Origin of the sequence: Lysinibacillus sp. FSL K6-0102, from assembly GCF_038003545.1 — a bacterium.
GTDB lineage: Bacteria > Bacillota > Bacilli > Bacillales_A > Planococcaceae > Lysinibacillus > Lysinibacillus capsici.
Genome location: NZ_JBBOPH010000001.1, coordinates 4,659,907 through 4,775,249 on the forward strand (window position 1 = coordinate 4,659,907; position 115,343 = coordinate 4,775,249).

A 115,343-nucleotide genomic window follows, 5' to 3' on the forward strand; every position below is an offset into this window, starting at 1 on the left:
GGAAAGAGCTGCTGGGTCACCATTATAGGCCGCTTGAATATCTGTTTGTAGCACTTGGCGAATGGCAGGAAATCGATTAATCAAATTCATAACAATTTTGTCTGCTTGTTCACGGCAATACTTCTCGCAATTGGCAGGATCACTATCCTCCATATTATAAAATAATACTTTTTCGATAATATCCCGCAAATCTAATGCTGTTTCACGCAGCTTATTACTGCAAACTACGTTCACCCTTGTTTCATCAATAGGTCTTGTCATATAAATGCCAGGAAACAGCACCTCATGGAAATTATCTATTATTTTTATAACCCGATCTCGTCCATCAAAGCCTATTGAGTTGTCAACGTCGATGTACTGTTTATTTATACTAGTTAATGAACCTGTAATTTCTGGAACCTTTTGATTTAACCAATCATTTAATGACACAATAAACACCCCTCACATCTTTTCATCTATTCTATTACCTTATTAATCATATATCCACTATTTCATTTTACACGTAAAACGATCACACATGGATAAAATCCACTTTATTTGAGCATTCCAACTTTTTATTCTCTTCTACGCCTTCGTTTCTAATTCGACTAGCAGTTATGTCATTATTATCATACATATATGGATGAACAGATTACGAAGCAATAAGGCATTCTGACCATATAATTTTTCCCAAACAAAACAAATAAAAAAGACTATCCATCCTTAACAAACTACGAATGAATAGCCTCTATATATAATATTTCTTAATGATTGAATGATCCACGCTTACGCAAAATTGCCTCACCAAATACTAAGTCTTCTTGTGTTGTCATTTTTACATTTTCATAACTACTTTCTACGATGTGTACCTGATGTCCGAGACGCTCCATTAGCATTGCCTCATCTGTCCCAAGAAAACCTACTTTTTCAGCTACGTCCTCCGCTTCCATAATTAATTCAAAACGGAATGCTTGTGGAGTTTGCACCATCCAAAGGCTTTCTCGATCAACCGTTTCCTCTATAATGCCATTCATTGATACTTTTTTCATCGTATCTTTCGCACGAACCCCTGCAATTGCTGCACCATGATGATGCGCGTTCTGTACAAGCTTTGCAATGATATCATGCGTAATAAACGGGCGTGCTGCGTCATGGACAAGCACAATATCTACCTGTTGCATCTCTTTCATGCAAGAATGAACAGAATGCTGTCGCTCAGCACCCCCATCAGGTAAACCCTTCACTTTGGTAATCCTATAGTCCTCTAGCATTTTTTGAATAAATCCACGCTCTTCTGGTTTTACAGCGAGCCAAATACCTGTGCAAGCGGGATCTTGTTGAAACACTTCTAGCGTGTGTACCAGAATAGGTTTCTCTAAAAGCTTTAAAAATAATTTATTTTGCCCTGCACCCATACGCTTCCCACTTCCGGCAGCAGGTAGAACCACTTCATATTGCATTTCCCCACATCCTAATCGTCCTTCGGCTTAGCAAATATCATACGACCTGCTGATGTTTGCAGCACACTAGTAACTGTAACTGTAATTGCCTGTCCGATATAACTACGACCACCTTCAACCACAATCATCGTACCATCATCTAAATAGGCAACTCCTTGGTTATGCTCTTTGCCATCCTTTATAACCACAACCTGCATATCTTCACCTGGTATAACTACAGGTTTCACTGCATTCGCTAAATCATTGATATTTAACACTTTTACATGATGGAGCTCACAGACTTTATTCAGGTTAAAATCATTGGTAACGATGCATGTATCATTGCCCATTTTTTTTGCAAGACGGACAAGCTTTAAATCTACCTCTTGTACATCTTCAAAATCCTCGTCCGTAATTTCAACTTTTGTCTTACGCTCATCTTGTAATTTTTTTAAAATATCTAAACCACGCCGACCTCTTGTGCGCTTTAAGGTATCAGATGAATCAGCTATATGCTGAAGCTCTGTGAGCACAAATTGAGGTACAACTAATATACCCTCAATGAAGCCTGTTTCAGAAATATCAGCAATACGACCATCAATAATTACACTTGTATCTAGCAGTTTGTAGCTTCCACGAACCTCTTGAGCTTCAGCACCTTCAGCAGCTTTTTTCTTCGTATTGGTACTACGTAATGTAAAAAGCTGTATGAGCTCATCTCTTTTTCTAAAACCTAGACGGAACCCTAAATACCCTAATACAAATGACAGGATAATTGGAAGTACTTCCGAAATAACAGGGAATGGTACACTATCAATGGCAAAGCCTAAAAAGTAAGCGACAATCAACCCAATTATTAAACCAAACGTACCAAATAATAAATCTCCGATAGGAACCTTAAACAGAACTTCTTCCATCCAGCTAATGAGCCTTACAAAGTAATCGGAAAATGCAAAAGATAGTGTAAACAGTAAAAGTGCGCCTAGAGCTACTGATACATAAGGATTATCTAGCCAAGGATTAGATGATAAATGAAGCAATTCGTATAATGGCGGTAAGAAAACAAGGCCCAATGCTCCTCCAATCAGTAAAAACGCAATTTGAACAAATTTTTTCACAAGCTGTCACCTCCTAATTGTTAGTTAAGATTATACATAGTTTACGGTAGAAAATCTTTCATGAGCTCAGTCAAAATCTCATTATTTTTGATGTTGTGAAACAAGGATAAGATAGTTAGACAAAATTTTACAAACTTCTATTTTGTTCGTACTAGATGAAATCCTTTATTCATTCATCAGCTATTATTTAGGACGTTTATTCTTTTATATGAGTTTCCGATATTAGCATTAAAAATGAAGGAAAATGCATGTCAGAATAATATCCAACATGCACAACCTCCTTTATAACTCTCTAAAGCATGCATTTAGTGCATCTTTTATCGTTTCTACACCAACAATTTCAATTCCCTGCGGTAATTCCCAACCACCAATATTCGAAGAAGGAATGAAAGCTCTTTTAAATCCAAGCTTCGCCGCTTCAATGACTCGCTGTTCTATACGTGATACCCGACGGACCTCACCTGTCAGTCCGACCTCACCAATAAAGCAATCCGTTGCACGCACTGCCTGATCCTTAAAACTAGATACAATGCTTGTCAACACCGCTAAATCTATTGCTGGCTCATCCAGCTTGACACCACCAGCAACTTTAATATATGCATCCTGAGCTTGTAGCATGAGACCCATACGCTTTTCTAGTACAGCCATTAGCAATTGTACTCGGTTTTGATCGACACCTGTGGCCATACGTTTAGGATAGTTAAAGCTCGTAGGCGTAACTAAGGATTGAATTTCAACAAGGATTGGCCTTGTCCCCTCCATTGAGGCTACAATAGTTGACCCCGCCGCACCTTGTGAACGCTCCTGTAAAAATAACTCAGAAGGGTTTAGAACTTCCTTTAACCCACCTTGAAGCATTTCAAATATAGCAATTTCATTTGTAGATCCGAAGCGGTTTTTTTGGCTTCGTAAAATACGATGATTATGATGTCTCTCCCCTTCAAAGTACAGTACAGTATCCACCATATGCTCTAAAATACGTGGCCCTGCAATTTGTCCCTCTTTTGTGACATGCCCTACTAGAAAAATAGCAATACCTTTTGTTTTAGCGATTCGCATCAGCTCGGCTGTACATTCACGAACCTGTGAGACACTACCTGGGGCGCTTGTTACTTCTGGATGAAAGATCGTTTGTATGGAATCCACAATGACAAATTTAGGTTGTACTTCATCAATGGTTTGGTTTAAAAACTCTAGGTTTGTTTCGGAGTATATGTAGAGCTCTTGAGAAATCACTCCTAAACGCTCTGCTCGTAATTTCGTTTGACGAATAGATTCCTCTCCAGAAATATAAAGTACGCGATGCCCTTTATTCGAGAGTAATGCGGAAACCTGTAATAGTAATGTTGATTTCCCTATTCCAGGATCACCCCCAATTAATACTAGAGAACCAGGTACAATGCCACCGCCTAATACACGATTGAGTTCGCCCATTTCTGTTGCTACGCGCGATTCTTCAGTAGCTTCCACTTGGATAATCGGGATTGCCTTTTGAGTAACTGTAGCAGAATGTTGAAATGCTCCACGTGGGCCTTTTGCAACCATTTCTACTTCTTCCACCATTTTATTCCATTCACCACATCCAGGGCATCTTCCCATCCATTTAGCAGATTCATAGCCACAGCCTGAACATACAAATTTCGTTTTTTTCTTTGCCAAATTGCTTTCACCTCGAATATTTGTTCTTATCCTTAATTGTACAGAAAAAAAGACAGCTTGGCACTTAAAGCCTTGCTGTCTTTTCTTGAAATTATTTAGAGATGGAAACTCCCTCTTTTTTCTTTACAACAAACTCATCGTTTACGTAATCAATGACAACCTGATTACCCTTTTCTACATTACCCTTTAGTAATTCTTCTGATAATCGATCCTCTACTTGTTTTTGTAATGCACGACGTAGTGGACGAGCACCATATTGAGGGTCATAGCCTTCTTCAGCAATTTTTTCAAGTGCTGCATCAGTCAGCTCTAACGAAATGTCTTGCTCTTGCAAGCGTTTTGTTAAAGCATTGCCCATCATTGCAATGATTTCTTTTAAGTGCTCTTTTTCTAATGCGTGGAAGACAATCATTTCATCGATACGGTTTAAGAATTCTGGACGGAATGCTTTTTTCAATTCTTCTAACATCGTACCCTTCATGTCTTTATGCTTAGACTCTGCACCACCTACATTGAAACCAAGGTTCTTTTGGTATTTTAATGCATCCGCACCAACGTTTGACGTCATAATGACCACTGTATTGCGGAAGTCTACTACACGTCCCTTAGAGTCTGTTAAACGACCATCTTCAAGCACTTGCAATAGAATATTGAATACATCAGGGTGTGCCTTTTCAATTTCATCTAATAAAACGACTGAATATGGCTTACGGCGAACTTTCTCTGTCAGTTGGCCACCATCATCGAAGCCTACATAGCCCGGAGGTGAACCTACTAAACGAGAAGTCGAATGTTTCTCCATGTACTCGGACATGTCAACACGAATCATCGCATCCTCATCGCCAAACATTACCTCAGCAAGTGCTCTTGCAAGCTCTGTTTTACCAACGCCTGTAGGTCCTAAGAAGATAAATGAGCCAATTGGTCGTTTTGGATCTTTTAAGCCTGCTCTTGCACGACGTATTGCACGAGAAATCGCTTCTACTGCTTCTCCTTGCCCTACTACACGTTTGTGTAACTCTTCTTCAAGCTGTAATAACTTCGAAGATTCTTCAGAAGCAATTTTAGCTACTGGGATTCCTGTCCACATTGATACAACTGCTGCTACATCATCCACAGTCACTTTAGATTCGGCTTTACCTTGCTCTTCTTTCCAATTTTTTCGAGTAGCTTCAATTTCATCCTTCAGCTTTTGCTCTGTATCTCTTAGCGCTGCTGCTTTTTCAAATTCTTGACCTGATACGGCTGCATTTTTTTCAGAACGAACATTTTCAAGCTTATCCTCAAGCGCCTTTAAGTTTGGTGGTACTGCGAATGAGCGTAAGCGTACTTTAGAACCTGCTTCATCGATTAAGTCAATCGCTTTATCTGGTAAGAATCGATCAGAAATATATCTATCACTCATTTTTGCCGCTGCTTCAATGGCTTCATCTGTAATTTTCACACGGTGATGCGCTTCATAACGATCGCGTAAGCCTTGAATAATTAGAATAGCCTCTTCCACTGTCGGCTCATCCACTTGGATTGGTTGGAAACGACGCTCTAAGGCCGCATCCTTTTCAATGTACTTGCGGTACTCATCAAGTGTTGTGGCACCAATACATTGAAGCTCCCCACGTGCTAAAGATGGTTTTAAGATATTTGATGCATCAATCGCACCTTCAGCACCACCCGCACCAATTAATGTATGCAATTCGTCAATAAATAAAATGATGTTGCCTGCTTGGCGAATTTCATCCATCACTTTTTTCAAACGATCTTCAAATTCTCCACGATATTTTGTACCTGCAACAACTGTCCCCATATCTAGTGTCATTACACGTTTGTCACGAAGGATTTCTGGCACTTCGTTATTAATAATTTGCTGTGCCAATCCTTCAGCAATCGCTGTTTTACCAACACCTGGCTCACCAATCAATACAGGGTTATTTTTCGTACGACGCGATAAAACTTCAATAACTCGTGTAATTTCCTTGCTTCGGCCAATAACAGGGTCTAAAGTACCTTCACGTGCAATTTGTGTTAAATCACGTGCTAGACTATCTAATGTTGGTGTATTGGCAGCTTGGGCTGCTTGTTGACCAGATTGTGCATTATCATTATTACCTAATAGCAATAATACTTGCTGGCGAGCTTTATTTAAACCGACTCCCGCATTGTTTAAAACGCGAGCTGCCACGCCCTCACCCTCACGTATAAGCGCCAATAATAGATGCTCTGTACCGATATAGGAGTGACCTAGTTTACGTGACTCATCAACAGATAATTCAATTACTTTTTTAGCTCTTGGTGTATAATGAACGATTGGACCGACATCTTCTTTGCCCTTACCAACTAATTCTTCAATGCCAGCTTCAATCATTTGAGGACTAATATCAATGGCTTCTAACGCTTTCGCAGCAATACCGCCGCCTTCACGTATAAGCCCTAATAGAATATGCTCTGTACCGATTGATTCGTGCTTCCAACGAATAGCCTCTTCCTGAGCAAGCTGTAATACTTTTTGCGCGCGTTGTGTAAAACGATTAAACATCATATAAATCCTCTCCTTTTTCCCCATTTATAGGCTTATTCGCATGTTCTTGAGATAATGTCTCACGAAGCATCTCCGCTCGTACACGATCCCGCTCAGCAGGTGGTAATGCCTCACCTGCATAGTGCTGTAAAAAACCTGGTTGCATACTAACAACACATTCATTTAAGGTCGTTGTTTGTATACCATCAATCAATTGTAAATCTACTCCTAAACGAACATTAGATAGGCAAGTAGCAGCTTCCTCACTTGTTAAAATTCTTGCATGTGTAAGGGTACCTAAAGCTCGATATACGCGATCTTCTAGCGCAAGCTCTGCCTTTTCCATTAATTTACCTCTTGCATGCCGCTCTTTTTGAATAATCTTTTCAGCGACGCTTTGTATATCTGCTAAAATATCTTCCTCTGTCTTCCCAAGTGTAATTTGGTTAGACACTTGATAAACATTCCCTAAATTTTCGCTTCCTTCACCATATATACCTCTTACAGTCATTCCTAAGCGTGTCATGGCATTTATAATTTGATTCATTTGCCCAGTTAATGTAAGAGCGGGTAAATGCATCATGACGGATGCTCGTAGACCCGTACCAATATTCGTTGGACAGCTTGTTAAATAACCAAAAGTATCTCGAAAAGCATACGGTAATACTTTCTCTAGGATACGATCAATCTTATTTGCTTGTTCATAAGCACTTTGAAGTTGAAAACTTGCTGTCATACATTGAATGCGTAAATGATCCTCTTCATTCACCATAATGCTAACGGATTCGTCTTCAGAGAGTAGTATAGAGCCCACTTGCTCTTTTTTAGCCAGTTGCGGGCTAATCAAATGCTTTTCTACAAGAATTTGACGCTGTAAAGGGGTTAAATCCTTTATAGCAAAATAAGCATAATCATTTTGAAGCGTTGGGCTATCGCTGACAGCATGTGTAACGGCCTGTTCCACTTGCAGTGCCTCATTTTCTGAAAACGCTAATGGAAAACGATAGCCATCTAAATTTCGTGCAAGGCGGATCCGTGTACTAATGACGATATCTGAGTAATCATCTTTGATATGCATCCAAGTTGGTGTCGCACGCTCTAAAAATGATTCAATCATCATGTCACATCACCACCTTCAAATTGTAGATGCTTCTCTAGCTCTTTAACTTCATCACGTAGCTTCGCCGCTTCTTCAAACTGTTCCTCATCTACGGCGGATTTCATACGCTTGCGGATATCTTCTATTTGCTTTTTAATAACATACACATTACTGCGAGCACCAGGCATTTTTCCAATGTGTTGTGGACCTGCCTGAATACGATTAAAAAGCTTTGGCAAATGATCTCCAAATGTGTCATAACAGCTTGGGCACCCGAATTTTCCTTCTTTTAAAAACTGCTTATACGAAAATCCACATTGTGGGCATGTTTGCTGTTGTGGTTGTACCTGTTGTTTTTCCCCCACCTTTTGCCATGTAGGAGAGCCAAACCAGTTAGACAATAACTGTTGAATAGATACTGGCTCTTGTTTAAACTCTGCATGAAATGGATGGAATTGTGAGGCGCAGACGTCACAATAATGATGCTCTACTTTTTGCCCACTTTGAACTTGTGTTACTGTAACTGTCGCATTACGTTGTTTACAATGTTCGCATATCATTTCCATCACCTCACTATTTTTGTTGTTCATATTTTATTGTTGTCAGCATTGCTCGCAATATTTTTGATCGAATGACATCTCTTAATGGGAGATGCAAGTCGATCGTGGAGCGATCAATTGCTGCTAACATTAATTTCGCTTCTCGCTTGGAAATTACCTGCTCATCAATGAGTCGATAAACCAAATCTTCTGCCATTGTTTGTGATGCCCCACCTTCAATTTGCCTGAGAACATCGTCGATTAAATCAATCTGTGAATTCGCGCGGACACGTAAAATTCGAATGTATCCACCACCACCACGTTTGCTCTCAACAAGGTAACCCCGCTCGGCAGTAAATCTTGTATTAATAACATAATTTATTTGTGATGGTACACATTGAAATTTATCAGCGATTTCACTACGTTTAATTTCAATATGCCCTTCTCCACCTAATTCAAGTACTTGCTTTAAGTAACCCTCTATGATGTCTGATATATTACGCATTTTAGGAATACACCTCGCTTGCTTCACTGACTTTGACTATCTTTGACTTTCTTTGAGTATATTATACAAAACGCTTGAAAAAAATTGCAATGATTTCGCCCATAGAAAAGTGGAAAGTCTTGAAAAAGGCTTTTTAAGAGCCGAAAAGAGCCCTTTTTCGATCATTTGTTTACGGTTTAATAATTTCCTTATACACCTAATGTACCCTTATTCGTCATAGAAAAAACGCAAGCATATGCAACTAGCATATACTTGCGTCTATGAAAATTATACCCAGCGACCAACAATTGGATAACGCCAAGGTTCATCAGACAATGCTTTTACGATACCGATGATCGGTACCACAAATACCATAATGCCGAAAATGATTAAAAATGGTAAGCCAATAAGGACAAAGCTTAAACCAACAGAGATAGCGATTAAAACACCCATGACAATTTGGAATAGTAGTGCTTGAATAGAAATTGCCTTTACTTCCTCATCCGAACTAATTAAAAAGAAAATAATGGGCACTAACCATGGCGCAAAAAATGCACTTGCGTGTATGATTACTTTAGACCATTTAGTCTCCATATATATCAACCCTTTCTTTGAACTTTATTCTATGTTTTATGTACTACTATTTACGGAACTATACCCGCAATAGTTTCACATTAAGAAAGATTTTTTAAAATTTTTTTGAAAGGCTGTGAGGAGCGTTGGAATTTAACAACACATTAGCAAATGAATATGAAAAGGGTATTCGCCGTACATTGCCTAGTTATGATGCCATGCTACGTTTAATACAAACTTTTTATCATTCTAGGCTATCAGAAAATGCTAACATGCTAGTCGTGGGAGCAGGAAGTGGCAATGAAATTATACAGCTTGCAGAAGGAAGACCTCACTGGTCATTCACTGGCATTGATCCATCAGAATCCATGCTTACTATAGCTAAAGAGCGTTTACTCACTCTTCCTAATGATATGTCATTCCATCAGGCTACAATACTTGATGCTTCGCTGCCCTCTACTCAGTATGATGCGGCAAGTTGTGTTCTCGTCTTGCATTTTATTCATGATTATAAAGAAAAGCTCGAAACAATAACAGAAATAGCAAGACATTTGAAACCTGGAGCACCATTTGTCCTTGTTTCAAAATATGGTCAGCTAGGCTCTTTAGAAACAGAACTACAATTTGATTTATGGCGTTCTTATTGGCTACAGCATACTAGACTTTCTTTATCCGATGTAGCAGAGATGGAAAAATCCATTCGTTCCCTTTCTTTTATGAGTGAAGAAGAAATTTTAATACTTTTACAAAGTGCGGGTTTTACTAAACCTTCTAGATTTTTTGCCACTACTTTGTTCGGTGGTTGGGTATGCTTTAAAGAGGAGCGCTAACTATTTTGTAGTAAATAATTTGAGGTGAAAACCGTGATAAGCACCATTGGCATTACAAAGCAACAACAATTGTTAAAGGATTTTCCATTAGAAGAGATACATCAGCAAGAATTTGAATGGTATTGGGTTGATTTTAATTGTCCTACAGCCGAGGAGGAATCATTGTTGGATACATTTTTCCACTTTCACCCTCTCGCTATTGAAGATTGCTTAATGAGGTTGCAGCGTCCTAAGCTCGATTTTTATGATGATTTTCATTTCTTTGTCATTCATCGGGTAAACGAAGAGACGTTAGCTGCGGAGGAGGTTAATATTTTTGCCTCCAATAAATTCATCATAACCTTCCATAAAAATTCTGTCCCTGAGATAGAGAAGGTGCAAAAGATGCTGGAAAACCAACCGAAGAATTGGGAGCGAGGTACTGTATACCTAACGTATCAAACTATCGATAAAATTGTTGACAGTTATTTTCCACTCGTTTATAAAATTGAAGATCATCTAAATGCTTTAGAAGGTGAACTTACATACCAAAGTAATGTAAATGCCATGAAAATTGTCTTCGAGTTCCGTAGTGACTTGCTTGACTTAAGACGTACTATTTTACCAATGCGTGATCTCTTATATCGCATTCTCAATTCTTACCGTTTCTCACTAAAAAAATCGGAGAGAGCTTATTTTGGAGATATCTACGACCATCTACTTAAGCTAACAGAGATGGTTGAATCTAATCGAGAGCTTACAGCAGACATGCGGGATAGTTATATGGCTATGAGTTCTAGCCGCATGAATGGCATTATGATGACTTTAACAATTGTATCAACTATCTTTATACCACTTACCTTCATTGCTGGTGTGTATGGGATGAATTTCGATAACATGCCTGAGCTACATGGGCAATACAGCTATTTTATTGTACTTGGGATTATGATAATTATCGTTATCTTTATGTTGGCTGTCTTTAAACATAAAGGCTGGTTTAAACTGTTTAAACCATAAAAAGACTGCTCGTTTTAATGAAAACGAGCAGTTTTTTTAATCTATTAATACGGTCCTTTGTCATCAATCTTATTATCACCCTGCTGTGGAAATAAAAAGTAGGCTAATACCCCTGATCCCAAAGCTGCACATATGGTAATTAATAATTGCTCAACATCTGGTACCTCAGCATGGTAGTTTCGTAGCATATAAACAGAACCAATGGCAACAATCACCATGACAGGAATAACAAATTTAAAACGTTTTTTCTCCATACCACCCCTCCTTCCATTTTTTATTTTCGTACGATTTTTAGATTGCTAAACAGTTCGTATTTTACAGGTTTCCTATTTTAAATTCAAATTTACATCGCTTCACCATTTGGACTAACAATAAAGTAAAAAAATAAAGAAATATCCAATTTTTTAACCAAATATTCAGCAAATAATAGTAAAATAGATTTAATCCCATTTATTTATTAAATATACAAACCTAACAAATTTCAAAAGTGCTTATTTACTTACAATTTATTATGGATATTAAGAATGGAGCAAATAATAATGAGTTGGTTTTCAAAAAATAGTAGTTCTAGCTACGCAATTACATTAACACCTGAAAATTTTAAGAGCGGTGTACAGTTAGATGTATTGAACCACCCCAATCTTCAAAAACAATTACAACTTTTAAATTTAACACTTGAGGATTTAGCTATCATTAAGCAGCTACAGCCTTTAGCTAAAGACTTAATTCCTGAAATGGTGGAGAAATTTTATGCAGCCATTAGTTTGAGCCAAGATTTACTTGATATTATTAATAGAACATCACATATTGATCGTTTGAAAATCACGTTACATAAACATTTAAGTGACATTTTTGAAAGTCATATTAATGATGCCTACATTGCTGAGCGAAAAGCCATTGCTGAGGCTCACGTTCGAATTGGCTTGCAGTCAAAGTGGTATATTGCCTCATTCCAGTCACTCACTACTACTTTTGCAAACTTTGTGAACGAGGTGGATATTTCTAAAACAGATGCTATTCGTGCTATAAACGCTTTTTGTAAAATCATTAATTTTGAGCAACAACTCGTGATTGAGGCATATGAAAAAGAGGAAGAACGTATTCGCTCAGCAGCAGATGCAACAAAAAATTCCCTTGTAACGACGATCCAAAGTACTGCAGAAGAGCTTAATGCCATTAGTGAAGAAACAGCCGCATCATTATTAGTGATTTCCTCACAAACAGATGATATTGCTGTAGCAACCAAGCAAGGATTGAACTTCGTAGCAGATACACAAGATAAATCAAGACGAGGCCAACAGCAATTGAAAGAACAAAATGATTTAATCCAAGTTATTTTGCAAAGTGTCAATGGTCTTGAGGTAACGATGAACCAACTACGTACCTCTTCTCAAAAAATTTCTGAAATCGTTGGGCTAGTTACAGGCATTGCTGATCAAACCAATTTATTAGCATTAAATGCTTCTATTGAGGCTGCACGAGCTGGAGAACATGGGAAAGGTTTTGCAGTAGTGGCTGAGGAAGTTCGTAAACTTGCGGAGGAAACAAAAAATGCCGTCCAAAATGTTTCTCACCTTATTAAGGAAACAGAAAGTAATATTACGACTATGGCTAATTCAGTTACTAATGTTGATCAAAAAATTCAACATAGTGTCAATACACAAGAAAGTTTATCCAAGTCATTTAATGATATTGCTGATGCAGTTTCTGGCATTCAGCAGCAATACGTAAATACATCGAGAGATATTTCAGCTATATCTAATTTAATCACTGAATTATCGCAAGGTGCTACACTAGTCTCTTCTTCTTCCGACTCGCTCATTAATGTTGTCAATGAACTAAATATGTAAAATAAAAAAGGGAACTCATTTGGAGTTCCCATTTTCCTTAATGCGGCAATGCACGTTTTTGTTTACGGTGCTCTCGTCTTGCTGGCCCAGTTTCAAATAAACGCTTCTCTTCATCTGTTTCAGGATAGATTGAGGGAACTGGTACGGGTTTCCCTTCCTCATTTACTGCAACCATCGTGACAAATGATTCTGTCGTTAATTTTTCCTCGCCAGTCTCAATATTGCGAGAAACAACGCGAACATAAACCTCCATTGAAGAACGTCCTGTAGACGAAACAATACTCTCGATTTCAAGAATATCTCCTACATGTGCAGCGGATAAAAAATCAACCGAGTCAATAGAAGCTGTCACTACAAGGCCTTTCGCATGTTTCATTGCTGTAATAGCAGCAATTTCATCAATATAAGCTAACACTCTTCCACCGAAAATAGAATTGTGATTATTTGTGTCTGGGGGTAATACGAGACGCGATTGAACCGTACGTGATTGGCTCATGGGTACAGCGTTGTTTGGCATAATTCTTGCAACTTCCCTTCTCATGTTGTTCTTTCGTCATCGTATCGCAGAAAAAGAGCTGATGCAAATTTAGAACGATTTTTTAATCGAAATAAATTTCATATCAGTCATTTCTTCTATAGCCCACTTAATTCCTTCACGTCCATAACCACTCATCTTTACTCCACCATATGGCATGTTATCTACTCGGAATGTCGGAATATCATTAATAATGACAGCACCAGCCTGTAATTCATCTGCTGCATATAAAGCATCTGACAATATATTCGTGTAAATACCTGCATTTAGGCCAAGGTCCGACTCATTTACAAGTCGAATTGCGTCGTCTAATGTTTCATATGAAACAATTGAGACGATTGGTGCGAATGTTTCCTGACAAACAATTTTCATATCAGCTGACACATTCGTCATAACTGTTGGCGTTAAAGTACGTTCAGTAAATACGCCTCCAGTTGCAATCATAGCCCCCTGTTCTTGTGCCTCCTCAATCCATTCCCTAATACGTTCCACTTCATTTGGATTTATCATGGCACTAACATCTGTTGTCTTCTCTAATGGATCTCCTACTATAAGCTTTTCTGTTTCTGCAACAAATGCTTTAGTAAATTCATCAATAATGGAGGAATGCACATATATACGTTGTAACGAAATGCATACTTGTCCAGCAAAGTTAAAAGCACCGCTTACACAACGACTGATAATTTTATTTATTGGCGTAGATGGTTCGACAATTACTGCAGCATTAGAACCCAGCTCTAAAGTTACTTTACGTAAGCCTACTTTTTCTTTAATCTTCAAACCAACCTTACCACTACCTGTAAAGGTTACTTTTTTGACATATGGATGTGTGACAAGCGTATCACTAAGCTCACCCCCACTTCCTGTCACAATTTGTAATGCCCCATCGGGTAATCCTGCGTCTCGGAAAATTTCAGCCATAACGATAGCACTTAGTGGCGTTTGTGTAGCTGGCTTTAATACAACTGTATTGCCTACTGCAAACGCTGGACCTAACTTGTGTGCCACTAAATTGAATGGAAAATTAAATGGCGTAATGGCAGATATTACACCTAAAGGTTCTCTTTTTGTCCAGCCTATTCGATCCCCTGCTCCAGGGGCTGCATCCATTGGAACCGTCTCACCTTTTGACTGTTTAGCTCCCTCAGCCGCAAATTGATAGGTTGCGATTGTACGGTCAATTTCAGCTAAACCTGCAACAATAGGTTTTCCAGCCTCCAAGGCTAAAATCTCTGCAAGTTCTTCTTTTCTTTGTCGCATCATATCAACAACTTTATATAATATTTCGGCACGTTCGTAGGCTGTTGTCTTTTTAAACGATTGGAATGCCTGCTGCGCACCTTCGATAGCTTTTTCTACATCTTGAATAGATGCTTTAGCTACATGAGCAATAACCTCACCGCTATATGGAGAAGCTAGCTCATAGCTTTCCTCTGCATCATGCCACTGACCATTAATCCAAAGTTTTGTATCCTTCATCCTTCAAATGCACCTCCAAATAATCATGTTCTTCTTTATTCTATCACGAAGAACTTGAACTAGACGCAATGGCAGCTGCACTAACCGCTGCAATCATTGCTGCTTGCTGTGCTTGGATTAATAGCTCAATAGAAGACATAATGGTCATGGACAAAGATTTTTGTACCTTTGCCATATCATAAATAGCAAATTGTACAGCCATAAAGAGCACAAATTCACGATGCCATTTTAATAACTTCATGTCTTTTAATTCATGGTATAAATCAATCAACCCTTGAAGTTGTGCTTTATCCAGATTAAGTATGGCTAAAAAGCCAAGTAAAGGATAATGCATAGCCTTGACTTTAACGTTTTGCTTTTTGAGCCCATCACGAAGGGTTACAACATCGGGTACTAGCTGACCATCAAATTTGGGTGATAAAAATGTTAATACCTGTGAAAGCCATTGGAGTTCATTGCCAGCATTAAAATTAGATGTTCTTAGTTCTTTATAGTATCGATTCATGGTATCCGCGCGCAATTCAACATCATCAGATGGACTGCTTAATAATATGGCATAAGGAATGTCCTCATATGAGGTTAAAAATGGATGATGTTTACGTATAGCATCAAATAAGACTCTTGCCGCCTGTGCATGCGTCTTTTTATCCTGTTCATCCTCCGTCAAGAATTGTGCTCCAATATAGCTAAAATTGCCGCTTCTGAATTTCGCTTCCTTTAAGATGCTCACATTTGTAAGTAAATTCTTCACTGCCTTTTCTGCATCATCTTGCTCCATGAGGTTGGCAGCAATACTATATCCAACGGTTGTCCGTAAAGGAGACAGCCATGAAGATTGCTTCTTCATCTCTTGTAAAACATTTTTATACTTCGTTGCATCAAAAGTTTTTCCTGAGGCTACAAATGTACTAGCAATAGCTAATACAATTTTACGGTCCACCGTCCAGCCTGCAGCCTTTGATACCTCCTCTACTGTATTGGCAAATTCATTTTCAATCATCACATAATCCATATTTATCACACTCCTTTACCCGTTTTACGTAACATAATGTGAGAAAGATTCACCCTCTTTGTAACAATTAACATAAAAAGTAAACATAATTTAATGTATGTTACTTACTTTATTTGATTTAATAGAAAATATTAACAACCTATGAAGGAGGTATGGCCGATGTTAGCAAAAACCACAAAGAAACTATTATTTACCATGACCTTAAAGGATCGATTAAATCTATTCCTTTTCCTAAAAAATTCATCCAATAATATCGCTTTACATACTCTTTTCCATAAAAATTAATATCAAAACACTTGAACGCCCAAAATCAATATTCATCATTCCTATAAGAAAAGAGTCATGTGTCCTAAAGCCTCCCTTTCCATACAATAACTTTTCTACTTCCAGATAAAAAAACAGCGGCAGAAAAACTTTGCCGCTGTACAGATAACTTGTTAAATTAACCCTAGCTCTTGCAGTTCTTCAGAGTTGAAGGCTCTTGACCTTGTTAGGAAACGTTTTCCTTCTACGCCCTCGAGTGAAAACATGCCGCCTCTGCCGTCCACCACATCCAATATGATTTGTGTATGCTTCCAGTAATCATATTGATTTTTGTGCATATAGAAAGGGGCACCACCCACTACACCAAGGCACACATCCTGATCTCCTATTAGCAAATCCCCTTCTGGATAACACATAGGTGAGGAGCCATCACAGCATCCGCCTGATTGATGAAACATAACGGGCCCATGTTTCTCTTTTAATAGATCGATTAGTGCTAGCGCTTCTTCCGTAGCTAATACACGTTCAACCACGCTCATGCACCTCCCTACGAATTAGAAGAAACCAAGTTTGTTTTCGCTATAGCTAACTAATAAGTTTTTCGTTTGTTGGTAATGCGCTAACATCATTTTATGATTTTCACGACCAACACCCGACATTTTGTAGCCACCGAATGCAGCATGTGCAGGATATGCGTGGTAACAGTTTGTCCAAACACGACCAGCTTGGATTTCACGACCGAAGCGATATGCCGTATTAATATCTCTCGTCCAAACACCTGATCCTAAACCATATAATGTATCATTCGCAATTTCCAATGCTTCCTCTTTCGTTTTAAATGTCGTGACAGCAACTACTGGTCCAAAAATTTCTTCTTGGAATATACGCATTTTATTATGTCCTTTGAAAACAGTTGGTTTAATGTAGTAGCCATTTTCGAAGCCTTCACCTACATTATTTTTGTCTCCTCCAATTAGACATTCTGCACCTTCTTGCTTACCAATATCTAAATAAGAAAGAATTTTTTCCATTTGCTCACTAGATGCCTGTGCACCCATCATTGTGTTTGGATCAAGTGGGTTGCCAACTTTAATGGCTTCTACTCGCTGTAATACGCGCTCCATAAATTTATCGTAAATTGATTCCTGAATCAGTGCACGGGAAGGACAAGTACATACTTCCCCTTGATTTAGAGCGAATAGCACAAAGCCTTCAACAGCTTTATCTAAAAAGGCATCATCTTTATCCATAATATCTTCAAAGAAAATGTTTGGCGACTTACCACCCAGTTCTAATGTTACTGGAATAAGATTTTGAGAAGCGTATTGCATAATTAAACGCCCTGTTGTTGTCTCACCTGTAAAGGCAATCTTACCAATGCGTGGATTTGATGCAAGCGGTTTCCCTGCTTCTAAGCCAAATCCATTTACAACATTAATGACACCTGGTGGTAGTAAATCTTCTATTAATTCTAAAAGCACCATAATAGATGCTGGTGTTTGTTCTGCAGGTTTTAATACGACACAGTTTCCAGCTGCAAGTGCTGGCGCAAGCTTCCATACAGCCATTAATAACGGGAAGTTCCAAGGTATAATTTGGCCAACTACGCCAATTGGCTCGTGGAAATGATAAGCAACTGTATCGTTATCTATTTGGCTTACTGAGCCCTCTTGAGCACGTAATACCCCAGCAAAATAACGAAAATGATCAATTGCAAGAGGGATGTCTGCATTTAATGTTTCGCGTACCGCTTTACCGTTATCCCATGTTTCAGCAACGGCTAGCTTTTCTAAATTTTGCTCGATACGGTCCGCAATTTTAAGTAAAATGTTTGCGCGTTCTGTTGGTGATGTTTTACCCCATGCATCCTTAGCAGCATGTGCCGCATCTAATGCATGTTCAATATCCTCAGCTGTGGAACGTGCTATTTGTGTAAAAACTTGTCCAGTAACAGGAGTAACGTTATCAAAGTATTGACCCTTCACTGGGGGTGTCCATTCGCCACCGATATAATTATCATATTTCTCTTTGAATTGAACTACCGATCCTTCAGTGTTTGGAAATGCATAAACCATTTTACTTCTCCCCTTTACACAATTTAATGAGAACTATCTACAAAAAACGTTATTTTATATCGGAATAACAATATTTTCATAGAAACCCTCTCACCTAATATATTGTCAGAAACATAAAATAATTTCAACTTTTTCAAAAACTTTTTCCAACTAATTTATTTTTGCTAGAAAAGCTTCTAGCATTCACTGTATGTGCGACGTTAAGGTATACTTAAAAATAATATAAAATATAGGAGAACAATATGCGTATTAATAAATATTTAAGTGAAACAGGCATCATATCTCGTCGTGGCGCTGATAAATGGATAGCAGAAGGAAAGGTAACAATTAACGGAGAACTGGCAACAGTTGGTAGTCAAGTTGAAACAGGAGACATTGTTTGCGTGAATGGAAAAGAGGTAAAGAAAGAACAACAGCTTGTTTACATTGCTCTAAATAAACCTGTCGGCATTACAAGTACGACAGAGCGTCATATAAAAGGCAATGTTGTTGATTTTGTCAATCATCCTCTACGTATTTTTCATATCGGGCGTCTTGATAAGGAATCAGAGGGGCTATTATTATTAACGAATGATGGTGATATCGTCAATAAAATTCTACGTGCTGAAAATCATCATGAAAAAGAATACATTGTTCAAGTTGATAAGCCTATAACTGCGCAATTCATCCAAAAAATGGGTGAAGGTGTCGATATTTTAGATACAACAACCTTACCATGCCATGTGGAAAAGATTTCAGATAAAGTATTTAAAATCATTTTAGAGCAAGGCTTAAACCGCCAAATTCGCCGAATGTGCTCAGCACTAGGGTATTCCGTTAAGCGTCTACAACGCATTCGTATTATGAATATTAAGCTTGGTAATTTAAAGGTAGGGCAATGGCGTGATTTAACGGAGAAGGAACGAACAGAACTATTCAAACTACTCAATTACACACCAAAATAGATACATCCAAAGGGAGGGACGAGGACTATGATATCCATTCAAAGCACAGAACAACTAACAGGGGTACGAATTAGCGCGGATTATTGGGATTTAGATGAACTAATTAATGCTATTTATAAAGTAACTGGTGACGAAAATAAATACTATGATTATCAGGGTCCTCGACTACGTATTTTAAGCGTTTGCTATAAACTAAGACATGCTATGCTTGGTGAGCATCACCTAGAGTTTGTTAGTAATGGACTTAATAAGAGTGTTCTAACACAACATGAACTCATCTTTCCAAATAAGAATGTCTATTTTTCAACAGAAATTCTTTGGCCAGAAATTATCTTTAGTGCAATCGCATTAAATGATTTTATTGAACTGCACCAAAAATTAAACAATGCTTCTATATGGAATCATGAGATAGCTATTATTCGTAAATTTCAAGCAGCTATTGCTGAATGTTTAGAGCAGGAGGTAAGTGACGAAGATTATGTTGTGTTTTTAAGAATGTTACATGCTAAAAACCCCTTAACTTTCCGTTTTGCAACACAATACGTTGATGTTTTAAATCTAGAGTATATTGAATTAAGTAAAGAGGAACGTCAGGCACATTTAGCTGCATTTGCTGTGCGATTAATGGTAGAGGACCATGAATATGTAGCATTAAAATCCCACCTGATGGAAGCAGCTATGGCAACGAAACAAGCATTACATGATATTCAAATTCAACTTAATTATCCTGAAGAAATACTGTGGTGAACGAATCATGCCGTCTCAAAATAATTGAGACGGCTGTTTTTCTATTCAATTGTTTTGTAGGCCATTTTATAAATAACTTCCTTGTGCTGAGGATAATCTACTAAAAGCTCTTCCTGTGTGAACAATTCAAAGTCCTCAAAGTCAAAGCCTGGCGCCACCATACATCCGACTAAACTAAACGTCTCAGATTCCTCCACCGACGAGCCGAAAATTGTATGCTTTGGTACTGCAAGCTGAGGGACTTCCCCCGCTTCTATATTCAAGCCAAGCTTCTTCGCTTCATATGTCCCATCTGGGAAAATCATATGAACTGTTAGTGGGCTTCCAGCGTGATAATACCATAGCTCGTCCGATTGTAGACGATGTAAATGTGAAATATCCTGTGAGCGCAGAAGGAAATATATACTAGTATAAATCGGTCTCTGTACATCTCTCACTGCTATATCGTCCGATGCACGGAACGATGAAATGTAATAGCCCCCTTCAGGATGTTCGGCTAACTTTAAATGTTCAATAAAATATTGTGCTGAATACTTCAAAAAGCATCACTCCTTTTTTCAACCTTACCAAAAAGTAAAGTGGAAATGCTACCTCTGATTTTCTTTCAACATACAAGCCAAAAAGGACATCTCAACATGAGATGTCCTACCATTTTTATAATCCGCCTAAATAAGCTGCCTTTACTTGCTCGCTCTCTTGTAGCTCTTTTGCTGAACCAGATAAAACAATACGCCCTGTTTCAAGTACATATGCACGGTTAGCGACAGATAATGCCATATTAGCATTTTGCTCTACAAGTAATACGGTTGTTCCTTCTTTATTAACCTGTTCAATAATATTGAAGATATTTTTCACCATCAACGGTGCAAGACCCATCGAAGGTTCATCCATTAATAACAGTTTTGGTTTTGCCATTAAGGCGCGCCCCATCGCCAGCATCTGCTGTTCCCCACCAGATAATGTACCTGACTGCTGTTTTCGGCGCTCTAATAATCGTGGAAATAACTCGAAAACATGATCCATATCTTTCTTAATACCTGCTTTATCATTACGCAGATACGCACCAAGCTCTAAGTTTTCCTCAACTGACATATTGGCAAAAACACGGCGTCCTTCTGGAACGTGAGAAATCCCTGATTTAACAATAGTCTGTGCCGCTTTCCCAGCTATCGAAAAGCCTTCATATTCAATAATGCCACCTTTTGGCTTTAATAAACCTGACAATGTCTTTAAGAGCGTACTTTTTCCAGCACCATTTGCACCGATTAACGTTACAATTTCACCCTCGTTTACTTCTAAAGAGAGGCCCTTTAATGCTTGGATGTTGCCATAAAAAACATCGATATTTTGTACTTTTAGCATTAGCCGATAACCTCCTCTCCAAGGTATGCTTCTATTACCTTTGGATTGTTGCGAATTTCTTCTGGTGTCCCGTCAGCGATTAATTGTCCGTGATCAAGTACGTAAATGCGCTCACAAATACCCATAACTAAGCTCATATCATGCTCAATCAGCAATATTGTTAAGCCGAACTCTTTACGAATAAATGCAATTAGCTCCATTAAATCGTGAGTTTCTTGTGGGTTCATCCCTGCTGCTGGTTCATCCAATAGAAGCAGTTTGGGATTTGCTGCTAACGCACGAGCAATCTCTAAACGACGTTGCATCCCGTATGGCAAATTCTTAGCTAGCTCATCTTTATAGACATCTAAGCCAAAGATTTTTAAGAACTCAATGGACTGTTGCTCCATTTCGGCCTCACCTTTGAAATGCGTAGGTAAACGAAAAATAGAAGCCCACATAGAATGCTTTGCAAGTGAATGATTGGCTACCTTTACATTGTCAAGAACAGATAGCTCTTTAAATAATCGAATATTTTGGAACGTACGGCTGATCCCTTTCTGTGTAACCTGATAGGGTGCAAGTCCATTCAATTTCAGACCATTAAAAGTAATTGTACCTTCCGTAGGTGTATATACCCCTGTTAACATATTAAAGCTAGTTGTTTTTCCAGCTCCGTTTGGCCCAATAAGTCCTACCAACTCGCCTTGGTTAAGGTACATATTAACACCCTGTACTGCCTTTAAACCACCGAATTGAATACCCATATTTTCAACATTGATAAGAAGGTTTCCAGTCATTATTTCGTACCTCCCTTTTTACCAAACTTAAATAATTGTGTTATCTCTTTCGTTCCCATTAAGCCTGTTGGACGATAAAGCATCACGATAATTAATACTAAACTGTAAATAATCATACGCGTTTCTGGGAAGTTTGCTAGATAAGTAGACACGACTGTTAGGAAAATCGCAGCAATCACTGAACCAGAAAGACTTCCTAAACCACCAAGTACAACGTAAATTAAAATATCAAATGATTTTAAGAAACCGAATGTTGTCGGTTGAATAATGTAAAAGTTATGTGCAAAAATGGCTCCTGCTAGACCTGCGAAGAAAGACCCAATCGCAAATGCAACAACTTTATAGTAAGTTGTGTTAATACCCATCGCATCTGCTGCTATTTCATCTTCTCGAATGGAAATACACGCACGCCCATGACGAGAATTTGTAAAGTTTGAGATAACTAGAATCGTTAACACTACGCCAAAGAATGCGTATGTCCAGTTCGATAAATATTTAACCTGCATCCCTGCTGCGCCACCAACATAATCCGTATTTAAAAAGATAATACGAATGATCTCTGCAAATCCAAGTGTAGCAATCGCTAAGTAATCCCCTTTTAAACGAAGCGTTGGAATCCCTACGATTAAACCAGCAACTGCTGCTGCAGCAGCCCCTAATAAGATGGCCAATGGGAATGGTAACATTAACTTTGTTGTAATAATAGCGGATACATATGCTCCAACTGCAAGGAACCCAGCATGCCCAATTGAAAACTGTCCAGTAACACCAATAACAATATGCAAGCTGACAGCCAACATGATGTTAATACACATTGTGATCAACATATTTTTATAGTACAAATCAATTACTTCTGTTGTAATCAACAATTGTACAACTGCATAGATGACTAGCGCTATTACGGCATAGCCCCAGAAAACTTTAGACTTTTTCATAAAACCGCTCACCTACACTTTCTCACGGGCGTTTTTACCAAAGATACCCGATGGTCTGAAGATTAAGATTAAAATTAAAATAACGAATGCCGCTGCATCACGCCATAACGAGAAGCCAAGTGCACTTACTAAGGACTCTACAACACCTAGTAACATACCACCAACCATAGCGCCAGGGATGATACCAATACCACCAAGAACAGCTGCGATAAATGCTTTAACCCCAGGAATAACCCCCATTAACGGGTCAATTTTTGTATAATAAACCCCAAAGATAACACCTGCTGCACCAGCTAAAGCTGAACCAATCGCAAACGTTGCAGAGATTGTATTGTCAACGTTAATACCCATTAAGCGAGCTGCATCTGCATCGTGGGAAACGGCACGCATCGCTTTACCGATTTTTGTTTTATGTACGATGAATTGTAAAAGAATCATCAGTACAACTGCGACTGATAAAATTAAGATGGAAGTACTGCTGATTTGAACGCCAAAAATATCTAATGATTTATTTTTGAAAACTTCAGGATATGCTGCTGGTTGTGCACCTCTGAAGAAAATTGTTGTATATTCAATTAATAGCGATACACCTATCGCTGTAATTAAAGCTGCGATACGTGTCGCATTTCGTAAACGTTTATAGGCAATACGTTCAATTAATACACCAAAAATTGCACAAACTAACATCGCCAATAATAATGCTGGGAAGAAACCAAGCTCCCATTTAGCAATAGCGTAAAAGCCAATAAATGACCCAATCATGAAGACATCACCATGAGCAAAGTTAATCAGCTTGATAATACCGTATACCATCGTATACCCTAACGCTATTAACGCGTAGATACTTCCAAGTGAAATACCGTTCACAAGTTGCTGTATCCATTCCATGCGCATTCACTCCTTTAAATTTTCTGAAAATTGAAAAATAAGTACATAGATCGATACTAAAAGTTATGTTTTGCTCTACGATTCTAGTTATCTAACACACAAAAAAGGAAGGCGTGTTTACCCGCCTCCCCCTTGCTTACAAAACATTAAGGATTAACTTTAGAGTTGAACACTTGTTTACCGTCTTTAAATTCAAGAACTGTTGCTGTTTTAATTGGGTTATGATTTTCGTCAACTGAGAAAGTACCTGTTACTAAAGAAAGATCTTTTGTTGCAGCTAATTCATTTTTAATTGCTTCCCCATCTGTAGAGCCTGCACGTTTAATTGCATCAGCAATGTAGTAAATTGTGTCATAACCAAGTGCGTTGAATGCGTCAGGCGCTTTGTCACCATTTGCCGCTTTAAATGCCTTTACGAAATCTTGAATTTTTTGATCTGGGTCTTCAGCAGAATAGTGGTTTGTGATGAATGTGTTATTCAATGCATCCGCGCCAGCTAATTCAATTAAAGTTGGAGAATCCCAACCATCAGCACCCATCAGAGGTACATCAATGCCCATTTCGCGTGCTTGTTTAACAATCAAACCTACTTCTTCATAATATCCAGGGATAAAGATAAAGTCAGGATTTGCCGCTTTAATATTTGTTAATTGTGTACGGAAATCTGTATCCTTCGCTACATAAGCTTCTTCTTTTACAACTTTTCCGCCACTCTTCGTAATCGTTTCTTTAAAGGATTTTGCTAAACCTTTTGCATAGTCTGATGCATTATCTGCAAAAATAGCTACATTTTTCGCATCTAGCTCACCTGAAGCAAAATTAGCTGCTACAATCCCCTGGAATGGGTCAATAAAGCATGTACGGAAAGCATATTCATTAACACTGCCATCCTCATTTACCGTGATATTCGGTGCTGTACCAGAACCCGTAACAATAGGAATTTTATTATCATTTGCAATTTGAACAGTAGCTACTGTATTACCTGAAGTTGCAGGTGCTAGCATTGCTACTACTTTATCCTGCGTTGCTAGTTTAATAGCAGCTGAAGTTGCTTCAGAGTTCTCTGATTTATTATCTACTTTAATCAGTTCAATTTTCTTACCATCAATACCGCCAGCATCATTAATTTCTTTTACAGCCAGTTCTGCACCTAGCCCAATAGAGGAACCATAAGATGCTACATTCCCTGAAAGCTCTAAGTTGGCACCGATTTTAATTGTATCGCCATCAGATGAACCTCCGCCTGATGATGAGCCTCCGCCAGAACTTGAATCGTCTCCGTTACCGCAACCAGCAAGAACACCAGCAAGTAATGAAGATGCTACTAAAAGTGAACCGAACTTCTTAAGCTTTTTGCTCTCTCTCATAATTAAATTCCCCCTGAAAATTTCTCAAATATTAGATATTTCTGATAATTATAAACAATTAAATTCATTTACTCAATAGCCAAAATAATTATTTATAACTATCTAAAAACAAAAGAAAATATTATTCATATAAGCCTTTTTCATTGTAAAACATTCTTTATATTTAGTCTAGAGTGATTTTTCAGTATAATTAGTTATTTATGAATTATCTTTTAATTCAAACTATAGACTAGTACAAAACTATCAGATGAAATTGTTTTTTCACAATAAAGTCTAGTTACTTTAGAGAAACCTCCATCTATTAGAATTATTTCCCTGAAAATAATCATAAGACTACAAGTAGCTAACTGCTTATACCTGTACTCTAAATAGTTAAAAGCTTAGAGTGGGTTTCCCCATACTCTAAGCTTTTTTTAATTCAAAGACACAAAGGCGCTCATTAATATTTGTTTCATTTTCTAAATGCACTTCATGAAGCAACTCAAATGGTGTTCCATGATGTAAAAATTGTAAATAATCGTAAGGCGGATAATATAAAATTATATGAATATCTCGCATTCGGCGCTCATAGGATTTCCAAATATTGTGAATGACTGTACGAAAAATATGGATTGAAAAAGGATTAAAAAAGAAAAACACATTATCACGTGACTTTATTTCATATGATTCGGCTATTGTATGAATAAACTTAATAGGGGCATGTGCTCTCATTTTTTGAAGATAACTACGTTTATTTTCTTCAGCCTCCGTATAAAACCCTGCATCCATTTCTATCCCAATAGTTGGTATATGGAACTTATGGTGCACATAAATAGGAACTCGCCCTTTCCCGCACCCCATATCAATAAATACTGGATTGTCAGGCATCTGATACGCAGCGAATAATTGCTCCAATCCTCTGTAGGGTGTTGGCTCATAACGATGATAGTGTGCAAGCTTAGGAAAGCCATATTGCTCTCCCACCGTGTTTATATGCAAATGTTTATCAAATTGCTGTTCATTCATATGAAAGGACTCCTCAGAAAAGAATGCTTTATTTTAACACGATAAAAAGCAAAAACCATACCCAAAGATATTGGATATGGTTATTTTCTAACGACCTCTACGTTTAAATTTAACAACAAAGAGAAGTGCGAGAAGGAGTAGCACTAAGCATGTAATGGCTGTAAACATTGTATTTTTATCAATAACAGGCTCGTGATTCGCAGCTTCACTATTCGCACCAGGCATTCCCATTGGGGCTCCATTTCCATCAGGAGGTTGCATTTGTTCTCCATTTTGTCCATTTCTCGGACCCTCGCCCTCTCTATTAAAAGGTGGGCTCTTTGATGGATCAAAGTCCTCTGGTAGCTGACTTGGATCAAAATCATCTGGCATCCAATCCATTTCACCATTTTCACTTGGTATTGGCATACCCATATTGCCCTGAGAAGACGTAGATGATTCCACAACAAGCTCCCCAGACAGTTGCCTTAATATAGATTCTGAGCGCTGTTTGGCAAATTCCGGCAAGCTATTTTCACCTTCAACTGCTTCTAAAAACTGCTCCGTAGTAGAGAATTTGGTTGGATCCGCCTCCACATAAGTAGTTAATAAGACAGCTAACTTTTTAGTAATGGATTGCACATACTCTTCTGTTAAATAAGTTGTCGCTAGTTCTTCTAAATAACCTTCATATTTGTCACGATATTCATCATTCGAAAGCAATGCCTTCAAGAGTGGCCGCTCCTCTAATGTTGTGCCAGAAACAGGTGTTGTCACACTAAAATTAATAGCACTATCATTTATTAGATTGCCCGACATGCCCATGCCCATGTCAACGCCGCCACCTCGTTGTTGCTGCATACCCCCATCGCCAGTTTGATCGGGTTGTCCATTGTTTTGTGCCACTGGTTTTTCCATATTAGTAGTAACGTCAGCTTGATTTTCACCGTTTCCTCCTGCTATTCTACCGCCTCCAGCCCCAAAGCCACCAAAGGACATGTTGTAATCCCAAGGAATAATAGAAAACACACCGTTCTGTTCATATAAATAATAGTTATGTTTCATATTCCCTTGATAACTATCTAAATTCACAAGTGCTGTGTTGACGGCAAAATAACGTAACATTTCATCCACATCGATATACTTTTCTATGTCTCCACCATTATTAATTGCGTCTAGCATTTCAACTAATTTGGATTGATTAATATTACCTTCATTTGTTTTTAATCCGATACCTGTATAGTCTTCGATATCGTCGCTAATATATTTTAAATCGCTGCCTGTCCCATCTGGCTTAAATAGAAAACCATCATTAGAGCCGTAATTATTAGCCAGGAATGTCTCATCCACAGCTTCTACCCCTAAGAACAAACCCCGCTCCTCACCATTCACTGTGACATACATATAGGAGTGTGCTGGTGTTGATAAACCCATTTGCTCCATCAGTTCATAGGAGATATACTCTCTCATTAATGTAGAGTCACTATAATTATTGTTTAAATTTAATTTTTTTAAGCCATACAAGCTTTGTGTATCATCATAATAATCAAAATCGATTTTTAAGCTATAGCGATCTGAGTCACTATTGACAACCGATCGTAATGATAGATTGCCCTTTGTACGAATAGCAACATTCTCAACTTTCTTGCCGTTTACTGTAATATCTGCTTGTTTTAATTCTTCAGCAGAAGCATTTTCGAGCATGTCAGCCCAATCTTCCTCAGCAATTTCAATATCAACTGTTGTTACTTTATTGCTATTAAATACTATATTCTCATAGGAGAACTCAGAATTTTTCGTTTCAATGCCTACATTTGGAAGTACAGCATATATCACGACAAAGAGAAGGAGTAAAATCACCATGCATAGATAGACAATTCGTGTTTTAATCATAGCCGTCACCTCTCATCGTAGTTCTATTTGTTAATGAGGTCATTACGCTGTGAAATTCCCATCATAGCTCAGCATAATGGCTGATTTTACACCAGCTACCTTTGTTAGTTCATCCATCAATTTTGCATCATTTTGTTTTACACGAATTTCATAAGTTGTTTCGATTTCATTCTGTTGCATAATGGATTTCGATTTGAGAGCGAATTTTTTTGTTTGCGCAGCAATAATTCGCTCAATTTCAGCATTAGCCAATTCCTCTTCAAACTTTACAATTAGTAAATACGGATTTTCTACCGTTATTTTATTAACGAATATTAGCAATACAAGTCCGATTAATATAGCACCAATAATCACTAATGGAATAAAGCCAGCACCACATAAAATACCTGAAACAATTGCCCAGAAAATATAGACTAAATCCATGGGATCCTTAATAGGTGTACGGAAACGTACAATAGATAAAGCACCAACCATACCAAGTGACAGCAGAACATTTGAACTGATTCCCATAATCACTAGTGCTGTTGCCATTGTCATTATAAGTAGTGAGATATTGAAGGAATGTGAGTAAATGACTCCATTAAAGGTCTTCTTATAAACAGCATAAATGAAAAGCCCAATAAAAAACGCTACTACTAAACCAATAATTGAATCGATTAATGAAAATGAGGTTGTTTTTTCTAAAAAGTTGGATTTAAAAATATCACTAAATTTAATTGTATCCATTGTTCATTCTCCTTTATTATTAGCCGTACATACGACTAAGTTGATATTTTGAATAGGCCTCAGCACGAGTATCCACTGACTGTAGTAAATATTTGATGATGTCTGGTAGATATTCATCGTACTTTACCTCTAAAATTACAAGATTCGGCTCCAGCACATCGACCATAGGCAAGTTTTGATTAAACATATCCGTGTTGCGTAGACTCGATTGCACCTTACTATCAAATGTCACACGCACATTGCCAAACGGATAGATATAGGCTTCTCTCTCGTAATCCACTACCGTAGTAGGTCGCAACTGGTTGTAATTCATCTCATGATATAAATCTCGAATTAGCGCTCGGTCATCATTCTCCATCCAGGCTATCTCGCCAATACGTAGTTTTTCATACTCAGCTTGAGATATTGAACATTTTGTTTTAAAGGTCACATTGTTACGCTTACTCTTCCGCTCAAGATTAATAACATTATTAGACTTGCCGTATATGCGTACTCGATATTTATCTCGATTAATAAAGCCTTCTTTTTTCTCATTTAACACTTTATTGGCAAAATTATCGAAGTACGTACTACGAATTAAATATTTACCGTCTAAGCCAGCATGATGATCACGCTGCATAACATGCTGAAGCTTGGCTTTTAATAATGCATAATCTGGATAAGAGATCGCTTGCTTTATTTCTTGGCGACCATTTGGATTAAATGAAGTAACTATTGGCATTTCATCACTCTCCCTACTTGTATTAGTGTCAGACTGACTAACCTTTAATGCTGCTCGTCCCTTTGTTCATTTCCCGTCTACATCGTTTACTATAAAGGGCTTTTGTGTCAGGCAGATGTCAGCTTTACAAATTCTTCAACTCTCTTTTACAAAACAAAGCAGATTTCTGGGAGACGGATTAAACCAACACTAAGAAGGCTACTACGCTCTTATAGCGTAGTAGCCTTTTGCAATACTAATTCAAAATGTGTTCCAGAGGGATTGCTTTCAATTAATCGCAAATCGCCCCCAACAGATTGGGCCATCATTTTACTAAGTGGTAATCCTAAACCCAAGCCGCGAACAGTATATTTTTTATTTTCCCCTCTATAAAAGCGCTCAAAAATAAATGACTGATCCTCTAGAGGGATTCCATGTCCTGTGTCCTTCACCATCACTGACAGAGCCTCGCCATGATCTATCAACCTCAAGGTTATTGTTCCTTTGTCCATCGCCTGTTTAGCATTGGTTAATAGGTTTGTAATGATCTGTTGGATACGAACAATATCTATCTGTACAAGCACAGGTTTTTCCAACAAATGTAAATGAACTTTTACATGTTCATCTTCCTGCATGACCTCCCACTGTGCCACCGCCTCTCGCAGTAGCTGATTAACATCTACTGACTCTATCTGCACAGGAATAGCATCGACAGCAAAATGGTTAAAGGCAAGTAAGTCACCAACCATTGTTTTCATTTTTGTCGTTTCGACCATAGCCATTTCAATGAATTCCATAGCATCCTGTCCCGTTACAACACCATCTCTTACAGCCTGTAATAAACCACTTATAGAGGTGACAGGTGTTTTCAATTCATGGGTGACACCTGCTAGTAATTCTGTTCGAGTTTTCTCCAGCTGTTCTAATTTATTTGCCATATTTTTAAAGGAGGAAACAAGCTCATAAATTTCCTTTTCCTTACTATATTGAGGTAAATCAATTGCATAATTGCCTTCCTGTACATGCTTGGCAGCCTCAGCTACTTGTTTAATGGGATGGGCCAAACGCTTTGACAGAAAGTAAATAGCGATCCAGCCTAATAATGCTAATGCTCCAATTAATATGGCAAGCTGTCCATATGCTTGGTTAACTCTTGTTAAATTCTCCTTCTTCTCCATCACCAGGGCCCAGCCCAATAACTCATGATTATTTTCTATCTTTCTTTTCACTACATATTCAGGTTCAAGTCCATCCTTTATTTCCTTAGTACCTTCTTTTCCATCTAACAAGCCAGCTACATTTTTAGCACTACCAGGTGGTACAGGACGGTTGCTAGTCAGTATATTTCCCTCTGTATCTACAACATACAAAATCGGATCGATCTCTTTCATATTAAAACGCTGACGATCCCCTATGAAACCTGGAATACCATTTATAGGTCCATTATTAGGATTTGTTGTATCCGTTAAACGATAGACCGTCTCGTCTGCTAAAAACTCCATTAATTCTAATCGATTTTCAAATGTTGTATGTCGAATCCACGCTGCTGAGATTAAAGATATAATAGCTAAGCCTATAAAAAGTGTCAGTAAATATCGGCTCGTCCAATATTGAAGTAAGGATATTCGCTTATTTTTTTTGAACACTTAGCTGATACCCCAATCCACGTAGTGTCTTTATTTCTCCTTCCGCTTCATCCCATTCTTTTAAAGCCTTCCTTAGCCTCTTTATAGCTAAATCTACAGCACGATCACTACCCTCATACTCCCATCCCCAAACTTGATCTATAAGCTGATCCCGGGTAAATGTTTGATTAGGGTGGTCAGATAAAAACATGAGCACTGATAAATCTCTTGGCGTTAATACAATCTCTTCTCCACCCAAAAGCACTTTATGCGCTTTACAATCAATCACTAGAGACCCATACTGCTTACTAGTAGCTGAATCAGTACTACCTACAGCACGTCTTAAAACAGCCCTCACTCTTGCAACAACTTCATCTGCGATAAAAGGCTTGGCAATATAATCATCTGCCCCATGATCAAACCCCTCTAGACGATAATTAACCTCACCTAATGCTGTTAACATGATGACTGGGCAAGTACTTCGTTCTCTTATTTCTTTTAAAATGGACCAACCATTTTTTTCTGGTAACATAATATCTAGCAACACTAGATCTGGCTGTGTTTCACGAAACATGACCAAGGCTTGGCCACCATTGAAACATTGTGTCACACTATAACCCACTTTTTGTAAATACACCTTTAAAACCTGGCTTATTGGATATTCGTCCTCTATTACTAGAATGTTTGCCAAAGTCAATCACCTCGCGACTAGTTCACTCTTATATTCATTATAGCACTGGATTATGTCAGTTAAATGTCAGCCTATCCATTACCCATAAACTACTAGCACAGATTATATAGAGGACATCTATTGACAATGTCTTCCTCAGCCACTTATCATTGAGTGCGAATGATAATCAATGATAATTCATTCAAAAACCTAGTAAATGAAATTAAGGGGGGTAAAAGCATGATTATTGTAACTAATCGTATTCAAGTAAAACCCGGTTTTGCTGCGAGAATGGCACCAAATTTTACAAAGCCAGGTCCTCTGCAACAGTTTGAAGGCTTTCATAAAGTAGAGGTATTAATTTCAACTGATGATCCTACTTATGATGAAATGAGTGTTAATATGTATTGGGAATCTAAGGAGCATTTCCAAGCATGGCGTAATAGCGATGCATTCGCTGCAGCCCATCAACGCCCAGATTCGGGCTCTGAGGGAGAAAAGGCTGACAGTCCAATTATCGGCAGCAAAATAGTGGTGGCGGAATTAGCTTCTTCTATTGAAGCCTTAAATTAATAAACGACGATTAAATTACTTATACATTATCTTCTGATTCTATCTAAAAAGCCCTGCATGTTGAACGATCATGCAGGGTCTTTTTTCTTGGTATAAGAAACATTGATTAAATCAATATAAAAGAATGACTAGTATATAGCCCAGCACGGATAGAAAGACCGAGCCAATTAAACCTGCAATAAATGCCTTTACACCTAGCTCCTTAAATGTTTTCATCTCAACATTTAGCCCTAGACCTGCCATTGCCATCGCAATTAAGATATAAGCAATATCTACTAATGCTTGCGATACATTCGCCGGTATAATCCCTAAAGAGTTGATAGCACTCATCGCTAAAAATCCTAAAATAAACCACGGTATGATGGATAAAGAAAAGGCTTTTTTCTCTTCACTTTTGTCCATTCTTCGATAGAAAATACCAATAACAATTGCTACAGGTACGAGTAGGGCCACTCGTGTTAATTTCACGATGACGGCTATATCAATTGCTTCATTTCCACCAGCAGATGCAGCTGCAATTACATGCGCAATTTCATGTAATGTCCCCCCTGCGAAAATCCCATACGCAGTAGGTGTTAAATCGATGATGGAATAAAGTACCGTATAAATAAGTGTGAAAATAGTCCCCAATAACGCAACAATCGCTGCCCCTACCGCCGTTTCCTTTTCATTTGCTTTAATTTGAGGTGCAATTGCCACTACTGCAGCAGCTCCGCAAATGGCAGTCCCGCAAGCAGTTAATATCCCTAGCTTTTGATCGACTTTAAATATTTTTGTTAGGCCGTACACAACAATTAAGGCAAATAGCAAATTAATGACTGCAATTAAAAAAACGTTAGCACCCGCATGATAAATATCTGCTAAATTTAAGCGCATACCCAATAAAATAATACCAAAGCGTAATAGCTTCTTGCTGGAAAATGAAATCCCTACTTGCCAAGAATCTTGTACTTTAAATGTTGCTCGCCAGGTCATCCCTAATATAATGGCAATAACCAACTGTCCCAATATTGAAAGGAAAGGAAATGTGGCAATATATTTCGCTACTAAAGCAATAAGAAGCGTTAACAATATCCCCTTCAAGAAATTTGGATTAAGAGTAGATTTTAATTTATGCTGTCTATTAACCATGATGTTCACTTCTTTCTCCCTTGTTGATTATTACTTTAATAAAGAGTGCACTATTAGTAAAATACATATATATAATTATTATTATTAATATTTCTAATAATAGGGGTGAAGATATGCAATTGGATGCTTTAAAAACATTTATCACGCTGGTTGAGGTCAATAATTTTACAAAGACCTCTGAAATACTTCATATTTCACAACCAAGTGTTAGCTTACACATTAAGAATCTAGAGCAAGAATTACAAACAACCTTATTTATTCGCTCCCCAAAATCGGTGCAAATTACACCAACTGGTGAAATTCTTTATAAACGAGCAAAGCAAATCATGGCGATAGCTGAAGCTGCAAAAGAAGATATCGCTGCCTATCATCAAGAGGTACAAGGTACGCTAGTCATTGGGGCAAGCTTTACAATTGGCGAATATATATTACCTCCAATTATTGCAAGCTTACAGCAACAATTCCCACAACTTGAACTTCAAATTATTATTGGCAATACAAAAGAAATCATTCAATATACAAAATTACTGCAAGTCGATATAGGTCTAATTGAAGGACAGGCTCATGATAATGAACTAGTCATTAAGCCATTTATGCAAGATGAGTTATTTATTGTTAGCGACAGTAAACATCCTCTTACAAAGCAACAACCTCTGACTGCTGATAAACTCCAGCAGCAAAGCTGGGTTGCGCGTGAAGAAGGCTCTGGAACACGTTATTATCTGGATCATTTATTCAGAGCAAATGGTTTACAGATTCATTCGCTTTTGACTATTAGCAGTAATCAGGGCGTGAAGGAGAGTGTAATGCAGGGACTTGGTCTTTCTTTATTGTCTGCCTGTGTGATAGAACGTGAATTAAAAAATGGAGATATGACTATTCTGCGCCTTGAAGGACAGCACTTTATGCGAACATTTTCTTATCTTTGCTCACCTACCATGAAAAATAAGCGCAATGTCGACATACTGATTGATATCTTAATAAAAAAAGCATAGCGATTCTTTTCTCGTCGCTAAGCTCTTTTTATGGTTCTTCTCGTATTAAAATGTTTACTTTCAATGATTTCAACAAATTTCATTGCTGCTCTAGAAAGGGGTACTGACTTCAAATAACACATACCAATACTTCTCGTAGGAATACTTTCCCTTAAAGTTAATTCATAAAGAAGTCCACGTTGAAGATAGTCCTTTGAAAATTCCTTTGTTACACATGCAATGCCAAGGTTACTACGCGCAAATTCGAGTACCAAATCATGTGAGCCTAGCTCAAACTCTGGCTCTATGTGAACGCCTCTTGCAAAAAGATAATCTTCCACATACTTCCTTGAATTTGATTTTTTCTCTAGAAAGATAAGTGGAAATTTTAAAAGGTCCTCATAGCTTAAACTTTTAGATGAAAGTGTTTTATATTTTTCCCCACAGACAAAAATATCCTGAATATCTGTACATACCGTTAACTGTAATGTTGAATCTTCAATTGGAAAATTACAAAACCCTATATCTACTTCACCCGATTTAATAAAATTACAAATTTCAGAGGTTGTGCCATTTAGCATTTGCAATTTAATATTCGGATACATTGTATGGAATGCTTCTAAATAAGGCATTAAAAAGAAGCGTGAGATCGTATCACCTACCCCTATTTTTAATTGCCCTGTTGTTAAATTTTTGAATTCAAGTAACTTTTCTTCACCAGCATCTAAAAGCCCTAAAGCAGAATTAGTATATTCAAAAAGTAGGCTACCCTCTGTTGTTAATGTCACACCTTTAGGGGTTCGATTAAAAAGACGTGTGCCAAGCTCATTTTCTAATTGCATCATTGCCTGACTTACAGCTGGCTGTGTCATATATAAATCTTTTGCTGCACTAGAAAAGCTATTATTTTTTGCTACAACACTAAAAACACGATATAAATCTAATTTCCCTATCATATAAGCACCTCTTATAGCTATTATATGAACTATTAATTTTACTTATATCATTAACGAGCCTTATAGTAAAATCATATGGTTTTTATATCACTTTACGCTAGATAGAATGAGGAGAGATTAAATTGGAACGTGTAATCGGTACAGTTGTAAGAGGTCTTCGTGGTCCTATTATTAATGAAGGCGATAATATTGAACAAATTGTTGTAGATACAGTGTTAAATGCTGCACATATTGAAGGATATACAATAGAGGATCGTGATATTGTGACAGTAACTGAATCTGTCGTGGCACGTGCACAAGGAAACTATGCTACGATTGATGATATTGCCATAGATGTAGCGGCTAAGTTTGGTGATGATACGGTAGGCGTTATTTTCCCCATTTTAAGTCGAAACCGCTTCGCCAATTGTTTACGAGGCATCGCTAAAGGTGTAAAAAAGGTAGTATTAATGCTAAGCTACCCATCTGATGAAGTGGGTAATCACCTTGTAGATATTGATGAGCTCGATGTAAAAGGCATTAACCCATGGACAGATACACTCAATGAGGTTGAATTCCGCGAGCATTTTGGCTATAAAAAACATACATTTACTGGTGTAGATTATATTGAATACTATAAAGAGTTAATCGAAGCAGAAGGGGCTACGTGTGAGGTCATCTTCTCAAATAATCCAAAAACAATTTTAAATTACACAAAGAGTATCTTAACATGTGATATTCATTCACGCTTCCGCACAAAACGTATTCTAACAGCGAACGGTGCAGAAAAAGTTTACAGCCTTGATAATATTTTAGCTGAATCAATTAATGGCTCTGGTTTCAATGCTGAGTATGGTCTACTTGGCTCGAACAAAGCAACAGAGGATAGTGTTAAATTATTCCCACATACTTGCCAACCGATTGTTGATGGAATCCAAGCAAAAATTAAAGAAGCTACAGGAAAAACAGTAGAAGTTATGATTTATGGTGACGGCGCATTCAAAGATCCTGTGGGTAAAATTTGGGAGCTTGCAGATCCTGTTGTATCCCCAGCATTCACCGCTGGATTACATGGAACACCGAACGAGGTTAAATTAAAATATTTAGCGGACAATGATTTTGCAGACCTTCGAGGCGAAGAACTAAAGGCTGCTATTTCTGAATACATCCAAAATAAAGATGAAGATTTAACAGGTCAAATGGCTGCACAAGGAACAACACCGCGTCGTTTAACAGACCTTATCGGTTCCCTATCTGACCTTACATCTGGTTCGGGTGACAAAGGAACACCAATGATTTACATTCAAGGCTACTTCGATAATTACACTAAATAAACAAACAAAAATGAACTCTCGTCCTAATGAAGAGAGTTCATTTTTTTATGGCGAGGATAACAGGAATCGAACCCGTACTCCCATTGGAAAGGGATATGCACTCCTTGCACCTACCTCGTAATAGATGATTATTGAATGCTTGCTATAGTATTACATTGTGCTCAGTCCCTTCTCTTCTTAATTGGTTAGGATTTTAATTTATTTGGAATAATTTCTTCTTGTAGCCAATGCTCACTTGTTTGAACATGTTGCGGTCTCACAAATTTCCCTAAATTATAGCGGAAATCTTCGTAATGGAATGAGCTAGTATTTCTAATGACATACCCCTCTTGTTCCCCTTCAAAGAATGATTTTCCAGTGAATGTACGTTTTATCTGTTCTTCGTCAAAAATCCCTCGGTATAAAACGGGCACTGTTTCTATACCTAACTCTGCTGCAAAGGCCACGGTTTCATCCCAGCTCAAACAAATATTTTCTTCATTCCAAATGCTAAACAAATAGAAATAGCTTGTTAATCCTTGATAATAAATAGAATGCTTGGCATAAACATTTTCACCACATAAGCGCCAGTCCTTTGGAATCCGATACGCAAAATTCGCGTGAAATGTTTTTACCCAATGTCTAGAAGGATGGTTGGCTGAATGAATGCTTCTAGCATGCATATAGTCTCTGTAAAGTGTTGTCCCTTCTCCATCTAACTTTTCAGTGACAACAACCTCCTTTCTAATAAAATGATTCACATTTCTAGCAACTTTATCATCATCGGTATAACCCCTGCTCCATGGTAAATGAAAACTTCTTGGGTATTTCATTAATTTCGTCATATTTTCACCTTCCTTTCCTAAAGTTTACTTGGCAAATTGATCTGCCTCACGGAAAAAATAAAGCCTTGTTAATAAATCACCATCTAATAAATGATAAATTTGGCTTCCACCTCTATCTCCCCCATACTGGATTAACATATGAAATTGCACTAAATGAACAACCTTTAATACAAATTCCTTTTCAAAGCCCAACTCTAATAGAAAATGGCAAACCAGTTGAGCAGAGACATTTTCATGCCCAAAATAGCCATAACGCTGTTGCAAAGGTTTATATTTTTTACAAGCTGGTTTACCGACATCATGAAACAATGCAGCTATTTGTAGAGCTAGTTTATCGCTTTCTAAGTAGTACTCATTGATGTACGCGTACACAAAATACGTATGCTGACATAGTAAAAATTGATGGAATGGGTTTTCTTGATCGAATTGATAAATTTCTTTGAAAAGTGGGACTGCTTGAAGTGTTTGAAAAAGCTCTTCATAGGTGGGGTGGCCTTGTATGAGTGAAACAAATTGTTGTCGAGAAAGATCATAGGGACTTGATTCATGAATAATATGCAATTCATTAAACCCTTCTCCTACTGTCGGGAACTCTAAATGCTTTCTCATTTTTTCCATCACGATTAATGGTACATGTCTTTTCCTTTGCTGGTTTCTAGCTACACAGATTGAATAAGGTGTATCAAAGTAATAACATACCTTCTGCACATTACTTGGTATTTTACGAAGTGCAAACATCCTGCGCTCTCGTTCAATATTGGTTGCATCCACAATGACAGAAAACCCTTTTGCCACTAAGTCATTAAGACGTTCATATAATGTACGAAAGACTATACGTGATTTTTGCCTTGTTGAATCCCCAAATAATTCCTGACGTATAGCGTCGCTTGATAGGACAATTGCATTTTCATTTTTAGCTAACTGTTTCACAAATGTACTTTTCCCACTACCAGGCAACCCCACTGTAAAGATTACCTTCATTCTTTTCACCTCCCTTCAAGTTTCTTTATCGTATGGCATGCCACATTCTTTAGTGTCTGAATAGCATTTCATCCATTTTTTTTAATAACAATTTATGATAATCAGTCATAATATGAAGCAATATTACATATAAAAAAGACGGCTCCACCTTTTTGTAGAGCTGTCTCTGTTTATCAATATCTTATTACCTTACACATTTATTGTATCATAAATTTACAATAATTTCTAGACTATACTTCTTTCCGAAGTAGATGTATGATAAATTTCCTGCTTCAATCCCCCCATATCATGTGCATTTGGATACTTTCACTATATTCAAATTTGTGGTTGGACAAACAGTTAAAAAAGCATCACAATTACCCTCTTCTCACCATCTATTGAGGTGAGGGTTACTGTCAAAGGAAGCAAATAACTATGGAGAGGAATGTGAGTAAACGTTGGAAAATCAAAAAGAATGGCTAGAAGAAAAGCATCACCTTGAGGATTCTTTAAACATTATTGTTCATAAAATAAAAGAGTTAGAGCATAAAGAAAAAGGTTTTAAAGAAAATGCTGTTGCCTTAAAGAAATCCTTTTGGAACGATGTGAGAGTCAATCTAGATACCGCTGAGGATGTAGACGAAACCTTTTTTGCAATTAAGCAGCAGGCAGAGCTTTTATCTGACTCAGAGCTAGCACAGGAACGTGCAATTCGTAATGTAAAGGTATATGAACGTTTACAACAGTCACCCTATTTTGCTCGTATTGACTTTGTACAAGATGATCAACAAGACCCTTTAAAAATTTATATTGGTGTAGCCACATTATTGGATGAACAGGATGAAAATATCATCATTTTTGATTGGCGAGCGCCTATATCAAGTATGTATTATGATTACACACCTGGTGATGCATCCTACGAAACATTAGGTGAAGAAATTCATGGAGAAATGCTGTTAAAACGGCAATTTATTATTAAAAATGGTCAACTACAATCCATGTTTAATACGGGCCTTACAATTGGTGATGACCTACTGCTCGATATCCTTGCGCAAAATGCAAATGAGCATATTCGTAGTATTGTTGCGACAATCCAAGCAGAGCAAAATAAAATTATTCGCCATGTAAATTCACGCTATCTTATTGTTGAAGGCGTGGCAGGTAGTGGCAAAACAGCTGTAGCCTTACAGCGGGTAGCTTATCTACTTTATCGTTATCGTGATGAAATGACTACCGATCAAATTCTGCTAATTACACCTAACCAACTTTTTAATCAATATGTTCATTCTGTCTTACCTGATTTAGGGGAAGACAATATGCAGCAGTTAACGTTTATAGAATATGCTGAAAAACGATTAGGTAAACAGTTTCAATTAGAGTATCCTTATGAGCAGCTTGAAGAACTGTTAACAGAAAAGGATGATGCTCAGTATCAAACAAAATTAAGCATCATTTCTTTTAAAGCGAGTCTCGCTTATAAACATATAATCGATCAATATGCGAGTTATTTATCCGATAAAGGCTTATTATTTAAAAATATCGTTTTTCGTGGAGAGCGGATTATTACTGCACAGGAAATTACCGAATACTTCTATTCTTTCCCTTCTACTATGTCGATACCAGATCGCCTACAATTAGTAAAAGAATGGTTATTGCAGCAACTAACGAAATTGGAAAAGGCTGAGCGTACAAAGGAATGGGTAGAAGAAGCTACTGAGCTATTAGATAAAGAAGATTATTCCAAATCTTATAGTGAACTTTTATATGAGGGTCGCTATACTGAAAACTCATTTGACGATTTTGATCAAGAACGCTATAAATTAGCGAGACAAATTGTCAAAAAACACTTTAAACCATTACGTAACTCTGTTAACAAGTTAAAGTTTGTCCATATGTTGGGTACATATCGACAGCTCTTTGATTTGAATAGTTCTATTAACAGGGATTTACAACACCTTATGCCAGACAATTGGGAGGACATTTGTCTACAAACACTCCCTAATTTAGCAAAGCGTTTGATTGCCTATGAGGATACTGCACCATTTTTATATTTACAGGACAAAATTGAAGGACAACAGACCAACAGGATGATCCGTCATGTGTTAATAGATGAAGCACAGGATTATTCGCCATTTCAACTTACTGTATTACAGCAGTTATTCCCAAAAGCACGTATGACCATTTTAGGTGATGGCCACCAAACGATTCATCCACATACCTTTAATAATCCTTCTCTACTCGACACTCAATTATATGGTGAGCAGGCAGAAAAAATGATATTAACCAAAAGCTATCGTTCGACAAAGCAAATCATACAACTCACTGCCAAAATATTGAATGATGGTAGTGAAGTAGAAGCATTTAACCGAAATGGCCCTGAACCATCGATTACTATTGTGCCAAATGAATTGGAATTAATGGATCAAATTATTCAAAATATCGACCATTTATCTATTGAATTCGAAACAATTGCTGTCATCTGTAAAACCGCAGCCGAATGCTCTGCCGTTTATAAGCAATTAAACAATCGAGTAGATATTCAATTAATCAACCATAATTCAAAGCAGTTTAAGAAGGGTATTTTATTACTTCCAGCTTACATGGCGAAAGGCATCGAATTTGATGCGGTCATCATCTATAATGCATCTGCCGCTAATTACTCAAGAGAAAGCGAACGGTACTATTTCTATACGGCGTGTACAAGAGCTATGCATGAGCTGCACATTTATTCTATTAACAAATTAACGTATTTCCTTCAATAATAGGTAACAGGAGAATCTGTAAATAACAGATTCTCCTGTTCTCTTGCTGTTTTATATATAGAACGTATAGTCTTCTGGAATAACACGTTTTAAAAATTTCTTCGTTCGCTCCTCTTTTGGGCTGACGAAAATATCATGAGGGCTACCTTCCTCTACAACTACTCCTCCATCCATGAAAATTACGCGATTGGCAACATCTTTGGCAAAGCCCATTTCGTGTGTTACTACAAGCATTGTTGTACCCTCCGCTGCAATATTTTTCATGACCTGTAGAACCTCACCTACCAATTCAGGGTCAAGTGCGGACGTTGGTTCATCAAATAAAATAATATCAGGATTCAAAGCTACTGCTCGTGCAATACCAACACGTTGCTGTTGACCTCCTGACAACTGACTTGGGTAGGCATCATATTTGTCTGATAAACCTACTTTATCAAGTGCCTTTTTACCAATTTCCACAGCCCGTGCTTTAGGTATTTTACGTCCAATGATTAATCCTTCCGTTACATTTTCTAATGCTGTTTTATTAGTAAATAGATTATAGTTTTGAAAGACAAATGCGACACGCTGGCGAATTGCATGCACGTCTTTTTTCTTTACATGTTGAAAATCAACCTGAATATCTCCAAATGTCGCATGGCCTTGATCAGCCTTCTCTAAAAAATTGATACAACGCAATAATGTTGTTTTTCCTGAACCACTGGGACCTAAAATAACAACAACGTCCCCTTTATCAATGGCTAAATCAACACCCTTTAAGATTTCATTGCCACCAAATGATTTATGAATATTTTTAATTTCTAACATGCTAATTCACCCCTTAGACATTTGCCATTTTGTATTTGCTTAAATATTTCTCATAACGCTTAAACAAGTATTCAACCGTACTACATAAAATTAAGTACACAATAAAGATATCCAAATAGGCCTCTACATAATTGTAGCCAACGTTTGCCGCTACTTTTGCCTTCAGTGTAATTTCAGGAAGCGACATTGCGTAGCCTAGCGATGTAGCTTTAATAAGATTAACTGTAGCTGTGCAAATATTCGGCAATGCCACTACTAATGCCTGTGGAATGATGATGCGAGTATATGCTTGGAATGTTGACAAACCTACTGAGTGTGCAGCCTCTAGTTGCCCCTTTTCAATGGTACTTAACGCCGATCGAAAGACCTCAATCAAAATGGCTGTTGAGCTGAATGCAAATACAATAAACGCATACCAAATTGGATTGATTTTATAAATATCATACGCAATATGATATTTTTCAAAAATAATTTTTAACATTAAAGGTATACTGCTATAGATAATAAAAATTTGTATAATAATCGGCGTTCCTCGAACAAAAGAAACATAAATCTTCGCGAGGTGATGAATAACTGGAATTTTATTGATCCTAGTTAGTGCTAACAAAAAACCTAGTGGCAAAGCTATCACCAAAGCAACAACTGTGACTAGGAGCGCTATAGGAACACCAGACAAAGCTACGAAAAATGTTTCAAGTAAAAATTGATAATTCACCCTCACGCCTCCTTAAGTTGTTTCTAGGGTCTTCTTACCCTTGCCAAATACCTTTTCTAATATAGTAAATATTTTCTCTATAATAATAGATAACACCCAATAGATAATAGCCAATGCAATATAAATTTCTAAGGCATGAGCATTGATGTTACTTGCAATAATTAGATTTGCCTTACCTACAATATCAATTAGACCAATTGTATAAGCGAGTGCACCTTCCTGTAATAAAGCAATCATGCCATTGCCAAAGTTCGGTAAAGCGACGACCAGCGCCTGCGGAAAAATAATTCGACGGTAGGCTTGGAATGGTGTTAGCCCTACACTAACGGCTGCTTCAAACTGCCCTTTTGGAATGGCTAAGTAGGCAGACCGTATCACCTCAGACATTATTGCCGTGAATTGTAAGGTGAATGTTACGACAACAAATATGGCCGTTTCAATTGAATGGAGATTAAGACCAACATTTTCCGCTAATGCTGGGACACCATAGTAGACAAGAAATAACAAAACAATGGAGGGTGTACAACGCATAATCGTTGTATACAGATTGGCGAATTTAGTTAGCCACTTGACTGAAGATAGCTTAGCAGCCGCCAGCAATAAGCCGAATAGGGTACCTAAGATAATGGAGGACCCTGCAACTAAGAACGTGATTTTTAAAAATGGCAATAACACTGGGATTGCGTTCCAAATGTAGGTTGCGTCAAAATATTTATCCATTTCCTCACCAACTTTTGTTTTTATGAATAAAGACTGCTGAGCATTACTGACTCAACAGCCTTACTATTCGTTCCGTTTTAAACTAACGATTTACGTTTTCCAGTACTTCAAATAAATCACGGCCATAGAATTTTGTACTTAATTCATTTGTTTTCTTTTGTTCTTTAACCTGGGCTATTGCTTTATCATAAGCGTCAGCAAATTCCTGCTCTTTTTTATTGAACAGTGGCCATGTTTTTATAACAGCAAATTCGTTATAGACAACGTCATCTTTTAGGTTATAATATGGTCCATCTTCTGCAAGTACTTGTTGTTTAAATGGGCCTTCAATCATGACACCACCATCAACACGGCCCTCATTTACCCACTGCACTACATCGACAGTAAAGGCGTCACCGGCCTCAAGTTTTACTTTATTATCTGGATTTGCCGTATTATACTCATCGATAATTGTATATTGAGCATTATTTGCAGCAATCGGTGCTAAAGAATAGCCCTTTTTCGCAAAATCCGCTAATGTTTTCACGCCTTCATCCTCTTTACGCAAAACTAAACCTGCGCTACTTAAACCTAAGAATTCCTTCGGGAAAATAAATTTCTCTGTTCGTTCCTGAGTAAAGAATGCGTTTTTAACCCCTACTTGATATTTCCCTTGCTCCACACCAATTAATAAATCATCACTTGTTGTACCTACATACTCAAATTGATAGTCAGGTAGCAATTCATCTACTAATTTCATTACTTCTACATCATAACCAGTTGGATTTCCATTATCGTCGATGTAACTAATAGGCTTTGAGGCTTGATCGTAGGCTACTTTTACTGTACGTACCTTTTCACCATCACCTGATTCTTTATCTGCTGATTCTCCTGAATTACAACCTGCTAATAATGCTATAGATGCCAAACCAATTGCAGCAAATTGAAATATCTTATTCTTCTTCATATGTCATTTCTCCTTATTTTTCACGTGATTTAATGATTGATTTTCATATAATTTCTGCTGTTCAATAGCGGCAGTCGCTAATTTAATAATCGTCATATCATCCATCGGTGGATTGTGAAGCCCTGCACGAACATTGCGGTAATAACGCTGTAATGGATTGGATAGTTGTAAGCTTTTTGCCCCCACTACACGCATCGCTTTATCGACTATATCTATTGCCATGTTTGTTACTGTGTGTTTAGCAACAGCCATTTCATTTGTTATTAGTCCACGTCTAGCAGGATCATCGTAAGCCTCAGCCACTCCGTATAAGACAAAACGTGCTTGATGGAGCTTTAATTCAATATCCCCTAAAAGCTGTTGTACGTTTGGCAACGTACTAATTGGCGCATTCAGGCTATTCGGTTGATGGTGATTAGCAAAATGAATAGCATAATCACGGGCTGCTTGTGCAATGCCTAAGTAAGTTGCTGGGATATGGAGTATCCAGCCATTTATTTTGCCACCACTCGGATGACTTGGTAACTCTACTAAATACTCTGTTGCAACAAGCACATCCTTTAACACAAGGTCGTGGCTGCTTGTGCCTCGCATTGCAGACATCTCCCAATTCTCCTCAATGGATAGACCTGCTGCATCCTTATGAATGAGGAAGAAGCCAACTTGCTGCTTTTCTTCAATCCAAGCGGAGGTAAGGAAATAATCGAGCACCGGAGATGCAGTCGTAAAAATCTTGCGCCCATTTATTAGCCAACCACCTTTAGTAGAAATGGCATTTGTCCCTGGCCGCCCTCCTCGCGTTGGGCTACCTGTTGCCGCCTCACTAACAGCTCTATTAATCATGGCACCTCTCTTTATTTCTTCAGAAAAAGCTATTAATAGATCATCAGTCCATAGTTTAGTTTCATAAATTTCCCCAACAACACCTAATGTCCATCCAAGGGAAAGAGAGGCATTTTCGTCATAGCTTGCTAGCGTCTCTTGTACAAGCACCATATCATAAACAGATAACCCTTCTCCGCCATATTGTTTCGGTAAAGTAAGTTGAGGATAGCCAATTTGTAAAAGTAATCGATGAGCTTCGAACGGAAAACGAGATTGTTCATCTACCTCAACAGCCTCTGCCTTGATTGGCTCAGCTATAGCAGCTAGTTGATCTAGCCAATATCGTTGTCGCTCTGTCTTTACAAATAAATTCTTCAAATGAATCTCCTTCTTCCCAATATATATAAATCGTATAAATTTACTAAGGATTGATAATGAAAAAAAATCTCTTGCTACATGAATGTAGTGAGATACTATTTGGTACTGAATTTTCTGATTCGTTGACACTTATAATACTTTTCGCATTAGAAAATGTCAATGGGTGAAATTCAAGTTTTTTTGTAAGTTTAATATGTATTACAAAGTTTCAACTTTTACCTTTGATTTATGCACCAAGCTTTTCTTACAACATATGCTAAGACTAATGAAAGAGGTGCATATATGACCAATAATTTAAATTCGCCACTAAACGGTGGAATCATAACCCATTCGGCTCCACAAGTTATTCAAACTAAGTTTGGAGATATTAACGGGGATGGTTTTTTTGAAACCATTTTTTTAATGGGCACTAAACAGCCTGATAGTCCTTTCTGGAGAAATCTAACACTGTCTATTTTTTATGGTCAAACAAGACAAATGGAGCAAATTCCATTGAAACAAAATATGGGCTATAATCCGACTATTTTCTTGGGTGATTTTACTGGTAATCATATTGAGGATATTCTGGTTGTGTCTGATACAGGAGGTAGTGGCGGAATTGTAAATGGTGAGATTTTTTCCTCCATCAACAATCAAGTTCGTTCCATCTTTGATGCAGAGTCTTTCAATAATAAACTTAAATATAAGGTCAATTATGTAGATCATTATAAGGCTGTTGTTCAGAGTTTTAATCCTGCTATTAAATACACAATTGATTTACAGTATAAAGGAACCGACTACTTAGCTGAAATTTATAATCCAGATGGCACCTTGAAGCAACCGATTGAAGGCTGGGTAGATCCTTTTGGAGGACTATATCCTGTTGATTACGACCGAGATGGAACGTATGAAATTTTAGGATATCAAGAAATTGCAGGTAGATATCATGCTGATGGATTAGGCTATGTAGAAAATATTTTAAAATGGAATGGCCATGAATTTGTAATAGATCGACAAACGGTTGGTATTTTTGGTGAGGATTTATCATAGACGACAAATCTAGCTATTAAATAATCTAAAACAGGAATCTGCTCATTTTTACTTAACTCTAACAAAAAACAAGCAGATTCCGTTATTTATTTTTTCTTTTCAACCAAGGCAAAGTAGTTATTTTCAGGGTCAGCAAAGTTAAAAACCCTACCCATTGGCATCATGACTAGATCTCCTACTTTTACGCCCTTTGCCTGAAAATCTTGGTACATCTCTTCAATTTTATCAGCGTAAAACATAATAGAAGGTGTTCCTAAATTTAGATCAGGTTGCATTTTAGCAATAATTTCTTTGTTATGAAGCACAAAGGATGTTTGAGCTTCCTCAGTTGGTGCAATTTCAATCCAGCGCATGCCTGCCTCTTCCTGTTCAGAAATGACCACAAACCCCACTTTTTCTGTCCAAAACTTAACAATTGCATCTTGATCATTAACATATAACATTACTTGTCCTATTTGATGAATCATGACTTCATTCCCTCCTCTTTTGAGCATTAGTATACATCAAAAAGCAGCTTTATATAGCTTCTAACGCCATCAATTTAAGGAAATTTCAAACAATTGATAATGATATACATTACTAAGAAATAATTAATTCAAAGTACTTAACTTTTATTTTATTTCTGATAGAATGAGTATTATTTACCTTTAAGGGAAAAGTATAGAATAAAATATTATGTGAGGATAATACAATTGAAACAACTAAGTTTAAGAAAAAAGCTTATTTTTTCGTTTTTAGCCATGCTTCTCATCCCAACACTCTTGATTGGAATAGTATCTTACCAAAGTGCTGAACAGCAAATTTCAGAGGAGCAACGCGCAAGTGCGACTGAAAGTGTACGCATTCTAAATTCCAATATTACAAACATGATTGAACCTAAATTGAAAGATGTACAATATTTTTCACAGAAATTTAGTGAAACTTACTTTCAAGATGAGAGCATTTTAGAACTGAAGTCATTATTAAGTGAATATGTCAACATGCACCCTGAAGTAGATCTGATATATATTGGAACTGCTGAAGGCAAACTGTTTGATCAGCCTGTTCAAGAGTATCCTGATGGCTTCGACCCTCGGACAAGACCTTGGTATAAGCAGGCTTTAGCTAATAATGGGAAGACCTCAATTACTGCACCATATGTTACACAATCTACAGGTGACATTGTCATCACAATTACTCAGGCATTACCGGATGGTTCTGGCGTATTAGGATTAGATCTAAATATTTCTACATTAAGTGACATTACGAATAATATTCGTATTGGAGAAACGGGCTTCGCTTCTCTTTTAGATAACAATAAAATTTACATTGCTCAGCCAGATAAAGAAAGTGGTACAGAGGCAACGGAAAGCTACATAACAAAAATTTATGAGCAGGAAAGCGGTACTATCATTGAAAAAGACCGTCACTTACAATTTGTTACGAATGAGTTAACGGGTTGGAAAGTAATTGGTACAATGTTTACTGCGGAAGCTGCAAAAGCTGCAGCATCCACATTGAATATAAATTTAATTATCATTATTGTTTCCATTCTCGTTGGCGTTATTTTCATGCTCTTTATGATAAAGTCTATTGTTAACCCAATTAATCAATTGAAGCAAAGCGCATTAAAAATTAGTGACGGTAATTTAACGGAGTTTATTGAAATCCATTCTAAAGATGAAATAGGTCAGCTTGGAGAAGCCTTTATCTCTATGAAGGTGAGCTTAAAAAAATTAATTCGAAATGTTGATCAAAGCTCACAACATGTCCAAACAGCCGCTCAAAATTTATCTGCTAATGCAGAACAAAACATCGCTGCCTCAGAGCAAGTTGCCGATGCCATGCACCAAATGGCAATTAGTACAGAAAAACAAACAACAGGTATTGATCAGAATGCCATTTCAGTTGAAGAAATTGCTAAAGGCGTTGTTGAAGTGGCAGACAGTTCCATGCAGGTTTCTGACCTATCTAGTCATGCTATCCAATTGGCAGAAGAAGGTGGACAATCTGTCAAACAAACGGTACAGCAAATGAATTCTATCCATAATTCTGTAACGCAATCAGATACAATGATTAAAGCACTATATGATCGCACGAAAGAAATTGGGTCCATTTTAGAAATGATTAGTGCTATATCAGATCAAACGAATTTACTAGCGCTTAATGCAGCTATAGAAGCTGCTAGAGCAGGAGAACATGGCAAAGGCTTCGCGGTAGTGGCAGATGAAGTACGCAAATTAGCAGAGCAATCTCATCAATCAGCAGAGCAAATTTCTGCGCTTATAACTACTATTCAGCAAGATACGGCAAAATCTGTAGAGACAATGGTCAAAGCGTCGACAGATGTTCAAGAGGGCTTACAATTGACAGAAGAAACAAGTAGAAAATTCGCGAGCATTATCGAAAGTCTTCGAAACATCGCGCCGAAAATGGAGGATATTTCAGCATCTGCTCAAGAAATGTCTGCCGTTGTAGAAGAAGTTTCAGCGACTGCTATTGAACTTTCCGATCACGCAAAATTAAATGCTGCTGCTACAGAAGAAGTTGCTGCTTCCACGGAACAAACTTTATCTTCTATGCAAGATATGGCTTCGTCTGCCAAAACCCTACTTGATATGGCGGATGAATTGCAGGGTTATGTTAATCGTTTTAAATATTAATTATTTAACTGCTAGATCTGAGTTCACGATAGTATTGAACTCAGATTTTTTCTATTCCTAAAAGATAGGAAATTACAAAATAAGATATTTTTCTACAAATAATAGCGTTGCATAACTTTATTTTCCAGATTTTTCAGAAAATTGTGTTGATTATTATTCATTTTCCTCTTAGAATCAGATTAAACATTTGAACGACTTAGGAGTCTACTAGTGTAATAAAACCCATCTCGTAGTTAATTATATTACACTTCAATAATGTCGTTTAAGGAGGAATACTATATGAAACGAATTAGTTTAAGAAAGAAACTCATCTTTGCATTTTTAGTCATACTTCTCATTCCCGCACTTTTAATCGGGTATACCTCCTTTAAAAGTACCAAAAATCAAATACTCGAAGAGCAGCAAGCAAGCGCCAAGGAAAGTGTGCGTATGCTTAATAGTAATATTACCAATACAATTGCTCCTAGAGTTCATGATATCGAATATTTTGCCAAGAAAATAAATCAGTCTTATTTACAAGATGATAAAAAAGCTGAATTAAAAGGTCTTTTTCAGGAATATGTAAATACACACCCAGAAGTGGAGCTAGTATATATAGGGACTGCTGATGGGCGAATCATTGATGAACCTGTCCATGACTATGCAAGTGATTATGATCCTCGTAAACGTCCTTGGTATATAGAAGCCATGGATAATAAAGGGCATGTATCCATCACTTCTCCATATATCTCAAAATCAACAAATAACATCGTTGTAACAGTTATGCAAGCTCTTCCTGATGATTCTGGCGTAATTGCCTTAGATTTAAATATCTCTCTTCTAAGTGCACTGACAGATCAAACACGTATCGGAGAAACGGGCTTTGCCTCTCTGTTAGATAATAATAAGTTATATATTGCTCAAAAAGATAAGGAAAGCGGCACAGAGGCAACAGAAGATTATGTTTCAAAAGTTTACGAAAAGCAGGAAGGTATTATTACTGAAGGTGACCGTCATTTACGCTTTGAAACAAATGAAATCACAGGCTGGAAGATAATTGGTACAATGTTCATTGCAGAGGCTACTAACGCTGCTACCTCAACCTTTACTATTACATTACTTATTATTGGTATTTCTATTATTGTTGGTATTATCTTTATGCTCTCAATGATTAAATCTATTGTTAACCCAATTAAACAACTACAGCAAAGTGCTCTTAAAATTAGTGAAGGTGATTTGACAGAGTATATTGATATTCATACCAAAGATGAAATAGGACAGCTTGCTGAAGCATTTGTCTCAATGAAAGTTAGCTTAAAAAGACTGATCCGCAATGTTGATCAAAGCTCACAACATGTTCAAACCTCGGCACAAGGTCTTTCAGCGAATGCTGAGCAAAATATCGCTGCATCTGAGCAAGTGACAGAGGCTATGCAACAGGTAGCGATTAGTACGGAAAAACAAACAACAGGAATCGATCAAAATGCTGTTTCTATTGAGGAAATTGCAAAAGGTGTTGTAGAGGTAGCAGATAGTGCCCTACAAGTTTCAGACCTATCCAGCCAGGCCATCCAATTAGCGGAAGAAGGTAGTCAATCTGTTGAGCACACTGTTAATCAAATGGTATCCATTCATGATTCTGTGGCTCAATCCGATACGATGATTAAATCCCTATTTGATCGTACAAAAGAAATTGGCTCCATTATAGAAATTATTAGCGCTATTTCAGACCAAACAAACCTTCTTGCTCTTAATGCTGCTATTGAAGCAGCACGAGCAGGTGAACACGGTAAAGGCTTTGCAGTTGTAGCAGATGAAGTACGTAAATTAGCGGAGCAATCTCATCAATCAGCAGAGCAAATTTCTACTCTGATTACTGGCATACAACAAGATACTGCTAAATCTGTACAAACGATGACGAAAGCTTCTGCAGACGTTCAAGAAGGTTTACAGCTATCCGAGGATACGAAAAAGAAATTTACAAGTATCGTTGGAAGTCTTCGAGAAATTGCTCCTAAAATGGAGGATATATCAGCTTCAGCACAAGAAATGTCTGCCGTTGTAGAGGAGGTATCCGCTACTGCTATTGAACTGTCAGATCATGCAAAACTAAACGCAGCTGCATCTGAAGAGGTTGCCGCTTCAACGGAACAAACATTATCTTCCATGCAGGAAATCGCCTCTTCTGCTAAAACATTGCTTGATATGGCAGATGAATTACAAGGCTATGTAGATCGTTTTAATTACTAAATAAGAAAGCACGATGATACTTGGTTTAACCCTATCATCGTGCTTTTATCTTGTTATTTAATTATTCATTTACCTCATGGCTAAATTGCCATTCAACGCCAAATTTGTCTGTAAGTGAGCCGTAACATTTGCTCCAAAATGTTTCTTGAAGCTCCATTCTCACGTTACCACCTTCTTTAAGCTTATCAAATGCTTGACGCATTTGCTCTTCATCATCGGATACAACAGCTAATGTGACATTATTCCCTGTGGAAAATGGCATGCCTGGAAATGTATCTGAGAACATAATTCTACTACCGAATACAATAAGTCGTGTATGCATGACAAGATCTTTTGCTTCTTCTGGTAATGGATAGTCTGGATTTTGTGGTGTCTCTCCAAACGTCATAATTTCAGCCTTGTCCGTATTAAAAACGTCTTCGTAAAACGCAACTGCCTCTCGACAATTTCCATTAAAATTCAAATAAACCTCTACTGCCATTTTCAACACTCCTTTGTCATTTTTTGAAACAATTCTATTGTACATGGATTACAAAACATAACACAAATTATAACTAGAATATTTCATCTTCAAAGTAAGTTGGCTCCTTTCTTTTTAAATTTTTTATTTATTTTCACAAAAGCTTTGACATTTACTCAAAAATCATGTAAATTACCAAATGGCGAACAATTTAAATTAAATCTTAAAAAATATTCGTATTTTAGGAGTGTATATAATGGATAACGTATTTGACTATGAGGATATTCAACTAATTCCCGCAAAATGTATTGTAGAAAGTCGTTCAGAATGTGATACTTCTGTTACTTTAGGTGGTCACACTTTTAAACTTCCAGTAGTACCTGCAAATATGCAAACAATTATCGATGAAAATCTTGCAAAGAAACTTGCTGAAAACGGTTACTTTTACATCATGCACCGTTTCCAACCAGAAACTCGTCGAAACTTTATTCTAGAAATGCAAGGAAATGGCTTAATTGCTTCTATTAGCGTTGGTGTAAAAGAAGAGGAATATACATTTATTGAAGAATTAGCAGCTGCTAATTTGGTACCTGATTTTATTACAATTGATATTGCACATGGTCATTCAAATGCTGTTATTCGTATGATTCAGCATATTAAAAAGCATTTACCAAAAAGCTTTGTCATCGCAGGTAATGTAGGAACACCTGAAGCGGTGCGCGAGCTTGAAAATGCTGGTGCAGATGCAACAAAAGTTGGGATTGGACCAGGTAAAGTATGTATTACTAAAATCAAAACAGGTTTTGGTACTGGCGGCTGGCAACTAGCTGCACTACGTTGGTGTGCAAAGGCTGCTACAAAACCAATTATTGCTGATGGTGGCATTCGTACACATGGAGATATCGCTAAATCTGTACGTTTTGGTGCTTCAATGGTAATGATCGGTTCATTATTCGCTGGTCATGAAGAGTCACCTGGTGAAACAATCGAAATCGAGGGTAGAACAGTGAAGGAATACTTCGGCTCTGCTTCTGAATTCCAAAAAGGTGAACGTAAAAACGTCGAAGGTAAGAAAATGTACGTTGAACATAAAGGTAGCATCAAAGATACATTAATCGAGATGCAACAAGATTTACAGTCATCTATTTCATATGCTGGTGGCACAAAGCTAGAGGCTATTCGCAATGTTGATTATGTAATCGTGAAGAACTCTATTTTCAATGGAGACAAAGTGTACTAATCGATGTAAACCCGCTATATTAAGCTTCAACATCACCCCAATTAAGAGCTGCTTTTTACTCTTGATTGGGGTGATTTTTTTGGACCTATTTCACTTAAAATACCGTATTTATTTTCTGAATTTTCTATTTTATTAAAAAATTATATATTATAATAGAACTATATTGAAGGAATGAAGGAACGGGGGTTGTATCTTATGAAATCAGTACGTAATAAACTTGTTAGTCTTGCTATTATAGTTATTCTACTATCAACAGGACTAGTTGGAACCGTCAATTATATGGTGGTGAAAGGAGAACTCGATCAGGTAGGTCGAGATAGTCTTAAAAATGGCACACTTGGCATACTTGAACTAATTGCACAATTAGATACTCAAGTTCAAAATGGGAAGTTAACGCTAGAAGAAGCTCAGGAAAGTGCTAGAATACAGATCGTTGGTAATAAAATTGAAGATAACAAAAGATCCATTGATAATCCTGTTAAATATGGAGATAATTTTTATTTCTATGCTTTCCAAGATAGTGGTATGGTTGAAACTCATCCATCCCTAGAAGGACAAAATATTTCAGATTTACAAACAGAGGATGGGCGCTATTTTGTACGAGAAATGATTGAAGCAGCAAATGCTGGAGGAGGATATGTACGTTATGATTGGGCCCTTCCCTCAAATCCTGAAATCGTTGCGCCTAAGATAACTTATGTAGAAAAGGACAAGCATTGGGGCTGGATTATAGCAGCTGGTACATACGAAATGGACTTTAATGCAGGTACGAATAATGTTTTATACTACACACTAGGCATGACCATCCTTGCAACGATTATTGGTGTATCACTCTTCTGGTTCTTCTCTGGACGAATGACAACCTATATACGAAAAATTATGGTCATTACATCTGATATTGCTAAAGGCAAGCTAACTGGTGATGACATACCTGTTACTACAGAAGATGAACTAGGTATACTAGCTAGTAACGTGAATAATATGAAACATAGCTTACACGAAATGGTCAACAATACAAAGGATAGTGCGTCCCAAATGCGCGTTTCTTCAGAAATGCTGAGTGCCATTACTGAGGAGACGACTGCTTCTGCTGATGAAATTCATCAAGCCATCAATGATATATCTAAGGGGGCTGTAGTACAAGCTGAGGAAGCAGAAATGGCCATTAGTAAAGTAGAAACACTGTCCTCACTTATCTCAAATGCTACAGATAAATATAGTGAGATTACAGAAAATATGAATATCATTAATCAATCACAAGAAAACGGTAGACAAAAAGTAGATGTATTACTACAAAATTCAAGTGAGTTTACGCAAGTGATTGAGGAATTAAGAACAACTTTCTCAAGTTTGACGAGCCAAATGAAAGAAATTCATCAAGTCGTACAAACAATTACATCCATTTCTGAACAAACAAATCTTTTAGCACTAAATGCAAGTATTGAAGCAGCCCGTGCAGGTGAACATGGCAAAGGGTTTGCTGTCGTAGCTGAGGAAGTCCGTCATTTATCTGAGGATACGAATGAAGCTACTAATCGGGTTAGAAACCTATTACAGCGTATTGAGGTCGATACCGCTAATTCAGATTCAAAAATGATACACACGCTCCAACTGTCACAAAATCAGGCCATGTCGATTACGGAAGTAAAGGGAGCCTTTACTTTCCTAGCAGACTCCATTCATGACATTACAAAGCACCTTGTTTCTTTAGACAAAGGAATGAATGACATGGCGGAAAATCGAATAGTCGTGATGAACGCCATCAATGAAATAGCAAGTGTCGCTACACAATCTGCCGCAGCTACTGAACAAATTAACGCTTCTATTGACGAACAAAAGTCAGCGGTGACATCTATCATGCACTCCTCTATGGAGCTTCATACAGAGGCAGAGCGCATGTACGACTTGGTAGAACGCTTTACATGATAAAATACTATATAAAAAAGAATGCTACGCATATCCGTAGCATTCCTCTTTTACATTATAGTTTGTTAATTACTGCGTGGATTGTTTCCTTAAGCTCTGCATCGTGATCTGCAAGATCTACAAGGTTCCCTAGACGTTCACGTAATACAGGACGCTCAATTACTAGCTTTTCATCAAGTACTTGTACCAGTAGCTCGATAATAAGTCGATCACGAACATTTAACGCTTCTTCTAAACGTTCTGGTGTAATTTTCGCATCAGTTTTTGCAGATTTTGCCATTTTAAAAACCCCTTTTATATTTTATATTCATGCACATCTATTTTAGCATACCACTAAATTATTTTGAAAACTTTCTTTCATTAAAATATACCAAAACTTTACAAAATAATAAGAAAAGATTTACGACAAATTGTTATATTTATATCATAATACACTACTACTCGACCATATGATGATGTATTTACAAAACCGATTGGAGGAATTGGATGAAGCAAAAAAATACGACTTATTTACAGCTCATTAAAGCTGTGCCAAAATCTCTACAGCTCTTTCTCAATGTTTGCCTTGTACTATTAGCACTGATTCTCTGCTTTTTATTATTTAAGGAGCTAATTGAATTTCTTAAAATATTACTATTCGCTAAGGAAGATGGTGATTATAAACTATTCCTTGCCAATATTCTTATTTTCTTTTTATATTTCGAATTCATCACAATGATCATTAAATACTTTAAGGAGGATTACCATTTTCCACTTCGATATTTTATCTATATAGGTATCACAGCAATGATTCGACTAATTATTGTGGAGCATGATCATCCTCTAAATACGTTAATTTATTCATTAATTATCCTCATACTAATCATAAGCTACTTTATTATTAATATAACGCCACTTGAAAGGCCAACACGTTCTTCCATTCTCATCAAAAATGATTAAAAGCCCTCACGCCCATTCTAAAATGCAGATATACATGTGGGCTTTTCAAACACATAGAAGAATTGCTGTAAAGCCTGTGAATACTGATTATCACTAATCTGTATTCGACTCAGCATAAATAGCTCTTGGACCGTTACTACGCCCATTACTAGTGATGAAAGCTCAGCTACATCTATCGTTACTTCAACATCATAGCTATCACTTTCTAGCATTTTAATTGTACCGTTAACAGCCTCAACAATAAGTTGCTGATTATTTTTTGCCAGTAACGAATCCATAACATTCAATTTAAAGGTCAAAGTGACACCGTTAAAATTGCGTGTTAGTAGCTCATCAAAAAAGCCCTTCACATTAATTATACGGTACATTAGACCAATTCCTGACACGGCACTTGCGTGATAGACACTTGGAATTAAATGATTTGTGCCATTTCTAACATCCTCTAAAAAGAAATGGACATTTTCTTCTTGTGTATTCCATTCGATTCGGTTTACTTGATCTGCTTGACTGTTTAAAAATGTACTAAGCTCTAGCAAAGCCTCCGGAGTTTCATAGATCCACTCCTTAATGACCAAATTATTTAGCATAAAATTACTATCGCTTTGTTTATTAAAAGAAAAGGCAATATAGCCCTGAACTGTACCTTCCTGTTCCATTGCAATCACATAGTTATCTGGATTATTAAAAATAAAAGATAGTTCCGATTGTGTTTTAAGAAACATCCCATGTTTTTTTGCTACTACCCTGTTGTAGCAATCTACAAGCTGTTGTTGATCTTCAACTGTCAAATATTTAAGGTGCTTTTTGGTTGGTCCTTTCGGGAAGCTTGAAGGCTCTACCAAGTATTGATAGATTTTCGGTCCATAGCCAAAACCCATTTTTTTATAAAAATCTGGTCTAAACGGATACAAGGCCACAAAATGAATATTTTTTTCTAAAAAGATATTAAAGAAATGTTGGATTAATTCTTTTGCAGCCTTCTCTTTTTTATGTAATAAATCAACTGCAACAAGTCCTACCCCACCAATTGGTAGCATTTTAGAAAACAGATTCATTTGAAAGTCATGTAGTCGCATACCACCAATGAGTTTGTCATTTTCCCAAAGTCCATAATAATGAAGAGATTCATCATTGCTCTGATTTTGCATAAAGAGCTTTTTCAGCTGTTCTTTTGTTGTTTGTGTTCCATTCAATTTTCCTGGATACGCTCCTACAACGATATTCACAAAGGCTACAAAATCTTGCTCTTTTAATAATTTCTCTACAACCCTCATCATGTCCCCTCCGTTTTCAAATTGTTGCATGTTGTTCACGAATTTTTCATATTAATTTTTATACCCCATAATAACATATATTACCACGACCAATTAATGAGTACTGAAAATGATTAAAGGAGGAAAATGTATGACTTTAATTGATTCATATATTCACGAAGTGACTAAAAGGCTACATAAAAATAAACGTGAGATAATCAAGGTTGAACTAAAGGCTACTATTGAGGATATGTTGCCAGAGCAATATACAGAATCTGAGGTGAAGGAAGTAATTAGGAAGCTTGGAAGCCCTTCAGAAGTTGCTGCACGCTATCAGGATACTCCCCACTTTTTAATTGGTCCAAAGAATTTTGAACAATATACAAGAACCATCAAGCTAATTATTCCTTGGGCAATTCTTATTACGATCATTGTTCAAATAATAGAGAAGATGGTTCTCTATTCTGGAGAAGAAGCACTTCTCACAACCATTATTACAGCATTTGTAGGGATGATTGTTGCAATTATTGCTGTGTTATTTCACGTTTTGTTTTGGGTTACGGTTATTTTTATCATTAAGGACCGTTCTGGGGCTGAAAAGCTTTCGATCCCTTTTCTGAGAGATACCAAGCCATGGTCACCTGATGATTTAATACAAATTAAAAAGATTCCCAAAGATAAAATCATTCCTATAAGTGATACGATTTTTAGCCTTTTAGGAATACTTATTTTTTCTTTTGTTTACTGGAATGCCTATCGTCTTTTAGGTATTTATACAACGAATGACAACGGCAGCTTGAAATTTGTTATGCCTATCTTTAATCAAAATACTTTACAATCGTTTGTTCCCATGGTCTTACTATGTATTATCCTAAGTCTAACTTTAACCTTATTAAAATGGCGTGCAGGACAGTGGACAATGCCTATCGCCATCACTAATGCACTACTTCAAAGTGTAGGAACAATTGTGTTTATTTTAATAGCGATACACCAAGATTTTATTCACAGCGCCTCTATACCTTATATTGCGGCTATTACAGAAACAACCTCAGCTAAAGTTGCCTTCACTATTGATAAAATCCTACTTGTCAGTATGATTATTGCTGTTTTAGCAAATGTATTTGATATCTACCAAGGATTTAAAAAAGCTAAAATATAACGCCCTTCTACTTCATATACCTAGTAAACCATACATTCAAATCGCCAAAATACCTTTATTCTCTGATGTTTTGTATAATGATAAAGTTGAAAGTATTTTATATATGTGAAAAATAATCTGCACAATTCAATCAGAGTAAGGGGAAAGTACTATGACCATTCTTCTAGTAGATGACAATCAAGTCAATTTATTTGTCATTGAGAAAATACTAAAAAATGCAGGTTATGATAACTGTGTTTCTCTTTCATCTGCTTATGAGCTATTTGATTATTTACAATTAGATTCACCCAATCCGACAGGAAATTCAGTAGATTTAATTTTGTTAGATATTATGATGCCGGAAGTAGATGGTATTGAGGCCTGCAAACGCATTAAGCAAAATGAGAGATTGAAAGATATTCAAATCATTTTTGTTACAGCACTCGAGGATAAAAACAAACTGGCAGAAGCCCTAGACATTGGTGGTGTAGATTATATTACTAAACCAATTAATAAAACAGAGCTACTTGCCAGAATGCGTGTTGCCTTACGTTTAAAGGCAGAATTAGACTGGCACACACAGCATGAAAAGAAAATACAATATGAACTAGATTTAGCAACCCATGTACAAAGGAGTCTTCTTAGCCCACCGTTAAATGAGAAGGACATCCGTATTGAAGTTTCTTATTTACCATCCTCTAATTTGGCAGGAGATATGTATTATTGGTACAAAATAGACGATCATCGTTATGCCATAATATTATTGGATATGATGGGTCACGGTATATCTGCAGCGTTGGTTTGTATGTTCATCTCCTCTGTTCTAAGAGAGGCGGTTAAGCAATTGGTTGAACCTGAGCTTGTCATCCAAGAACTGAATCGTTATATGACGCTATTACAAGATGGGAAAGAGAATAATCTTTATTATTTTACAGCGATTTATTTAATCATTGATACAGAGCAAAAAACAGTCGAGTACATAAATGCTGGCCATCCTCCTGGATATGCACTAATCGATGAAAAAACATGTATTCCATTAGATCAGGGTAGCTGTGCAGTCGGGTTCTTTGATGAAATAAAAGTGAAAAAGCAATTTATCCAATATGAGCATGACATTCAAATTGTGTTATTTACAGACGGTGTGTTAGAGGCAATGGGACCCTGTGAATTAGAATCAGAAAAGCATTTGCAAACGCTAACATCCTCCAAGTGGGATTATTCGCAATGCCTAATCGATAACCTTTTGCCTAAGGATAAACAAGAGAATCAGCCTGATGACATGTGTGTTTTAATGATTCAAGCTAGCACTAATACTATATAAAAAAGCAGAGGCTATCCATTAAAGATAGCCTCTTACTCATTAATACATTTTTTGATAAATTCTTTCGTTTCCAGAAATCTCATTATACTTTGAAATAACCTCTTCAAATCGCAATGTTTCTTTATCCCCTAAGCATAAAAAACCTTTGTCACTTAGACTTTCATAAAATAATTGATGTACCTGGCTCTGGAGCTTAGGTGAAAAATAAATAAGAACATTTCTGCACAGAACAACATGAAATTCATTAAATGAATGATCTGTTACTAAATTATGTTGAGCAAAAATAATATTTTTCAATAATGTTGGATGAAAGTAAGCATATTGATAATCTGTTTGATAGTATTCTGAAAAAGCATGGGCACCTCCAGCAAGCATATAGTTTTTTGTATATGCCTGCATTTTATGAATTGGAAAGGCCCCCTTCTTAGCTTTTTCTAATACTTGCTCGTTCATATCTGTTGCATAAATTACAGATCTCTCTATTAGCCCCTCTTCTTGAAGCAAGATAGCCATTGAATATACTTCTTCACCTGTTGCACACCCTGCATGCCAAATACGGATTTCAGGATATTCTCGTAAAACAGGAATGACCGTTTCACGAAAGGCCTTAAAAAAGCTAGGGTTGCGGAACATCTCCGTTACATTTATCGAAAAATCATTTAATATCTGCTCTAAAAATTCTTTATCATGAATGACCTTTTCTTGTACACGTGAAATCGTTGGGATGTTATTTATCCCCATCCTATTGTAGATTCTGCGTGAAATGGATGAACGATTATATTGCCGAAAATCATAACCCGATAAACGATAAATAGCTTCTAGTAACAAATCAATTTCTAAATTTGTATGCTTATTTAATTGTATATTTTGCTCCAAAGGCTGAAATTGTTGTTCCATGTTCATTAACTCCCCTTAGAAACTAACCATACTCTTAAAACTGATATTAATTGATCTAAATTTAATGGCTTACTAATATAATCAGATGCACCTGCCTGCAATGATTTATCACGGTCATTTTTCATCGCTTTAGCAGTCAATGCAATGATTGGCAAATCGATACGTTTCATTTGCTGACGAATAATAGTCATCGCTTCATAGCCATCCATATTTGGCATCATTATATCCATCAGAACAAGATCGATATCTGGATTAGCCTGCAAGACCTCTAAACATTCTAGCCCATCTTTGGCAACTAGAATATGCATGCCTCTTTTTTCTAATGCCGTTTTCAACGCATAAATATTACGGTTATCATCATCAACTATTAAAATATTTTTCCCTTGAAACACCTCAACCTCATGTTGAAGGGCTTCTTCCATTGCTACTGGCTGCTCTTTGATTTGTTCCTCTTCCACCGTCGTCACAGCCACTTCGTTCATGGCAAGCTTTTGGCAATGCTCCTCTTCAATTCCATTTGGTAGACTCGGAATCGTTAACGTAAAGCTACTACCTTGTCCTTCAGTACTTTGTAATGTAATCCATCCACCAAGTAATTTTGCAAATTCCTTACAAATAGAAAGACCAAGACCCGTTCCACCATATTTTCGGACCGTAGCTCCATCTGCTTGTTGGAATGATTCAAAAATCAGCTGGTGTTTGTCTTTTGGAATACCTATTCCTGTATCTGAAACAGTAATTTCTAACCAATCCGTACTTATATCCTGCATATTGTTTGTTAGTTGTTGTGGTGTAAGCTGGTTAATGTCTAATGTGACAGATCCCTGCTCAGTAAATTTAAAGGCATTCGATAATAAATTCTTTAAGATTTGCTGGAATCTCTTCTCATCCGTATAGAATACATCCACTACATGATCCGCCTTTGAAATATGGAATGCTAAGTTTTTCTTCCTCGCAACTGGTGCAAAGGTATGTTCAATTTGTACAGGTACTTCGCTCATATTCACTTCATTAAAAATAATATCAAGCTTCCCGGCCTCCACTTTAGATAAATCTAATATGTCATTGATTAGAGCAAGCAAGTCCTCTCCTGAAGAATGAATAACTTTAGCAAACTCTGCTTCCTCGTCTGTTAGGTTGTGTTGGCTATTTTCTGCTAGCATTTCAGATAATATTAATATGCTGTTTAAAGGTGTTCTTAATTCATGTGACATATTCGCTAAAAATTCGGATTTGTAATTAGAGTTAAGGATAAGCTGCTCTGCACTTTCTTCTAATTCCTTCTTCGCTTTCTCTAGCTCTCTTGATTTGGACTCTGCCTCTTTCGTGCGTTCCTCAAGCTGCTCATTAATCATAGTCAGCTCTTCTGTCTGCATTTGTAATTCCTCTGATTGTGTTTGAAGCTCCTCTGATTGGACCTGTAATTCCTCTGTCATTGCTCTAGATTCATTCAATAGACGTACAATTTCCATACGCCCTAAAACACTGTTAACTGTTAGTCCAAAGGTTTCAGTAACCTGTCTCACTAATTCTTGCTGTAACTTACTGAATTTAGCCATTGTTGCTATTTCAACAACCGCTATAACTTCATTTTCAAAAATGACAGGAATCAATAAAATATTTTGTGGTCTAATTTCACCTAATCCCGTCTTGATTAAACGATAGTCTCTCGGAATATTATCATAGAATAGCACTCTCTTTTCTAATGCACATTGACCGATTAACCCTTGTCCTATTTTGAAGCTCTCCATACCAACACAATCATCCGTGTCAGCAAAAGCAGCCTTTTTCACAAACTGTACTTGGTTCTCTGTTACTTCCCGAACATAAAATGCGCCAAGGGATGCTTGGGTTTTCTGTGCTACTTCTGATAGGAAGGTCTCCGCTAATTTTGTAATTGCTGAAATACCTTGATAATTTGTCACGATTTCAGCTACATTGCTTTGTAGCCATTCCCTCTTTTCGACGGACTCTAAAAGCGTATTCGTTGCATTAGCAAGTTCATTCACTTCATCGTTTGTATTCACATGGATTCTTCTTGTAAAATCACCTTTTGTAGCTGCTATTTCTTGAATTGTTTGTGTTACTTCCGTTATCGTTTTTACAATTGAACGGGAAATGCCACTAGCGATAGCAATAGCTATTGTAGAAACTAAAATTAAGATCCCAAATAGAGCACTAGTTAATTTACTATTTTGCTTATCTAACTGACTTGCCTTTGCCTGTGTATAAGCATTTTCAGTGGCACGGAATGAATCGAATAATTTGCGCATTTTTTCCATATCCTGACGACCATTATCCACTTTAAAAAAATCATTTAATGCTTCTACATTATTATCCTTTTTATATTGAATAGTTGGTTCGCCTGACGTTGCAACCCAATGTTCAATTGTTTCCTCTATCTCTTTAAGTTTGTCCTGCTGAGCTGGTTTATCTTTCATTTGTTGATAGAGTTCATTAAAATCTATTTTCCAATTTTCAGCTGCATTATCATAGGGTTCCAGATAACTCTGCTTACCCGTAATGATGAAAGCCCGCTGACTTGATTCCATATCCAATATATATTTTTCAATTTCATTCGTTAAAGTTAGAACATTGGAATCGTACTTAATAATAAAATTTCTTTCCTTCTGCAAAGATGTAATTTGATTATTTAATATGACAACCGTCGCAAGTAGGCAAAGAATGATTACGATATAACCTAATGAAATCTTTGAGCGTATACCCAATTTTAATCTATTTAACATTTGGTTTTCCTACCTTTACCTTTCTTTTACTTTAGTATGATTACTAGTATACATGTAAAAATAACTCATTTTCTCCTATTTTAGATTCATCATAAAGAAATTTTGCTGATTTTGTATCAATAAGTCTCTGTATTTTTCATATACATTTTATATTGAACCATTTCTAATTAAGGAGAGAAAACATTTGGATATTATCGTAAGACCAGGAGATTCACTTTGGCATTTCAGTGAGGTATTTAAAATTCCTCTTCAACTCATTTTAGATTCTAATGAAAATATAAATCCCCAATTTTTAAGAGTTGGACAACGGGTTCGTATTCCTGGTTTTGTGACCAACAACTATCAAATTAAACAAGGAGACTCTTTTTGGCAGATTGCCCAGAGCCGAAACCTCCCCCTAGTCGCCCTATTGCTTGTTAATCCTGATCTCAATCCAAATCGATTACAAATCGGTCAAATGATTCGCATACCCCAACGTATCACATGGCGTTTAGTTGAAGGTAAGCAAACTTACACGTATACCCATATGATAAATGATCTCAGAAAGCTCCTTGATGCATATCCTTTTCTTCATAGCTCAAACATTGGCAGTTCCGTTTTAGGGAAGGAGCTACCTGAGCTATCAATTGGCCATGGTGCAAAACGTGTACACTATAATGGCTCCTTCCATGCAAACGAATGGATTACTACACCTATTATTCTAACATTTTTAAATGACTATTTGCTCGCCCTCACCAATCAAAGTAGTATTCGTGGAATTTCTCCATTTTCTCTTTATCAGCAAACATTCCTTTCTATCGTTCCTATGGTAAATCCTGATGGCGTTGATTTAGTAATACAAGGCCCACCAAATGATGAAGCATTAAGAAATCAACTAATTGAATGGAATAATGATAACGCTGATTTTTCTGGCTGGAAAGCAAATATTCATGGAATTGATTTGAATGACCAATTCCCTGCCAAATGGGAGCTTGAAAGTGCCCGTAATCCAAAAACACCAGGGCCAAGAGATTATGGTGGTGAAAGACCACTATCTGAACCTGAAGCCATTGCAATGGCTGATTTGACCAAGCAACGTGATTTTTCAAGAGTATTAGCCTTTCATACACAGGGACGTGTCATATATTGGGGTTTTGAAAATCTAGAGCCCCCAGAATCAGAGGTACTTGTAAATGAATTTAGTAGAGTAAGTGGCTATGAGCCCGTTCAATCTGCTGGAAGCTATGCTGGTTATAAAGATTGGTTTATTCAAGATTGGCGTAGACCAGGCTTCACTGTTGAATTAGGAAGTGGTACAAATCCTTTACCAATCAGCCAGTTTGATGACATTTACGAGGAGTCTTTAGGGATTTTCCTTGCTGCATTGTATATGTAAAAAGAGTACTCGAACTCCATTCGCTATGAAATAGTCCTTTTGGGCTTTTCAGCGAATGGGTTTTTTATTGAAAATCTCATCATCATTGTAAAAAAAGGGGAATAAATTACTTTGACAGACAGAGTAATGTTTGCTACTATTACTCTGACAGATAGAGCAATAAAAAAAGTAGGTGACTTATGGTTCGCAGTGATATTATCCGAGGACATTTGGATTCGATTATTTTACGGTTAATTTCAGAAAAAGACCGTTATGGCTACGAAATTTCTCAGGAAATAAGTCTCCGTACAAACAATCGGTTTCAAATCAAGGAAGCAACTTTGTATGCAGTTTTTCAACGTCTCGAAAAAAAAGAAATTATTGAAGCCTATTATGGAGATGTCTCACATGGAGGCAAAAGAAAGTATTACCGTATTACATCATTAGGTAAGGCCTATTTAAATGAGCTAGTGAATGAATGGTCGGAAGTAAAGGAAATAATCGATTTATTTATGGAGGGCTTAGAATGAAAAGAATAAAAAACCATATTGATGAGCTTTTTAAAGACATTCCTCGAACTAACGAAACGGAAATGGTTAAACAAGAAATCATTGAAAATCTTGAAGAAAAAGTATTTTATTTGATGGACCAAGGTAAAGAACAAGAGGATGCTATTAATAAAGCCATTGTAGAATTTGGAGATATCGAAGACTTAAAGCAAGAGTTAGGTGTTAAAGAACCAGCAAAGAAAAACATGGCTAAATTAAACTTAGAATTTTCAATTTGGGGTAGTGGCTTAATCATTGCATTTTTTATTTTTATTAATCTTTATTACACACCACATACTATTTGGGCAATCTATCCGATTTTCGCCATTCTTTGGTGGCCTTTATCGATGTACTTTGTGTGGTCTCGTAAGAAATGGGGTGAATAAACATGAGGAACTTTATTAACTTTTCTATAGCGGGGAGCTTGATGACAATGATTTTTTTAGGGGTTGTTAATTATACGACATCTCCTCAAACAATGTGGTTTGTATATCCATGCTTATTGCTACTGCTTTGGCCTATTACGTTATTCTTTATGGCTAAAAAATTGTATAAACAATACTCAATTGTTTGTAGTGCCTTAATTATTACATTTCTAATAGTTGAAAATTATATTTACGCACCAGATCATTTATGGTTTGTCTATGCGATTTATCCAATTATCTGGTGGCCAATCCTCATGTACTTAGATGAAAAGGCAAAAACGTTAAAAACAGCTCTAATTGGATGTGCTTCTACCATCATCTATTACTCTATATTGAATATGATTGTATCTCCTCAATACCCTTGGGCAATTTATCCTGCTTTTTTAGTGATATGGTGGCCTCTAGCTTTATATCACGCGCAACGAAAAACCTTTGTAGCATTCTCCGTTACAGCTACGATACTAATTAGTATCTTTTTCATTACAGTAAATGTTGTTTCTTCACCAAGCGTTATATGGGCGATTTACCCTATTTTTGTTACACTTTGGTGGCCTCTGAGTATGTATTTTTATGTGTATAAAAGAAAAATGTATCATGCTAGCTTTATGAAACGCATGTAAAGTAGGTATTGTATGAAAAGGATTAAAAAGTTCATTAAATATCTTGTCTTGATTATGACCTCCTTACTATTATTAGCACTTGTATTTCCAACATGGACATCATCTATAGAGGACATGAACAGCATCAGTACGCTAGAACAGGTAGAAATTAACGGCAGTGACCATGAAATTATGATACGGGGCCATAACAAAAATAATCCTGTCATCATCTTTGTCCATGGCGGACCAGGTTGCTCTGAAATACCCTACGCTAAAAAATATCAAGATTTATTGGAAACCGAATTTACAGTGGTAAATTATGATCAAAGGGCTAGTGGGAAGTCTTATCATTTTTTTGAGGACTACTCAAATCTTTCATCTGATTTGCTTGTGGAGGATTTACTAGCACTGACTGACTATATTGCTAATCATCTAAATAAAGAAAAAATTATCTTAATTGGTCATTCCTACGGTACCTATATTGCCACACAAGCAGCTGCTAAAGCTCCTGATAAATATGAGGCCTATGTAGGGATTGGTCAAATGAGTAATACCGTTGAAAGTGAGATGGACAGTTTACACTTTACGATCAAACAGGCTCAGCTTAAGAGTAACACAGAGGATGTTGCACATTTACAGAGGTTAATGGAGGAAATTAGTAGTGGTAAAACATTTACGCCTCGTCATTTAGTGAGCAAATACGGTGGAGCTACAAGACTTATTACTAACCCTGATGGAAATATGTTAGGGATGCTTTTTAGTACCGAATATAATTTGTTAGATATTATTCGCTATAGCAAGGGGATATCCCTATCGCAAGAAGTCTTAGTAAACGAAATCTTGCAGTCCCCACTTCCTGCGAAAGTCAATTCACTGACTCTTCCCTTCTATTTTGTAATGGGGGATTATGATTATCAAACATCATCGAATAGCGCTAAAAAGTACTTCGACCAAATTATCGCGAAGAAAAAGGAATTCATAGCATATGAACAATCTGCTCACTACCCCCAGTTCGAAGAAAAAGAGAGATTTTTCGAATGGATGCGTACGACTTTTAAAAAATAAATATTTCTTAAAGTAATTCTACACTTGGTAGCATTTATTTAATTGCTATATAATTTAATTATTAAATATTTTAGCGGACGTGATTATATGCCAAAAAATCTAAACAATGTAGAAATTATTATGAAAGAAATGCTGGAAATACAGCAGAAGTCGAAAATGTTTGTAGATCTTTTATCTGAAGGAGAGGCGTTATCACAAAACCAATTAATATTACTCCTACAGCTAAAAATAAATAATGGGATGAAGGCAACAGAAATTGCTGAATTCTTTAGTGTAACACCCGGAGCTGTAACTTCCATGTGCGATAAACTGGAAAAACTCGAACTCATACAAAGAATTAGAGAAAATAATGATCGACGTGTGGTCAAAATGGCTTTAACCAATATTGGTGACATGAAGGTTCAAGAAATCTTTTTAAAGTTTTCTCAGGATAAACTCATAGACATGGCCAACATCTTACGCGAAGTAAACCAATTAATGAATAAAATTTTTTAGGATTTCACAAATTGAAATCCTTTTTTTATTGTTTAAAGCAGTGCTTTTGTTCTTGACAAATGGAAGTAGCATATAATTTAATTAATATATATTTTAATTATTAAAATATATATTAATTAAATTATAATGAGGTGACTTTATGTTTCAAAAACTCCGTACCCTTACACAAACGAATGGCACCGTTAAACATTTGGATGCTAATTATGAACAATTAAACATTCGAGGAGCTGTATCGTTACAACAAGAAGTACACTTAATAAAAGTGTCCACTCATGGTCATAGCTCCTTCTATTATCCAGTTACAGCGCAGATATTTAATAGTACTGGCTCGTGTAAGTTAAAGGATTATTGCCAAATCGGAGAACTTACAAATGCCGGGAATATTAAAATACGTAATGGTTTTATCCAAAAAATCAATAGTTCTGGAAAGCTAATGGTTGAAGAGAAATTACAGAGCGAGCAATTTGATGCCATTGGAATAGTCAAGGCTGCGGAAATAATCGCTCATCACTTTCATTTGAAGTTATCGGGAGAAAGCGGAATTGACAGGTTAAGGGCTGAAAATGTGGTAATAGAAAAGGATAGGATAACTCTTCTTCCGTTATTTAAAAAATTATTACGTTGTCACACAATTAGTGGAAAACACCTACAATTATCTAATACAAATGCAGAGTTTGTGGAAGGGGAAGTCGTCCATGTTGGGGAAAATAGTGTGATTGGGACACTTTACTATACGGATGATTATTCGATAGCTTCGAGTTCAAAGGTGCACCACATTATACGGAGGGAAAAAGAATGATACTTCTAAAAATGCTAAAGACTTTTTTTTGCTCATTAGCTTTAGTGGTATTATCTGTACTTTATGTTGGATTACTTTTAAGCGCTGGCTTATCCATACTCGCTGGTTTTTTACGAACATTCGGAGTGGATCAAATTAAAATGGGCCTTTGGTATGGCGTAGAACTTCCTGTTATGTTCAGCATCCCCTTCGCCCTGTTAATAGCCCTACTGTTGTTCTTTTGTGCCATATATATTAAACGTTCTATTGTTTTTTGTTTGTCAACTCTTCGTATATAGAGCAATAAAAAGTAAGCATATTTCTTAGAAAGAATATGCTTACTCTCATCGACTTTTAAGTTGAATAGCAGGGAGGCTCATTTAATCAGTTGATTCACATTTTTATCAGTAGCTTAAAACATTGCTATAGTTCTCCTTCAAGAAAACGGATAAGGTATATTTCAGGTCTACCAATAAATTCTTTAAAACTACATAAATTAGCATATCCCTCATGCTCCACATCATAGCACCCTATATGGCCTTCTCCTTTTGGGTTCCAGACTATTTGCAAATCAGAATAATTGTCGATATTTGCGGAAAGAAGGAGGAGCTCTCTATGACCTAGTTTCATCTCAATTGTATCAGTTAGTTTGAAAAAATCGATAAAGTGAATGTCATAATCATTTGGTGCAAGCTCAAGATGCAGTCGATCTCCTGTCAGAAAATTAATCAATTCATCTGGTAACTTGTATTTTTTCAATGTCTCTTTTTTGTTTTCAATAGTATGGAGTTCTATTGGTTCTAGAGCCTTTAAGTAATTTGCTAGTTCCATATTTTTCATACGTACAGCAATTGTATAAGCTCTCTCACCATCTTTCTCCGCTAAAGTGACGTTTGCACCTCGTTCAATCAAATAGTTCACCATAGCTATATTTCCCATTCTTGTTGCAACTGTTAATGGTGTTGCTTCATAGGGATAGACCATATCAGGCTTTTGATAATTAATATCTACTCCTTGATCAAGTAAATAAGTGACTGTTTTTTTATCAAAATTCGACACAGCCTGACGCAATACAGGACCTCCATGCTGCTTTATATCAAGCCCAAGTTCATGAATAAGAGGGATATTTCTTTTATTGCCATAGTAGGCCTGAGAATAGGCTCCAGATCCCACTTGGTTATAGCCATCTAATTTTGCTCCTTGTTCAACAAGGTAACGTACTATATTTTCTTTACAATATCGAACAGCTCTTAAAAAAGAAGGATTTTTTTCCACATTTAAATTAACCCCATATCCAACTAATAATTTTACTACATCCAATCTTTGTGCAATCAACGCTAAATCCAATGGGCTTAATGATGTATGCTGACATAAACATATCTCTTCTTCAATATTCCAGCCTTTATCCCTCGCAACTCGCAAAGCTGTAATATTGCCAGTATAGATATACATTGCAAGCTCTGGTAGTTCTGAAAATGTTCCAATATCCTGTAGCTTAATCATCTATAGATTAGCTCCCTTCTTATTGTATATACAAAGTATAGGAAACTACCATCTATATCACAATGGGACATAGAGCTATAGTGTCATAAAATACAGGGCAAGATTTATAGCAAATTTGATGGTTCTTTTATTAAAAAGAAGGCAATTGGATTTAAAATTTCCCAGGAAAGAATTTATTCAAATTAAAAAGAGCTCTCAATCAGAATAGATTGAGAGCTCTTTCTTAAACGCTTACCATGACTTATTTTTATTTTAAGCCAAGTGCTTTATCTGTTGTTGCATTTATTTCTTTTAAAAGCTCAGGGTTTTCTGCTAATGATAGACCATAAGATGGAATCATTTCTTTAATTTTTGGTTCCCACTCCTTGATATGTTGAGGGAAACATTTATTAAGAACTTCAAGCATAACATGTACAGCCGTAGATGCACCTGGTGAAGCCCCTAGTAAAGCTGCAATCGAGCCATCAGAAGCACTTACAACTTCTGTACCGAATTGAAGTGTTCCTTTACCGCCAGCTTCCGTATCTTTAATTACTTGTACACGTTGTCCAGCTACGATAATATCCCAATCATCACTTTTTGCATTTGGAATGAACTCACGTAACTCTTCCATACGTTGTTCTTTTGAAAGCATAAGCTGTTGGATTAAATACTTTGTTAAGCCCATCTCTTTCACGCCCGCAGCTAATAAAGTTGTGATATTATGCGGTTTTACAGAAGCAAATAAATCCATATTTGAACCTGTTTTTAAGAACTTAGGAGAGAAACCTGCGAATGGTCCAAATAGTAATGATTTCTTGTTATCAATATAACGTGTGTCAAGATGCGGAACCGACATTGGTGGAGCACCAACTTTTGCTTTTCCGTATACTTTTGCATGATGTTGTTCAGCTATTTCTGGATTATTACATGCTAAGAATAGACCGCTAATTGGGAATCCACCAATATGTTTCCCTTCAGGAATACCTGATTTTTGTAGTAATTCTAAGCTTCCTCCACCAGCTCCAAGGAAGACAAATTTTGCTGAATGATATTCCATTTTACAGCCATCTAAATCGTGCACACGTACTTCCCATGTACCATCACTAGCTTGTTTTAAACTTTCAACACTATGATTATAGTTAACATCTACATCTTTTGCTTTTAAGTGATCAATTAACATACGTGTTAAAGCACCAAAGTTAACATCTGTACCAGTGTCAATTTTCGTTGCAGCAATGTCTTCACCAGCAGGACGATTTTCCATAATAAGTGGAATCCATTTTTTTAGTGTTTCAGGGTCATTAGAAAATTCCATTCCTTCAAATAAAGGATTTTTTGTCATCGTTTCATGACGTTTCTTTAGAAACTCAACATTTTCTTTCCCTTGTACTAAACTCATATGTGGTAAAGGCATAATGAAGTCTTGTGGATTATTGATCAGCTTATTGTTTACAAGATACGACCAAAACTGTCTTGAAACATGGAACTGTTCATTAACATTAATCGCTTTTTTGATATCGATTGATCCGTCTTTTTTCTCTGATGTGTAGTTCAGCTCACATAATGCAGCATGTCCAGTTCCCGCATTGTTTAATTCGTGAGAACTTTCCTCGCCTGCTTTTTCAAGCTTTTCAAACACTGTAATTTTCCAATCTGGTGCTAATTCTTTGAGTAATGTTCCCAAAGTTGCACTCATGATTCCGGCACCAATTAAGATAACATCTGATTTAATTTGTCTGTTACTCATTTTTACCTTCCTTATATGTTAAGATTTGCAGAAAGGATGTAAGCACTCCCACTTTAGAAGTACTGTAGCCATGGAGCAACCTCGGAGCACACCATTTCTGTATCAATTATTACCTTATTGCAGTTTATCACAATTAGTTCAAGAATAAAATATCAACTATTTATATGAGAGTTATCAGCTTTTTTCGAGCCTTTCCAATCATAATTCAAGCAAAAAAATCACTTTTTGTTCTAGATAAAAATTGAATTATTTAAGCTTATTGGAATAATCGGCCTAAAAATGGTTGACATTTTCATAAAAAATAGGTTCTTTTTATTATTATATCTGTATAATAACATATAAATATGAAGCTCGTCTTGTATCTGAACTAACTTTCAATTTTCCACAGATTAACTTTCGATTGGGCTTTTTATATGCCAGCCATCTATATGAAAACCACCCATTTGTATGAGCACATACTCTACTACTGCTTCATATGACGCCATCATCTTTTCAGCATTGTCCTCATGCATTGCTCTCATAAAAATTTCTCTAAAGTCCTCATCTGGAAATGCTGACTTACTATATTTTTGCAGGTAAATTGGATCTTCAAGATAGGCATAGATTTGATAAAAGGGTATCGTTTCTAGATTTAAAAACTGACAGTACACCAAAAATAAATTGGCTAATGAGTTATGGTAGGTAAAGGAAAAGTCCATTCTATCCTGCTCATAACAATCCTTTAAATTATCTAGTGCATCCCATAGTTCATATTTTTTTATTTCTAAGACCGTTTCATTCATTGTGTTATATTTTTCTTCGAGCCATTCCTCTGCCTCAAATTTCAAGTCTTTTATTATTCCAGTATAATCAAATAAAATCCTACCTGTTTTAAATTGGACCATCGACATAGTTCTTCTTTTTTTAAAATCATCTTGGAAATACCCACGAATTTGACTTGATGGATTCGCAAAGTATTCAATTAAAAAACCATCAATAACACGATTCCCTCTTTCCCTCCACCCCACATTATCCGCCAAAATAATATGAACATCAATATCAGAGCGCTTAGAGGGATTTCCAGTAATATAGCTCCCACATACGAGCGCTCCTACAACTTCCTCTTTATCTTGCCATGCTTTCAGGAACGTTTCTAAGGCTATTTTCCATTTTGCCATTGATATCATTCACTCCCTTTTTAATTGATTTATTTCTACAATACTATTGAAAAAACAGAAAACCTTTAAATACGTTTTCTGTTTTTATCTGCTTCTTATTTAATTTCTTTAACAGTTAATTTCTTTTGGCTAACTTCATAAGTGACTACCACGTTTTTAATAAACGCCGTATCATCATAGGAGAGACTAGCTTCAAATTCTATGGTAGCATCTCCCTTCCATCTAAGATGATCCACATAGCTATAGTTTTCATGATCTGTTCGAATCCAAGTATCTAACCCTTGCTCAGCACCATATTTAACCCTTGAAGATTCTACTAACTCTGGGCTTACCATTCGCTCTTCCACATTGATGACTTCAACAAATTCACTTTTATTAGAGTTCGTGACAATAGCAATTAATTTCTGATCAGGTGAAGGAATTATCTCTTTAATATACATTGATGGACTGGAGAAGCTAGAATATGCCTCTAGCACATCATCTTTTATACGCCAAAGAACATTTTGGCTTCCGTAATCTGAATAATTATTGAATAAAGTAAAGAAGACGCTCCCATCTGCTAATTTATATACCTGCTGACTTTTAAAGCTTCCCGATAAAATATCGACAGCAAAAATAGCCGAATTTGCAATTTTTTTGTTATCACTTTGTATAAATGGCTGAATAGCCTTTAACGCCTTATTTCTCAACTTTTCATCATTATAGCTCTCTACTAGTCTATTTATTGCAATATAGATATACTCCTCTTTGTCACTATCTAGAGCTTTTAGAAATTTATCTGCATCATATTTTGTAGCTGGCATTAGTTCCATGTCCTCTGCTGATAAATAACGAATATAAAGCTCATTATTTTGATGTTTATAGTAAGCTGCTGCTATTGTGGCAGTAGAAACTGAGCTTACGATCATCATACTTATTACCACAGCGAGCCATTTTTTAGAAAAACTTTTCTTCTTTACTTCATAGTTGGCGGCTTCAATTAATTCTTCCTCTATAAATCCAATTTCACGATATAACTCCTCTTTTTTCATATATATAATCCCTCGCTTTCCAAATAAAATCTTAGTTTATTACGTGTCCTAAATAAGTTGGACTTAACTTTACTACTACTCATTTGAAAGTGTAAGGAAATATCTTTTATAGAATAGGAGTACCAATATCGTTGAATAAATATATTTCTAGATTGTTCATCTAAGGTATATAAAAATTGGCTAATGTATTGAGCAAGTTCACCCGCTTCATAGGATGTTTCTACCGTATGAGAAGAAGCTAGACATTCTTCAAGCTCTGTGAGAATGACCTCAAACTCATTGTTTCTCTTTTTGGCTGTATTATAGCTATGCTTATCAAGTGCAATATTACGTATGATTCTCCCTAAAAAAATAGATAGTTTTCTTGGTATCTGTGGAGGGATTGTGTTCCACGCAGCTAGGTAGGCATCATTCTCACATTCTTCAACATCCCTCAAATTTGCCAAGATTCTTCTTGCTATTACTCTACAATATGCTCCATATTTTTTCCTTGTTTCCAAAATAGCCTGCTGTGAGCGTTGTATGTATAAAGCAACTATTTTTTCATCGTCCATTTGCATTTTCTCCTTTTATGTACTCTTACTTATAAAGTAGATAATCCAAACAATTGGTTGCATGTTGTGGCAAAAATTCTGGTAATGAAAAAACCGCACTCTTTTAGGTACGGTTCTCCACATTTCAAAATAAATTAGATAAAAATGTTTGTATTGATGTAGGTAATAGCTGAAAGAATAATCCCTCATATTTAATATCCAGTATACCAGCGACAACAATAACAACGAAAATTAATAATAGAAAGATTTTCTTATTTTTAGAAATCCAATTCAATAGATGCCACTCCTCTGACCTAATAGTAAGCATGTTTAGTATAAGTTGATTGCTATCAAATAGCATCCTATTTATCGTCTGTCACCTAATTTTACAATGTTACATAAATTAAAATGATACGCTAAAAATGAGAAATATGTAAGAAGGGAATGGGTATGGTCAATTTTAAATCTTTTCGAGGTGTTATCACTCAAATCAGTGATTTTTCTGTTGGGCAAAACGGAGATAAGAACGGTTGTTATAAAATAATGACCTTAGAAGATGGTGCTGGTGGGGTCGTCAATTTTATTATTTCTCCCTCCACCTATTTTGTTAATCGTGAAATTGTCACAACTGGTGAATGGGTAACAGGATATTATGATGGAGATGCACCTGTACCGATGATTTACCCGCCACAATACCGTGCTTTAATTATTGTAAAAGAAAGCAATTACCATAATGTAAAGGTAGATTTCTTTAATCAACAATTACTGAGTAGTGATGGACAATTACAATTAAACCTTTCTCCTACTACGATTATTTCACTTAAAAATGGGCAGCCTTTTACCAATAGTCCTGCCAATCGAAACCTCATTGTTGTTTATGGTCCTACCACTAGGAGTATTCCTGCTCAAACCACTCCCTATGAAATCATTGTTTGGTGTTAATTTAATCACATTTAAACAACGGCTTAAACCTCACTACGTGAATTTAAGCCGTTGTTTATTGTTATTTTTTATTCAGTATCATTTTTCATTTCATGTAATTGTTGTTTAATCTGCTCTAGATATTCTTTATTTTGCTGAACCGTATCCAAATGCTCACCATATTGTTCTGCATTGAAACGTGCATTTTCAGCATGCTTAATCTGATTAAATGCATGTTCTATTGCTATTTCCTCTGGATGTGATTTTGCATGCTTTAATAGACGATCCGCCTTTTGCACAGAGTTACTAAACAATGTGCTAGGATGATCCTGCTTCCAACTTGTATCGGAGTGCTTAGCCAATGTATATATCTTCCCTTCTTAAAAATGTTTTCATTGTTCTAGATGTAGTATTATGAAATGCTCTGATAATATGTATGGAAGAAAATAAACACAATATTTCCCAGGCTATACTCAAAGAACTAAGGCACATGCCTTAGTCCTCCTCTCAATGTCATGAATAGTTGTCAAATATAAATTAGTGCCATGCAGTCCTCTCACTGACTGGTTGCTTGATATCTGTTTTTCCTTGTGTTTCAGCAAAGTTATTGATTTGTGCTGAAGCTGAATCAAGCTCAAATTCAGCACCAAACTCCTCACGATGAAGTGTCTGACGCTGTTGATTTGTTTTATTTGCACTTTTCGTACCATTTGATTTGTTACGATTTGTATCCATATTTGACATAACCATCCTTCATCGATTATTTGAAAAGCTTTAAAACCTTATATATGGTTTACGAACTTTTCATTCTAAAGTTTGTCCAAGGAGGAAAAAAGAATGTGCATTAATTATTTTTTTTAGCTAAGTATAGAGTTGAGGATTTTTCAATTTTTGATTGTTAGTAAGTCGCTTGCAATCTTATTTTCTTTCTGACTATAATACTTGTATACAAGTATACTCAAAATCAAAAAGGGTGATATTATGAGCGAATATAATGATTATTTATATCCACAAAAATGGCTTTCTAAGGCTTCTACAGGTGATCGCGTAGCATATGAACTTAGAATGCGTATTATTTCAGGTTTAATTGAAAGCGGTACCATTCTTTCAGAAAACAAACTGGCAGCTGATTTTGAAGTAAGCCGTTCACCCATTCGTGAAGCCTTAAGAATATTAGCTTCTGAAAATATCATTCGATTAGAGAAAATGGGTGCTGTTGTCATTGGTTTATCTGAAAAAGAGATTGAAGAAATTTATGATGTTCGATTGCTGATTGAAACATTTGTGTTTGAACGTCTCATAAAAATGGATACAACTAGCTTAGCACTAGAACTTAGCAAAACATTAGAAATGATGAAAGTTGCCATTAAGTATAACGATGCAGACGAATTTTCTTATCAGGATGTTATGTTCCATGAGACAATTATTCGTTCCATCGGACATTCCTATATCACCATGATTTGGAATAATTTAAAGCCAGTAATGGAAGGCTTGATTTTACTATCTATGCGCATGCGCTTTAAAGAGAAATATGAGGATTTTACTCGTATTGTGAAAAATCATGAGCTCTATATTGACGCTATTAGAGCCAAAGATCGAGAGCTTATGATTAAATCCTTACATGAAAATTTTGATGATGTTCAAGGCAAAGTAGAAGATTTATGGCGGTCACAGCAAATGCTATCTAAAGGGGTTGAGCCACAAAATGACTAACTATATGTTAGGTGTTGATATAGGGACTACTAGCACTAAGGCCGTATTATTTAGTCAACATGGGAAGGTTATTCAACAAGAAAATATTGGGTATCCATTATATACACCGGATATTTCGACAGCAGAACAAAATCCAGAAGAAATCTTTCAAGCTGTACTACAAGCCATTACCAACATTATGAAAGTCCATTCTGATAAACCATTACTATTTGTTTCCTTTAGTAGTGCTATGCATAGTGTGATCGCTATGGACGAAAATGATCAACCGTTAACACCTGTCATCACTTGGGCGGATAATCGTAGTGAAGCATGGGCACATAAAATTAAAACTGACTGGAATGGCCATGAAATTTATAAAAGAACAGGTACACCTATTCATCCAATGTCACCACTAAGCAAAATTACTTGGCTTGTGCATGAACATCCTGAAATCGCGCGCAAAACGAAGAAATATATCGGTATTAAAGAATACATTTTTAAAAAGTTTTTTGATCAATATGTCGTCGATTATTCATTAGCTTCGTGTATGGGTATGATGAATCTCCATACATTAGATTGGGACGAAGAAGCTTTGGCTGTTGCAGGTATTGCGAAAGCACAATTATCCACACTCGTACCAACAACTCAACTATTTTTAAATTGCAATGACCTTTTAGCTAAACAAATTGGTATTGACCCACAAACACCTTTTGTCATTGGTGCAAGTGATGGCGTGCTCTCTAATCTAGGTGTGAACGCCATTCGAGAAGGCGAAATTGCTGTCACTATTGGGACAAGCGGTGCTATCCGTACCATAATTGATAGGCCCAAAACAGATGTAAAGGGTAGAATCTTTTGCTATGCACTAACAGAAAACCATTGGGTCATTGGTGGACCCGTAAACAATGGTGGTATGGTATTACGCTGGATTCGCGATGAGTTTGCCTCTTCTGAGATTGAAACAGCTAAAAGACTAGGTATTGATCCATATGAAGTGTTAACGAAAATTGCTGAACGTGTTAGACCTGGTGCTGATGGGCTGCTATTCCATCCCTATCTATCAGGTGAACGTGCGCCTTTATGGAATCCAGATGTCCGTGGTTCATTTTTTGGTTTAACTATGTCTCATAAAAAGGAACATATGATACGAGCTGCCCTCGAAGGGGTTATCTACAATTTATATACTGTCTATTTAGCATTACTGGAATGTATGGAAAGCCCTGTCACTCGTATTCAAGCAACAGGCGGGTTTTCACGCTCTGAGATTTGGAGACAAATGATGGCGGATATTTTTGAATCCGAAGTGGTAGTACCTGAAAGCTATGAAAGCTCCTGTCTAGGCGCTTGTATTTTAGGCTTATATGCTACAGGAAAAATTGATTCCTTTGATGTTGTCGCTGATATGGTTGGTGACACTTATAAACATACGCCAATCGAAGAAGCAGCCAAAGAATATAGACAGCTACTCCCAATTTTCATTAGTTTATCTAGAGTTTTAGCAGACGACTATACGTCAATTGCTCAGTATCAAAGGAGCTTAATTAAGCCCGACTAAAGAGGAGGAGAATACATGCCATTAGTTATTGTAGGTATTGGTATTATTGCGCTGTTAATTTTAATAATGGGCTTTAAATTAAATACGTTTATTTCATTAATCATTGTTTCATTCGGTGTTGCTTTAGCTCTTGGGATGCCTTTGGATATTATCGTAAAAACGATTGAAGCAGGGTTAGGTGGAACATTAGGTCACTTGGCACTAATATTTGGTCTTGGAGCGATGCTAGGAAAATTAATTGCCGATTCTGGCGGTGCACAGCGTATTGCCATGACCCTTGTGAATAAATTTGGAGAAAAGAACATTCAATGGGCAGTTGTAGTAGCATCCTTTATTATCGGTATCGCTCTTTTCTTTGAAGTAGGTCTTGTGCTATTAATCCCAATTGTCTTTGCTATTTCAAGACAATTAAAGGTTTCTATTTTATATTTAGGAATTCCAATGACCGCAGCCTTATCTGTCACACATGGATTTTTGCCACCACATCCTGGACCAACTGTTATTGCTGGCGAATTTGGGGCAAATATTGGTGAGGTGTTGCTTTATGGCTTTATCATCGCCATTCCGACTGTTATTTTAGCTGGACCATTATTTACAAAATTAGCGAAAAGGTTAGTGCCTGAATCATTCAACAAAACTGGAAATATTGCCTCTCTAGGTGAACAAAAAACATTTGAACTAGAGGACACACCGAGTTTTGGAATAAGTGTTTTTACTGCACTATTACCCGTTATTTTAATGTCCATTGCTACTATTATTACACTGTTACAAAAAACAATTGGCTTTGAAGATAATGGCTTCTTAGCAGGTATCCGCTTCATCGGTGAAGCTGGTACATCCATGTTAATTTCCTTATTAGTTGCCGTCTATACAATGGGTATCGCAAGGAAAATTCCTATTAAGCAAGTAATGGAGTCATGTACAACAGCAATATCCCATATCGGTATGATGCTCTTAATTATTGGGGGCGGTGGTGCCTTCAAACAAGTTTTAATTGATGGTGGTGTCGGTGATTATGTAGCTGAACTCTTCCATGGAACTACCTTATCGCCAATTTTACTAGCATGGATTATTGCGGCTATTTTACGCATTTCATTAGGGTCAGCTACGGTTGCTGCTTTAACAACAGCTGGGTTAGTCATTCCAATGTTAGGTCAAAGTGATGTAAACCTTGCCTTGGTCGTGTTGGCAACAGGTGCAGGAAGCTTAATTGCTTCACATGTCAATGATGCAGGTTTCTGGATGTTTAAAGAATATTTTGGATTAAGCATGAAAGAAACATTCGCTACTTGGACCTTGCTAGAAACAATTGTATCTGTGGCTGGCTTAGGATTTATTTTATTACTTAGTTTATTTGTTTAAAAAATGTTTAAAAAGGAGCAAGTACAATGTTAAATACAATTGGCGTTATTGGATTAGGTGTTATGGGCAGTAATATCGCTTTAAACATGGCTAATAAGGGCGAGCAAGTAGCCGTTTATAATTACACACGAGATTTAACCGACAAACTTCTACAAAAAGTTGAAGGACAATCGCTTACTCCTTACTATGAAATAGAAGAGTTTGTACAAGCTTTAGAAAAACCAAGAAAGATTTTTTTGATGGTGACAGCTGGGAATGCTATTGATTCAGTTATTCAATCAGTAGTGCCTTTCCTTGAAAAGGGCGATGTCATTATGGATGGCGGCAACTCTCATTATAAAGATACAGAGCGTAGATACGATGAACTTAAAGCTTTAGGAATTGGGTATTTAGGGATTGGCATTTCTGGTGGTGAAGTAGGAGCATTGACAGGACCATCTATTATGCCTGGTGGTGATCAAGAGGTCTATAACAAAGTAGCACCTATACTGACAAAGATTGCAGCACAAGTGAATGATACACCATGCTGTACGTATATTGGTCCCAAGGGCGCAGGTCACTTCGTCAAAATGGTACACAATGGAATCGAGTATGCAGATATGCAACTCATTGCGGAGGCCTATACGTTTTTAAGAAAAAATATAGGATTATCCGTTGAGGAAATTGCTACTATCTTTGAAACATGGAATCAGGGCGAATTGAAAAGCTATTTAATTGAAATAACAGCTGAAATCTTAAGGAAAAAAGATGAGATAACAGGATTACCACTGATTGATATGATACTTGATAAAGCTGGTCAAAAAGGTACTGGGAAATGGACAAGCTTGCAATCTATAGACAATGGTATTCCTACATCAATTATTACGGAGGCCTTATTCGCTCGCTATATTTCATCATTAAAAGAGGAACGAATTCAAGCAGAGGCAATACTATCTGGACCAAATTATAAACAGCAAAATTTAGATAGAGATGTCTGGATTGAATACGTCCGCCAAGCGCTATATATGGGGAAAATATGTGCTTATGCGCAAGGATTTACACAATATAAAATGACATCAGAGCTTTATGAATGGTGTTTACCATTAAAAGATATTGCATTAATTTTCCGTAGTGGTTGTATTATTCGAGCAGAATTTTTAAATGTTATTAGTGAAGCCTATCAAAAGCAACCTTCTCTAAATAATTTATTAATTGATCCATACTTTGCAGAAAAGTCGATGGACTATCAAAATGGATTAAGAAAAATAGTTTGTGAAGGCATCCAAGCAGGAAACGCGTTCCCTTGCTTGAGTGCTTCTCTCACATATTACGATAGTTATCGAACAGGTTCATCTAATGCTAATATGTTACAGGCACAACGTGATTATTTCGGTGCGCATACGTATGAACGAATTGATGCACAAGGTGTTTTCCATACAAATTGGTAAGTAAAAAGCTAAAATATACATCATTGCCTCAATGATTGTATATTTTAGCTTTTTTATTCTAGAAAAACATGTACTCGATTACGGCCTGCTTGTTTTGCCGCATACAGTGCTTTGTCCGCATTGTTTAAAAGCTGATACAGTGTCTCTTGTCCCTTTGTACCTTCTGCTACACCACAGCTAATAGTAGCACGAATTGCTCCCTCAGTAGTCATAAGTGGCTGGGATTCTACGCTATTACAGAGCAAATTAGCTAATGCTTGCCCCTCTAATAATGTAGAGTCCTTGAGTGCAAGAACAAATTCCTCACCGCCATACCGTGCAAACAGTTCTCCTTTTTTCAACACACTCTGACAAACCTTTACGACATGAACTAGTAATTGATCACCGATAGCATGCCCATACGTATCATTGACGTTTTTAAAATGATCGATGTCCATTAAAATGACAGTAAAAGCTGAGGATGATTCTCTTGCCTCGCTGTAAGCCTGATTACATTGTTGAAAAAAAGCTCGACGATTATAAATTTGTGTAAGTTCATCGTAAAAAGCGAGTTGCTCTAACTGTCTTTGTAGCTCCTTCAACTCTGTTATATCAGTGAAAATAAGTAATAACCCCTTACCATGATTAACATGTTGCAGCTCTGTAACACGCACTTGATAAGTATGATCAGAAAGCACAATCTCGATGTCTTGCGTATTCACCACTGCCTCCAATGTAAATGGCATCGGTTGTCCAGTTACTTCAAGCCATGTTTCCCCAATATCCCTACCAATCATTGATCTGGTTAGCTGAGGAAATACCTTGCTACAGGCTTGATTAAACTCTATTAATCGAGCAGATTCATCTAACACAATAACCCCATCATTGATACTATGAAATATTGCATCCTTGGCAACAGGCATCACCCTAAATAACCGTGAGGAATTAATAGACCATAAATATAAAAATGAAGAAGCCTATAATACCATAGGGACAGGATCAACTCCTTGAGGTGTTAAGCCCAATAAATAGATGAATGCTGTTATCATAGGAATAAGTTGACCACACATTAAGGCAATTAATTGTTGCCGGTAGGCCTTAGTAGTCTCTTTCCAATGGATTAATACTAATAAGAAGGATACGAACATACAGCCAAAAGTAAATATGCCATGAATGATATACCATATGCCAATTTCCTGATGAACATAAGGTGCCCCTAATATAGGATCTATTTCAAATACTCTATAATGAAAATGGTGTATATCATTTGTAACAACCATGATTAAGCTAATAAATGGAATGGCAAGAAGAACCATTATCTTTTTCCTTGTCAGATGAAAGCCTAGGTATTGCATGATAAACAATAATCCGAGAGGCGTTGAAAAAGCCATACCTACATATTGGATGGCCGTCCAAACCTTTATGGCACTTAATGTTGTAGCGATTAAACCAAAAGCAGAGGCAAAACAATATACCGCAATTAATGCGGTATAACTAATAAACAATTGAGCAATTTTTGTATAATTGTAGCGTTTTAGAAATACGTATAAACATAAATACAAATTTAGTACACCTGATGTGCAGCTAAGAGTAATGAAAGCAGTCAATTGCGAATTCATGTCTATGTACCTCTTTATATTTTTAATTTTAATGTAGCATACATATAAAATTTTGTGGATTTATTTATCGATTAATTTTTTAAGGAGTAACGAATATGATCAATAAGGATAACTCAGAAATCATTTTCTTTTCTGATCCAGTTGAAAATCTAACCCACCCCTTTTATAAGAAACAAATTGTATTCACAGGCGCCCTTTCTACCATGACACGATCCGAAGCCTCCAAACAAGTAAAAGCATATGGAGGGTATTTACAGGGAGCTGTTACACAACATACTGATTTCGTTGTGCTTGGTAATAAACGTAGGGGTATAAGCGCCAAGCAGCAGAAAGCTGAGCAGCTAATCCGTGAGGGGCAAGACATTCAAATATTAATAGAAGATGATTTTTTATGGCTTATTTCGATCCCAAAGAAAGATGATAAGTAAAAAGAGTATGTAAGGTTGTTCTTCTTACATACTCTTTTAATTTTTTACTTTATCGGAACAGCAATAGGCTTTAATGTATATGGCTCTTTTATCGGTTCTAATGCCCCTGTACTATCCTTAATTTTGTATACACCTACTACAGGGGTAATCATAATCGAGGTAGCTTGTTCATCAAATTTGTTTGCAACAATACGAGGGAAATTTTTACGCCCTTGAAAATCTGTACTATGACCAGTTCCTCTAAAATGAATGACATTATAATCATTCCCTAAGTCATCTGTCACAATATAGTCAATGAGAACTCCTCGCCAAGCTTCATTTTCTTTTTCCACCAAGACTTCTTCGGAAAGATAAAATGTTGTAGCGATAGGTGTTTTCGTTATTTTAAAAGCTTCAATTTTTATACCTTCCCCTTCTGTTTTCATACTATCCTTTTCCACCCTTATTGTTTCACTTTCAAGCTTCTCTAAAGCAAATTCAAATGCCCAGTCTCCTGCTACTGAATTATTTACATTATTTAAATCAACAATTTGATTTCCTTGAAAATTAATGTGAACTTCCTCAGGCTTAGAGCCTCTGATGAGTTCAAAAATATACAATACTGCATACTCATTGCTGTTTATCTTTTGAACCATATAATTTGTTGAATAGCCTCCATATCGATACCTATTTCCAAATTCCTTAGCAGTTAGTTCACGATTGTCACCATATAAAACTGGCCTTTCTCCTAAATCCTTTTCACTTTTAATAGTGTAAGCAATAGTAATATTTTCGCCATCATATATAGCATCTGTAACAGTGACTTCAACTTCATTACTTTCTTGGCTCACTCCGACACTTGTAGAATACTGATCATAATTGTTAAATACATACCTTTCATCATCAATAAACAATTCGAATATACTTCCGATAAACGGTAAATTTGCAGCAAATGTAGGAAACGTATAACCAAGTGTCATACTGGATGCAATAAAAAAAGTAGCTGCAACAATAAAATTTTTAATGAAATGCCTTTTCTTTTTGACCATCATGACATTTCTTTTCACTCTCTCTTTTTCAAGCGAGCTCACTTCCATCGGCTCTATATTTATATCAAGATTTAAATCATTAAATTGTTTATATAGCTTTTTCATGTCATACTTCCCCCCAAACGAATTTGCTGTAATCGTTTTTTCCCACGATATAATCGATTATCAATAGCGGCTTTTGTAAAACCACAATGAATAGCAATTTCTTCGTTTTTCATATTTAAAAAGTATTTCATCGTAAAAATATCACGGTCTAATTGCTCTAATTGCGTCATCATGATGAGCACTTCCTCCGTTGTTGTCTTGATTAAGTATTCCTCTTCAGCCGATATTGCGGCTTCACCTGTTTCATTTAGCTCATAAAAATATGGCGTTTTAGACAACCTTCTTTGTTTCGAAATGGCTTTAAACTTTGCTATCGTGCAAATCCATCTTCTAAAATCCTCTTTATCGCCTCTAAATTGTTTAACATTTTCATAAGCCCCTAGAAATGTATCACTAATACATTCCTCTATTATTTGAGGATCATTATAGGATTTTAGAGCATTATAAATAATCGCTTTGATAATCCCCATATATTCATCAATGACATATTGAAGTGCTTCTTCTCGTTTTTTCTTAAGATGTTTTATAAAATTTTCATCTGTTACCCTCATGCAAACACCCTTTCTTCCACAAACATAAAGAATCCTTTATATAAAACATCGCTCAATCTTAAATTTCTTCTCATATTACTCAAAAATATTTATAATTTCAATTTTTTAACAAATATAAAAGGCCAAATCTCAATTGATTTAGCCTTTTTAATGTTTATAGTATAGATTTTAACCAATAGCATTGGGACGAAAACTATTTGTTTACCTTAGGTGCTGGATAATCAAAGCCCTTTGTATCCACCTCTACCTTTTTCATCTGCTGATCTTCTAGTGGTTTATTTGTAGCATCTCGCTCTGCTCCAACAATGGCATCAACTGTTTCCATACCTGCAATCACCTTGCCAAAAGCAGCATATTTTCCATCAAGATGTGATGCTGCCTTTACCATAATGAAAAATTGTGAGCCTGCTGAGTTTGGATCATCTGAACGAGCCATCGAAATAACACCACGTTCATGCTTCATATTATTTTCAAATCCATTTGAGGTAAACTCACCATCAATCGAATAATCAGGTCCTCCAGTACCATTCCCTTTAGGATCTCCACCCTGAATCATAAAATCAGGAATAACCCGATGGAAAATAAGACCATCATAGAATCCATCTTTTACTAAAGCAATAAAGTTAGCTACTGTATTTGGTGCTACAGTAGGCTCCAATTCAATAACAATTTTTTCATCATTGCTCATCGTAATCGTCACAATTGGATTTTCCTTCACTTTTGACGCATAATCCATTGTTTCTTGTGTTTCTTTAGCTGTTTTTCCCTCAGTTTTCTCACTATCCTTAGCTGTACCACAGCCTGTCAAAACAACAATAATGGCTAGCATAGATAGCATAAAAAACAAACCTTTATTACGTACGAACATATCCTTTCAACTCCTCTTGTTAAGCATTAATTCATTATAAAACTATCCAAACTGTAGGACAAATCCAAGAGAGACAATGACAGAATATTCCTGTCATTGTCTCTTTTTATTTCTACTATATTAATTTCGTAGGTTGCTATTAATTCACATTATTTCAATAAATCATAATTCCCTTGTCTAATACAGATTGATTTTGTACCTGATTCCCTAAAATATATAGTTTTTTTAAGTTGAGCAAATTCACTAAGGGTTCTACATTCGAAATAGCATTATTTTCTAAATGAAGCACCTCTATTTGTTGCCAATTTCCCAAGAAATTTAACGATTGTAGTGAACTATCTTGTAAAGTGAATGAACGTAAATTTGTAAAGCCAGCAAAGTAAGGCATGATCTTATCTACTTCTTGCACCCATTCCCCATTACCAATTTGAATGGAAACATCATTTAAAGTTAAATGCTCCAGCACGTTGTTCGTAAATGGCTTGCTATTCACCTGAAAATTACATTCATTACAGTTTAACATTTTTACATGCTGCAAATTGAATAAGTCATTGGTTTCATAAAAGAGGGTCTCATTTAAATTGATTGTTTGCAAATGAGGTAGGTCATTTAATGAACGAATACCTGTAAGAATTCCATACTCCATGACTGTAAGCTGTTCTAGCTGTGGGTATTTCAGTAGTTCTGCACCATTCAATTGCGAATCCGATCCACTTATAGAAACCGTCAAATCTCTTAAAGCGGGTGCTTCTAGCTGTGGTAAAAATGAACTCTTCAGCTCTGCTTTTTTCAAATGGGGCGCTACAATCGATGAAATATCACCATGATAGCCAGTTAACGATAACTCTGTCAATGACGTTAGACTGTTAACCATATCCAACAATTCCACTTGACCAGGAGAAGCTAAACGTAGCTTTGTTAAAGATGACATATTTCTAAGTCTATCTAAATTGATGATATTCATGTTTTCAAGATCTAAAGATTGTAGTTTAGGCATGTTTTGTATAAAATCAAGCGTTTTTAAATTTCTTACTGACGTAAGCTTCAATTCTTGTAATTGAGTCAATGAGTAAAGTGGGCTAAAATCTGTAGCTTCACTAATGTCTATTGCTAACGACTCTAGATTAGTTAGTGTAGACAGCCACTTTAAATCATTAATTGATTTTAAGGAAAGTGATTTCAGCGATAATTTATTTAGAATCTGAAAATCTGTCACCTCTTCAGCCACATAAGATAGTTCTAGAGATTGAAGATTGGGGAACTCTAATAATAAAGCAAGTTCATCATTACTTCTAATTTGGATAGAGATCTCTTTAACATTTGACTTATCACTAAAATATCCTGCGATTTTACTAAATGATTCATTAAAACTACCTGTATAACTTTTTAAGTTTTCAAGATGTTGGAAGCTTACTTTTTCACTTTGTGATATTTCATAATCATTCATGAGCTTTAAAACCGTTAATCCAGTAAAAGCCTCAAAGTCCTTTTGTTCAATTTTTTGCGTATTTAATAATTTATCCATAATGATATAAGTAGAAATTTTAGCTTCCTTATTTGTAAAAGGATCTTCTAGACTATAATCAAAATGCCATTGATTGTCAGAATAGTAGGCAGCCAAATATCGAATACTTGCAATCTCTTCTTTTGCTGGCATCGTCCCACCTTTATCAAAAATATCTTTTAAAAAGAACAGAAGAACTTCACTTTCAGGCATTGTTCGAATGGATAGTTCTTCACGGTTTCCATCCTCTGTTTGATTACTACTTAAAAGAAAATACCCAAAGAATACACACATCATGACAATTGGTATCATAAAGAGCAGCTTTAAATTTGTTTTTGGACGGGATGGTGTATGAGGAGAAGCTGTTCCATAATAATTATTAATCGTTTGATCAACATAATAAATTTTATTCTCTTTCAACATGATTTCCGTATCACAAAAAGGACATTTGAATGTTTGCTCTTCTTTATATTCAATTTTCCCATTACAATTTGGACAATTTAATTTAATAAATTCCACTGGCAGCCCCCCAGCACTATTTTTCCATTAAGCTTAGTTGTCTAAAAAATAAATGTCAATATTTACGAAGTATAGGCAAGCAATCTAAAACTAAATTTTAAGTGTCTAGCCAGCTGTTTGAATTCTTCATAACAGCAGAATTTAATAAATCTAACTAAATTTACAATAATCCTATACTTGGGTTATTAAAGTTTGCCCAGGCTATATCACTGTTAATGTACCTAACCATTCTATAGGCTACTGGCTTAAAACCGCACTTAGGCCAAAATGCCGATGCAGCAAGATTAGTTATTCTCCAATCTGTAATGATATTCTCATAGCCCGCCTCTTTCATCCTTCTATAGCCTTCATCCATCAACTTTTTTCCCACACCTCTTCCCATTTGAGAAGAGTAAGTACCTGCAATCGTTAGCTCTATTGCATGCTCAGGTGTCATCAAATCTGAATGTATAGGATAATATTTTTGAAATCCTAATTCCTGCCCATCCTTTACTGCAACGAAACATGTATCATCATTCTCCTCTACTATACTTTTATATGAGTCTTTTATGCTCATGACAACCTCAGGGAATACAGGCTCAAATGTAGGTGCGGAATTTTGATACGATTGAATGATCCTAGACATTTTCCCCATCATTTCACTATCCATTTTATTTGCAACCCTAATCTCTGCATTACATGTATTTTTAAATGGTTTATAATCCCCAATGTTCATGACCCCATGTACTTGTTGTATAGAAAAGCTTAATCGTTGGTAGGCATCATAGTAAGCCTGATTTCCAAGAGGGATTATCGTGTAATGCATAAAGCAACCTTGCTCTAGCCATACCACTGAAATCTCTGCATATAATTTTCTAATAAGCTCAGCGGATTGATCCTTTCTGATTGCCAACCCTTCATAGGGTACCCATACATGTCTGCCTCTTAGAGAGTCATTCTTGATGACTCCGATTAAATATCCTACTAGGTCATCTTTAATAAATGCTCCAATCCCCTTAATAGTATTATGAGCAAATAAGTTTTCAAGTATATTTGTTATATGTTCAGCATTAAGACAGCTATTGTTTAGAAATGGATATACTTCACCCTCAAGGCTCTGTCTATTTTCGAGTAATTCAGCCATTGTGGGTACATCATTCACACCGATTGTTTTATATTTATATTTCCCCACTTCAACTCTCCCCCTAAATTTCTACATTATATTACATATTATATCATTATAGATAATACAGGATTTTGTTGGTTATTTTTAATTACTTTCTAATCTAAGAGAGCCAAAGTCTAATTACAATGATGCATTTCTATCCTTAAGCTAAGCCAATTAACTATGTAGAAATAAAATAAATATGATATCTTTTTGCAAGGTAGTATTTTGGAAAGAGAGGATTTTTAGCAATGAATCAAAAAAATTTCTGGCTTGATTTACCACGGCCATTCTTCATTTTAGCTCCAATGGAGGATGTGACAGATGTTGTATTTCGTCATGTCATTCAGGAAGCAGGGAGACCCGATGTATATTTTACGGAATTCACCAATACGACGAGCTATTGTCATCCAGATGGGTTAGATAATGTACGTAACCGCTTAGCTTTCACAGAAGATGAACAGCCTATTGTTGCACATATTTGGGGAGACAACCCTGAACATTTTCGTCAAATGAGTATTGGTATGAAGGAATTAGGCTTTAAGGGAATTGATATTAATATGGGTTGCCCAGTTGATAATGTAGCAGAAAGAGGTAAAGGAGCTGGATTAATTCTTCATCCTGACCTAGCCGCAGATATTATTCAAGCAGCCAAAGCAGGAGGCTTACCCGTTAGTGTCAAAACAAGACTTGGCTTTACGGATGTAGCAGAATGGCGTGAGTGGCTTACACATATTTTAAAACAGGATATCGCCAATCTTTCTATTCATCTCCGTACAAGGGAAGAGATGAGCAAGGTCGCTGCACATTGGGAATTAATTGGAGATATCAAAAAACTACGTGATGAAGTTGCTCCCCACACATTACTGACGATCAACGGTGATATTCCTGATCGTTTAACAGGTCTAAAACTAGTTGAGCAATACGGTATCGATGGTGTAATGATTGGGCGCGGGGTGTTTTCAAACCCATTTGCCTTTGAAAAGGAACCTAAGGAGCATAGCGCCAAAGAATACCTTAATTTACTATACTTACACCTTAACCTTCATGACCACTATTCCAAGGAATTCGAAACACGTTCATTTAAAGCATTACAACGTTTCTTTAAAATATATGTACGTGGCTTCAAAGGGGCTAGTCAATTGAGAGTTCAATTACTGGGTGCACATTCTACGGATGAAGTCCGTGAATTACTAGCTACGTATATTGCCCACGAACTAAAGGAGAATAAATAAGAGGAGATTGGCTATCGCCACTCTCCTTTTTATTTGCTTTTACTTGTAATCATTTATTGGGCCTTTATCCATTAGAACTTCTACCATATTAGAAGAGCCCATCTTCAGCTTAGGTCTACGTTCAGAATTTGGTTCACTATAAAGCTCTAATGGGCTGATAATCACACCATCTGGAGTATTATGAAGTATTCCAGGTACACAGGAATAAATTCTATCATTATTATTAGCATTTTTAGCAAAAATAGTAACGGAGGTTCCATTATGATTATCAATACTCATAGACACCTTATATCTATAGAATGAGCCTGTGCCATTTGATTGGGCGGAATAAACCACAGGAACAACAGCTAAAACATTATTATTTAATCTCAATTTGATTACTTCAGTTTTTGTTGAACCAGCATCTCTCCCAACATCCCCCATGTGTTCGACTACCCCGTTGTGAAAACTCCTAAGTGGGGGTGTATTTTTCGCCCCAAACATAGCTACATCGATCTGCTGACCATCCTTTGTATAGACTAAAGCATATATATCGTAGTCAGTACCAGTTTGCCATGATACCGTAGCAGTAATTTCAGGCGTTTTATCAATGATAACTGGCTTTTGACCTTTGGTGAGACTGACATTCCCCTTTACCTTTTCAAGATTTATCTGTGATAACATGTTTTGTCTATTTGTACTTTCTGGAACATTTAATGATTGATCAGGTTCTATCAGCATTTGTTTTTTTATAGTTGTTGATTTAGAAAACTTGTTTTGTTCTTCAGGTTCAACCTCAACACCGTAATTTTTACATAACCCCTCTAACCCAGAATCAAATCCCCGCCAAATAGATCTCACCTTTGTCTGACTATTTCTTAGATATAATTCTAATACTACGATTCCATTTTCATTTGCAAAATTAGCTGGTGCTAAATTGATAATATTGTTATCAGTACATATTTCTGCCTTTAAATTTTTCACATTTGAAAAACCTCGGCTATTATCTTCTGTAAGTGTTATAGCTATTTTAGTAATACCTTCAGGGATTTTACTCATGTCAAAATTCATTTTATGTATTTTTATATTCCCTACATTCTCAGATGGTATCAGGGTAGCTGCACCAGATAAGCTAGTTGGTTGATTATAAAATATAATGCCGCTATCTCCTTGTACCTTGTTTACATCCGTTAAAAGGAATGCAGTTAACGAAATATCGATCGAATTAGACATTTCGTAGCTAATAGTAACACTACCTTTTTGGGAACTTATAACTGTATTTGCTCCCATCTGAAGAAATTGAATCATATGAATCCTCCTTATCCCCTTATTATGTATAGATATCAAATTGATAAAATTGTAAAGTTAATCTTCCAATTAAAAAATTCGAGTAATATTTACAAAATCCTTCTTTAGAGGAAAATAACCGGAAACAAACACTGATATTTACAGAAAACCAATCTAATTTCTCATAAATGCATTTTATGATATGATGTTTAAATTGTGTGTCTACTAAGTAGCACTGTTACATTCTTCAAAGAAAGAGGTATTTATGCATCATACACAGTTATCCAAGCGACATTGGTTACTTATCTTAACACTTGCATTATTAACATTTGTTCTTGGGACAAGCGAATTTGTTATTGTCGGGATCTTAACTGATATTTCTTCAAGCCTTCATATGACAAATGCAAAAGCAGGCACACTCGTTTCTGCGTTCGCTATCACATTTGCCATCGCTACACCACTCGTGATGTCAGCAACAAGCCATTTTCCAAAGCGTAAATGGATGTTGTTTTTGATAGGTTCCTTCATTGCCTTAAATGCTCTGTGTGTAATTTCAACGAGCTATATTATGCTCCTTATACTTCGGGTTATGACCGCGATTGTAACAGGTGTATTGATCTCTCTAGCCATGATTGTTGCAAGCGAAACCATGCCGATTAATAAACGCGGCCTTGCTATATCATTTGTTTTCGGTGGTTTTACACTGGCCAATGTAGTTGGAGTACCCATTGGAATTGTAATCGCTGAATGGTACGGCTGGAATGCCACTTTTATGTTAACCACTCTTCTCGGAGGGTTGGCGTTTGCGGCATCTTTTTTCGTCTTACCTACTCGACTCAGCCAAGTACGAAGCTCAATACGGGATCAATTTTCTTTAATGATTCAGCCTCGAATTTTAATTGCCTTTTTCATTCCTGCTCTCGGTTTTGGTGCAACCTATGCAGTCTTTACGTACCTTGTTCCTATTTTAAAGGGAATGGGTGCACCAAATAATTCTATAAGTTTAATCTTATTCGGCTACGGCTTTCTTTCAATTTTCAGCAACATTCTTGCCGGTAAAATTGCCACTCACAATGCCATCGGCCGACTTCGGTTTGTCTTTCTCGCACAAGCTATTGTATTGACAAGCTTATTTTGGACAACAAACCATTTTATTTTAGGATTAGCGAACATCGGACTAATGTCACTTATGGCCATCCTCTTAACAACATCTACTCAACTTTATTTAATAGATTTGGCCGAAATTTATAAACCAGATGCTAAAGGACTCGCTGCTTCTCTTATGCCAGTGGCAAGTAACGTAGGCATCGCTTTTGGGTCTGCATTAGGCGGCATTGTATATCATCAAGGAAATTTGATGAATGTCACATGGGTCGGTGGTATAGTTGCCGTCGGTGCAAGTCTACTAACTTTCTTTAGTTATCATTTAGACCTTAAACAAAAGAAAACAGCATAAAAAATGCAAGAGGTACATTAGAAAGAATATAAATCAAACAGACCCATTCGAATAAAGCGAATGGGCCTGTTTTTAAAAAGCTTACTTGTGATCTTCATAACAAGGAATAATTATTCTGGAATAATATATTTTTCTTTCATTGGCCCAACTTTATTTAAAATAATTGCACCAATCATTTGTATAATCGTCTTCACAATAATTTGCCCCAAAATGGCGGCAGGTACCGCTTCCCACGGCAATATATTGGCACCAAGTGGACTTAAGCCGATTACTACGAAAATTGCAGAATCTAGAAATCCTCCAACAATACCACTGTAGAACACACGCCAAGCCATTGGTAATTTTAATCGAGTATAAATTTCAGTATCAGCCGTTTCAGCGACAACAAATGATAGTGCTGAGGCTACCACAATTAAAAGTGTATCACCTAGTAGGAATGACACCACAGCTGATAAAATTAAAGCTGTAATAATAAATAAATACGTCTTTTTTCTACCATATTTATTTTGTACTAGATCCCGAAAAATAAAGGTTGCCCCAATTAAAAGCGTTCCCATTGGGACAATAAACATACCAAAATGGAAAGGTGCAAATGCTGCCGTTACCACATTAGCAATAACAATAGATAATAAATAAAATAATATTCTCAAACTATTACTCCTCAAGTAAATTTAATTTTTGTAAGAGCACCCTACACGCCTCTTTTATTTCCCCACACAAGGGCATGTAACTGTGGCAGTACTTTAACATCTCTTAAATCCTTATCCTTCATTACTCTATCAATCAGTGCACGATATTTATCCAATAAATTCATCATTAATTGTGAATTATCAGTTGCCGTGAGATCATCATTACCGACTTGAAGATAAAAAGGAATCATGGGATATCGATGGTGAATTTGTTTAGCATAATCGTAATCCTCTTGATTAAAAACGACTATTTTGAGGGATACATGGTGATTGCTGTTCCGATCTTTAAGTTTTTCGAAGATATAAGAGAGCACCGAGTAGTCTGTGGTCATTCCAGAACTAGGTGGCTTTGGTGAAATTGTCAGTTCATCAATCTCATACATCCACTTTTGCCACCTACTCCCCTGTGTTTCTACCCCGATTTTTATGTCATTTTCTTTTAAAATGGCAATAAGCTCTGCTAAATTCGGATTGAGTGCAGGATTGCCGCCTGAAATTGTGACAAATGAAAAACCATTGCCCCCTAAACGTTTCAACTCAGACCAAATCTCTTCCGCTGTCATTTGGACAATAAGGTGCTTTCCACTGCCATCCCATGTAAACGATGAATCGCACCAAGAACAGGAATAATCGCAGCCCGCAGTTCTTACAAACATTGTCTTCTGGCCAACGACCATACCCTCTCCTTGAATCGTTGGCCCAAAAATCTCGATAACAGGTACTTTACTCAACTTCCATCCACTCCCTTCTAGCTTCTGCATAGCTTGTTGGAGTCTCGTAAAGCCTGATAAACTCTACACGTACACCGTTATATCCTTCATCACGCAAGGCCTCAGTCAACTTTTCGTAAATCCAAACAACAATATTCTCTGCCGTCGTATTCATGAGTGGAAGCGTTTCATTTAAATAACGGTGATCCAAATGAATCTCTATTTTTTGTTTCCATATTTCTTTTATATCGCCGAAATCGATCATCAAACCACGTTCATCAGTGTAGCCACTCAGTCCTAATATAGCTCGATAGGTATGCCCGTGTAGATTTTTACATTTCCCTTCATAATGATGTAGATGATGAGCAGCATCGAAGGTAAATTCTTTGCTTATAAGAACACGCTTTGCATGGTATTTCAATTGATTTCTTTGAATATCCACATCAATTCTCTGGAGTCTCTCAACGATTTTAAAATCTGACATGCCTTAAGACTCCTTCCTATAACTTAAATACTCATCAAGCCCTTTATTTCGCAATTTACATGCTGGGCATTCACCACATCCATCTGCTATGACACCGTTATAGCAAGTCAACGTTCTTTGTCGTACAAACTCAAGTGCCCCAAGCTGATCAGCTAATTCCCATGTTTGTGCCTTATTCAGCCACATCAAGGGTGTATCAATCACAAAGGAATCATCCATCGATAAATTTAACGTTACATTTAAGGATTTAATAAAGACATCTCGGCAATCCGGATATCCACTAAAATCAGTTTCACAAACACCTGTTACAATATGCTTTGCCCCTACTTGGCTCGCTAAAACGCCCGCAAATGAAAGAAAAAGGAGATTGCGGCCAGGCACAAAAGTCGATGGGAGCTCACCATTTTCTCCGTCCTTCACCTTTATGTCTTGTCGTGTCAATGCATTCGGAGCAAGTTGATTCAGGAGAGACATATCAAGTATGTGATGCTTGATACCAAGCTCCTCTGTTATCACCTTCGCACAGTCAATTTCAAGACGGTGCCTTTGACCATAATCGAAAGTTACTGCCTCAATCTCTTCAAAGCGTTCTTTTGCCCAGAACAAACAAGTTGTACTGTCCTGACCTCCACTAAATACTACAATTGCTTTTTCCTTTTTCATCTATAAAGACTCCCTTATATCGAAAAAACAGCACTCTAAGAAAAAGTGCTGCTTTCTTCTTAGTTTTTTTAAGAGGGTAGCTAAAAACCTCTGTCTTGCTTCATTTATCGATTATCAATTTTTTCTGGGTTAAGATCGTGGTTCATTAAACGATAATTGCAGATTTCTTCGTATTTAGTTCCTGGCTTCCCATAGTTACACCATGGATCAATCGAGATACCCCCACGTGGAGTAAATTTCCCCCAAACCTCTATATATCTTGGATCAAGTAATGCAATTAAATCATTCATAATGATATTCACGCAATCTTCATGGAAATCGCCGTGATTTCTAAAACTGAATAAATACAACTTTAGAGATTTACTTTCAACAATTTTTTTATCTGGGATATATGAAATGTACATCGTTGCAAAATCCGGCTGATTTGTAAGCGGACATAAACTAGTAAACTCTGGGCAATTAAACTTAACAAAATAATCTCGATTAGCATGAAGATTATCCACTGCCTCTAATACCTCAGGTGCATAATCATAGGAATACTTTGTACCTTGATTACCTAATAGGGTCAAATCCTTTAATCCTTCTTCATGACTTCTGCCAGACATAAAAAAACCTCCTTGTAAAATGTTTCCCAACACTTTTCAAGAGAGGCATCACCAATCATTCTATTTAAAACATAAGTAAACAGATAAAAAAAGCCACGTCCGATATGGACATGGCATATTGTCATGTTTCCATAGTTTTTTATAGAGGGTATCAGCTATGAACCTCTCCCGTTCTAGTCCGGGCATTCTTTTCTTCAATATCGTACAAAAAATAATACAGGACGTCAAATGGATTTTTTATAAAACTCTTAAATGATAAAAAGTATGAATCACTGTAAGTCAATACTCATTTGAAAGTTCTACTTTTTTATTAAATTACTAGGAAAATAGAATTAATCCATTTTTGACAAAGTAATACTAATTATCAATATTTTGAGATTTTTCAATATTCCGATATTCGAATTATCTCACCTGTGATAAATTGGAAATATCACACTAAGCTGAAAAGTGTGATAATTAAGAGCGGAGGGAGAAATGAGATTTGAAAAAGTTTAAGTTTACGAAGTTTTTAAGTAGTATGATAGCTTTCGTTATGGTGCTTTTTCTATTGGTTCCATTATCGAGTGCTAATGCTGAAGATTCGAAGCCATTCAAGCAGGATAGCCAAAGTGAAAGTATACTTCAATTAAAGGCGGCTATCGCTGAACAGCTAAGCTTGTCTAAAGATGGTCCAACTCTTCACGAAAGCTTACAAAATGTATCAGGCAATCAAGAAGTTGCAGTCATCGTACATTTATCTGAAAAGCCTGTGGCACTAGAGCAAGGAATGAGCCAATTGAAAGGCCAAAAGTTCTCTAATGCGCGAGCAAATGAAGTTCGATCAAATGTAAAATCTCAACAAGCACAAGTTAAGAAAGAATTAGCTACTAAAAATGTTCAAATGACTCAAGGCTACACATTTGATACTGTTTTAAACGGTTTTGCAGCAACTGTGAAAGCAAATGATCTCCCAAAGCTGCTTTCAATAGAAGGAATAACATTAATTGAACCTGATGCAATTGTTTACGCATCTGAAGATAATACAATGAAATCATCAGAACTGATTAAGGAAGATCAATTAGAGGCTCAAATGAATACAAGTATTTCTTTCCTCGGCATCGAACAGCTTTGGAATGAAGGAATTGAAGGACAAGGTATAAAGGTAGCAGTATTAGATACTGGTATTGACACAGATCACCCTGAGTTCGCCGGAATTTACAAGGGTGGGAAAAACTTCATTCCAAATTCATCAACTTACACAAAGCCTCGGGCAGATGACGATGCATCGGAAACCTTGCCTTCTGAGCGTCCTGCTGGAACACCCGAATTTAATGAAAAGGGAAGCTCGTTCTATACTTCTCACGGTACTCATGTTGCTGGAACTATTGCAGCAATTGGGGCTAACAATTTCGGCATTAAAGGAATTGCTCCAAAAGTAGACCTTTATGCTTACCGTGTTCTTGGTGCATATGGAAGTGGGGCTACATCTGGTATTGTTAAAGCAATTGAAACGGCTGTAACAGAAAAAATGGACATAATCAACCTTTCTCTTGGTGGGGGGGCTAACTCTGAAACGGACGCTGGTTCATTTGCTATTAATAATGCAATGATGGCTGGAACAATCGGAGTAATTGCAACAGGGAACTCCGGCCCAAATCGAGGAACAATGGGCACGCCTGCAACCGCTCGTTTAGGAATTGCTGTGGGTAACACAACAAATCCAGAAACAATGTATAGCGGTGAAGTGAATGTTACAGTTGGTGACTACAACTTAACAAAACAGCTCCCATTAATGGGAACAACTTTTGGAAGGGATTTAGCAACACAGCTTCAAGGAGAATTTGACCTAGTTGCTATTCCTGGAAACGGAGAAGTAAAAGACTATGAGGGAATCGATGTAGAAGGTAAAGTGGCATTAATCTCTCGTGGCAGTATCGCATTTGTTGATAAAATTGCGAATGCAAAGGCAAATGGAGCAGTCGCCACAATTATTCATAACTTTGCTGGTGGAACAAATGCACCTAATATTTCAGGTACATTCCTGGGTGATTCTTTTGCTTTTCTACCAACATTTGATATGTCCCAAACGGATGGCAATGCAATTCGTGCTGCATTAGCCGGTGGAACTGGAAAAGTTAGCTTTAGTCAATTTACTTCCACAAAGACACTGGGAGATGAAGTAAACGATTCAAGTTCCCGTGGCCCATCTACGCCAAACTTTGATATTAAACCAGATGTAAGTGCACCTGGAACAAACATTATGTCAACGATTCCAATGTATAAAAAGGACTTCCCTAATGCAGATTATGCAGAGGCATATGATCGTAAAACAGGAACTTCTATGGCAACACCGCATATTACAGGTATTGTTGCATTACTTAAACAAGCAAATCCTGATTGGAATGCGTTCGACATAAAAGTGGCGCTTTCTAATACAGCAAAGGTTTTAGATAAAACAAAATACGATGTGTTCTCTCAAGGTGCAGGTCGTGTAAATGCTTATGCTGCTGCACATCCAGAAATTCTTGCCTATGCATTGGATAGTGCAATTTTAGATGGAACAGGAGCTGTTTCAGAAAACTTAAAAGGGACAGTTACTTTTGGTCCACAATCACTTAAAGACCAGAATATTTCCGTAACGAAACAAGTTTTAGTAAAAGATATAAAGGGGAACGGCGGTAATTATAATGTATCAATTGATGTGACAAAATCATTTGGTGATGCAACTGTTACAGTCGACCAGCCAACATTTAATCTAGTTGGTGAGCAAGTGTTAAATCTTACATTAACGGCTTCACAAGCTACAGCTCCAAACGGCTCGGAAATACTGGGGTATATTCACATCAGCGGTGGTGCTACAGAAATTTCATTGCCATTCGCAGCTGACTTTGGAAGTGAGGCAGTAACTGAAATTAAAGATTTAAAGATTACAGAAACAGACCTCTCCTTTAATGGAGATGGCGTGAAAGATTCAGCTGTACTTTCATTTACATTAACTGGCGATGTAACAACTAACTATATCGAGCTATGGGATATTATGAATCCTCAAGGTGGAGAATATGGTGATGGCTACATCGGTTATCTACATGCAGGTACTGCGCTAGGAAAAGGCTCTTATACGCTGAATATCGCTGGGCAATACAAACCATGGGGAACAGAACCTGCCACAGCAATTCCAGATGGTCTCTATACTATTGACTTTACTGGTCTTGCGGCATCAGGGGTAGTTTCCGATTATGTTGGACCAATTATCGTGAAAACGACTAAACCAGAAATTACTGGTTCAGTAGCTGAAGGTGTCGCTACAGGAAAGGTAACAGATAAGTATATCGACTACAATGAAGAGTTATATTTATATGGTTTAAACTACAATTTAAATGATAAATTAAAAGCTTCCTATATTGCGACTGTGAATGGCGAAATACAAGCGCCTGTTCCTTTTGAATTAAATCAAGACGGTAGCTTCACATTCCCAGTAACAACAGAAACTAATGCTGTATCAGTAAAAATTGAAGACGCTGCAGGGAATGTTGGTGAAGCACTAATATTTGAAAAAGATGTAGTTGAACCAAAAGTAACACTTTCTGTCAATCCAACTGAGCTAGACCTAACAGCTGGGGAATCTGCACAACTTACGGTAACAGAGACATCTACTCCTCCAGAAGGTGAAGCAACAGAGGAAGATGTAACTTCAAAAGCAACTTATGTTGTGGGAGATGAAAATGTTGCAACAATAGCAAATGGATTAGTAACTGCTGTAGGTGAGGGCACGACTACGATTACTATTTCATATGGTGATCATGAAGTTACAGTAAATGTTACAGTAAAAGCACCTGTTGTAGAAACACCAATCGTAACACTAGAAATTGACCAAGCTCAGGTTGAAACTAGAATAGGTAAAGAGGTTATGGTTAAGATTACTGAAGTAACTACTTTTGAGGGTAGAACAACAGAAAAAGATGTTACTACTCTTGCAACCTACGAAGTAGCAAATGATAAAATAGCTACTGTAAAAGCAGGGGCTGTAAAAGGTAAAGGTCAAGGTACTACGACAATTACAGCAACGTATGGTGACCACACATTAACATTTGATGTATTGGTTGAAAAGCCGGGCAATGGTAACGGCAACGGTAATGGCAACGGCAACGGCAACGGCAACGGCAACGGCAACGGCAACAGCAACGGCAACGGCAACGGCAACGGCAACGGCAACGGCAACGGCAATGGTAATAATGAAGTTACCGAAGTTGAGTTATAATTAAATAAGTACAGTTCCAGCAAAAAGAGAAATTGCGCTTTGCAATTTCTCCTTTTGCTATTTAAATTTCACTTACTCATGATAAGGTTGGCTGTAACGAGTCTATGTGCAGTTTTTCTGTACATGCTTTATCTAGTAATCGAATATTTAATGTAAAACCATAAGAGATCCTAACATTACCGTTCAGAACCTTTTAGTTTTATTTAAGCATTGTTGCAGTTAAAAATTCTCGTGTTCTCTCCTCTTTTGGATAATTGAAAAATTGTTCAGGTGTGCCGCGTTCAATAATTCTCCCATCATGCATATAGACAATCCAATCAGCTACCTCTTTTGCGAATCCCATTTCATGGGTTACAACAACCATAGTCATTCCTTCTTCAGCCAAATCTTTCATGGTTGTTAAAACCTCTCCCACAAGCTCAGGATCGAGTGCCGATGTTGGCTCATCAAAAAGCATAATGTCTGGTTCCATCGCAAGTGCTCTAGCAATCGCCACCCGTTGCTTTTGCCCCCCTGATAGTTTACTAGGATAGACATCCGACTTATCCTCCAAACCTACTTTTTTCAGTAATTGTTTTGCTTTGATGATAGCTTTTTCTTTGTCTACACCCTTTACCATAACAGGTGCTTCAATAATATTTTCTAAAACCGTTTTATGTGGGAATAAGTTGAAATTTTGAAACACCATCCCAACCTTTTCTCTAATCTTGTTAAGATCATCTGTCCGTGGATTGACTTCGTTTCCCTCAATTATAATATTGCCATTATCTTTTCTTTCTAAAAAGTTCAAGCAGCGAAGGAGGGTGCTTTTCCCTGACCCACTCGATCCTATTAGACAGACAACATCGCTCTCGTAGACTGTCATGTCGATATTTTTCAATACATGTAAGTCTCCAAACGATTTATTCAATTGACTTATTTTAATCATTTCCTTAGTGTCCAATTTTTTCAGCTCCTATCTGTCGCTTACTGCTAATTTTAATTCAGTTCGGTTCACTACAAATGTCATCAACGCTACCAGCAATAAATAGTAGACTGCTACAATGAGTAAGTAGGTCATTTCATCGAAATTATTCGACCCAAGTGTTGTCGCCACATTAAATAGCTCATTCATGGAGATAAATGCGGCTAACGATGAATCTTTTAAACTTATGATAAATTGATTGCCTAAAGGCGGCAATGCTCTACGGAATGCCTGTGGGAGAATAATCCTTCTTAATGTCAGTGTCTTTGTCATTCCCAAAGAGCGTCCTGCTTCAAATTGGCCATTATCGACTGACTGAATTGCTCCCCGAAGGATTTCAGAAATATAAGCTCCATTATGTAGCGCTAGAGCAAGGGAAGCAGCCCAAAAATCAGGAAGAAGGAAAATCCCGCTAATTCCGAAGTAGAGGATAAATATTTGAACAATCAGTGGTGTTCCTCGAACCAAATAGACATATATATCTGAAATAAGTTCTAAAATTTTTATATTAGAAATTTTTAATAAAGCAAAGACTAGTCCGATGATGATTCCCAGTAAGATAGAAACCACCGTCAGCTCTAATGTTAAAAGCATAGCTTTAAAGAATACACCTTTTGTTTCCATTAGTATTTGAAAAAAATGCGAAAAACTTGGCAAAGTACTACTTCCTTTCTTTTATAGCATTGGTTTATTCTGATTTTTTGGTAATGTCCTCACCAAAATATTTGATACTGATTTGAGTCAATGTTCCATTTTCCCGAAGTTGTTCCAAAGATTCATTTACTCGCTTCAATAGCTTTGGATTATCCTGAGGCAACACAATCGCTTGTTCACTGCGATTAATTAATTGTTGTCCTTTAATCTTAAAACCTTCCTTTTCAGCAGTTTTTCCTGTAACAAAATCTGTAATTACTGCATCATGACGCCCACTGCTTAATGCCTTTAATGCCGTAATATCGCTGTCATATGTTTTGATGTTGTCTGTATACTTGGAAGCTGTATCGGCATATGTTGATCCTTTTGCAACAGCTACTTCCTTTCCCTCTAAATCTTCAACAGTCCTAATTTTACTATCCGGTCTGGTGAAAATTTTCGGTCCTGAATAATAATAGGGGGTAGAGAAAGAAACATGTTTACTCCGCTGCGGGTTAATCGTGTGACTTGCAACGGCTGCATCCGCTCTTCCCGTTTTCACCCCTTCAACAATCCCTTTGAACTTGATTCGTTTCTGAACCGGCTCAAGGCCCATTTCCTTTGCAATCGCTTCACCAACCTCAATATCAAAGCCCGACATTGTAAGATCGTCATTTATATAACTAAATGGCTTAAATTCACCAGAAGTAGCAAAAACAAATTGATTTTTATTGATCAGTTCAGATCCATCTTCAAGCTTCTGCTTCTCTCCACAACCAGACAACATGCAGGCTACGATTGTACTTAAGACCAATAAAAACTTTTTACTCAACAACATGTTGGCTATAACTCCTTTCTCTTTCGATTATTCCTACAATCCTTTCTTGCTATATAACTTGCTTATGATAGTTAATACCCAATCCACTCCCAATAAAACAAAAAAGTATCAGGCACTTTTAATAGTGCCTGATACTTTTTCTACAAATTTCGCATTATATAATTATCTTTCAGGTATTCTCTTTCCTCTAAAAATCTAGCTTTTTAGATGTATAGAACTAAGAAAAACGTACTTACTTATGATACGGTTCACCCTTCATAATCCTAAAACTACGGTAAATCTGCTCGACTAGTACGAGCTTCATGAGCTGGTGGGGAAGTGTCATCTTACCAAAAGACTGCTGTTCGTCGGCTCGTTTTATGACGTCTTCGTGTAGGCCAAGGGAGCCGCCGATGACGAAGGCGATTTTGCTTTTGCCGTAGGTCATGAGGGATTCCATATCGGCAGCCATTTGTTCGGAGGTTTTCATTTTGCCGTTGATGGCTAAGGCAATGACGTAAGCATCTGGGCTAATTTTAGCCAGGATGCGTTCGCCCTCTTTTTTCTTGACGATATCCATTTCAGCTTCACTTAGTTGTTCAGGAGCCTTTTCGTCTGGCACTTCAACCAAATCCATTTTTGCATAGCCGCCAAGACGTTTTACGTACTCATCGATCCCCATTTTTAAGTACTTTTCTTTTAGCTTGCCGACTGATACAATCGTTATATTCACACGTTATCCACCTTTACAATTCATTTACAAACAAATTATCCACAAAAGTTATCAACATATCCACAAGCACTCTCTATATATTGTGTAAAGTTATTTACTTGATACAATATATTCTGCTGCCTGTTCACAGTAGCTACACTTTGTGGATAACTTTTTATCCTCTTCGATTTTATCCATAATTGGGAACACTTTTTGCTCTGCTACAAACATGTCTAAAGCGTGATCTATATGGCTTTCACAGCTGTACTTTTCCATTTTTTGATGTCTCCTTATTTTCCGAAATTTCCACAAACTTATTCACAAATCAGTCTATGTTATCCACAATCTATTGTAACAAAGTAATAGCATGTATGGAAGAAGTGCCTTTTACTCCCGATTTACTGTGCGGAATTAGTATTCACAATTTTCTAGTTATCCACAATATTTCATAAAAGTATTTTCTCCATCCTCATAAAAAAAGCGATGGAGATTGATTAGATCTCCATCGCTTTTCATCTTCTTTACAATGTATTACCGTTTGTTAATGTTAGTGATAGCTCGACTAATTTACCTTGACGGTACACTTTTAATGTTAGCTTATCACCAATTTTTTTGTCATTATATAAATGTTTACGTAAATCTATAGTTGTTTCGATTTTTTGACCATCCATCTCTACAATAACATCGTATTGTTGAACTCCTGCTTTTGAGGCTGGTGAGTTATTCATGACATCTGTTACAACAACGCCTGTTGTCACCTCTGCAGGTAATTTTAATGTTTGTTGCTGATAGAATGATGGCACATCTGTTAAATCTGCAAGTGAAACTCCCATTGTTGGACGTTTCATTTCTCCATTTTTCTCTAATTCCTCAATAATTGGAATAGCTGAATTAATTGGAATGGAGAAGCCTAAACCTTCAACTGAGGATTCAGCAATTTTCATGGAGTTAATTCCTACTAATTCTCCAGCTAAGTTTACAAGTGCTCCACCACTATTCCCTGGGTTAATCGCAGCATCTGTTTGCAATACTTCTTGTTGCCAATCTTCTGTGCCATCACCATTTAAGTCTACTGGTACAGAACGGTCTTTACCTGAAACAACACCAGTTGTCACAGAACCATAGAAGTCTAAACCAAGTGGGTTACCAATGGCAATCACTGTTTCACCTTGTTTTAATACATCCGAATTCCCGAATGTCGCAACTGTTTTAACATTTTTAGAGTTAATAGAAATAACTGCAAGGTCCGTCCAAACATCGTGACCCACTAATTGTGCAGGTTCTTTTGTTCCGTCTGGCATTGTGACCTCTAACTGCTTTGCCCCTTCAATAACATGGTTATTTGTGATGATAAAGGCTTTGTCACCTTCAATTTTATAAACGACACCTGAACCGCTTCCTGCTTCTTTTGTTGTCGTTGATGGTGGGCTCCAAAAACCTCCGCTTGTGACTTCTTGAATATTTGTGATACCAACAACTGCTTGTGAGGCTTTATCAACTGCAGTTGTCACATCTGTCGTTACTTCTGTAGCTACCTGATTAATTGTTGTGTTATTTTTTCCTGTATTACTTGTTGTTGTTCCAGGCATTTGATTGACAAGTCCCGGTAGCATAAGCCACACAAGTAAAGCACCTATAATGACACCGACCAGACCACTAAAGAAATAGCCGCCTTTACCTCCTCCACCTTTCTTTTTCATGCGCTTAGTCTGCATTTCTTGCTCCTCGCGCTCTAGTCTTTCTTGAAGAGGTGATTTCGGTACTTCATCATTTTTAAGGAAATCACTGTTTTTATCATCATCTTGGAAATAGCTCATGTTCGTCATCCTTTCCTTTGAGTGCTATCTAATTAGTTGTTACCCTAATCTTACGATTCAAACATTAAAATCAGATGAAAAACAAATAAAATAGGCATAAAAAAAGCTGCTCAATGCATTTTTTTATGCGTTGAACAGCTTCAAATTTTATCTAAATAGCCTATGATTAAACCGTCACCAATTTTGTTGGTTCTTCTGCATCCGTATCAAATAGATGAACATGCTCACCAACAAGGATGCCACAAGATTGTAAGGTTTGTGCGACACTCATACGTGCTAGCTCTTTCATATTATTATCTTTACTTAAATGTGAAAGATAAATATTGGTCGTCTTATCAAATACAACCTCACTCATTGCAATTGCTGCATCCTCATTAGACACATGTCCTACATCACTTAAAATACGACGTTTAATAGACCAAGGATAGCGTCCCATTTGTAGCATATTGACATCATGATTACTTTCAAAGACAAAAGAATCAGCGCCTCGAATAATTCCTTTCATACGATCACTGACATAGCCTGTATCTGTAATAATAACAAGCTTGCGATCATTTTCATGAAAAGTATAGAACATTGGATCTGCTGCATCGTGTGAAACAGCAAAGGATTCAACAGCTAAAGAACCAAAATGCTTCACTGTATCCATTTCAAATTCAAAACGTTGCTCTACAGGAATGTCCCCAATAAGCCCATCCATTGCCTGCCACGTTTTGGCGTTTGCGTAAATTGGTACATTATATTTCCGTGCCAGTACACCAATTCCTTTAATATGATCACTATGCTCATGTGTAACAAAGATACCACTGAGCTGCTTCATATTACGGTCGATTTTTGTAAATAACTGCTCCATCTTTTTCCCACTAAGACCCGCATCAACGATAAAAGCATGATCGTCATTCTCTACATAAATCGAATTCCCTGTACTGCCACTTGCTAAAACACTAAATCGCATTATTCAACTCCCCAGTCTTCTTCTTCGCTCTCTTGCTTGTCCTCCTGGATTTCGATGACTTTACCTTCTACTGCATTCACAAAGTACTCTTCTTTTGTCCCATCAGATAATTTCACTTGAACTTCCCATGTTGGCACCAATACCTGAGTACGTGTCAATTTAACAAGCGTTGAGTAACCTAGTTTCATTTGTGTAATGCGAGAATCTGGCTTGAGCGGTCCCTTTGCATACAAAGTTTGAATAATTTGAAGTGGAGGAATAACTGTTTCCTGCTGTTCCATTTCTTCAATATTATCAATCATTGTTTGCTCATACATTGTTACTTCGTTATTAGCATTCCATTTTATTTTTAATGAACCACTATAATAGAACATTCGATTGTTTGTCTTTTGGAAAAAAATTGCGACTCGTTCTTCGCGGTCTATTTTCCATAAAGCATAAGATGCACCTTCAATGATGTTTGCTAGGACAAAATCTGTAAAGCTTGCGTCATCACTTACATTACGTAATTTAACAGGCCTCATAAAAATAACACGAGCCTTTGTATTATTATCATCCTTAAATTTAACTTGCTGGTTACTATTATTAAATTCGGCTGGTGTGAATTTATGCACTTGAGCTGTCATATACGAAGCAGATTCAATATTATTTGGTAATGTGCCGTACGTAATATTATCATCCTTTAAACGAGCTTCTATTGTTCTTTCACCTGGTACCTCAATATCTTTTGCTTCATTATAGCGATTGACATAAAGTGAATACAAGAAGATGTTCAGTATTAAAAAAACGAATATAAAAATAGATTTTGTTCTATTCCAATCCATTTTTAACACCTCCTAATACTTCAGGAGTCAGTTTAGTCCATGTACCATTACGAATAACAAACCAACAAGGTTCAAATATAAATATATTCTGTTCTTGATTTTGTGTTAAATAATAGCCTAAGACGATTTCATCGATATCAGACAGAGGAATACTGTTAGCGCTTTTTAATCTCTCTGCGATCTCCGCACCTGATGCTAACTCTTTGATTTCTTTCTCCAATGATATATCCATATCCAATGAGAAGTATGGACGCTTATAATGGAAAATTCGACTATCTCCCCAAATCGTTGTCATTCGTGTAATGACATGATTGCTATAGACAGGGAAACCTTGCAAATACATTTGATAATCTATTTGATTTTTATTGGTATTGGATGAAGCATAGCGGAAATCTGCGGTAAATCCTCCATGCTCATTAATAAATTCAAAGCTATCCTTTAAAAGCTTGGATGGCTCGACTCTAATACTACTTTCTGCAGCAGGATAAACATAGTTTAATGATTTAAGATTTGTTTCTAAGGTCATTAACGACATACCATCTGTATATTTTTCAGAGGATGCACTTTCCACATTCCGCTGCACAATATTTGGATCTGGGAATAATACATTTTTAAATAGTTCTGGCGTAATATCCTCAATAAAATACGTATATTTTACAGATTCAATATTACTGTTCGCCAAATAAAGAGATGTATAGCCTTCTCTTTCTACTTCTTTAAAAACCTCATATTTTTTGGCAGGCTCTATGACTTCCTGTATAAATTGATTCATGTTTGGCACACTGACATGTGAGCGGAATAATGATTGGTTATTACCACTAATGTAATACAACATCAATTCTTTACTATTGTAATTACTCCAATCTATAATCATACGATTGAACGTTGTTTCTGGTAATTCCTTATCAGTGAACTGAAAGGTTGTGTTAAAAGCTGAAAAAGGAATCTCTCCTGTAAAAAATATTGTCATTCGATGATCTGCGCCAATAATTTGATTCACATAGTTTGCAGAAAGATTATTGTTTACAGACACCAAATCTAAAACATTCCAGCCTTTAAATACTTTCATCATGTCTTTCATAGCTGCATTAGAAACTGTGCCTGTAAACTCTTCTTCAGATCGGAAAATAGCCTTGTATGGTCGAATAATATCCTCCATATCCTTTTGAGGCTTAATTAAAATTTCCTCGCCCTCTGTTTTTTCAATATATTTATAATCAGGTGTATAGGTCCAAATTAAAAAAGTTAAAATCACACTCAGCATAACAAGTAGAAATAATACAACAGATTTAACTGGCTCTATATATTTCATTCCCACTCACCTGCCTCACCAAATTCATCTGCATCATATGGTAATGTGAAGAAAATTGTTGTACCCTGTCCTTCTTCACTTTCAGCCCAAATCTTACCGCCGTGTGCTTCAATCATTTCCCGCGCAATAGCTAGTCCCAAGCCTGTTCCTCCCATAGAACGAGCGCGTGCACGATCCACACGATAGAAGCGATCAAAAATACGGCCAACATTTTCTTTAGGAATGCCCATGCCATCATCTGAAATCATGACTTTCAACATGTCATCCTGTCCCGTAAAGCCAAAGCGAATATTGCCACCATCTGGAGAATATTTAATAGCATTGGAAATGATATTATCAATAACTTGTGTGATTTTATCCGTATCAATTTCTACATAAAAGGAGGTTTCAGGGAATAATCGTTCAAAATGTACCTTGTCAGACTTAGACATTTCAAATCGGTCTATAATGCGGTTAAAGAATGAATTAAATAAGACAATATCTTTATTCAACTCGTAATCTGAACTATCCATTCTTGATAACTGCAGTAAATCATTTACTAGACGAATCATACGCTCTGTTTCGGTTTGTGTCACATTTAAAAACGTAGGAGCAATATTTTCATCTTTCCATGCACCATCTGCAAGTGCCTCTAAATAACTACGCATTGTTGTTAATGGCGTTCTTAACTCATGTGATACATTCGATACGAATTCTCGACGATCCATTTCAATCTTTTCTTGCTCTGTTATATCGTGCAAAACAGTAATCAGACCATTAATAAAGCCTGTTTCTTTTTGAATAACAGAGAAATTAGCACGAAGTATATAGGGAGCATCTGCTGTACTGAAGTTTAAATTCACGGCATCATTCATATGAATTAAGTCTTCAAAACTATATTCCTGATCAATCCCCAATACAGAGGCGATAGGACGCCCTAATGTAATATCCCTTGAAATATGCAGTAATTCCAATGCAGGGTCATTGATGAGAATAATACGTCCCTTACGATCTGTTGCAATTACACCATCTGTCATATTACTCAGAACTGAATCTAGCTTTCGACGTTCAGCTTCTGTGGTCGATTGTGCTTCCTGCAAACGGTTGGTTAGATGATTAAAGGTAATGGCTAGCTGGCCGATTTCATCTGTACCATATACACGTACCTTTCGAGAATAGTTCCCCTTCGCCATTGCCTGAGCCTGCTTTCGCATATCAGCAATAGGCTGTGTAATCGTTCTTGCCACAAGAATACCTAAGAAGATGGTAATGACCAAGGACATTGCCGTACCACCAAGGAAAATCTGATTAATATCATTCATTTGTTCAAAAACTGATTCAATATTGGCTTCAATATAGAGTACACCAATGATTTCATCATCTGGTCCTGCACCCGCACGAATGGGATTCGCTAAAACCCACACACGATTTCTCGTCTTATTGTCCAGCTTAATAATATCAAACAGTGTTTCGGCAGATATCGCTCGACGTACAAGATCAGTATTAGAGCGCTGACCTATTAAATTCTGATTTTCAAGCTCAGATGTTGCAAGTATTCTTTGTCTATCGTCAATGACACGAATTTCTAAAATATCACCATTTGAAACATCCCTTAAACCAGTAGAAAACTCCATAACAATTGACTTTAGGCTCTCCTCTAGTTTAGGCATGCTTTCATCGCGTTCCTTTAAAATTTCCTCACGAAGACTATATTGCATCAAGTCAACTCGCTGAAAAATGGAATCTTGGAAGTTGCTCTTCAAATTTCTTTCTAATTCACGAGCGAAATAGATACCGATAATTTGTAAAGCAAGCAATATTAATAAAATATAAATCAGCACTAGTTTGACATGAATGGATTTAAAGAAGCTCACTTTCTGCATTCCTATTACTCCTGTTCAGGATTTCGTAAATAATAACCTACACCACGTCGTGTGACAATCCAAGCGGGATGACTAGGATTATCCTCAATTTTTTCACGTAAACGGCGAATTGTTACATCAACAGTTCGTACATCACCAAAGTAATCATAGCCCCATACTGTTTGTAGGAGGTGCTCCCGTGTCATTACTTGTCCAATATGTTTCCCTAAATAATGAAGTAACTCAAATTCTCGATGTGTCAATTCAATTGCTTCATCACGCTTCATTACTAAATAAGCATCTGGTTGAATAACAAGCGAACCTACGACAATCTCATTCGACTCCTCCTCAGCCTCTTCTGCTGCTGGAGCGACTACTTGTAAACGGCGCATATTGGCCTTTACACGTGCAATCAGCTCTCTTGTACTAAATGGCTTTGTGACATAATCATCTGCACCCATCTCTAATCCTAATACTTTATCAATTTCAGAGCCTTTAGCTGTTAGCATAATAATCGGAAAATCATATTTTTTACGTACTTCTCTACAAACTTCCATCCCATCACGCTTTGGCAGCATAATATCTAAAAGCATTAAATCTGGTTGCTCTTCCTCTACTTTCTTTAATGCCTCATCACCATCATAAGCACAAATAACTTTATAGCCTTCTTTTATTAAATTAAATTGCAAAATATCTGCGATTGGTTTCTCATCATCAACAACTAAAATTGTTTTATTCATACATACTCTCCCTTTCGCTTCTTATCTATTCTTAAACAATGTGTATTTGTAAATTCACTACTCTTAACTCTATCATGCTTTCGGATTCTATGCATTAATCGATATTCAATCCCTCTAATACTGTGACAAAAAGCGATGTAATTCAACAATTATTTCTCGGGAAATAATAGAAAAAGACAGTCCATTATTCGGACTGCCTTCTATTCAACATGTTTTATCGGCCTACATAAGATAACGGATTTTCTAATGAACCGTTCTTTTCAACTTCAAAGTGCAAATGTGTACCTGTCGAATTTCCAGTGGAACCCATAATACCAATCACAGAACCTTTTTCCACTACTTGTCCGACTTCAACATTAATTGAAGATAAATGTCCATAAAGTGTTGTAAAACCATTATTGTGATTAATAACAATACGATTACCATAGGTGCCAGAAGTGCCAGCAGCAACAACTACACCATTATCAGCAGCTAAGATATTATAATTACTTGGTCGAGCGATATCAATACCACGATGGAAGGCTCCCCAACGTTCACCCATACCACTTGAAATATAGCCCCCGACTGCTGGCCATGCAAATTCTCCAGTTCCACGTGAAGAAATAACCTTTGTACCAACTACTTCAATTTCATCTACTGGTTGTTGAAGTATTTTTTCCTCTAAGGCAACTTTTGATGTCTGTGTACCATTTTCAGATGTTAATGCATAAGTTGTTTCTTTTTTTCCATTAACACCTTCTTGCTTGATGACCTTTTCACCTTTATACATTGTAGGATCTTCTTCAATTACTTTTTTAAACGGAATGACTTCTGCAACTTTCTTTTCCTTTTTTACTTCAAGTGTCACAAATGGCTTTGCTACAGTAACATTTAATTCTTGTCCAATTTGTAAAACTGTATCTACTGTGATATCCGGATTTAGAGCTAGTAGTTCACTTGTTGTTAAATTATGTTTTTTAGCAACTGACCCTAACACGTCTCCTGATTCAATTTTATATGTTTCTTGCTCAAGATAGCCTGTCATTAAAAACTTCACGGCTTGCTCAGGTGATAATATATCAGTGGGTGTCACTTTTTGTGATAACCCTGAAACTCCTTGTTTAAAGGAAACATTTAGAAGTCTAGACTCACCATCTTTTAATTCTGGTAGATTATTGCTAGCTTGGCGTTTTGATAAGTTATCTAATTCTTGCTGAGAAACATATTGTAGCTTTAACATTTGAACAGTTTTCTCATAAGCTTCCGTATTCTTTAGTGATACTACTGGTTTGTGATTTACTAATAATGTAAAGGCATCTGATTTGGCCACTAAAGATTGCTTAAGTTTTGATAATGTTTCTGCATCTTTTGTTTCATTTGTAAATACTTGTTCTGGGATTATTTTAACAGCTGAGCTAGCATCAATGGATAAACCTTTGAATTGCTGACTTGCCACTTTTTCTTTTGATGCAATTATTTCTTGAATTGCTTTCTCATCAGATACTGCACCAATATATTCATTCCCCACATATACGTGGTAAATTTTATTTAAGTTTTCTTTGTTATATTCCTTAGCAAATCCCATGTTAATCGTTAGGCTTGTCATTAAAACTACAATGATTGAAGCCTTTTTAAAAGAAGAAAAATTGTAGGTGAATCTATTGTTTTCTTCTTTTCTTTTCCAAAACGAATTCATCAATAAAGCCCCTTCCAACTTTACCCTACTGTAGGATGATTTACCCACAAGGATTTTTTGCACCCCTATAATGTACCATAAAGAAAATGACGTTTGAACGATTTCACTCTTTTGTAATGTAAATGTATTATTTATCTACTTATTGTTACATAGAATATATTTTATATAGTTTATAAATACTGTAATTTTATTCATATATTGGTTCTTAAAATTCAATTTAACTATCATCGGTATACTATTCTCAAATTTTTTCAAGTGAATTTTGACTTAATACTTTTTACTTTTTTAATATTCCGATAAAATATATATAGAAGGTACACTATTTGATTGGAGCGATTAAATTGAGTGATTCACAAACCTCTGAGATCACAACAAAAATGTTGAGACCTCAGAAAAATAGCATACGTAAAGTTTTTGCAAGAATTATTATGGTTTCGCTAGGCGCGATTATAATGGCATTGGGCTTGGAACTGTTTTTAGTACCCAACCACATTATGGATGGTGGCATCGTAGGTGTTTCCATTATCACATCTCATTTATTAAAATTACCCCTTGGTATTTTCATCTTCATTTTAAACTTACCTTTTATTTTTTTAGGCTATAAACAAATTGGTAAAACCTTTGCATTGTCCACAGGTCTAGGTATTACCGTACTCTCATTTTCAACACTCGCCTTACATAATATCCATCCATTTACGGAAGACACATTATTGGCAACAGTCTTTGGAGGAATGATTTTAGGAGTTGGTGTCGGAATTGTCATTCGTTATGGAGGTTCATTGGATGGAACTGAAATATTAGCTATTTTAGCTAATAGCAAAACACCTTTTTCAGTTGGTGAAATCATCATGTTCTTCAATATCATTATTTTTACGGTGGCAGGATTTATTTTTAATTGGGAGCAAGCCATGTACTCCATCATTGCATACTATATTGCCTATAAAATGATTGATATTGTTATTCAAGGATTGGAAGAATCTAAATCGGTTTATATCATAAGTGATGACATTGATGAAATTGGACAAACGATTATGGATCGACTTGGTCGTGGCGTTACTTTCCTTCACGGAGAGGGAGCTTATACGGGGAATGACAAGAAAGTCATATTTACCGTTATTACTCGTTTAGAAGAATCTAAATTGAAAACAATCGTCGCTGAAATAGATGACAATGCTTTTCTAGCCATCGGTAATATCGCCGAGGTAAAAGGTGGTCGCTTTAAGAAGAAAGATATTCACTAAAAAAGGGCATGCCGCATTTGGCACGCCCTTTTCATTTTATTTTATTATGCTTCCCAAACGTCCACTAACACGTTTGTTTGCTCACGTGCAGGTCCAACAGAGAAAGTAGCAATTTGAATGCCCGTTAGTTCGCTGATACGCTCCACATAGCGGCGTGCATTTTCAGGTAGCTCTTCTAAAGTTCTGCAGCTTGTTACATCCTCAGACCAGCCTGGAAGCTCCTCATAAATCGGCTCACATTGTTCAATAATATGAAGGTTTGCTGGATACTCTGTGATTGTTTCACCTTTATAGTTATAGGCTGTACAAATTTTTACTGTTTCTAAGCCCGATAAAACATCGATAGAGTTAAGAGCAAGATGAGTAATGCCACTTACACGGCGTGAGTGACGAACAACGACTGTGTCGAACCAGCCTACACGACGTGGACGACCTGTTGTTGTACCATATTCGCGACCAACCTCACGAATTTGTTGACCTACTTCATCGAACAACTCCGTTGGGAATGGCCCATCTCCTACTCGAGATGTATAGGCCTTAGATACACCAATAACGCTTGTTACGCGTGATGGCCCAACACCTGCACCAATCGCTACTCCCCCAGCAACAGGATTTGAAGATGTTACATATGGATACGTACCTTGATCGACATCAAGTAAAATTCCTTGTGCACCTTCGAATAGCACTTTACCGCCCTCATCAAGGACATCGTTCAAAATTTTAGACGTGTCCGTAACATACTTAGCAATTTCTTGTCCGTAACCATAGTATTCCTCG

Annotated in this window: 111 protein-coding genes, 1 pseudogene and 1 riboswitch (2 of these 113 only partly in view); of the genes and pseudogenes, 36 read left to right on the forward strand and 76 right to left on the reverse strand. The window is 36.6% G+C overall.

From position 1 onward, the window contains the following. The 9 genes from epsC to NYE73_RS23780 all read right to left on the reverse strand — a co-directional run. Positions 1 to 429 carry the start of a serine O-acetyltransferase EpsC gene (gene epsC / locus NYE73_RS23740; RefSeq protein WP_004233580.1) on the reverse strand. Its footprint begins 513 nt before the window's first position, so the window shows 429 of its 942 coding nt (coding positions 1–429); its start codon is at positions 427 to 429; its stop codon lies off the left edge, out of view. Between the two features lie 314 nt (positions 430 to 743). After that, positions 744 to 1,439 (reverse strand): 2-C-methyl-D-erythritol 4-phosphate cytidylyltransferase, encoded by a 696-nt coding sequence (gene ispD / locus NYE73_RS23745; RefSeq protein WP_048395541.1) that lies wholly within the window; start codon positions 1,437 to 1,439, stop codon positions 744 to 746. An 11-nt stretch (positions 1,440 to 1,450) separates the two neighbouring features. Further along, positions 1,451 to 2,536: a PIN/TRAM domain-containing protein gene (locus tag NYE73_RS23750; protein WP_004233578.1), complete on the reverse strand. Its 1,086-nt coding sequence runs from the start codon at positions 2,534 to 2,536 to the stop codon at positions 1,451 to 1,453. 282 nt (positions 2,537 to 2,818) lie between these two features. After that, positions 2,819 to 4,195, reverse strand: a complete 1,377-nt coding sequence (gene radA, locus NYE73_RS23755; RefSeq protein WP_259950968.1) for a DNA repair protein RadA — start codon at positions 4,193 to 4,195, stop codon at positions 2,819 to 2,821. A 91-nt stretch (positions 4,196 to 4,286) separates the two neighbouring features. Further along, the gene (locus tag NYE73_RS23760) at positions 4,287 to 6,731 is read right to left on the reverse strand and encodes an ATP-dependent Clp protease ATP-binding subunit (RefSeq protein ID WP_048395540.1); all 2,445 of its coding nucleotides are present in this window, start codon (positions 6,729 to 6,731) and stop codon (positions 4,287 to 4,289) included. Beyond that, positions 6,721 to 7,830, reverse strand: a complete 1,110-nt coding sequence (locus NYE73_RS23765; RefSeq protein WP_048395539.1) for a protein arginine kinase — start codon at positions 7,828 to 7,830, stop codon at positions 6,721 to 6,723. The genes NYE73_RS23760 and NYE73_RS23765 overlap by 11 nt, the downstream gene beginning before the upstream one ends. Then, positions 7,827 to 8,369, reverse strand: coding sequence for a UvrB/UvrC motif-containing protein (locus tag NYE73_RS23770; protein ID WP_004233574.1), 543 nt, complete (start codon positions 8,367 to 8,369; stop codon positions 7,827 to 7,829). Before NYE73_RS23770 ends, NYE73_RS23765 begins: the two co-directional genes overlap by 4 nt. A gap of 13 nt (positions 8,370 to 8,382) precedes the next feature. Next, entirely contained in the window at positions 8,383 to 8,853 is a 471-nt protein-coding gene (locus tag NYE73_RS23775; protein WP_004233573.1) for a CtsR family transcriptional regulator, read from the reverse strand. Between the two features lie 267 nt (positions 8,854 to 9,120). Beyond that, positions 9,121 to 9,426, reverse strand: coding sequence for a DUF4870 domain-containing protein (locus tag NYE73_RS23780; RefSeq protein WP_048395538.1), 306 nt, complete (start codon positions 9,424 to 9,426; stop codon positions 9,121 to 9,123). Between the two features lie 125 nt (positions 9,427 to 9,551). On the opposite strand from NYE73_RS23780, the gene NYE73_RS23785 reads away from it, so the two are divergent. Together NYE73_RS23785 and corA are read left to right on the forward strand one after the other, a co-directional pair. Then, entirely contained in the window at positions 9,552 to 10,235 is a 684-nt protein-coding gene (locus NYE73_RS23785; RefSeq protein WP_054548954.1) for a class I SAM-dependent methyltransferase, read from the forward strand. Between the two features lie 33 nt (positions 10,236 to 10,268). After that, entirely contained in the window at positions 10,269 to 11,231 is a 963-nt protein-coding gene (corA, locus tag NYE73_RS23790) for a magnesium/cobalt transporter CorA (protein WP_259420053.1), read from the forward strand. Between the two features lie 44 nt (positions 11,232 to 11,275). Here the strand turns inward: corA and NYE73_RS23795 are convergent, their stop codons facing one another. Beyond that, positions 11,276 to 11,485 carry a hypothetical protein gene (locus NYE73_RS23795; RefSeq protein WP_259950967.1) on the reverse strand — a complete coding sequence of 70 codons (210 nt, stop codon included), beginning with the start codon at positions 11,483 to 11,485 and terminating at the stop codon, positions 11,276 to 11,278. A 285-nt stretch (positions 11,486 to 11,770) separates the two neighbouring features. Between NYE73_RS23795 and NYE73_RS24750 the strand changes: the two are divergent. Both NYE73_RS24750 and NYE73_RS24755 read left to right on the forward strand, forming a co-directional pair. Continuing rightward, positions 11,771 to 12,316, forward strand: a pseudogene (locus NYE73_RS24750) (protoglobin domain-containing protein); the annotation flags it as partial. Positions 12,317 to 12,436: 120 nt separating this feature from the next. After that, positions 12,437 to 13,081, forward strand: coding sequence for a methyl-accepting chemotaxis protein (locus NYE73_RS24755; protein WP_259956477.1), 645 nt, complete (start codon positions 12,437 to 12,439; stop codon positions 13,079 to 13,081). Between the two features lie 37 nt (positions 13,082 to 13,118). On the opposite strand, the gene NYE73_RS23805 is transcribed toward NYE73_RS24755, so the two are convergent. The 3 genes from NYE73_RS23805 to NYE73_RS23815 all read right to left on the reverse strand — a co-directional run bounded on the left by NYE73_RS23805 (position 13,119) and on the right by NYE73_RS23815 (position 16,107). Further along, positions 13,119 to 13,598, reverse strand: coding sequence for an acyl-CoA thioesterase (locus NYE73_RS23805; protein ID WP_004233566.1), 480 nt, complete (start codon positions 13,596 to 13,598; stop codon positions 13,119 to 13,121). Positions 13,599 to 13,667: 69 nt separating this feature from the next. Continuing rightward, positions 13,668 to 15,095 (reverse strand): aldehyde dehydrogenase family protein, encoded by a 1,428-nt coding sequence (locus NYE73_RS23810; RefSeq protein ID WP_259950966.1) that lies wholly within the window; start codon positions 15,093 to 15,095, stop codon positions 13,668 to 13,670. 43 nt (positions 15,096 to 15,138) lie between these two features. Next, entirely contained in the window at positions 15,139 to 16,107 is a 969-nt protein-coding gene (locus tag NYE73_RS23815) for a DUF4003 domain-containing protein (protein WP_259950965.1), read from the reverse strand. A 159-nt stretch (positions 16,108 to 16,266) separates the two neighbouring features. Between NYE73_RS23815 and NYE73_RS23820 the strand changes: the two genes are divergently transcribed. Continuing rightward, positions 16,267 to 16,392 carry a hypothetical protein gene (locus tag NYE73_RS23820; RefSeq protein ID WP_255409636.1) on the forward strand — a complete coding sequence of 42 codons (126 nt, stop codon included), beginning with the start codon at positions 16,267 to 16,269 and terminating at the stop codon, positions 16,390 to 16,392. Between the two features lie 152 nt (positions 16,393 to 16,544). Here the strand turns inward: NYE73_RS23820 and NYE73_RS23825 are convergent, their stop codons facing one another. Both NYE73_RS23825 and adh read right to left on the reverse strand, forming a co-directional pair. Then, positions 16,545 to 16,904: a DUF779 domain-containing protein gene (locus tag NYE73_RS23825; protein ID WP_048395522.1), complete on the reverse strand. Its 360-nt coding sequence runs from the start codon at positions 16,902 to 16,904 to the stop codon at positions 16,545 to 16,547. A gap of 21 nt (positions 16,905 to 16,925) precedes the next feature. Then, positions 16,926 to 18,446 carry an aldehyde dehydrogenase gene (gene adh, locus NYE73_RS23830; protein ID WP_004233561.1) on the reverse strand — a complete coding sequence of 507 codons (1,521 nt, stop codon included), beginning with the start codon at positions 18,444 to 18,446 and terminating at the stop codon, positions 16,926 to 16,928. Positions 18,447 to 18,688: 242 nt separating this feature from the next. Between adh and rluF the strand changes: the two genes are divergently transcribed. Both rluF and NYE73_RS23840 read left to right on the forward strand, forming a co-directional pair. After that, a complete protein-coding gene (gene rluF, locus NYE73_RS23835; protein WP_259420050.1) occupies positions 18,689 to 19,390 on the forward strand; it encodes a 23S rRNA pseudouridine(2604) synthase RluF in 702 nt (233 codons plus the stop codon). 27 nt (positions 19,391 to 19,417) lie between these two features. Then, positions 19,418 to 20,137: a DUF6904 family protein gene (locus tag NYE73_RS23840; RefSeq protein WP_054548949.1), complete on the forward strand. Its 720-nt coding sequence runs from the start codon at positions 19,418 to 19,420 to the stop codon at positions 20,135 to 20,137. A gap of 41 nt (positions 20,138 to 20,178) precedes the next feature. Here NYE73_RS23840 and NYE73_RS23845 read toward each other — a convergent pair whose 3' ends face one another. The 12 genes from NYE73_RS23845 to NYE73_RS23900 all read right to left on the reverse strand — a co-directional run bounded on the left by NYE73_RS23845 (position 20,179) and on the right by NYE73_RS23900 (position 32,087). After that, on the reverse strand, positions 20,179 to 20,676 hold the full coding sequence (locus NYE73_RS23845; protein WP_054548948.1) for a cupin domain-containing protein: 498 nt from the start codon (positions 20,674 to 20,676) through the stop codon (positions 20,179 to 20,181). Positions 20,677 to 20,791: 115 nt separating this feature from the next. Then, positions 20,792 to 21,499 (reverse strand): ABC transporter ATP-binding protein, encoded by a 708-nt coding sequence (locus NYE73_RS23850; RefSeq protein ID WP_048395515.1) that lies wholly within the window; start codon positions 21,497 to 21,499, stop codon positions 20,792 to 20,794. After that, positions 21,499 to 22,278 carry an ABC transporter ATP-binding protein gene (locus tag NYE73_RS23855; RefSeq protein WP_048395513.1) on the reverse strand — a complete coding sequence of 260 codons (780 nt, stop codon included), beginning with the start codon at positions 22,276 to 22,278 and terminating at the stop codon, positions 21,499 to 21,501. Before NYE73_RS23855 ends, NYE73_RS23850 begins: the two co-directional genes overlap by 1 nt. After that, positions 22,278 to 23,213: a branched-chain amino acid ABC transporter permease gene (locus NYE73_RS23860; RefSeq protein ID WP_048395511.1), complete on the reverse strand. Its 936-nt coding sequence runs from the start codon at positions 23,211 to 23,213 to the stop codon at positions 22,278 to 22,280. The genes NYE73_RS23855 and NYE73_RS23860 overlap by 1 nt, the downstream gene beginning before the upstream one ends. A 12-nt stretch (positions 23,214 to 23,225) precedes the next feature. After that, positions 23,226 to 24,101 carry a branched-chain amino acid ABC transporter permease gene (locus tag NYE73_RS23865; protein WP_016992164.1) on the reverse strand — a complete coding sequence of 292 codons (876 nt, stop codon included), beginning with the start codon at positions 24,099 to 24,101 and terminating at the stop codon, positions 23,226 to 23,228. A 146-nt stretch (positions 24,102 to 24,247) separates the two neighbouring features. Then, on the reverse strand, positions 24,248 to 25,468 hold the full coding sequence (locus NYE73_RS23870) for an ABC transporter substrate-binding protein (protein WP_016992165.1): 1,221 nt from the start codon (positions 25,466 to 25,468) through the stop codon (positions 24,248 to 24,250). Positions 25,469 to 25,870: 402 nt separating this feature from the next. Then, positions 25,871 to 26,473, reverse strand: coding sequence for a class I SAM-dependent methyltransferase (locus tag NYE73_RS23875; protein ID WP_259950964.1), 603 nt, complete (start codon positions 26,471 to 26,473; stop codon positions 25,871 to 25,873). A gap of 87 nt (positions 26,474 to 26,560) precedes the next feature. Next, positions 26,561 to 28,345, reverse strand: a complete 1,785-nt coding sequence (locus tag NYE73_RS23880; protein ID WP_259950963.1) for a CotH kinase family protein — start codon at positions 28,343 to 28,345, stop codon at positions 26,561 to 26,563. Positions 28,346 to 28,387: 42 nt separating this feature from the next. Then, positions 28,388 to 29,071, reverse strand: a complete 684-nt coding sequence (locus NYE73_RS23885) for a DUF4956 domain-containing protein (RefSeq protein WP_004233537.1) — start codon at positions 29,069 to 29,071, stop codon at positions 28,388 to 28,390. A gap of 19 nt (positions 29,072 to 29,090) precedes the next feature. Next, positions 29,091 to 29,792, reverse strand: coding sequence for a polyphosphate polymerase domain-containing protein (locus tag NYE73_RS23890; protein ID WP_259950962.1), 702 nt, complete (start codon positions 29,790 to 29,792; stop codon positions 29,091 to 29,093). 209 nt (positions 29,793 to 30,001) lie between these two features. Continuing rightward, positions 30,002 to 31,417: a sensor histidine kinase gene (locus tag NYE73_RS23895; protein ID WP_259950961.1), complete on the reverse strand. Its 1,416-nt coding sequence runs from the start codon at positions 31,415 to 31,417 to the stop codon at positions 30,002 to 30,004. Beyond that, positions 31,401 to 32,087, reverse strand: coding sequence for a response regulator transcription factor (locus NYE73_RS23900; RefSeq protein ID WP_259950960.1), 687 nt, complete (start codon positions 32,085 to 32,087; stop codon positions 31,401 to 31,403). The genes NYE73_RS23895 and NYE73_RS23900 overlap by 17 nt, the downstream gene beginning before the upstream one ends. Positions 32,088 to 32,306: 219 nt before the next feature. Between NYE73_RS23900 and NYE73_RS23905 the strand changes: the two genes are divergently transcribed. Next, positions 32,307 to 32,639 (forward strand): heme oxygenase, encoded by a 333-nt coding sequence (locus NYE73_RS23905; RefSeq protein WP_004233528.1) that lies wholly within the window; start codon positions 32,307 to 32,309, stop codon positions 32,637 to 32,639. 111 nt (positions 32,640 to 32,750) lie between these two features. Here NYE73_RS23905 and NYE73_RS23910 read toward each other — a convergent pair whose 3' ends face one another. Beyond that, complete coding sequence (locus NYE73_RS23910) at positions 32,751 to 33,770, reverse strand: YeiH family protein (protein WP_259950959.1); 1,020 nt, start codon at positions 33,768 to 33,770, stop codon at positions 32,751 to 32,753. Between the two features lie 113 nt (positions 33,771 to 33,883). Here NYE73_RS23910 and NYE73_RS23915 point away from each other — a divergent pair, with 113 nt between their 5' ends. Further along, positions 33,884 to 34,765, forward strand: a complete 882-nt coding sequence (locus NYE73_RS23915) for a LysR family transcriptional regulator (RefSeq protein WP_054548523.1) — start codon at positions 33,884 to 33,886, stop codon at positions 34,763 to 34,765. Positions 34,766 to 34,782: 17 nt separating this feature from the next. Here NYE73_RS23915 and NYE73_RS23920 read toward each other — a convergent pair whose 3' ends face one another. Continuing rightward, on the reverse strand, positions 34,783 to 35,700 hold the full coding sequence (locus tag NYE73_RS23920; protein WP_048395493.1) for a LysR family transcriptional regulator: 918 nt from the start codon (positions 35,698 to 35,700) through the stop codon (positions 34,783 to 34,785). A gap of 122 nt (positions 35,701 to 35,822) precedes the next feature. Between NYE73_RS23920 and NYE73_RS23925 the strand changes: the two genes are divergently transcribed. Next, positions 35,823 to 37,013 (forward strand): coenzyme F420-0:L-glutamate ligase, encoded by a 1,191-nt coding sequence (locus tag NYE73_RS23925; RefSeq protein WP_054548521.1) that lies wholly within the window; start codon positions 35,823 to 35,825, stop codon positions 37,011 to 37,013. A 185-nt stretch (positions 37,014 to 37,198) separates the two neighbouring features. On the opposite strand, the gene NYE73_RS23930 is transcribed toward NYE73_RS23925, so the two are convergent. Together NYE73_RS23930 and NYE73_RS23935 are read right to left on the reverse strand one after the other, a co-directional pair. Beyond that, entirely contained in the window at positions 37,199 to 37,837 is a 639-nt protein-coding gene (locus NYE73_RS23930; protein WP_259950958.1) for an RNA ligase family protein, read from the reverse strand. Between the two features lie 24 nt (positions 37,838 to 37,861). Further along, complete coding sequence (locus tag NYE73_RS23935) at positions 37,862 to 38,818, reverse strand: AAA family ATPase (protein WP_054548519.1); 957 nt, start codon at positions 38,816 to 38,818, stop codon at positions 37,862 to 37,864. Positions 38,819 to 39,255: 437 nt separating this feature from the next. Here NYE73_RS23935 and helD point away from each other — a divergent pair, with 437 nt between their 5' ends. Continuing rightward, positions 39,256 to 41,559, forward strand: coding sequence for an RNA polymerase recycling motor HelD (gene helD, locus NYE73_RS23940; RefSeq protein WP_259950957.1), 2,304 nt, complete (start codon positions 39,256 to 39,258; stop codon positions 41,557 to 41,559). 51 nt (positions 41,560 to 41,610) lie between these two features. On the opposite strand, the gene NYE73_RS23945 is transcribed toward helD, so the two are convergent. The 5 genes from NYE73_RS23945 to NYE73_RS23965 all read right to left on the reverse strand — a co-directional run bounded on the left by NYE73_RS23945 (position 41,611) and on the right by NYE73_RS23965 (position 45,950). Continuing rightward, positions 41,611 to 42,366, reverse strand: a complete 756-nt coding sequence (locus NYE73_RS23945; RefSeq protein ID WP_259950956.1) for an amino acid ABC transporter ATP-binding protein — start codon at positions 42,364 to 42,366, stop codon at positions 41,611 to 41,613. A gap of 13 nt (positions 42,367 to 42,379) precedes the next feature. Further along, the gene (locus NYE73_RS23950; RefSeq protein WP_004233514.1) at positions 42,380 to 43,081 is read right to left on the reverse strand and encodes an amino acid ABC transporter permease; all 702 of its coding nucleotides are present in this window, start codon (positions 43,079 to 43,081) and stop codon (positions 42,380 to 42,382) included. 12 nt (positions 43,082 to 43,093) lie between these two features. Then, positions 43,094 to 43,801 (reverse strand): amino acid ABC transporter permease, encoded by a 708-nt coding sequence (locus NYE73_RS23955; protein ID WP_048395479.1) that lies wholly within the window; start codon positions 43,799 to 43,801, stop codon positions 43,094 to 43,096. 82 nt (positions 43,802 to 43,883) lie between these two features. Then, complete coding sequence (locus NYE73_RS23960; protein WP_115673247.1) at positions 43,884 to 44,747, reverse strand: transporter substrate-binding domain-containing protein; 864 nt, start codon at positions 44,745 to 44,747, stop codon at positions 43,884 to 43,886. A 3-nt stretch (positions 44,748 to 44,750) separates the two neighbouring features. Then, positions 44,751 to 45,950, reverse strand: coding sequence for an acyl-CoA dehydrogenase family protein (locus NYE73_RS23965; RefSeq protein WP_054548516.1), 1,200 nt, complete (start codon positions 45,948 to 45,950; stop codon positions 44,751 to 44,753). A gap of 282 nt (positions 45,951 to 46,232) precedes the next feature. On the opposite strand from NYE73_RS23965, the gene NYE73_RS23970 reads away from it, so the two are divergent. Further along, complete coding sequence (locus NYE73_RS23970) at positions 46,233 to 46,979, forward strand: hypothetical protein (protein ID WP_054548515.1); 747 nt, start codon at positions 46,233 to 46,235, stop codon at positions 46,977 to 46,979. 86 nt (positions 46,980 to 47,065) lie between these two features. Here the strand turns inward: NYE73_RS23970 and NYE73_RS23975 are convergent, their stop codons facing one another. Continuing rightward, a complete protein-coding gene (locus tag NYE73_RS23975; protein ID WP_054548514.1) occupies positions 47,066 to 47,446 on the reverse strand; it encodes a VOC family protein in 381 nt (126 codons plus the stop codon). A 225-nt stretch (positions 47,447 to 47,671) separates the two neighbouring features. Here NYE73_RS23975 and NYE73_RS23980 point away from each other — a divergent pair, with 225 nt between their 5' ends. Both NYE73_RS23980 and NYE73_RS23985 read left to right on the forward strand, forming a co-directional pair. Continuing rightward, positions 47,672 to 49,621 carry a methyl-accepting chemotaxis protein gene (locus NYE73_RS23980; RefSeq protein ID WP_054548513.1) on the forward strand — a complete coding sequence of 650 codons (1,950 nt, stop codon included), beginning with the start codon at positions 47,672 to 47,674 and terminating at the stop codon, positions 49,619 to 49,621. A gap of 279 nt (positions 49,622 to 49,900) precedes the next feature. Next, positions 49,901 to 51,850, forward strand: coding sequence for a methyl-accepting chemotaxis protein (locus NYE73_RS23985; RefSeq protein WP_259950955.1), 1,950 nt, complete (start codon positions 49,901 to 49,903; stop codon positions 51,848 to 51,850). A gap of 61 nt (positions 51,851 to 51,911) precedes the next feature. On the opposite strand, the gene NYE73_RS23990 is transcribed toward NYE73_RS23985, so the two are convergent. Then, the gene (locus tag NYE73_RS23990) at positions 51,912 to 52,331 is read right to left on the reverse strand and encodes a VOC family protein (protein WP_016992246.1); all 420 of its coding nucleotides are present in this window, start codon (positions 52,329 to 52,331) and stop codon (positions 51,912 to 51,914) included. Positions 52,332 to 52,566: 235 nt separating this feature from the next. Here NYE73_RS23990 and guaC point away from each other — a divergent pair, with 235 nt between their 5' ends. Both guaC and NYE73_RS24000 read left to right on the forward strand, forming a co-directional pair. Beyond that, positions 52,567 to 53,550, forward strand: a complete 984-nt coding sequence (gene guaC, locus NYE73_RS23995; RefSeq protein WP_004233490.1) for a GMP reductase — start codon at positions 52,567 to 52,569, stop codon at positions 53,548 to 53,550. Between the two features lie 195 nt (positions 53,551 to 53,745). Next, positions 53,746 to 55,476, forward strand: a complete 1,731-nt coding sequence (locus tag NYE73_RS24000; protein WP_259950954.1) for a methyl-accepting chemotaxis protein — start codon at positions 53,746 to 53,748, stop codon at positions 55,474 to 55,476. A gap of 55 nt (positions 55,477 to 55,531) precedes the next feature. On the opposite strand, the gene NYE73_RS24005 is transcribed toward NYE73_RS24000, so the two are convergent. Then, entirely contained in the window at positions 55,532 to 55,756 is a 225-nt protein-coding gene (locus NYE73_RS24005) for a hypothetical protein (protein WP_016992248.1), read from the reverse strand. A gap of 206 nt (positions 55,757 to 55,962) precedes the next feature. Here NYE73_RS24005 and psiE point away from each other — a divergent pair, with 206 nt between their 5' ends. Next, complete coding sequence (psiE, locus tag NYE73_RS24010) at positions 55,963 to 56,415, forward strand: phosphate-starvation-inducible protein PsiE (protein WP_048395468.1); 453 nt, start codon at positions 55,963 to 55,965, stop codon at positions 56,413 to 56,415. Between the two features lie 17 nt (positions 56,416 to 56,432). On the opposite strand, the gene NYE73_RS24015 is transcribed toward psiE, so the two are convergent. Next, positions 56,433 to 57,689, reverse strand: coding sequence for a GNAT family N-acetyltransferase (locus tag NYE73_RS24015; protein ID WP_048395467.1), 1,257 nt, complete (start codon positions 57,687 to 57,689; stop codon positions 56,433 to 56,435). 130 nt (positions 57,690 to 57,819) lie between these two features. Here NYE73_RS24015 and NYE73_RS24020 point away from each other — a divergent pair, with 130 nt between their 5' ends. Beyond that, positions 57,820 to 58,827: an HAAS signaling domain-containing protein gene (locus NYE73_RS24020; RefSeq protein ID WP_259950953.1), complete on the forward strand. Its 1,008-nt coding sequence runs from the start codon at positions 57,820 to 57,822 to the stop codon at positions 58,825 to 58,827. A gap of 151 nt (positions 58,828 to 58,978) precedes the next feature. Further along, positions 58,979 to 60,127 carry a SpoIIE family protein phosphatase gene (locus NYE73_RS24025; protein ID WP_048395464.1) on the forward strand — a complete coding sequence of 383 codons (1,149 nt, stop codon included), beginning with the start codon at positions 58,979 to 58,981 and terminating at the stop codon, positions 60,125 to 60,127. 39 nt (positions 60,128 to 60,166) lie between these two features. Here NYE73_RS24025 and NYE73_RS24030 read toward each other — a convergent pair whose 3' ends face one another. Next, the gene (locus NYE73_RS24030; protein ID WP_048395585.1) at positions 60,167 to 61,024 is read right to left on the reverse strand and encodes a CheR family methyltransferase; all 858 of its coding nucleotides are present in this window, start codon (positions 61,022 to 61,024) and stop codon (positions 60,167 to 60,169) included. 5 nt (positions 61,025 to 61,029) lie between these two features. Next, positions 61,030 to 63,771 (reverse strand): ATP-binding protein, encoded by a 2,742-nt coding sequence (locus tag NYE73_RS24035; RefSeq protein WP_048395463.1) that lies wholly within the window; start codon positions 63,769 to 63,771, stop codon positions 61,030 to 61,032. Positions 63,772 to 63,955: 184 nt separating this feature from the next. On the opposite strand from NYE73_RS24035, the gene NYE73_RS24040 reads away from it, so the two are divergent. The 7 genes from NYE73_RS24040 (at position 63,956) to NYE73_RS24070 (ending at position 69,056) form a co-directional block, all read left to right on the forward strand. Continuing rightward, on the forward strand, positions 63,956 to 65,146 hold the full coding sequence (locus NYE73_RS24040) for a M14 family metallopeptidase (protein WP_048395461.1): 1,191 nt from the start codon (positions 63,956 to 63,958) through the stop codon (positions 65,144 to 65,146). Positions 65,147 to 65,325: 179 nt separating this feature from the next. After that, a complete protein-coding gene (locus tag NYE73_RS24045) occupies positions 65,326 to 65,655 on the forward strand; it encodes a PadR family transcriptional regulator (protein WP_048395460.1) in 330 nt (109 codons plus the stop codon). After that, on the forward strand, positions 65,652 to 66,059 hold the full coding sequence (locus NYE73_RS24050) for a permease prefix domain 1-containing protein (protein WP_048395459.1): 408 nt from the start codon (positions 65,652 to 65,654) through the stop codon (positions 66,057 to 66,059). The genes NYE73_RS24045 and NYE73_RS24050 overlap by 4 nt, the downstream gene beginning before the upstream one ends. A gap of 2 nt (positions 66,060 to 66,061) precedes the next feature. Continuing rightward, positions 66,062 to 66,718 carry a hypothetical protein gene (locus NYE73_RS24055; protein WP_048395458.1) on the forward strand — a complete coding sequence of 219 codons (657 nt, stop codon included), beginning with the start codon at positions 66,062 to 66,064 and terminating at the stop codon, positions 66,716 to 66,718. A gap of 12 nt (positions 66,719 to 66,730) precedes the next feature. Beyond that, positions 66,731 to 67,762 (forward strand): alpha/beta hydrolase, encoded by a 1,032-nt coding sequence (locus tag NYE73_RS24060; RefSeq protein ID WP_048395456.1) that lies wholly within the window; start codon positions 66,731 to 66,733, stop codon positions 67,760 to 67,762. An 87-nt stretch (positions 67,763 to 67,849) separates the two neighbouring features. Next, positions 67,850 to 68,257, forward strand: coding sequence for a MarR family transcriptional regulator (locus tag NYE73_RS24065; protein WP_048395455.1), 408 nt, complete (start codon positions 67,850 to 67,852; stop codon positions 68,255 to 68,257). A gap of 139 nt (positions 68,258 to 68,396) precedes the next feature. Further along, on the forward strand, positions 68,397 to 69,056 hold the full coding sequence (locus NYE73_RS24070) for a hypothetical protein (protein ID WP_066038330.1): 660 nt from the start codon (positions 68,397 to 68,399) through the stop codon (positions 69,054 to 69,056). 402 nt (positions 69,057 to 69,458) lie between these two features. On the opposite strand, the gene NYE73_RS24075 is transcribed toward NYE73_RS24070, so the two are convergent. From NYE73_RS24075 to NYE73_RS24100, 6 genes are all read right to left on the reverse strand, one after another. Continuing rightward, complete coding sequence (locus tag NYE73_RS24075) at positions 69,459 to 70,538, reverse strand: ankyrin repeat domain-containing protein (RefSeq protein WP_066038331.1); 1,080 nt, start codon at positions 70,536 to 70,538, stop codon at positions 69,459 to 69,461. 247 nt (positions 70,539 to 70,785) lie between these two features. Next, a complete protein-coding gene (locus NYE73_RS24080) occupies positions 70,786 to 72,267 on the reverse strand; it encodes a malate:quinone oxidoreductase (RefSeq protein ID WP_004233452.1) in 1,482 nt (493 codons plus the stop codon). A gap of 389 nt (positions 72,268 to 72,656) precedes the next feature. Continuing rightward, positions 72,657 to 73,424, reverse strand: coding sequence for a nucleotidyltransferase domain-containing protein (locus tag NYE73_RS24085; protein ID WP_066038332.1), 768 nt, complete (start codon positions 73,422 to 73,424; stop codon positions 72,657 to 72,659). Positions 73,425 to 73,519: 95 nt separating this feature from the next. After that, positions 73,520 to 74,455, reverse strand: a complete 936-nt coding sequence (locus NYE73_RS24090; protein WP_066038333.1) for a hypothetical protein — start codon at positions 74,453 to 74,455, stop codon at positions 73,520 to 73,522. After that, positions 74,452 to 75,009 (reverse strand): RNA polymerase sigma factor, encoded by a 558-nt coding sequence (locus tag NYE73_RS24095; RefSeq protein WP_054548847.1) that lies wholly within the window; start codon positions 75,007 to 75,009, stop codon positions 74,452 to 74,454. Before NYE73_RS24095 ends, NYE73_RS24090 begins: the two co-directional genes overlap by 4 nt. A gap of 124 nt (positions 75,010 to 75,133) precedes the next feature. Then, entirely contained in the window at positions 75,134 to 75,283 is a 150-nt protein-coding gene (locus tag NYE73_RS24100) for a hypothetical protein (protein WP_231595739.1), read from the reverse strand. Positions 75,284 to 75,438: 155 nt separating this feature from the next. Between NYE73_RS24100 and NYE73_RS24105 the strand changes: the two genes are divergently transcribed. After that, positions 75,439 to 75,930 (forward strand): hypothetical protein, encoded by a 492-nt coding sequence (locus tag NYE73_RS24105; RefSeq protein ID WP_048395293.1) that lies wholly within the window; start codon positions 75,439 to 75,441, stop codon positions 75,928 to 75,930. Between the two features lie 68 nt (positions 75,931 to 75,998). On the opposite strand, the gene NYE73_RS24110 is transcribed toward NYE73_RS24105, so the two are convergent. Next, positions 75,999 to 76,271 (reverse strand): hypothetical protein, encoded by a 273-nt coding sequence (locus NYE73_RS24110; protein ID WP_004233441.1) that lies wholly within the window; start codon positions 76,269 to 76,271, stop codon positions 75,999 to 76,001. Between the two features lie 175 nt (positions 76,272 to 76,446). Next, positions 76,447 to 76,653: a hypothetical protein gene (locus NYE73_RS24115; RefSeq protein WP_048395291.1), complete on the reverse strand. Its 207-nt coding sequence runs from the start codon at positions 76,651 to 76,653 to the stop codon at positions 76,447 to 76,449. A 237-nt stretch (positions 76,654 to 76,890) separates the two neighbouring features. Between NYE73_RS24115 and NYE73_RS24120 the strand changes: the two genes are divergently transcribed. The 4 genes from NYE73_RS24120 to gnd are packed head-to-tail and all read left to right on the forward strand — an operon-like array spanning position 76,891 to position 81,945. Beyond that, positions 76,891 to 77,622, forward strand: coding sequence for a GntR family transcriptional regulator (locus tag NYE73_RS24120; RefSeq protein ID WP_048395289.1), 732 nt, complete (start codon positions 76,891 to 76,893; stop codon positions 77,620 to 77,622). Next, entirely contained in the window at positions 77,615 to 79,156 is a 1,542-nt protein-coding gene (gntK, locus tag NYE73_RS24125; protein ID WP_259950952.1) for a gluconokinase, read from the forward strand. The genes NYE73_RS24120 and gntK overlap by 8 nt, the downstream gene beginning before the upstream one ends. Before the next feature lie 15 nt (positions 79,157 to 79,171). Further along, complete coding sequence (locus NYE73_RS24130; RefSeq protein WP_259950951.1) at positions 79,172 to 80,518, forward strand: GntP family permease; 1,347 nt, start codon at positions 79,172 to 79,174, stop codon at positions 80,516 to 80,518. Between the two features lie 26 nt (positions 80,519 to 80,544). Further along, complete coding sequence (gnd, locus tag NYE73_RS24135; RefSeq protein WP_259950950.1) at positions 80,545 to 81,945, forward strand: decarboxylating NADP(+)-dependent phosphogluconate dehydrogenase; 1,401 nt, start codon at positions 80,545 to 80,547, stop codon at positions 81,943 to 81,945. A gap of 53 nt (positions 81,946 to 81,998) precedes the next feature. Here gnd and NYE73_RS24140 read toward each other — a convergent pair whose 3' ends face one another. Both NYE73_RS24140 and NYE73_RS24145 read right to left on the reverse strand, forming a co-directional pair. After that, the gene (locus NYE73_RS24140) at positions 81,999 to 82,847 is read right to left on the reverse strand and encodes a GGDEF domain-containing protein (RefSeq protein ID WP_259950949.1); all 849 of its coding nucleotides are present in this window, start codon (positions 82,845 to 82,847) and stop codon (positions 81,999 to 82,001) included. Between the two features lie 54 nt (positions 82,848 to 82,901). Then, positions 82,902 to 83,543, reverse strand: coding sequence for a histidine kinase N-terminal 7TM domain-containing protein (locus NYE73_RS24145; RefSeq protein ID WP_259950948.1), 642 nt, complete (start codon positions 83,541 to 83,543; stop codon positions 82,902 to 82,904). A gap of 95 nt (positions 83,544 to 83,638) precedes the next feature. Between NYE73_RS24145 and NYE73_RS24150 the strand changes: the two genes are divergently transcribed. Beyond that, a complete protein-coding gene (locus NYE73_RS24150) occupies positions 83,639 to 83,971 on the forward strand; it encodes a BRCT domain-containing protein (protein WP_066038338.1) in 333 nt (110 codons plus the stop codon). A gap of 44 nt (positions 83,972 to 84,015) precedes the next feature. On the opposite strand, the gene NYE73_RS24155 is transcribed toward NYE73_RS24150, so the two are convergent. From NYE73_RS24155 to NYE73_RS24175, 5 genes are all read right to left on the reverse strand, one after another. Continuing rightward, positions 84,016 to 85,104: a DUF4179 domain-containing protein gene (locus NYE73_RS24155; RefSeq protein WP_259950947.1), complete on the reverse strand. Its 1,089-nt coding sequence runs from the start codon at positions 85,102 to 85,104 to the stop codon at positions 84,016 to 84,018. Further along, on the reverse strand, positions 85,101 to 85,655 hold the full coding sequence (locus NYE73_RS24160) for a sigma-70 family RNA polymerase sigma factor (protein ID WP_259950946.1): 555 nt from the start codon (positions 85,653 to 85,655) through the stop codon (positions 85,101 to 85,103). The genes NYE73_RS24155 and NYE73_RS24160 overlap by 4 nt, the downstream gene beginning before the upstream one ends. Before the next feature lie 193 nt (positions 85,656 to 85,848). Next, positions 85,849 to 86,523: a peptidylprolyl isomerase gene (locus tag NYE73_RS24165; RefSeq protein ID WP_066038341.1), complete on the reverse strand. Its 675-nt coding sequence runs from the start codon at positions 86,521 to 86,523 to the stop codon at positions 85,849 to 85,851. Positions 86,524 to 86,677: 154 nt separating this feature from the next. Further along, a complete protein-coding gene (locus NYE73_RS24170; protein WP_066038342.1) occupies positions 86,678 to 88,546 on the reverse strand; it encodes a cell wall anchor protein in 1,869 nt (622 codons plus the stop codon). Positions 88,547 to 88,706: 160 nt separating this feature from the next. Continuing rightward, positions 88,707 to 89,717: a GNAT family N-acetyltransferase gene (locus tag NYE73_RS24175; protein WP_066038343.1), complete on the reverse strand. Its 1,011-nt coding sequence runs from the start codon at positions 89,715 to 89,717 to the stop codon at positions 88,707 to 88,709. 224 nt (positions 89,718 to 89,941) lie between these two features. On the opposite strand from NYE73_RS24175, the gene NYE73_RS24180 reads away from it, so the two are divergent. Next, the gene (locus NYE73_RS24180) at positions 89,942 to 90,925 is read left to right on the forward strand and encodes a tRNA dihydrouridine synthase (protein ID WP_066038344.1); all 984 of its coding nucleotides are present in this window, start codon (positions 89,942 to 89,944) and stop codon (positions 90,923 to 90,925) included. Between the two features lie 39 nt (positions 90,926 to 90,964). On the opposite strand, the gene NYE73_RS24185 is transcribed toward NYE73_RS24180, so the two are convergent. Then, on the reverse strand, positions 90,965 to 92,212 hold the full coding sequence (locus NYE73_RS24185) for a TerD family protein (RefSeq protein ID WP_066038345.1): 1,248 nt from the start codon (positions 92,210 to 92,212) through the stop codon (positions 90,965 to 90,967). A 244-nt stretch (positions 92,213 to 92,456) separates the two neighbouring features. Between NYE73_RS24185 and NYE73_RS24190 the strand changes: the two genes are divergently transcribed. After that, the gene (locus NYE73_RS24190) at positions 92,457 to 93,647 is read left to right on the forward strand and encodes an MFS transporter (RefSeq protein WP_259950945.1); all 1,191 of its coding nucleotides are present in this window, start codon (positions 92,457 to 92,459) and stop codon (positions 93,645 to 93,647) included. Between the two features lie 110 nt (positions 93,648 to 93,757). On the opposite strand, the gene NYE73_RS24195 is transcribed toward NYE73_RS24190, so the two are convergent. The 5 genes from NYE73_RS24195 to queF all read right to left on the reverse strand — a co-directional run bounded on the left by NYE73_RS24195 (position 93,758) and on the right by queF (position 96,798). Beyond that, a complete protein-coding gene (locus NYE73_RS24195; protein ID WP_054548832.1) occupies positions 93,758 to 94,297 on the reverse strand; it encodes a VUT family protein in 540 nt (179 codons plus the stop codon). A gap of 41 nt (positions 94,298 to 94,338) precedes the next feature. After that, positions 94,339 to 95,067, reverse strand: coding sequence for a 7-carboxy-7-deazaguanine synthase QueE (gene queE, locus NYE73_RS24200; RefSeq protein ID WP_259950944.1), 729 nt, complete (start codon positions 95,065 to 95,067; stop codon positions 94,339 to 94,341). Further along, on the reverse strand, positions 95,060 to 95,530 hold the full coding sequence (queD, locus tag NYE73_RS24205; RefSeq protein ID WP_048395264.1) for a 6-carboxytetrahydropterin synthase QueD: 471 nt from the start codon (positions 95,528 to 95,530) through the stop codon (positions 95,060 to 95,062). The genes queE and queD overlap by 8 nt, the downstream gene beginning before the upstream one ends. Before the next feature lie 3 nt (positions 95,531 to 95,533). Next, positions 95,534 to 96,193 carry a 7-cyano-7-deazaguanine synthase QueC gene (gene queC / locus NYE73_RS24210; RefSeq protein ID WP_054548829.1) on the reverse strand — a complete coding sequence of 220 codons (660 nt, stop codon included), beginning with the start codon at positions 96,191 to 96,193 and terminating at the stop codon, positions 95,534 to 95,536. Between the two features lie 104 nt (positions 96,194 to 96,297). Beyond that, the gene (queF, locus tag NYE73_RS24215; protein ID WP_259950943.1) at positions 96,298 to 96,798 is read right to left on the reverse strand and encodes a preQ(1) synthase; all 501 of its coding nucleotides are present in this window, start codon (positions 96,796 to 96,798) and stop codon (positions 96,298 to 96,300) included. Between the two features lie 125 nt (positions 96,799 to 96,923). Then, positions 96,924 to 96,970, reverse strand: a riboswitch (PreQ1 riboswitch). 309 nt (positions 96,971 to 97,279) lie between these two features. On the opposite strand from queF, the gene NYE73_RS24220 reads away from it, so the two are divergent. Further along, a complete protein-coding gene (locus tag NYE73_RS24220) occupies positions 97,280 to 101,035 on the forward strand; it encodes a S8 family serine peptidase (protein WP_340815768.1) in 3,756 nt (1,251 codons plus the stop codon). A gap of 199 nt (positions 101,036 to 101,234) precedes the next feature. Here NYE73_RS24220 and NYE73_RS24225 read toward each other — a convergent pair whose 3' ends face one another. From NYE73_RS24225 to NYE73_RS24280, 12 genes are all read right to left on the reverse strand, one after another. Next, positions 101,235 to 101,963, reverse strand: a complete 729-nt coding sequence (locus NYE73_RS24225) for an amino acid ABC transporter ATP-binding protein (protein ID WP_175400796.1) — start codon at positions 101,961 to 101,963, stop codon at positions 101,235 to 101,237. Between the two features lie 27 nt (positions 101,964 to 101,990). Then, positions 101,991 to 102,656 carry an amino acid ABC transporter permease gene (locus NYE73_RS24230; RefSeq protein WP_004233396.1) on the reverse strand — a complete coding sequence of 222 codons (666 nt, stop codon included), beginning with the start codon at positions 102,654 to 102,656 and terminating at the stop codon, positions 101,991 to 101,993. A 31-nt stretch (positions 102,657 to 102,687) separates the two neighbouring features. Continuing rightward, complete coding sequence (locus NYE73_RS24235; RefSeq protein ID WP_259951254.1) at positions 102,688 to 103,470, reverse strand: transporter substrate-binding domain-containing protein; 783 nt, start codon at positions 103,468 to 103,470, stop codon at positions 102,688 to 102,690. Positions 103,471 to 103,702: 232 nt separating this feature from the next. Beyond that, positions 103,703 to 104,182, reverse strand: a complete 480-nt coding sequence (rlmH, locus tag NYE73_RS24240) for a 23S rRNA (pseudouridine(1915)-N(3))-methyltransferase RlmH (protein ID WP_259951253.1) — start codon at positions 104,180 to 104,182, stop codon at positions 103,703 to 103,705. A gap of 90 nt (positions 104,183 to 104,272) precedes the next feature. Beyond that, positions 104,273 to 104,437, reverse strand: a complete 165-nt coding sequence (locus NYE73_RS24245) for a CxxH/CxxC protein (RefSeq protein WP_004233391.1) — start codon at positions 104,435 to 104,437, stop codon at positions 104,273 to 104,275. A gap of 245 nt (positions 104,438 to 104,682) precedes the next feature. Continuing rightward, complete coding sequence (locus tag NYE73_RS24250; RefSeq protein ID WP_048395254.1) at positions 104,683 to 105,978, reverse strand: S1C family serine protease; 1,296 nt, start codon at positions 105,976 to 105,978, stop codon at positions 104,683 to 104,685. A gap of 166 nt (positions 105,979 to 106,144) precedes the next feature. Continuing rightward, positions 106,145 to 106,933 (reverse strand): MBL fold metallo-hydrolase, encoded by a 789-nt coding sequence (locus NYE73_RS24255; RefSeq protein WP_048395252.1) that lies wholly within the window; start codon positions 106,931 to 106,933, stop codon positions 106,145 to 106,147. Continuing rightward, complete coding sequence (locus NYE73_RS24260) at positions 106,933 to 107,757, reverse strand: two-component system regulatory protein YycI (protein WP_048395249.1); 825 nt, start codon at positions 107,755 to 107,757, stop codon at positions 106,933 to 106,935. The genes NYE73_RS24255 and NYE73_RS24260 overlap by 1 nt, the downstream gene beginning before the upstream one ends. Continuing rightward, complete coding sequence (locus NYE73_RS24265; protein ID WP_048395247.1) at positions 107,744 to 109,069, reverse strand: YycH family regulatory protein; 1,326 nt, start codon at positions 109,067 to 109,069, stop codon at positions 107,744 to 107,746. Before NYE73_RS24265 ends, NYE73_RS24260 begins: the two co-directional genes overlap by 14 nt. Beyond that, entirely contained in the window at positions 109,066 to 110,931 is a 1,866-nt protein-coding gene (gene walK / locus NYE73_RS24270; RefSeq protein ID WP_048395245.1) for a cell wall metabolism sensor histidine kinase WalK, read from the reverse strand. Before walK ends, NYE73_RS24265 begins: the two co-directional genes overlap by 4 nt. Before the next feature lie 5 nt (positions 110,932 to 110,936). Beyond that, complete coding sequence (gene yycF, locus NYE73_RS24275) at positions 110,937 to 111,650, reverse strand: response regulator YycF (RefSeq protein ID WP_036077923.1); 714 nt, start codon at positions 111,648 to 111,650, stop codon at positions 110,937 to 110,939. 214 nt (positions 111,651 to 111,864) lie between these two features. Continuing rightward, positions 111,865 to 113,325 (reverse strand): peptidoglycan DD-metalloendopeptidase family protein, encoded by a 1,461-nt coding sequence (locus NYE73_RS24280; protein WP_066038354.1) that lies wholly within the window; start codon positions 113,323 to 113,325, stop codon positions 111,865 to 111,867. A gap of 377 nt (positions 113,326 to 113,702) precedes the next feature. On the opposite strand from NYE73_RS24280, the gene NYE73_RS24285 reads away from it, so the two are divergent. Continuing rightward, on the forward strand, positions 113,703 to 114,566 hold the full coding sequence (locus NYE73_RS24285; RefSeq protein WP_181574674.1) for a YitT family protein: 864 nt from the start codon (positions 113,703 to 113,705) through the stop codon (positions 114,564 to 114,566). A gap of 44 nt (positions 114,567 to 114,610) precedes the next feature. Here NYE73_RS24285 and NYE73_RS24290 read toward each other — a convergent pair whose 3' ends face one another. After that, positions 114,611 to 115,343, reverse strand: partial view of an adenylosuccinate synthase gene (locus NYE73_RS24290; RefSeq protein WP_004233375.1) — the 3' portion only. Its footprint extends 557 nt past the window's final position; 733 of the gene's 1,290 nt are visible here — the last part of the coding sequence; its start codon lies off the right edge, out of view; the stop codon is at positions 114,611 to 114,613.

Excerpts from the sequence above, each read along its gene's own strand:
- ispD (WP_048395541.1), bottom strand. The coding sequence starts at position 1,439 with ATGCAATATGAAGTGGTTCTACCTGCTGCCGGAAGTGGGAAGCGTATG.
- NYE73_RS23760 (WP_048395540.1), bottom strand. The coding sequence starts at position 6,731 with ATGATGTTTAATCGTTTTACACAACGCGCGCAAAAAGTATTACAGCTT.
- NYE73_RS23765 (WP_048395539.1), bottom strand. The coding sequence starts at position 7,830 with ATGATGATTGAATCATTTTTAGAGCGTGCGACACCAACTTGGATGCAT.
- NYE73_RS23770 (WP_004233574.1), bottom strand. The coding sequence starts at position 8,369 with ATGATATGCGAACATTGTAAACAACGTAATGCGACAGTTACAGTAACA.
- NYE73_RS23775 (WP_004233573.1), bottom strand. The coding sequence starts at position 8,853 with ATGCGTAATATATCAGACATCATAGAGGGTTACTTAAAGCAAGTACTT.
- NYE73_RS23780 (WP_048395538.1), bottom strand. The coding sequence starts at position 9,426 with ATGGAGACTAAATGGTCTAAAGTAATCATACACGCAAGTGCATTTTTT.
- NYE73_RS23795 (WP_259950967.1), bottom strand. The coding sequence starts at position 11,485 with ATGGAGAAAAAACGTTTTAAATTTGTTATTCCTGTCATGGTGATTGTT.
- NYE73_RS23805 (WP_004233566.1), bottom strand. The coding sequence starts at position 13,598 with ATGCCAAACAACGCTGTACCCATGAGCCAATCACGTACGGTTCAATCG.
- NYE73_RS23810 (WP_259950966.1), bottom strand. The coding sequence starts at position 15,095 with ATGAAGGATACAAAACTTTGGATTAATGGTCAGTGGCATGATGCAGAG.
- NYE73_RS23815 (WP_259950965.1), bottom strand. The coding sequence starts at position 16,107 with ATGGATTATGTGATGATTGAAAATGAATTTGCCAATACAGTAGAGGAG.
- NYE73_RS23820 (WP_255409636.1), top strand. The coding sequence starts at position 16,267 with ATGTTAGCAAAAACCACAAAGAAACTATTATTTACCATGACCTTAAAG.
- adh (WP_004233561.1), bottom strand. The coding sequence starts at position 18,446 with ATGGTTTATGCATTTCCAAACACTGAAGGATCGGTAGTTCAATTCAAA.
- rluF (WP_259420050.1), top strand. The coding sequence starts at position 18,689 with ATGCGTATTAATAAATATTTAAGTGAAACAGGCATCATATCTCGTCGT.
- NYE73_RS23840 (WP_054548949.1), top strand. The coding sequence starts at position 19,418 with ATGATATCCATTCAAAGCACAGAACAACTAACAGGGGTACGAATTAGC.
- NYE73_RS23850 (WP_048395515.1), bottom strand. The coding sequence starts at position 21,499 with ATGCTAAAAGTACAAAATATCGATGTTTTTTATGGCAACATCCAAGCA.
- NYE73_RS23855 (WP_048395513.1), bottom strand. The coding sequence starts at position 22,278 with ATGACTGGAAACCTTCTTATCAATGTTGAAAATATGGGTATTCAATTC.
- NYE73_RS23860 (WP_048395511.1), bottom strand. The coding sequence starts at position 23,213 with ATGAAAAAGTCTAAAGTTTTCTGGGGCTATGCCGTAATAGCGCTAGTC.
- NYE73_RS23865 (WP_016992164.1), bottom strand. The coding sequence starts at position 24,101 with ATGGAATGGATACAGCAACTTGTGAACGGTATTTCACTTGGAAGTATC.
- NYE73_RS23870 (WP_016992165.1), bottom strand. The coding sequence starts at position 25,468 with ATGAGAGAGAGCAAAAAGCTTAAGAAGTTCGGTTCACTTTTAGTAGCA.
- NYE73_RS23875 (WP_259950964.1), bottom strand. The coding sequence starts at position 26,473 with ATGAATGAACAGCAATTTGATAAACATTTGCATATAAACACGGTGGGA.
- NYE73_RS23880 (WP_259950963.1), bottom strand. The coding sequence starts at position 28,345 with ATGATTAAAACACGAATTGTCTATCTATGCATGGTGATTTTACTCCTT.
- NYE73_RS23885 (WP_004233537.1), bottom strand. The coding sequence starts at position 29,071 with ATGGATACAATTAAATTTAGTGATATTTTTAAATCCAACTTTTTAGAA.
- NYE73_RS23890 (WP_259950962.1), bottom strand. The coding sequence starts at position 29,792 with ATGCCAATAGTTACTTCATTTAATCCAAATGGTCGCCAAGAAATAAAG.
- NYE73_RS23905 (WP_004233528.1), top strand. The coding sequence starts at position 32,307 with ATGATTATTGTAACTAATCGTATTCAAGTAAAACCCGGTTTTGCTGCG.
- NYE73_RS23910 (WP_259950959.1), bottom strand. The coding sequence starts at position 33,770 with ATGGTTAATAGACAGCATAAATTAAAATCTACTCTTAATCCAAATTTC.
- NYE73_RS23915 (WP_054548523.1), top strand. The coding sequence starts at position 33,884 with ATGCAATTGGATGCTTTAAAAACATTTATCACGCTGGTTGAGGTCAAT.
- NYE73_RS23920 (WP_048395493.1), bottom strand. The coding sequence starts at position 35,700 with ATGATAGGGAAATTAGATTTATATCGTGTTTTTAGTGTTGTAGCAAAA.
- NYE73_RS23930 (WP_259950958.1), bottom strand. The coding sequence starts at position 37,837 with ATGACGAAATTAATGAAATACCCAAGAAGTTTTCATTTACCATGGAGC.
- NYE73_RS23935 (WP_054548519.1), bottom strand. The coding sequence starts at position 38,818 with ATGAAGGTAATCTTTACAGTGGGGTTGCCTGGTAGTGGGAAAAGTACA.
- NYE73_RS23945 (WP_259950956.1), bottom strand. The coding sequence starts at position 42,366 with ATGTTAGAAATTAAAAATATTCATAAATCATTTGGTGGCAATGAAATC.
- NYE73_RS23955 (WP_048395479.1), bottom strand. The coding sequence starts at position 43,801 with ATGGATAAATATTTTGACGCAACCTACATTTGGAACGCAATCCCAGTG.
- NYE73_RS23960 (WP_115673247.1), bottom strand. The coding sequence starts at position 44,747 with ATGAAGAAGAATAAGATATTTCAATTTGCTGCAATTGGTTTGGCATCT.
- NYE73_RS23970 (WP_054548515.1), top strand. The coding sequence starts at position 46,233 with ATGACCAATAATTTAAATTCGCCACTAAACGGTGGAATCATAACCCAT.
- NYE73_RS23975 (WP_054548514.1), bottom strand. The coding sequence starts at position 47,446 with ATGATTCATCAAATAGGACAAGTAATGTTATATGTTAATGATCAAGAT.
- NYE73_RS23985 (WP_259950955.1), top strand. The coding sequence starts at position 49,901 with ATGAAACGAATTAGTTTAAGAAAGAAACTCATCTTTGCATTTTTAGTC.
- NYE73_RS23990 (WP_016992246.1), bottom strand. The coding sequence starts at position 52,331 with ATGGCAGTAGAGGTTTATTTGAATTTTAATGGAAATTGTCGAGAGGCA.
- guaC (WP_004233490.1), top strand. The coding sequence starts at position 52,567 with ATGGATAACGTATTTGACTATGAGGATATTCAACTAATTCCCGCAAAA.
- NYE73_RS24000 (WP_259950954.1), top strand. The coding sequence starts at position 53,746 with ATGAAATCAGTACGTAATAAACTTGTTAGTCTTGCTATTATAGTTATT.
- NYE73_RS24005 (WP_016992248.1), bottom strand. The coding sequence starts at position 55,756 with ATGGCAAAATCTGCAAAAACTGATGCGAAAATTACACCAGAACGTTTA.
- psiE (WP_048395468.1), top strand. The coding sequence starts at position 55,963 with ATGAAGCAAAAAAATACGACTTATTTACAGCTCATTAAAGCTGTGCCA.
- NYE73_RS24015 (WP_048395467.1), bottom strand. The coding sequence starts at position 57,689 with ATGAGGGTTGTAGAGAAATTATTAAAAGAGCAAGATTTTGTAGCCTTT.
- NYE73_RS24020 (WP_259950953.1), top strand. The coding sequence starts at position 57,820 with ATGACTTTAATTGATTCATATATTCACGAAGTGACTAAAAGGCTACAT.
- NYE73_RS24025 (WP_048395464.1), top strand. The coding sequence starts at position 58,979 with ATGACCATTCTTCTAGTAGATGACAATCAAGTCAATTTATTTGTCATT.
- NYE73_RS24030 (WP_048395585.1), bottom strand. The coding sequence starts at position 61,024 with ATGGAACAACAATTTCAGCCTTTGGAGCAAAATATACAATTAAATAAG.
- NYE73_RS24035 (WP_048395463.1), bottom strand. The coding sequence starts at position 63,771 with ATGTTAAATAGATTAAAATTGGGTATACGCTCAAAGATTTCATTAGGT.
- NYE73_RS24045 (WP_048395460.1), top strand. The coding sequence starts at position 65,326 with ATGGTTCGCAGTGATATTATCCGAGGACATTTGGATTCGATTATTTTA.
- NYE73_RS24050 (WP_048395459.1), top strand. The coding sequence starts at position 65,652 with ATGAAAAGAATAAAAAACCATATTGATGAGCTTTTTAAAGACATTCCT.
- NYE73_RS24055 (WP_048395458.1), top strand. The coding sequence starts at position 66,062 with ATGAGGAACTTTATTAACTTTTCTATAGCGGGGAGCTTGATGACAATG.
- NYE73_RS24060 (WP_048395456.1), top strand. The coding sequence starts at position 66,731 with ATGAAAAGGATTAAAAAGTTCATTAAATATCTTGTCTTGATTATGACC.
- NYE73_RS24065 (WP_048395455.1), top strand. The coding sequence starts at position 67,850 with ATGCCAAAAAATCTAAACAATGTAGAAATTATTATGAAAGAAATGCTG.
- NYE73_RS24070 (WP_066038330.1), top strand. The coding sequence starts at position 68,397 with ATGTTTCAAAAACTCCGTACCCTTACACAAACGAATGGCACCGTTAAA.
- NYE73_RS24075 (WP_066038331.1), bottom strand. The coding sequence starts at position 70,538 with ATGATTAAGCTACAGGATATTGGAACATTTTCAGAACTACCAGAGCTT.
- NYE73_RS24080 (WP_004233452.1), bottom strand. The coding sequence starts at position 72,267 with ATGAGTAACAGACAAATTAAATCAGATGTTATCTTAATTGGTGCCGGA.
- NYE73_RS24085 (WP_066038332.1), bottom strand. The coding sequence starts at position 73,424 with ATGGCAAAATGGAAAATAGCCTTAGAAACGTTCCTGAAAGCATGGCAA.
- NYE73_RS24090 (WP_066038333.1), bottom strand. The coding sequence starts at position 74,455 with ATGAAAAAAGAGGAGTTATATCGTGAAATTGGATTTATAGAGGAAGAA.
- NYE73_RS24095 (WP_054548847.1), bottom strand. The coding sequence starts at position 75,009 with ATGGACGATGAAAAAATAGTTGCTTTATACATACAACGCTCACAGCAG.
- NYE73_RS24105 (WP_048395293.1), top strand. The coding sequence starts at position 75,439 with ATGGTCAATTTTAAATCTTTTCGAGGTGTTATCACTCAAATCAGTGAT.
- NYE73_RS24115 (WP_048395291.1), bottom strand. The coding sequence starts at position 76,653 with ATGTCAAATATGGATACAAATCGTAACAAATCAAATGGTACGAAAAGT.
- NYE73_RS24120 (WP_048395289.1), top strand. The coding sequence starts at position 76,891 with ATGAGCGAATATAATGATTATTTATATCCACAAAAATGGCTTTCTAAG.
- gntK (WP_259950952.1), top strand. The coding sequence starts at position 77,615 with ATGACTAACTATATGTTAGGTGTTGATATAGGGACTACTAGCACTAAG.
- NYE73_RS24130 (WP_259950951.1), top strand. The coding sequence starts at position 79,172 with ATGCCATTAGTTATTGTAGGTATTGGTATTATTGCGCTGTTAATTTTA.
- gnd (WP_259950950.1), top strand. The coding sequence starts at position 80,545 with ATGTTAAATACAATTGGCGTTATTGGATTAGGTGTTATGGGCAGTAAT.
- NYE73_RS24140 (WP_259950949.1), bottom strand. The coding sequence starts at position 82,847 with ATGCCTGTTGCCAAGGATGCAATATTTCATAGTATCAATGATGGGGTT.
- NYE73_RS24145 (WP_259950948.1), bottom strand. The coding sequence starts at position 83,543 with ATGAATTCGCAATTGACTGCTTTCATTACTCTTAGCTGCACATCAGGT.
- NYE73_RS24150 (WP_066038338.1), top strand. The coding sequence starts at position 83,639 with ATGATCAATAAGGATAACTCAGAAATCATTTTCTTTTCTGATCCAGTT.
- NYE73_RS24155 (WP_259950947.1), bottom strand. The coding sequence starts at position 85,104 with ATGAAAAAGCTATATAAACAATTTAATGATTTAAATCTTGATATAAAT.
- NYE73_RS24160 (WP_259950946.1), bottom strand. The coding sequence starts at position 85,655 with ATGAGGGTAACAGATGAAAATTTTATAAAACATCTTAAGAAAAAACGA.
- NYE73_RS24165 (WP_066038341.1), bottom strand. The coding sequence starts at position 86,523 with ATGTTCGTACGTAATAAAGGTTTGTTTTTTATGCTATCTATGCTAGCC.
- NYE73_RS24180 (WP_066038344.1), top strand. The coding sequence starts at position 89,942 with ATGAATCAAAAAAATTTCTGGCTTGATTTACCACGGCCATTCTTCATT.
- NYE73_RS24185 (WP_066038345.1), bottom strand. The coding sequence starts at position 92,212 with ATGATTCAATTTCTTCAGATGGGAGCAAATACAGTTATAAGTTCCCAA.
- NYE73_RS24190 (WP_259950945.1), top strand. The coding sequence starts at position 92,457 with ATGCATCATACACAGTTATCCAAGCGACATTGGTTACTTATCTTAACA.
- queD (WP_048395264.1), bottom strand. The coding sequence starts at position 95,530 with ATGTCAGATTTTAAAATCGTTGAGAGACTCCAGAGAATTGATGTGGAT.
- queC (WP_054548829.1), bottom strand. The coding sequence starts at position 96,193 with ATGAAAAAGGAAAAAGCAATTGTAGTATTTAGTGGAGGTCAGGACAGT.
- queF (WP_259950943.1), bottom strand. The coding sequence starts at position 96,798 with ATGTCTGGCAGAAGTCATGAAGAAGGATTAAAGGATTTGACCCTATTA.
- NYE73_RS24225 (WP_175400796.1), bottom strand. The coding sequence starts at position 101,963 with ATGATTAAAATAAGTCAATTGAATAAATCGTTTGGAGACTTACATGTA.
- NYE73_RS24235 (WP_259951254.1), bottom strand. The coding sequence starts at position 103,470 with ATGTTGTTGAGTAAAAAGTTTTTATTGGTCTTAAGTACAATCGTAGCC.
- NYE73_RS24245 (WP_004233391.1), bottom strand. The coding sequence starts at position 104,437 with ATGGAAAAGTACAGCTGTGAAAGCCATATAGATCACGCTTTAGACATG.
- NYE73_RS24250 (WP_048395254.1), bottom strand. The coding sequence starts at position 105,978 with ATGAGCTATTTCCAAGATGATGATAAAAACAGTGATTTCCTTAAAAAT.
- NYE73_RS24255 (WP_048395252.1), bottom strand. The coding sequence starts at position 106,933 with ATGCGATTTAGTGTTTTAGCAAGTGGCAGTACAGGGAATTCGATTTAT.
- NYE73_RS24260 (WP_048395249.1), bottom strand. The coding sequence starts at position 107,757 with ATGGATTGGAATAGAACAAAATCTATTTTTATATTCGTTTTTTTAATA.
- NYE73_RS24265 (WP_048395247.1), bottom strand. The coding sequence starts at position 109,069 with ATGAAATATATAGAGCCAGTTAAATCTGTTGTATTATTTCTACTTGTT.
- walK (WP_048395245.1), bottom strand. The coding sequence starts at position 110,931 with ATGCAGAAAGTGAGCTTCTTTAAATCCATTCATGTCAAACTAGTGCTG.
- yycF (WP_036077923.1), bottom strand. The coding sequence starts at position 111,650 with ATGAATAAAACAATTTTAGTTGTTGATGATGAGAAACCAATCGCAGAT.
- NYE73_RS24280 (WP_066038354.1), bottom strand. The coding sequence starts at position 113,325 with ATGAATTCGTTTTGGAAAAGAAAAGAAGAAAACAATAGATTCACCTAC.
- NYE73_RS24285 (WP_181574674.1), top strand. The coding sequence starts at position 113,703 with ATGTTGAGACCTCAGAAAAATAGCATACGTAAAGTTTTTGCAAGAATT.